This is a genomic window from Gilliamella sp. BG7, from assembly GCF_046635565.1.
GTDB lineage: Bacteria > Pseudomonadota > Gammaproteobacteria > Enterobacterales > Orbaceae > Gilliamella > Gilliamella apicola_P.
Window position 1 is genome coordinate 57,672 of the sequence record NZ_JBIDFB010000004.1, and the last position, 107,339, is coordinate 165,010.

The following is a 107,339-nucleotide window of genomic DNA, read 5'->3' on the forward strand; positions in this document are numbered from 1 at the left end:
TAAACTTCTTAAACAAAGGCTTGTTGGATGCTATCGCATCAGCCCAGCGAGTCGGTTCTGGCAAACGATAGCCCCGCAAGCATAAATTAACCCATTTTAAGGCACTATCTTGACTTACTCGGTGACCTGTTGAAATAAATAAAGGATTGCAATTATTTTTACTACATAAAACCCAACCAATCTGTTCTTGCTCGTCTTGTAAAGGTGTTACATTACCTGCTTTCTTAGGTAATATTTCGTATTGACCGCAAAGCCTTTTTTTAGCAACACCAATTGTTGGCATATCTAACAACAAGCCTAAATGACTCGCAATACCTAACCGCCTAGGATGTGCAACACCTTGCCCATCAACTAACAATAAATCAGGCTTTTGTTTTACCTGCTGCCAAGCGGCAAGTAGCGCAGGGTATTCCCGAAAAGACAAATAACCAGGAATATAAGGAAACCCTGTCTCAACCCGAGCAATATGATACTCAACAACCTCGAAAGTTGGATAGCGCAAAATAACGATTGCTGCTCGAGTAATCTTGCCATTATCTTCAAAACCGACATCAGTACCACCAACGTAATTTATTGACGGATTAAAGTCATCATCGCATTTAACCTGCTTGGCTAACGCCTGCTGTGTTTGCATTAATTGTTCTAAATTGATAGACATTTTTATTCTGTTCAGTATCATTATTCCAATAGATTGATTTTATCAGAATTAGCATGCCATATACATTAGCAAATCCTACCGAGTTAACAGAAGAAATCAAAAAAAGTCGTTTTATTGTCAATGCAGCGCCAGTCACATCAGCTGAACAAGCTACCGACTTTATTAATCAAATAAGCGATCTCAACGCCACCCACAACTGCTGGGCATGGAAGATTGGACAACAATACCGATTTAATGACGATGGCGAGCCCACTAGTACAGCAGGTCGCCCTATTCTTTCAGCCATTGAAGGACAAGATTGTGACCAAGTGGTTGTAGTAGTAACTCGTTACTTTGGTGGCATAAAATTAGGTACTGGAGGATTAATTCGTGCCTATGGCGGTTCGGCTAGCCACTGCTTACAACAAGCTGAGCTAATTGAACTCATTGCCCGCATAACGCTACAATTTCACTGCTATTATAACGAATGGCCAATTATCGAAAATCGTCTAAAGGAACTTGATTCCATTGTTGAAAATCAAGAGTTTGATGCTGAAGGTGTAAAAGTAAACGTCGCTATCACAAAAGACAAATTGCAACTTCTACAAAAAAACATTAGCGACATCACTCGTGGACGAGTTATTATTGAATCATAAAAAACCTTCCGGTGAAGCATTGATTTTGTTGAAGTTTTTATGTAATAGTGACCACCTACACGGCGGTAAACATAAATAAAGGCTTTTTCAGTAACATCAGGTCTTTCTAAACCGCCTACACGGTGGTAAACGAAGCCAATATACTATAACTCCATTTAGCAAAATGGCAAACAGGATTTTTCTGTCAAAAACCCTTTTTTACAAGACATTATTAACCTTTTGTTTTTATTGATTTTAATTTATTTTAAAAAAAAGGGTTAGCTAAATTTTATATTTTGAAGCAATTTTTAAATTGTATTTTCAAAAAATACATCTAGTGAATTGATTTTATTTTAAATGTGAAATATTACTATACATTATTTTTCTCACTATAAAAATATGCTTTATTGCCAATAAACAATAATAAAATTACAATAATTTCACTTTAAACCACTTAAAGCAAAAAACATGATTACTTACCACGATGCTACATTAGAAGATTTACCATTTATTGTTGATGTTTATAATTCAACAATTGCTGGTGGCCAAGTTACTGCCGATACAGTGCCTGTTTCTGTTGAAAGTCGATTGGAATGGTTTTACCAGCATAACCCTAACAATCTTCCACTTTGGTTAATTAAATATCAAGATAAACCTTGTGGTTGGATTAGTTTATCTTCGTTTTATGGTCGTCCCGCTTTTTATAAAACCGTTGAGATTAGCTTATATCTTCATCAAGATTTTCGTGGCAAAAAAATTGGTCAATTTATGGTGGATAAAATCGAACAATTTGCTAAACAAGCTGGAATTGAGACAATTTTTAGCTATGTGTTTCGACATAACTTACCTAGTGTTAATTTATTTAAAAAAATGCAGTATCAACAATGGGGACTTCTTCCAAAAATTGCTGAATTAGATAATGTTCAGCGTGATTTAGTGATATTAGGTAAACGGTTAGATTAACTGACCTCTATCGATAAAATTTACCTATTCAAAAGGATTTTTAATGAGCACCTTTAATGATATTAAATATTACGCCAGTCAATCTAAAATCACAACAACGCTGGTAGTAATCAATATTCTGTGTTTTTTTGCATTTCGGCTAGTTGATAGCCGTGGGTTTTCGCCATTATATGAAAATCATTTTTTGATTGATTGGGGTGCCGATGTTGCGGAGTTAACTTTTTCTGGCCAATATTGGCGCATGTTTACCAATTTATTTATGCATATCAGTTTTACTCATTTAGCTATGAATATGCTGGCATTATGGAGCATTGGTCCTATTTTAGAACAGCGCATTCCTTGCCTTGCTTTTGTTGGCATTTACTTTTTTTCAGGGCTAGTAGGAAGCTTATCAAGCGATATTGCCACCATCAATCAAAATGTGATTAGCTGTGGGGCATCTGGAGCAATTTTAGGTATTATTACCGCATTGTTGGCTTATTGTTTGGTGTTTAAAACCAATATACAAGAAATGCCAGTCAAAGCAATGCTGGTGAGTTTAGTATTAACTGCTGGGTTAGGGTTATTGCCATCTATCGATAATATGGCGCATATCGGTGGTGCTTGCGCTGGTTTTGTGCTTGGTGGGGCTGTTTCGTTATGTATTAAAATGTTCAAATACCCAAGTAAGTTAACTCTACTTATTATTGGTCTTGTATTTATTGTGACTGCATTGGGGATCTATGTGCAATATATGCACTATGCTTTGCCTAGTGGTTATTATGTCTATTATTAATAATAAAAAGGCGCTGATTATCATTAAACAGCGCCTTATTTATGCAAAAGCTATTTAAAAGCTATTTAAAATCCGTGCAGGCTCAATCTTACACGCACGTTTAGCTGGATAATAGCTAGCAATTAAGCTAAGTAACATGGCGGTTATAAACACTATCACCACATCAAACAGATGAATTTCGGATGGTAAAAAATCAATAAAATAGATATTGCTATTTAAGATTTTATGCCCCATTAATGACTCAATAAAGCCCATGATGTTAGAAAGTTGCCATGACAGTATTACGCCTAAAATAACTCCAATTAGACTGCCAATTAACCCTGAAATCACTCCATACCATATAAAAATATGTTTGATTAAACGATTAGTTGCGCCTAGGGTCTTTAATATGGCAATATCACGCTGTTTATCTTTTACGGCAATGACTAAAGTGGATACAATATTAAAACAGGCCACGCCAATCACTACAATCATGGCCAGATACATGATTTGCCTAATCATTTGAATATCACGATACATAAAGCCAAACGTCTGTTCCCAACTATTAAATAACAGATCTTCGTCAAGCCCTAATGCTGCTTGACCAATAAGGTTATTGGATTGATAAACGTCTTTTACATTTACCATAATACCTGTAACGCTATCGCCCATATTTAATAATTTCTGTGCATCTGTTAATGGAATTAAAGCCATGTTATTACTCAAGCTGCCACTTAATTCTAAAATCCCTACTACTTGCAAACGGACTCTTTTAGGTGGTTTGAGTTGATTTGGACTACTCGAAACAGGAATTAATAAAGAAACCCATCCCCCTTCTCTCACTGATAAATTTTTAGCAAGCCCTGCTCCAATAATAATTTGTTGGTTATCGGGCTTAAAATCTTGCCATTTATTATTCAGTACATAATTCGGTAGTGAACTGATTTGCATTTCTTGTTCAGGGTCAAGACCCTGTACTTGCACAGCACCAAGTTTGCTACCGTTTTCAATTAATCCAGTAAAATTAACAAATGGTAAGGCTGATACAATATTACTATTGTTTTTAAGTTCTTGTTGAACGTGTTGCCAATTATCTAAATTGCCGTACTCTGGATAGAATTGTCCATGTGGCACTACCGATAACACTCGATTGTGTAATTCACGCTCAAAGCCATTCATGGCACTTAAGCCAATAATTAATGCCGCAATACCAATAGCAATGCTGAGTGTTGAGATAATCGAAATTAACGACACCATACCACTTTTGCGACGCCCTTTTCGAAATTTTATGGCGGTAATTAAAGATAAATTCATATTAATTATCCATTAATTGTTATCTAATGATGCGCTATCAGAAAGTTGACCATCTCTCATCACCATTTGTTTATCAAGTTTATTGGCAAGCTCAAGATCATGTGTAACAACCAAAAACGCAGTTCCATGTTCACGATTTAATTTAATCAGTAGCTCAAAAATAGAATCGGCTGTTGATTTATCAAGGTTACCTGTTGGCTCATCAGCCATTACTAAAGCGGGGTTATTAATTAATGCACGCCCTATTGCCACTCGTTGGCGTTCTCCGCCAGACAACTCGGAAGGACGATGATTTGCTCGTTTGACTAAATTAACCGACTCTAGCATTGCCATAGCCCGTTTTTTAGCTTCGTTGGGTAAAACGCCGCCAATTAATAGTGGCATGGCTACATTTTCAAGCGCGGTAAAGTCAGGCAATAGGTGGTGAAATTGGTAAACAAAGCCAATTTCTTGATTGCGTAGACGTGCCTTTTCTTGTTCAGATAATTGATTTAACTGATGTGATTTAAAAATAATTTCGCCAGATGTGGGATTATCTAAGCCACCAAGCAAATGCAGTAAAGTGCTTTTACCTGATCCTGAACTACCTATAATGGCGAGTAATGATTGTGAATAAATGTCAAACGAGACATTTTTTAAAACCTCGGTTACCATTTTGCCTTCGTTATAAGTTTTATAAAGATTTTTGGCACTTAGTAATATTTGTGAATTATTCATAACGTAAAGCCTCGGCAGGTTGAATATTGGCGGCACGATATGCAGGATAAAGTGTTGAAATTAGCGATAACATAAGCAATCCAATAATAATTAAAATAATTTGCGATGGTTCAACCAATGAAGGTAGCAAGATACCAGCTAAAGATAAACCTAACAATTGCATGATTTCGTTTAAGTTAATAGCAAGTAGCAGTCCTAAGGCGCTACCTAATAACGTGCCAATTATTCCTGAACTTGCACCTTGAATAATAAAAATTAACATAATTTTAAAGCGAGACAGACCTTGTGTTTTTAAAATAGCGACTTCGCCTTGCTTTTCCATCACCAACAAGCTTAATGAAGTAATAATGTTAAAAGCCGCAACAATCACAATCAGGCTAATAAGTAATCCCATGACATTTTTTTCCATTTTAATGGCTTGAAATAATTCACCGCGTTTAGCTCGCCAATCTTTAAAGACTAATCCTTCAGGTAATGGGGTATTGGTTATCGAGGCAATATCCAGTGGTTTATCTAAAAATAGACGCCAACTGCTAATCATATTAGGAGGATAACGTAATAAGTTTTTAGCGTCAGATTGATTGACATAAATAAGCGTTTGATTGATATCGTGGTTAACGGTAAACAGTCCTACAATATTAAATAAACGCTGGGAAGGTATACGCCCAACTGGGGTAATTTGACTTGCATCTGTTACCATTAAACGTATTTTATCGCCAACGGTTACACCTAATTGATTAGCTAACGTTTGCCCTATGATAACATTGTATTGCCCTGCTTGAAGATCTAATAACGATCCACTATAGATATAATCATTAATAGGATCATCATCTTCTGGGTTAATGCCCATTAGTGTGCTTACAGTGATACTTTGCTCACTTTGCAAAACCACATCACTCGACACCAAAGAACTAATACGATTAACACCTTGAATCTGATTAAATTGCTCACGAGTAATGACCTTAGGATCTATCCTACCTTGTGGTGTTGTGATCTGGGCTTGAGGTAAAAACTTTAAAATACTACTTTGCATCTGATCTTCAAGCCCGTTCATGACAGATAAGACCACAATTAGACCAATTGAACCTAACATAATCCCAATCATCGACAACCATGATACAAAGCGACCAAACCCATCCGTTTTTTGCCCGTATACATAGCGCAAACCAATAAAGAATACTAATGGACGAAATATTTTTGACATAAACGTATATATTACCTGAAACTTTTTTACAAAGTTTTGCTAGTTAAATGCAAGGTGCTTATCATACAGGATTAAACAGTTATAGAAAACAACCTCATACTTACGTTATAATCTGACAATAAATTTTCAGCGACATCAACGAACTCATCATGTCTAAAACAGTTAATATTTCAAACTTAATTCCTCAAAAATCAGGTGAAGTAAAGCAAATTGGGCAGCTAGTTGGCTCTTCCTTATCACAATTTTGCGCTCAAGCTATAGATGCACATGAAGGTATAGTTGTGATTGTCACTGATGATATGCAACAAACCTCGCGCATTCATGAAGAACTAAAGCAGTTTACATCCTTCCCTTCTATTATCTTTCCAGATTGGGAAACATTGCCTTATGACAGCTTTTCTCCTCATCAAGATATCGTATCAGAACGCTTATCTTGCCTTTATCATCTTGGACATTTAACCAAAGGGGCGTTAATTTTACCCATTAATACCTTAATGCAAAAAGTCTGTCCACAAAGTTATTTGGGTGGACATGTTTTTATGATGAAAAAAGGCTTACAAATTAGCCGAGAACATTTACGCCTTCAACTTGAAAATGCTGGCTATCGTTCAGTCAGCCAAGTTATGGAGCATGGCGAATATGCTACTCGTGGAGCGCTTTTTGATATCTACCCCATGGGCAGTGATAAGCCTTATCGCATCGATTTTTTTGATGATGAAATCGACAGTATTCGTACTTTTGATGTCGAAACTCAACGTACCTTTGGTGAAATTGCTGAAATACAATTGCTACCAGCCCATGAGTTTCCTTTCGATAAAACAGCTATTGAGTTGTTTCGTAGTCAATGGCGAGAACAATTTGAAGTTAGATTAGACTCAGAAAGCATCTATCAACAAGTTAGTAAAAATATTTTGCCAACCGGTATTGAATATTGGCAAGCACTGTTTTTTAACGAACCATTAACACCTCTATTTTCTTATTTTTTAGCAAATAGCTTAATTATCAATACAGTTAATATTGAGCAATATGCTAACAAATATTGGCAAGATATTACCCAACGTTATGAAAGTCGCAAAGTCGATCCTATGCGACCATTACTTGCACCAAATGTTATTTGGTCTAAAACTGACGAGATTTTTGCCAATTTCAAAAACTACTCAAGAATGGTTTTATCGCATGCAATAACCACTGAATCAAATAAAAACGTTAATTTGCCTTATATAGCATTACCTAATATTGCTATTGAGATTCAACAAAAAGATCCTTATTTGCAATTTCAAAAATTTGTTGAAAATTTTGCAGGAACAATCATCTTTTCGGTTGAATCAGAAGGACGCAAAGAGGCTTTACAAGAAATTCTTGGACGAATTCGTATTCATCCCACTACCATCAATTTACTTGATGAACGAAAAAACGGTGATAGCCGATTTTATTTAATCGTTGGAGCTAGTGAACAAGGCTTTATCAATCAGCAAGATAATTTTGCCTTTATTACTGAAAATGAGCTATTAGGACGACGAGTAGTTCGTCGCAAAAAAGAAAATAAACAAGCTATCAATACTGATTCACTTATTCGTAGTTTAGCTGAGCTAACACCCGGCAAACCCGTTGTCCATTTAGAACATGGCGTTGGTCGATATGCAGGACTTACCTCATTAGAAACAGGTGGGATTACGGCTGAATATCTTATTCTATTATATGCTAATGACACCAAGCTTTATGTTCCTGTTTCATCATTAAATCTAATTAGCCGTTATTCTGGTGGCGATGAAGAGAACGCACCATTGAATAAATTAGGTACTGATGCATGGAGCAAAGCACGGCAAAAAGCGGCCGAAAAAGTACGAGATGTTGCAGCTGAATTACTAGATATTTACGCTGAACGTGAAAGTAAACCCGGATTTGAATTTAAACAAGACCGAGAGCAGTATGAATTATTTTGCCAAGGGTTTCCTTATCAAGAAACTGATGATCAACAAAATGCCATTGGGGCAGTAATTGGCGATATGTGCTCTCCTTATGCCATGGATAGATTAGTCTGTGGTGATGTTGGATTTGGTAAAACAGAAGTAGCGATCCGAGCTGCTTTTTTAGCCGTTATTAATCATAAACAAACAGCAGTTTTAGTTCCTACAACTTTACTTGCAGAACAACATTACGAAAGCTTTTGTGATCGCTTTGCAAACTGGCCAATTCGCATAGAAAGCCTGTCTCGATTCAAAACCGCCAAACAACAAAAAAGTATTATAGAAGCTCTTGGTGAAGGCAAAATTGATATTGTAATTGGCACACATAAATTGTTACAAGAAGATATCAAATGGAAAGATTTAGGCCTGTTGATTGTTGATGAAGAACATCGTTTTGGCGTCCGCCAAAAAGAACGAATTAAAGCAATGCGAGCAAACATTGATATTCTAACACTAACCGCAACGCCAATTCCAAGAACCCTCAACATGGCAATGAGTGGTATGCGGGATCTTTCTATTATTGCGACCCCTCCAGCTCGCCGATTAGCAGTGAAAACCTTTGTTCGAGAATATGATGATCTCGTGATTAGAGAAGCCATTTTGCGTGAAATTTTACGTGGTGGTCAGATTTATTACTTACACAATGATATTTCTGATATCGAAAAAGTAAGCGAAAAACTTGCAGAGCTGGTGCCCGAAGCACGAATTACCATTGGTCATGGGCAAATGCATGAACGCGACTTAGAGCGCGTAATGAATGACTTTCATCATCAACGTTTTAACATACTTGTTTGTACAACCATTGTTGAAACTGGTATCGACATTCCTAATGCCAATACCATTATCATTGATCGTGCCGATAAATTTGGTTTAGCCCAGTTACATCAGCTCAGAGGACGAGTTGGACGTTCTTATCATCAGGCTTATGCTTATCTATTAACTCCACATCCTAAATTACTCACTAAAGATGCCAAAAAACGCCTAGAAGCAATTGCCTCACTTGAAGATTTAGGTGCAGGTTTTGCTTTAGCCACACACGATCTTGAAATTCGAGGTGCTGGGGAATTATTAGGCAGCGATCAAAGCGGTCAAATTGAGACCATTGGCTTTAACCTTTATATTGAGCTACTTGATGAGGCCGTCAAATCACTAAAAGAAGGCAAAGAGCCAACACTTGAATCATTACTCAATAATCAACAAACAGAAATTGAGTTACGCTTGCCAACACTTATTCCTGATGATTTTATTCCCGATGTTAATACACGTTTATCACTATATAAACGTATTGCGAGTATCACCGATCTTATCGAACTCACCGATATTCAAGTTGAAATGCGAGATCGTTTTGGTAAATTGCCCGATGCAGTGTTTTTTTTACTAGAAACTACCAAAATCCGTTATCACGCAACTCAATTAGGCATTACTAAGATTGAATTTGGTGAAAAAGGCGGTTATATTGAATTCGGTAATAGTAATAAGGTGTCAGTCGATTACTTAATTGAAATAATTCAAAAAGAACCAAAAAATTATCGCTTAGAAAGTTCAAATCGATTAAAATTACAAAAATCAGAATTGCAACGAATCGATCGTATTGAATATATCAAAAATTTGTTGTCTGACTTTACAAATCATCAAGAATGATAATCTAAAATAGAACAAATAACTAAGAGAACTATAATGAAAAAAAACACACTTGCTATAGGAATAGTTGCCGTATTAGGAATTGCATATGTAGGTACGTCATGGTACACCGGCAACATGATCGAAAATAACATCGATAACCAATTGATACAAATTACAAACAAAATTAATCAAACTCAAGACGAGTTTAAGTTTAATATTATAAAGAGTAATTATGAAAAAAATATCTTTTCAACTAAATTGCATTTAACCGTTACAGCGTCACTTAGAAACACTATAGGTGAAGATGCGCAACCAAAAACCATATTTGATGATGATATTACCATTCATCATGGCCCTTTCCCTATAGCCTCACTCGCCAAAGGGAGTTTTGCGCCACAAATGGCTTGGTTAGAATACGAAATGAGTCAACAAAATAATCCGATACTTTGGAAACTAGCTGGCAATCAGCCTTTTATTACCGGACATGCAGGTGTAAGTTATGGCGAATATATCACCGTAAAATTAGCAAGCAAAGCGATAAAAGCTACTGAAGACGAAATTCCAGCCTTTGATGGTATATTGGAGCTTGGTGAGGGGCATTATACAATAAATAGCCATACTACTGGTTCTGATATTTCAACTAAAGTTGAAGTTGATAAAATTTCATTTACCTATCCTACATCTTTTAAGTCAAAATCTGTTTCAGTTGTTATTAATAAACTCGTTATGGACCAAAAAAACATCTTAAATGACGTCACAAACACTGTCGATGGTTCATTTTTAAGTAGTGTTGACTCAATTATTTATGGTCAACAAAATTTGGGTAATGGCTCGATAGATATTGACTTTAAGGGACTTGATAAACATTTGTTTAGCAATCAATTGGAAATAGGTTATCCTGACTCAGATTATACTAACCAAAAACACTCCATTAATTTTTCACTAAACAAATTAAATTGGCACAATCCTGCTGGCGATATTAATCTTAACTTAATGTTCAGTATGTCTGATATAGATAGTACAGCTATTGATGAAGCTGATTACGATAAAATTGACTCACTAAAATTAAAACTTGAAGCACCATTTGATGTATTAGCGTATACGTCCGCACAGTTCGAAAACCCTAACTCTAACGAGGTAACACCTGAACAAATTGCTAAAGCAAACCAAAACCTACAAATGATGTCAGCCTTTTTCATAAGTAACTTCCAATTTTTGACTTCAAGCAATGGTGAAACCAAAGGTATCTATTCCGATGTTAGCCTAACTAAAGATAGCAACGAAGTTAACGTAAATGGCAGAAAAGTAACAAAGGAAGAATTCTTTGAGCAATTATAATAGCTTGTTTATTGTTCAAACCAACCTGTTCCGCCACTGATTCTGGCGGAATTTCATTATTTCTAATTAAAACTAAAAAACATTTATGAATACAAATTCATTATCCACAACCGAAAACCAATTTGAACGAACCATGAAAACCCGCCATTTAATTATGCTATCCCTTGGTGGTGTTATTGGTACAGGTCTATTTTTTAATACTGGCTATATTATTGCTACAGTAGGGGCTATTGGCGCTATTATTGCTTATTTAATTGGTGCATTAGTTGTTTATTTAGTGATGTTGTGCCTAGGAGAACTGGCTGTCGCTATGCCTGAAACAGGTGCATTTCACACTTATGCTTCTCGCTTTATTAGTCCTGGCACTGGTTATACCGTTGCTTGGCTGTATTGGTTAACTTGGACAGTGGCACTTGGTTCAAGTCTAACCGCAGCTGGATTATGTATGAAGTATTGGTTCCCTACTGTTTCGGTCTGGATTTGGTGTTTAATTTTTTGTATCGTAATCTTTGCATTAAACATTATAACCGCTCAATTCTTTGCCGAAAGTGAATTTTGGTTTTCAATCATTAAAGTCATCACTATTATTATTTTTATTGTTGCTGGAGCTGCTGCTATCTTTGGTTTTGTTCCTATGAAAAATGACATGCCAGCACCTTTTTTACACAATATTACCGATAATGGCTGGTTTCCTAATGGTATAACACCAATTATCATGACGATGGTTTCAGTTAATTTTGCCTTTTCTGGTACCGAGTTAATTGGTATTGCTGCGGGCGAAACCCATAATCCCGAAAAATCGATTCCACTTGCCATTAAAACAACAATTTTAAGATTGATTCTCTTTTTTATTGGAACCATTATTGTGTTAGCCTCTCTACTACCTATGGATCAAGCTGGCGTTATTACTAGTCCATTTGTAATGGTATTTGAAAATATCGGTATTCCATATGCTGCTGATATATTTAATTTTGTTATTGTAACCGCTATTTTATCAGCCGCTAATTCAGGACTTTATGCCTCTGGGCGTATGATGTGGTCGTTGTCTAATCAAGGTACACTACCAAAGTGCTTTGCTAAATTAACCAATAAAGGTATTCCAATGATCGCTATTGCAGTAAGTATGCTTGGTGGATTGTTAGCGTTATTTTCAAGCGTGATAGCTCCTGATACTGTATTTGTAGCATTAACCGCTATTTCTGGCTTCGCCGTGGTAGCAGTTTGGTTAAGTATTTGCATTTCACATTACTTTTTTAGAAAGCAACTATCCGAAAATCAAAAAAATGCCTTAAAATATAAAGCACCATTTTACCCTTTTGTGCCAATTTTAGGGTTTATTCTATGTTTGATTGCTTGCATTGGCTTAGCGTTCGATCCAGAACAACGCATTGCGCTTTATTGCGGTATTCCTTTTGTAATTGTCTGTTTTATTGCACATCACTTTACCCAATCTTATCAAAAACGAGTAGTAAAAAATGACAAGTTATAATCCAATTAGCGTATTATTAAAGCAAAAAAATTACATTATTATCGATGGAGCACTAGCGAGCGAATTGCAGCGTCGGGGATGTGATCTTAATGATAGTTTATGGTCGGCAAAAGTGTTAATCGAAAAAACCGAACTAATCTACCAAGTTCACTATGACTATTTTAAAGCTGGAGCCGATTGTGTAATCACCGCCAGCTATCAAGCTACCCCCTTAGGGTTTGAAAAGAAAGCAATTACGTTTGATAAATCTATCAAATTAATTAAAAAAAGCGTTGAACTCGCACAACAAGCTAAACAGCAGTATTTGAATGAAACAAAGCAAAATAAAATGTTACTGATTGCTGGGTCAGTTGGTCCCTATGGTGCATATCTTGCTAATGGGTCAGAATATACTGGCGACTATCAACTAACTGAAGCTGAATTTATTGATTTTCACCGTGATCGCATTCAAGCCTTGATTGATGCCCAAGTTGATATCCTTGCTTGTGAAACTTTACCTTCTTTTGCTGAAATTAAAGCGTTAGTTAAATTGATACAGCAGTTTCCAACTATCAATGCATGGTTTTCGTTTACATTAAAAAATGCCCAACATCTTAGTGATGGCACACCATTATCACAAGTAATAAATTATTTAAACAACTTCGATCAAATTGTAAGCCTGGGTGTTAACTGCATAGCTTTAGAAAGTGTTACTCCAGCATTAGAGGTACTAAATAAGCTTACAACCAAACCATTAATTGTTTATCCAAATTCAGGCGAACAATATGATCCGACAACCAAACAGTGGCATAAAAACCATCTACATGATTGCACCTTCAAAAATCAACTACCAACTTGGACTAAATTAGGCGCAAAATTAATTGGCGGTTGTTGCCAAACAACTCCGAATGATATTAAAGAGATTGTAAGATTATTAAAAAATTATTAATTTTATTGTGATTGGATTTTGAGGACAAAAGAAAATTGTGATTTTGCCATAATATCCAAGAAAGCTTCTGTAATTATTTCCTAAAATTGTACAGCAAAAAGTAGAAAATTTTCTATGATAAAAGTTAAAGAGGATTTGAATACAAAAATAACAGACCACCAACACCTAAACTAGCCGGCTAAATATCATGGTTATCTGCTAAAAATACGAGATGATAATGACTGAAGTTACTGGAAAACCTTACCTACAGGAAAAAATCACATGGTGTGTTCAAGCAATTGCTCTAAAAACGGAAAAAATTAACCATCAACCGACATCTCACTAAATCACAATGAGATACTGCTATGCCCAAATTAATCACTAAACGGTATAAACTCCTGAATATTTTTTACAACTATATTTGATAGTTAATTACATTGTTGGAGTTTTCTGGTATTTATAAAATAAAAACAGCTTTTTAATGCTGTTTTTTAATTCATAAACTAATTTTAAGAATAGTTATCTACTCCCACTCTATAGTAGCTGGTGGTTTTCCGCTTATATCATATACGACACGAGAAATACCATTAACTTCGTTGATAATTCGATTTGAAACTCGTCCTAGGAAGTCATAAGGTAACTGAGCCCAATGAGCCGTCATAAAATCAATGGTTTCAACTGCACGCAAGGATACAACCCAATCATATTTACGACCATCCCCCATTACACCTACTGAACGAACAGGTAAGAACACAGTAAAGGCTTGACTTACTTTGTGGTATAGATCAGCTTTATAAAGTTCTTCAATAAAAATGGCATCAGCTTGACGTAACAAGTCGCAATACTCTTTTTTAACCTCACCAAGTACACGCACGCCAAGACCTGGACCAGGAAATGGATGACGGTAAAGCATGTCATAAGGTAAACCAAGTTCTAAACCAACTTTACGGACTTCATCTTTAAATAATTCGCGCAGTGGTTCAACTAAGCCCATTTTCATATCTTTTGGTAATCCGCCTACATTATGATGTGATTTAATTACATGGGCTTTGCCAGTATCAGCAGCAGCCGATTCAATAACATCTGGATAGATAGTACCTTGAGCTAACCATTTTACATCTTTTAATTTTGCCGCCTCTTCATCAAATACAGCAACAAATTCACGCCCTATAATTTTACGTTTTGCTTCAGGATCTGCTTCACCTTTTAGTGCAGCTAAAAAGCGGTCTTCAGCATTTACAGCTATGATATTTAAGCCAAATTTATTACCAAACATATCCATAACTTGTTGAGCTTCGTTCAAGCGTAACAAACCATGATCAACAAATACACAAGTTAATTGATCTCCGATAGCTTGGTGTAATAACAATGCTGTAACAGAAGAATCAACCCCTCCTGATAAGCCAAGTAATACTTTGTCATTGCCAACCTGTTCTTTAATTCTAGCAATAGCATCGGTAATAATTGAAGATGGTGTCCAAAGTTTTTCGCAGTGACAAATATCAATCACAAAACGTTGCAATAACTCGAAACCTTTTACAGTATGAGTTACTTCTGGATGAAATTGAACGCCATAAAATTGTTTTTCGTCATTAGCCATAATAGCAAATGAGCAAGTTTCAGTACGCCCAATCAGTGTGAAACTATCAGGCAATGCTGTTACTTTATCACCGTGGCTCATCCAAACATCAAGTTGATTAACGCCTTGTTCACTTGCGCTATCAAAAATACCATCAGTTAATTTTGACGATCCAACAAGATCCACTTTAGCATAACCAAATTCACGTTGGTTAGAACCAGTGACTTGACCGCCCTTACCAACTTGAATTGCCATAGTCTGCATGCCATAACAAATACCCAAAACAGGTACGCCAGCATTAAAAACATACTCGGGAGCACGAGGACTATTAGCATCGGTGGTACTTTCAGGACCACCTGATAAAATAATACCCTTAGGATTAAATTGTTTGATTTTCTCTTCTGATACATCCCACGGCCACAGTTCACAATACACACCAATTTCACGAATTCGGCGAGCGATTAACTGGGTAACTTGAGAACCAAAATCAAGGATCAATATGCGTTGTTGGTGGATGTCTTTTTTCATCAATTTTATTCCTAAACTATAAACTATTACAAAATTAGGATGCTATTGTATCATTTACCGATTAAATTGAGAGCATTAATTAAAAACAACTATAAATATTTTATATTATTAATAATTTTGGAATCATCTTATTACAAAATTCAATAAAATGGTCATCAAATTAACCTTGTAATAAGTCAACAGATCAAAGAATTGAATTCTCTTTACTTAATTAATAAGTGAACTTATAATAAGTAAACTTATTAAAAGGAGGCGCTATGAATACCATTTCAATTTCTTTCATATTACCAACCAAAGCTAAACCAACTCAAATTTGGCAATACTATACTGATCTTAATTTAAGAAAATTATGGGAAACTGATCTTGAAGACTTTCGTATATTTGGTGACTTAAAAACAGGAGCTAAAGGTATTTTCAAATTACAAAATATACCAGAAATGGAAGTGACTTTATCAAAGATTATTGATGAGCAAGAATTTACAGAACAATTTGATATGCCTGAAATAGGTTTACTGTTTTTCTCACATCAAATTATGGAAATATCACATAATCAATATGCATTAAAATCAGAAATTTCTCTAAAACCAGATCTAAAAATGGATACGAAAGCATCCTATGATTTTATAAAACAGATTTCAGATGATATTATTGATAAAACTTACAAATTAAATGGCTTAGTTGAAGGGTAAATTATGACAAAGGACAATAAGTTTTTGACTCAATTTCGAACTGATTCTGAATCTATTGGTTTTGTTTTTATGAAAACTTATTCGTCCTGGCATACGAATATCAAAAATTGCTTGAAAAAACAGTCTATCACTCATCCCCAATTTATAGTGCTTGCAACGCTTGCTTATCTATCACAGCGACCAGACGAAATAACACAAGTTATTTTATCAAATAAAACAAATATCGATGTGATGACAATTTCCCAAATATTAGAGAATTTAGAAAAAAAGGATTATATAAAACGCTCTTGCTCAATTAAAGATAATCGAGCAAAATCCATTCACTTAACCCAAAAAGGATTGAATAAAGCAAATGAAACTGTACCTTTGGTTGAACAAATAGATAAAGATTTTTTTTCCATATTACAAGATGATAAAGAACAATTTATGAAAATGTTATTAACACTATTAAAAAACAACATGGAGGGATAAAATCATTTATAAATTTTTATTATTTATTGTTTTTATCAACTTTGAATGCTTGGACTTGACTTAAAATAAGTTTTTGAAGACCTTGTCGCAAATTTCTAAAACAAAATACTTTAAAACTGAATCGCTATAACTCAAGCTTTTAAAATCCATTACTTGGCTAAATTTAATTAAAAAAGGTGATATTGCATCACCTTTTATCAATAGTTAAAACGTTTTGCTAAACTTATTTTGCAACGTTTTGTTCTTGTGCTGATTGAATTGCGGTTAATGCAATAGTGTAAACAATATCATCAACTAATGCACCACGAGACAAATCATTCACTGGTTTACGCATACCTTGTAGCATAGGACCAATCGAAACAAGATCAGCTGAACGTTGTACTGCTTTATATGTGGTATTACCTGTATTAAGATCAGGGAAAATAAACACAGTAGCTTTACCTGCAACTTGTGAATTAGGTGCCTTTGATTTTGCTACATCAGGCATTACCGCTGCATCATATTGTAATGGACCATCGATCATAAGATCTGGACGTTTTTCTTGAGCAATGCGAGTTGCTTCTTTCACTTTTTCAACATCAGCACCTTGACCAGAACTACCTGTTGAGTATGAGATCATCGCAACGCGAGGTTCAATACCAAAGGCGATTGCTGTATCAGCCGACTGAATGGCAATTTCGGCTAACTCTTGTGCATTTGGATCTGGATTAATTGCACAGTCACCATAAATATATACTTGATCAGGCATTAACATAAAGAACACCGATGAAACAAGGGAACTGCCTGGTGCAGTTTTAATTAATTGTAACGGTGGACGAATAGTGTTAGCTGTTGTATGCACCGCACCTGATACTAAGCCATCAACTTCATTAGCTTCAAGCATCATGGTACCCAATACAACATTATCAGCCAATTGCTCACGAGCAATAACTTCAGTCATCCCTTTGTTTTTACGTAATTCAACTAGGCGAGGAACATATTTTTCACGGATATTTTCAGGATCAACGATCTCAACACCTTGACCTAAAGTCACGCCTTGTGAAGTGGCAACTTTACGCACTTCGTCAGGATTACCAATAAGCACACATTTTGCAATGTTGCGTTCGGCACAAATTGCTGCTGCTTTAATTGTTCTTGGCTCATCACCTTCAGGTAATACCACCACTTTTTTCGCATTACGCGCAAGCTCAGTTAATTGATAACGGAAAGCAGGTGGAGACAAGCGACGTGCAGAATTCACCACTTCATTTAATGATTTAATCCATTTAGCATCAATATGATCAGCTACATAATTTTGGGTGTTTTCCATACGCTCTTTGTCATCAACAGGGATTTCTAAATTAAATTGTTGTAGACTGATCGATGTCTGGAAAGTGTTGGTTTTAACCGTAAATACAGGTAAACCAGTATCAAACGCTGGTTGGCATAATTTTGCGACTTTATCGTCGATTTCATAACCGCCAGTTAGGAGTACACCACCAATTGCCATACCATTCATGGCAGCTAAACTAATCGTCACTAATACATCAGCACGATCAGCAGAAGTCACTAACAGTGCATTTGGTTGTAAATGACTGATAATATTAGGCACACTACGTGAACAGAAAGATATATGTTTAATACGGCGATTTTTTATATCACCTTCATTAATAATTTTTGCGTCAAAATGCTTAGCAATATCTATAGCACGACAAGCACTTAGATCGATATTCCACGGAATACAACCAAGAACAGGCAATGGACTGTGTGCATTTAAATCATCGATAGTAATTTTTTTATCGTCAAATTTAGGTGTATGATAAATTTCAGCAACATCAGGACGAGCAAGATTCTGCTCTTCAACTGGTGCATTGACTTTATTAACAATCACACCAACGACTTTATCATTTTTAATGCCACCAAAGTTAGAACGAGCAATTTCAATACGATCTCTAAGTTGTTCTGGCGTATCTTTGCCCATATTAACTACAAAAATAATTTCGGCGCCAAGAGTTTTAGCAATATTATTATTAAGTTCATTAGCGAAAGGATAATCAGATGTTGGCACAATACCTTCAACTAAAACAACATCAGCTCCTTTAGTATTTTCGGCATAAAGGGCAACGATTTCTTCCATTAACACATCTTGTTGATTTAAACCTAATAGGTTTTCAACATGGCTCATTTTAAGCGGTTTTAGTGTTGGAATTGATGTATTGTTGTTCACTAGGGTTGTGGTATTATCTGCCGCATCGCCACCAGCTCTTGGTTGCGCGACAGGTTTAAACACATTTAAATTAATACCTTGACGCTCCATAGCTCGAATAACGCCCAGACTCACACCTGTTAACCCGACATTAGTGCCAGTTGGGATGAGCATAATTGTACGAGACATAATTATTACCTCTTAAATCTTTATTGTATAAAAACAAACCGCCATTTAGGCGGTTTTGAATATTAATTACGCTGTTAGGCGCGCAGCATCTTGAGCAATGACAAGTTCTTCATTGGTTGGAATGACCATCGCAATAGCTGAACCATCTTTAGTAATTTTGCCACCCTTACCAAAACGAGCTGCAAGATTACGTTCTTGATCAAGTTCAAAACCAAGAATACTTAATCTTTGTAGTGCCATACGACGAACTTCTTCAGAGTTTTCACCGATACCACCAGTAAACACGATAGCATCTAAACGACCATCTAAAAGCATAGCATAACCACCGATATATTTTACTAAACGATGAACAAAAACATCTAAAGCATTTTTAGCATTTTCGTCTTTATCATAATTATCTGTTACATAACGACAGTCACTACTTACCCCTGTTAAACCTAATAAACCAGATTTTTTGTTTAAAAGATTATTAATATCAGCAACAGACATTTTTAAGTTATCATGTAAGAAGAACATAATCGCCGGATCAATATCGCCACTACGTGTACCCATTACTAAACCTTCAAGCGGAGTTAAGCCCATTGAAGTTTCAACACACTCACCGTTTTTAACAGCAGTAATTGATGCACCATTACCTAAATGACAAGTGATAACATTAGTTTGATCAACTGGTTTATTTAATAATCTTGCAGCTTCGCGACTAACATAATAATGGCTAGTACCATGCGCACCATAACGACGAACACCGTGTTTAGTATAAAGTTCGTTTGGAAGAGCATATAGATAAGCTTCTTTTGGCATTGTTGTATGGAATGCAGTATCAAAAACAGCAACGTTTTTAGTTTTTAGGTGCGGGAACGCAGCAAATGCTTCACGAATACCAATTAAATGTGCAGGATTATGTAACGGTGCAAAGGCAGATGCTTCTTCGATTCCTTTTAATACTGAATCATCGATAACAACTGACTGGGTGTATTTTTCGCCACCATGAACAATACGATGACCAATCGATTTAATGCTATCTAATAATTCTGGTTTTTGTGGGAAGATGCTATTAACAATAAAACGAATTGCTTCACTGTGTGCTGCGCCAGCCCCTAAAGACGCTTCGTTCTTAACACCATCAAGCTTCCACTTAATACGAGCATCAGGAAGATGAAAACATTCAGCTAAACCAGATAAAAACTCATCACCATTTTCAGGGTTTATAATGGCAAATTTTAATGATGAACTTCCGCAATTAAGAACAAGAGCGTTATTACTTGATGACATAGTAATTCCTATAAATTGAATAAAAAGACATATACCAATCAAAATTGGTAACTTTACACATGATTTAAAATCAATGTGACTACGCTAAGGTGACTTCTGATATCTTGCTTTTTGAGATAAAATAGAGAGAGTCCCCAATTTGAATGGGCACTATTTTAAGACAATAAGAAGTGAATGTCGAGGAATCACAAAAATATGAATTTAATAACCACATTTAAAGCCGGGCATAGGTATATGAAGCTTTGCCCAATGGACAAACAGCTAGCACATTCATTTCCTGAATTAAAAATTATTAACCACATAAAAACCGCAAATAAATACTTACCTCCTATTATTGTTGGCTTACTAGTTTGGCAATATTACATGCCAGCACAAATTGCTGTAACAATAACAACCATACTATTTACTTTAAGTATACCTTTACAAGGGTTATTTTGGCTAGGACGACGTGCACTATCGCCCTTACCGCTTAATCTAATTGACTGTTATAACCAATTAAAAATAAAACTAATTATTAAAAAAATCATTGCTGAAAATAGTACAAAAGACAATGAATTAACTTTTGAAGCGTTTATGAAAATTATCAACCTAGCCAAATTGCATTTAGGTGATTATTTCGGTCAAGACAATAATAGCTCAACTTATTATAAAGAATAATCACAATGGCAAATTTACTCACTATACTACAAAAGCAAATTGACAAATTAGAACAGCAAATTAATTTAGCAAACGAGCAACAATTTCAAGAACCTTATTTTGACGAGCAGCTATTTCAAACTAATAAAATTGTAACAGATAAAACGTTTTATCTTGAAAAAATCAAACAAACTTATCAAGTACTAGTTGCTAATATAAAATTAGAAAAAGTTGAACAAATAACTTTTTTATCTGACAAGTTAGTTAACCAAATTGCTGCCCTAACGCGTGAACTAGCAACCCAAAGCCTGCGCAAAAAAGGGTTCCAAAATATTATTGCAGAAACCTTAGCCCAAAAACATATGCGTCACCTAGATTACTTGCGCCGACTACAAGAGATGAAATACGAGCTAGAACTATCGCCCGAAATTATCAATCAAAGCAAAATAGCCGCACTTGATAACCGAATTTACCGCTGCGAACAGGCAATTAAAAAAATTGAATATGAAATTGAAAGTGATATTTTGGGATAAAATAATGCATAATTACATCTAAAAGTACTTTAGTTTAATCATACTAATAAAGACCGGATCCAAAATCAGCACTCTTATTACATACAATAAAAAGAATATCGTGCTAAACACCATAAAGCGATTTCGTGAAAAACACCTTATAAGTTTTTAGAGGATTATTTTAATCATGAAGTATAAACAACTCGGTGTTTTCCCACAGTTAGATTATATAATTATATAATGAAAAATGATTTTTGTAGTAAGATTCCGTTGTTATTGGATGAAAATATTTTAATATCATTAGGTTTCTGCATTTTATTTTGAGTGAACAAAAATGACTATATGCTTTAACTTATCAGTAAACAACAATCCCCCCCCTTATATCTTAAATGAATATCATTATAATAATAAATTAGTACCATCTTATTAAGATGAATTTATAATAGCAAATATAATTAAGTAATCAGAAAGATGGGGCTATTCTATCTAGCTTTGACTAAATAAGGATTCTAATATGAGTAAAATCTTTGATGATAATTCACAAACTATTGGGTATACACCATTAGTCAGATTAAAACATTTTGGTAACGGTAATATTTTAGCCAAAGTTGAGTCTCGCAATCCAAGTTTTAGTGTCAAATGCCGCATTGCTTCAAACATGATTTGGGATGCTGAAAAGCGTGGTTTATTAGCTACTGATGTTGAATTAATTGAACCAACAAGCGGTAATACTGGGATTGCACTTGCAACTGTAGCCGCTGCTCGAGGCTATAAACTAACGTTAACCATGCCTGAAAGCATGAGTATTGAGCGCAGAAAACTACTAAAAGCTTTAGGAGCTAACTTAGTATTAACTGAAACTGCCAAAGGTATGAAAGGCGCAATCGAAAAAGCGGAGGAAATGGTGGCAAGGGATCCTAAAAAGAACCTGATGCTACAACAATTTAGTAATCCTGCTAACCCAGAAATTCACGAAAAAACAACCGGTCCTGAAATTTGGCAAGATACCGATGGAAAAGTCGATATTTTTATTGCTGGAGTAGGAACTGGCGGCACATTTACTGGTGTAACACGTTATATCAAAAAAACACAGGGTAAAAATATAACTGCAGTTGCCATTGAACCAACCGACTCACCAGTAATTAGTCAAGCACTAGCAGGTGAACCAATAAAACCAGGCCCCCATAAAATTCAAGGTATTGGAGCTGGTTTTATTCCTGCAAATCTTGATTTAAGTTTAATTGATGTGGTGGAAAAAGTATCAAATGAAGAAGCGATCGAAACAGCCCGCAAATTGATGGAAAAAGAAGGTATATTAGCAGGAATTTCATCTGGTGCCGCTGTTTATGCGGCCGATCGATTAGCAAAATTACCAGAAAATACTAATAAAACTATTGTAGTCATTTTACCTTCTTCTGGTGAACGCTACTTAAGTACTGACTTATTTAGTGGCATGTTTACTAAAAAAGAGCTCGGTTAAATCCGAAATAGAATTAAACTTGATTAATAAAAAGCGTGGCTGAGCAAATAGCCACGCTTTTTGTTGACATAAAGTAGTATAATTTTAACTGTTCAATTATTCTGAATTATCCCAAAATGACGATAAGCATGTGGTGTTGCAATTCTACCTCGTGGTGTTCTTTGAATATAACCTTGCTGAATTAAAAAAGGTTCAAGTACATCTTCGATCGTTTCACGCTCTTCACCAATTGCCGCGGCAATGTTATCTAAACCAACAGGACCACCCATAAATTTTTCTATAATAGCCAGTAATAATTTGCGATCCATATAATCAAAGCCTTCATTATCAACATCAAGCATATCTAGCGCTTGAGTAGCAATTTTTTTGTCGATAACACCTTTTGATTTTACATCGGCATAATCGCGCACACGGCGCAAAAGTCGATTTGCAATTCGGGGAGTACCGCGTGAACGTTGGGCAATTAAATGCGTACCTTCGTCTGACAGATCCATTCCCAAAAATTTAGCGCTACGGCTAACAATATATTCCAAATCCTCAACCCGATAAAACTCAAGTCGTTGTACAATACCAAAACGATCTCGCAATGGTGAAGTTAACGATCCTGCACGGGTTGTTGCACCTATTAATGTAAAGGGGGGAAGATCGATTTTAATTGAACGTGCTGCAGGCCCTTCACCAATCATAATATCTAATTGATAATCTTCCATAGCTGGATATAAAATTTCTTCAACCACAGGTGAAAGCCGATGAATCTCATCAATAAACAGCACATCGTTTGGATCTAGATTAGTCAGCATGGCGGCTAAATCGCCAGCTTTTTCTAAAACAGGTCCTGATGTAGTGCGTAAATTAACATTCATTTCGTTTGCGACAATATTAGCCAATGTGGTTTTTCCAAGCCCAGGAGGGCCAAAAATAAGCACATGATCAAGTGCATCACTGCGTTGTTTAGCGGCTTGAATAAATATCTTCATTTGCTCACGAACTTGCGGTTGACCAATGTATTCGTCTAAATATTTTGGACGAATTGCACGATCTAATGACTCTTCTTCCTTTTGCGCTTGTGGTGCAATCAAACGATCCTCTTCAATCATAATAAATCTCTATTTACAATGCTGATTTTAAGGCTTCACGAATCAGCGTTTCGCAATCCATATCAGGATTAATTACTTTATTAATAATACGACTGGCTTCTTGTGGTTTATAACCTAATGCAATTAAAGCTGAAACAGCCTCGCTTTCAATTTGGTTAGCTGACTTTTGAACACTATCTACATCAGAAACCAAGCTAACATTTGATGATTGTTCACCAAAATGTTTAAGGCGATCTTTCATCTCAACAATTAATCGTTGTGCAGTTTTATTACCTACTCCAGGCAATTTAACTAGTGTTTTAATTTCACTTTGTTCAACAGCACTAATGAATTGTGCTGCTGACATGCCCGATAAAATGGCTAACGCCAACTTAGGACCAATTCCATTAACTTTAATTAGTTCTCGAAACAATTCACGCTCTTGTTCTTGATTAAAACCATACAGGATTTGGGCATCTTCACGCACGGAAAAATGTGTTAGCACAATGACCTCTCGTCCATTTTCGGGCAATTCATAAAAACAGGTCATCGGCATAAACACATCGTAACCGATGCCACCGACTTCTATCAAGACTTTAGGAGGTTGCTTTTCAATAATGGTACCACGTAAACGACCAATCACAATATATCCTTAATAACAAAGCATAACAAATAAGCAAATAATAAGGTGTAGTTTACCCGAAAGCAAAAAAAGAATAAAGGAAAACTGTATAAATAGACAGGTAATAATAAAAAAATATCGCCGACTTGATACTCAAAGTCGGCAATGCAAAAAGTTTAACTAACTGAATTAATGCATTAACTTAAAACGGCATTTTAAAACCTGGTGGTAATTGCATGCCACCAGTAACCTGAGCCATTCTTTCTTTTTGTGCTTCATCTAAACGGCGAGCCGCATCATTATAAGCCGCAGCAATAAGATCTTCTAACATCTCTTTATCATCATCAGCCATAAGCGATGGATCGATTTCAACGCGTTTACAGCTATGTGTACCATTAACGGTCACTTTAACCATACCTGCACCTGATTCGCCTGTAACTTCTAATTTTGCGATCTCTTCTTGTGCTTGTTGCATTTTTGCTTGCATTTGTTGGGCTTGTTTCATTAAGTTGCCCAATCCACCTTTTCCACCTGAAAACATAATAATTCCTCGTTTTAAAAAATATGACCATAATTATACAGGACGAATACTGGCTTCATCAATCTTAGCATCAAAATATCGACAAATTGTAGCCACTTTTGAATCTTCGGCAATGGCTATCTTCGCCTGCGCAAGTTTTTCTTGGTATAACTCTTCGCGCATTTCAACTGGTGTTTTATAATTTACATCATCAATAATAATATCTACATCAAGCTCTTGATTACGATGTTTGCATAGCGCTTTTTTTACCTTGATCACATTCGATACCGAATTAATTAAATGCTTAACGGTTGAACGCAAATGCAACACAACCGTTCCACTATCTACTTGTTCAAAAGCTGAATTAACTACGATTTGCTTAATTAACGGTGGTAAATCTAATTGCTCGATCTCGGCACACCAGGCATCTTTTTGCGCCATTTCGGTAATTAATTTCTTAGTCATTTCAGGAGTTTTATCACCATTTAGTGACTCACGAAAAGCCTTAGTATCAACCACTAGCTCTTCCTTCATTGCAATTAGGCCACTGGCTTGCCATCGATAATTTTCAGCGGTAATTTCTTCTTTGCTATTGCCGTTATCGTTGTTATCGATATCGTTTACAGGCACAACGCTCTGTTTAATTCGTGTTAATGATTTATTTATTATTAAATTTTGTGGTTGATTTGCATCAACCGATTCAGACTTTTTTGGATTTTGTTCCTCTTTCATCAACTGCATACGCATTTCTAAAATACTTTTAGTCATCGACGACACATCATCAGGAATCGTTAGATCCACCGTTGCTGGTTTGGCTTTAGATGTTAACGCTGTTTTTGAAGACAAAAAGGTTAAATCGTTTAAGTCGTGGTGCTGACTTTGCTCATTTGTTAATGACGAACTTACCGCTGGTTGCCGTGTAGTCTGTTCGGAATGATTAACTGGCTGGCTCACTGTTGCAAGTATAGGATCAGGTTGCTGAATTCGAGATTGTTTTTTAGTTTGATTTACAGCATGATTATTAAATTCTGCTTGCCTTGATACATTCGCATGCATTACTGCTTGTGATTGCAATTGGGTATTAGGCGGTTCTTTAGTTTGCTTTTCAGTTTGTGCTTGTGGCTGCTTATTTCCTTGAACAAATGCCGAACTAGCCATTACTGGTGGTGTAACAGCATCAACTACCTTTGGCATAAAAGCCAAAGCGCGTAAAAAGCTCATCTCGACACCAATTTTTTTATCAGGCGAAAAAGAAAGCTCTTTACGACCCATTTGCAAAATTTGATAAAACAACTGCACATCGTTAGGCGCCATATATTGCGCTAAAAAACGTATACGCTCTTCATTATCAGTATAATCACCCAAAGCAGTTGGCACTACTTGTAATAACGCAATTTGATGCAATAAAGTAATGGTTTCGGTTAACAGGTTATCCCAATCAGCGCCCTGCATAGCAGCTGCTTCAATTTGTTGCATTAAGGCATTACCATCACTATTATGTAATGCTTCAACAATTGCAAAAGGAACCGACTTATCAAGTATACCAAGCATAACCGACACTGATTCTGCATCGACCTTACCATTACCAAGAGCAATCGCTTGATCGGTTAAGCTCAGCGCATCACGCATACTGCCATTAGCGGCTTTAGCTAATAACCCAATGGCTTTCGGATCGCTGCTGATTTGCTCTAATTTCAAAATATGTTCAAGTTGCTGACCAATTAATGTTGTATCTAATACATTTAAATGCAAATGCAAACAACGTGATAAAATCGTTATAGGTAATTTTTGCGGATCTGTAGTTGCCAATAAAAACTTAACATGCTCAGGGGGCTCCTCTAGGGTCTTAAGAAGTGCATTAAAGCTACTGCGCGATAACATATGCACTTCATCAATCAAATAAACCTTAAAGCGCCCTTTAGTTGGTAAATATTGGATGTTATCAAGTATTTCACGAGTGTCTTCGACCTTGGTACGAGATGCAGCATCAATTTCAAGTAAATCAACAAAACGACCTTGTTCAATATCACGACAATTATCACAAACTCCACATGGTGTAGCTGTAATGCCAGTTTCACAATTCAGTCCTTTTGCTAGCAAACGCGCAATTGACGTTTTACCTACTCCTCGAGTGCCTGAAAACAAATAAGCATGATGAACTCGCCCTAGCGAAAGTGCATTAGACAAAATTTTAAGGACATGTTGCTGCCCCACAACCTCAGAAAATGATTTTGGTCGCCATTTGCGTGCCAGAACTTGATAACTCATAATCACCATAACTCATTGCCATTGAATTTGGCTCTAATCATATCATAAACTGACAAAATAGTCTTGATACAGTCAATAATCGATGCAATATTAATCAACAAAATTTAGCTTGAGAAAAACCTAAATTTGCTATTAAAAAATAGAAGTGTAATAGTGCTAACCTAAACATACCTAACAAATTATAAAAGGGAATATATAAGAAAGCACAACTAAAAAAGAGCATGTTTCTAAACCGCCTATACGGCGTTAATCTTCAGCAAGTTGTTTATAATTTGCTTAGTTGTTTTCTAAACCGCCTATACGGCGTTAATCCGATAGTAAGCGGTTTTAAATCGCTAATAGCATTTCTAAACCGCCTATACGGCGTTAATCTAGGACATTTAAGCGCAATAACGCTGCTAACATTTCTAAACCACCTATACGGCGTTAATCTAGAAGCAGATATACTATAAACATAGTTTTACAAAAGCAAAACAGGTTTTTTACTTTAAAATACCCTTTTCTACAAGATGATTTTAATTTATTGTTTTTCATTAATTTTTACTTGTCAATAAAAAAAGGGTTGGCGTGAATTTTGAGTTTTTGGATAATGCGCAGATTTCACTATTAAAAAAACCTCCCCTAATATTATTCGCAATTAATTGAAATCGTTTTAAGATTAAATCCTGCCTCTTTATACAACCTGTACCGTTCCCTTGCTAATGACTTTAACTGCTCATCAACTGGCACAAAATCGATAATATCACGATAAACACCTGCAAATTCAGGAAATTGTTCTTGTAAATTAATAAGTAGCTGACGTGTGCCGCTACTGCGTTTTTGTGGCCAGCTAATTTCAACAGGTGATCCCCCTTTCATACCTTCACCGGCCAAATTATGCGGAACAAAATTGTCGGTTTCGAGTTGCCATAGGTACTCGTCTATTCGTTCTGCTTGAGCCTGATCTTGACAAGCAACTTGCACACGCTGATTGGCATGCCATGCTTCAATTATTTTTTGGCATGCTAGTTTTTCATAAAAAAGCACGCCAGACTCGTTAGCTTCTGTTTGGTTTTCAAGTAAATAGAAGATCACTTTTTTCATAAAATCTTAGCTCGATTTATTGATCTAGTAGATATTGAATCAACATGGCAACTGGACGACCTGTTGCACCTTTTTTCCCACCAGATCTCCACGCTGTGCCAGCAATATCTAGATGTGCCCATTGATATTTTTCGGTAAAACGTGATAAGAAGCATGCCGCAGTAATGGTGCCGCCATCTCGGCCACCAGCATTAACAATATCAGCACAAGTTGATTTGATTTGTTCTTGGAATTCACTATCAATCGGTAGCTCCCATGCTTTGTCGCCTGCTTTGTTGGATGATGAGATCAATTGTGCAATTAATTTGTCGTTATTACCCATTACTCCAGTATAGTGATGTCCCAATGCAACGATACAAGCGCCGGTTAAAGTTGCAATATCAATAACAGTTTTTGGATTGTAACGTTCTACATATGTTAAAGCATCACATAAAACTAAACGACCTTCAGCATCAGTGTTAATCACTTCAACTGTAGTGCCTGACATGGTTGTCAATATGTCGCCAGGACGGTAGCTGTTGCCGTCAGGCATGTTTTCACAACCCGCCATGACTCCAACAACGTTAATAGGTAATTTTAACTCTGCCATAGCCTGCATAACACCATAAACGGTTGCCGCACCGCACATATCGTATTTCATTTCGTCCATGCCTGCAGATGGTTTGATAGATATTCCTCCTGAATCAAAGGTTAGTCCCTTGCCGACTAAAACATACGGCTGAGCTTTTTTATCTTTAGCACCGTTGTATTCAATAATGGTCATGATTGATTCGTTTTGCGAGCCCCGCCCTACTGCCAAGTAGGCGTTCATGTTTAATTTTGCCAATTCGCTTTCGCCAAGGCAGGTTACTTTTAATGATGAATGCAGTTTGCCTAGTTGTTTACCTTGTTCGGCTAAGTATTTTGCGTTACAAATATTTGGCGGCATATTGGCAATTGTTTTTGTTGCAGTAATAGCATTAGCAATAATTTGCCCTTGTAACAAGTGATCAGTTAATGCTGATAACGCTTCTTTATCATGAATTAATAATGTCACTTTAGTTAGGCTTGGTACAGGATCTTTAGTTGTTTTAAAGCCATCAAACCGATAAGTTATATCGCTAATAATTTGCGGCAGTTGTTTGGCTATTTCAAGGCTAGTTACTTCATTGAATGCTAATAGATCCCATGCAATATTTTTAACTTTTTTAGCTAGTAGTTCTTTTATTACCGCTTTAATAACGGTTTTAGCCTGAACGGATCCAAATGTTTTTGCTTTGCCACAACCAACAAATAAAAGTTTTTGTTTTAAATTGTTACTTGAATATAGCAAGGTAGTTTTACCTAGTTCGCAACTTATATCACCTGATTTGATAAGCTGGCTAACTAAACCATTGGTTGATTTATCGATATCTTTGACAAAATCAGACTGTTTTTTTCCTGAATCAATTGAAACAACTAAACATTCTGTTTTTTGTTTAGTTATAATAGCGCTGTTTTTTATTTGAAAATCCATAGTGTTTCTCGTTTGTGAATTGTTAGAAATAATTTATATTCTATCGGTTCATTGTTGGATAGCAACAAAAAGATAACTAAAACGAAACAAATCAGATTATAATAGATCTGTTTTGTGCCAACATGTAAAGGTAAGATGTGATAATTCGTCGATATTTAGTGAAAGAGACATTGAAAACCCAAGGGGCAATTTTATTTATTTTGTTGCTGATTTTCTTTTCTCAAAAATTAATTAGAATTTTGTCGAGCGCAATCGATGGTTCAATCCCTCGTGAATTAATTATGCCGTTACTAGTTTTAGGCGTATCAAATATGGCCGATCTTATTTTGCCGCTGAGCCTTTTTCTTGGTGTACTTGTTACTTTCGGGCGACTTTATTCTGATAGTGAAATGGTAGCAATGCATGCATGTGGTGTTAAGAAAAACTTAACTTATCAAGTAGTATTTTTTCTATGCATTTTAACTAGCATATTAACCGTAATGAATTCACTTTGGTTTGGTCCTTGGTCTAACGTTAAGCAAGATCAGTTGGTTGCTAATGCTAAGATCAATCCTAGTTTAGCTGGATTATTAGCAGGACAATTCCAACAAACGCCAGATAGCAATTCAGTTATTTACATTGGTAATGTGGATAATAACAATTTAGAAAATGTCTTTATTGCTCAAATCAATCCAAAAGCAAATCAACGACCTTCTATTATTATTGCTAATAAAGGTAAGACTGGACACGATAACGAAGGTAACCAAATTATTACACTTGAAAATGCTAATCGTTATGAAGGCACAGCACAATTAAAAGATTTTAGAATTTCAAACTTTCATAATTATTTAGGTATCATAAAACCCAAAGAGTTAAATACTAACGAGGATGCCGATAAAGTCGATGTTCAGCAGCTGGGAATATTAGAAATTCTTAACACTAATACACCTAAAGCTACTGCAGAATTTTATTGGCGTATAACATTAATTATTTCAGTGCCATTAATGGCTTTTTTAGTTATTCCACTGAGCGTGTCAAACCCACGCCAAGGGCGCCTGGCGCAAGTTTTACCAGCTTTAGTAATCTATTTAGTTTACTTTTTATCAGCCAGTTCAATTAAGGCTAATGCAGGTAAAAGTCGGTTAGATCCCGAATTGTGGTTTTATATATTGAATTTAGGATTTTTTGTATTAGCGATTATATTGAATTGTTGGGATAATCTATTTATGCGTAAACTTCGCCTAAAATATTTGGCATCTTAAGGAGAAAAACGTGTTCTCGATTTTAGATCGTTATATCGGTAAAACTATTTTAAGCACCACTGGTGTTAGTCTTTTTTTACTTATTAGTTTGTCAGGTATTATCCGTTTTATTGATCAGCTTCGAAGAATTAAAGTTGATTATGATGCGTTTTCTGTCGGTATGTATACGCTTTTGATGGTACCAAAAGATTTAGAAGTATTCTTCCCGATGGCGGCGTTATTAGGCGCTTTGATTGGTTTAGGTTTGTTAGCGTCACGCAGTGAATTAATTGTGATGGAGACATCCGGTTTTAGCCGTTTTAAAATTGCATTTGCGGTAATGAAAACAGCTTTACCACTCGTATTAATTACAATGGCAATTGGCGAATGGATTGCTCCCGTTAGTGAACAGACTGCACGCAATATGCGTTCTGAGAAACTTTATGGTAATTCGTTAATGGCTGAACAAGGTAGTATATGGGCTAAAGATGGTAATGATTATGTTTTTATTGAGCATATAAATAATGATAATTCGATTTCAAATGTTTATATTTATTCGGTTGACAAAAATGAACTTCAATCCATTACCTATGCCGCTTATGGGGTGTATGAAAATAATACTTGGACATTGTCGCAAGTTAAAAAAAATGAGCTGATAGTGCCCAATAAAAAAGTAGTGGGCGTTAATATGTTATCCATGCCTTGGAAAACAAATATTACCCCTGATAAATTAAATATTGTTGCATTTGACCCTGATTCATTGTCGGCTTCTGGGCTTTATGAGTATTCGCAATATCTAAAAAATTCTGGGCAAGATACTAAGTATTATGATTTGCTATTTTGGAAAAAGATTATTAAACCAATTTCAGTTGCAGTAATGATGTTGTTAGCATCGTCGTTTATTTTTGGTCCATTACGTAGTGTATCAATGGGGATTCGTGTAGTGATAGGAATTAGCTTTGGCTTCTTATTTTATATTGCCGATAATTTATTTGCTCAAGTAAGTATTGTTATTGGTATTTACCCTATTATTGGATCACTAATAACCAGTTTCATATTTTTATTGATTAGCTATATTTTATTTAAACGAAAAAACTAAGTCTTTTAAAATTTTATCCTATCATCTGATTTAGATGATAGGATTTTTTTATTGCAACGGTTATGCTTTTTGTGTTTGTTTATTATTTATCAAACAGGTTTAAGTACTTCCCATAACCTGCGTCTTCCAGTTCCTCTTTAGGTATAAATCGTAAAGAAGCCGAGTTAATACAATAACGTAATCCACCTAATTCTTTTGGACCATCATTAAAGACATGCCCAAGATGAGAATCAGCTTCCACTGATCGCACTTCAATACGTCGCATACCAAAACTGGTATCTTTTTTTCAACAATATTGCCCTTTTCTATCGGTTTGGTAAAACTAGGCCAGCCACACCCTGAATCGAATTTATCTATCGATGTAAATAGCGGCTCACCAGACACGATATCAACATATATTCCTTCCTCATGGTTGTCGTTAAATTCATTTTCGAACGGTGGTTCTGTTCCATTTTTTTGGGTTACATGATATTGCATAGGTGTTAATATGGATAGTGCTTTTTCTTTCATTATTTTATTCATAAGTCACCTTCATCATTAAATATTGTTTATTTTAAATAATAAAAATTAATTACGGATCAAAATCGATTGCAATACTTTATCTTTAATCCAAAAATAATGATATAAGGCGTCAGCTATATGTAAAATAAGTGATATTGATAATAAATATCAGCTGATTTATGTGTAATATGAAAAAATTCAGTGACCGACTACTGATTAAGTACCCAGACAGAGGCACAATAATTAAAAAAACGCCACAAGGTTATTACAAATATCAACACGTAAAAATATTTATGCAATAAATAAATAAATAAATAAATAAATAAATAAATAAATAGTAAACATACCACCCAAATAATGTGACAACGTCACCTTAAATAACACTAATAAAAACGTTAATACAATCAGTATCAATGTTAACTAATGAATCTATTTTTGTTTACAACTATATTGCGGATAGTTTTGCATAATTCAATTGCCTCTTTATTTTTGCCAATGCTGTACTAAAAACTTTGATCGCCCTGATAATTGATAATATTGATTATAATGCTGGGGTTGTTTTGTATAATAATTTTGGTGATAATCCTCAGCTAGGTAAAAAGCAACCGCAGGCTCGATAGCGACACCTATAGACTTATTAAACTTCTTACTATCTTGTAACGCTTGTTTAGACGATAATGCTAGTTTATGTTGATATTCATTATGATAAAAAATAACAGGACGATAAGAATCACCTCGATCAGCAAATTGCCCTTGTGAATCAGTTGGATCGATTTGTTTCCAAAAAATTTCAAGCAATTTTTTATAACTAATGACTTTTGGGTCAAACGTAATTTGTACCGCTTCAGTATGACCTGTTGTGCCTGAGCAGACTTGTTGATAAGTTGGATTGATTACATTCCCCCCAGTATATCCTGCCGCAACACTAATAACCCCTTCATACTTATCAAAGGGTTTAACCATACACCAAAAACAACCACCAGCAAATGTTGCTTGTTCATATTGTTGCATAATAACCTCCCACTTAATATGTTAAACAATTCTTCTATTTATTGCTTAACTTCAGCATAATCATTAACACTAAAATGCACTGTTTTAAATTAGCATACTACTTGAAAATATTTAAAAAAACACCATACCATTAGCCAACTATTTCAGTTATAGAAGGATTCATTTATGGCAAGTGGATGGGCGTCTGACGATGCCGTTAATCAACAAATCGAAGGCACTATTGCTGATGCTATCGAAAACGCAAGAAGACAACTCAATCACGGTACAATTAGTGCTCATTTTTGTATTGAATGTGGAGAGCCTATTACAGAAGCCAGAAGGTCAGCATTGCCTGGCGTACAATCTTGTTTGTCTTGCCAACAAGAAATCGATAAACAATTAGCTAAAACATCAAGTTTATATAATCGTCGTGGTAGCAAAGATAGCCAACTACGTTAGTTTAAAGATACACTTTTAACCAATTGAGCTAAAAGATGGGTGGATTATTACCCACCCTAAGATACAAACAATAGTTATTTTTTACCTTCACGAACAGCGTCATAAGGATAAACAATTAATTTATTATCAAACCATTCAGCACAAAAAATATCTTCTAATTTTTCATAACCTTGTTTTGCAATCTCTTGTTTAACCCAATTTTCATCTTTTTTAAGTTGTTCTAAATTGTCATGGCTAATACCGCCATTTTCAATAATAAGCAAGGCAATATCTTTATCACCTTTTTTGATAACAGTTAACGAACCATTTAGTTCATACCAAACCTCTTTTAACTCATCAAAAGAAGCTATGCCTTGTATATTGACTAAGGTTTCAAAATCCCTTACTGGTAAGTTGGCTTTAACAAAATTATCCGTTATTAAATGCCCATTTTTAACAAGTTGGATTGGTTCGCCATCTATAGCATCGCGTAAACGTGAGTTTTTAGATTTGATAAATCGAATTAAAACAAGTAAGCCTGCCCAAATAGCCACTAATCCAGCCGATTCCCAAGAAGATACTGTTGGGCTAAGTAAGGCACCCCCAACTAGCGCACCAATGACCATACTTCCAACCTGATCAAGCTGTGACATTGGTGCTATTTGGCTTTTGCCCGATAATTTCACATAAATAAGTAAAATAAATAAAGCTAATAAAAACTTTGGTGCCATTTCTAATAAATACATTTCCTTTCTCCTAGCTAAACAATGTATGTTGAACTACAATTCCAAATGCAGAATCAATAGAAACTTCTGTATCGAAACGGGTAATAATTTATATAAAATCGATATGAATTTTGTTTAATTTACAATAAATGTGCATCTATTTTGTATGACTAAATATAAAACAAAGTAAAAATATTAATTCTATTTATCGTGCATATTTTACTCTAAAAATTGGACTATTTATAAGATTTTTACTTTGACTGCGATAACTCATTTCTATTATGTTATGCAATATTGCAAATTTAAGCGTATCAAGTTCGATATAAAAATTAGTGAGTACCGTCTAAAAATTACTTAAAACAAAATTGTAACTATGTTAAAAGAAGCTGAAGTCGGCGTTACCATAAAAAAAGCTTTGCCATAATCAGTAGCTAGAAAATACGGCAGTATGGAAGTATCGGATATAAAACGGTTAAAGGAACTAGAAGCAACGAACTTTAATATTGGACATAGCGACTGCAAAAATTATTCTGTTACAATTATCATGAGCTACGCCATTGTGGATTTAGGTCTCTGTGTTCACTATTATCAGATGACTCGATGATTATTTCAACATTGAATGTTTAACTGAAAAACGCTTACGCACGAGCTTTTTTAAATATTTTTATCATATCCTATGCATAGGTCATAAAAGTATTTATCAACTATATTGTGAGTTAAAATTTAACTTAAGAATAAATCGTAAAAGCATATCCCACCTCAAACACCAGAAAAGCTATTGGTTCCTAATAAACAAGGTGAATGTTGGTCAATGGATTTTATGAGTGACAGTAGCCGTAATCAACGTCGCTTTAGAACATTCAATGTTATCGATGACTTTAATCGTGAGGCGTTAGGGATTGATATTGCAGTAAGCTTACCAGCAGGAAGAATTAACCGTTACTTAGATAAACTGACCGAATATCATGGGTATCCATTAAAAATACGGGACGATAATGGGCCAGAATTTACAGGAAAAACCTTTATAAACTGGGCTAAATCACATGATATAACCATTGATTTCCAACCCGGTAGCCCTTATCAAAATGGCTATATTAAACGATTTAATCTTACCTATCGTACTGAGGTACTCGATTTATATCTTTTTAACAACTTAGCACAAGCAAGGAGAATAATCGAAGAATGGCTAATGATTTATAACACCGAAAGACCACATGAGGCATTAAATAACATGACACCGATTGAGTATAAAACATTAAAACAGGTAGCATGATTTTCTACGTGAGCTGTGTACTAGGTTTGGGTATTTACAAACATTTAGACTAACGTGTTTAAAAAAATATCTTTATAACAATAAATAGTTTTTGGACTAAATATTCACGGAAGATATTGGATTAATGAGTTCTATATTTGAGAAAAAAATCTCATATATGGAAATTACTATATTTTCACACTTTGTTGTGACTTTTATGGAAGTTATATTGGAGCGGGAAACGAGGTTCGAATCCATCTTTATAACTTGTTGTATATAAAAGAATTATCCAGATATCTATATTGCTTTTGCTAACCTTTTGGACTAATTTTTGGACTAGTGTTTTGTGGTACTTAATGGACTGTTATGGACTTCCAAGGACTCAAATTACAATAACCACTTATTTACTAGACCTTGCCTTACCATTTTATGGTACGAGGCTATTTATTGACAAGTTATTTGATAGAATAATTTGACATAAATGAATTGGCAGATTTTTTATAAGATTTAACTAATTTTTCCGCTCGTTCAACCATTTCGTGACGTATATGCTCAGGCTCTAAACAAATACATTTATGACCTAAGCTCAGCAAAATTCCATAACTGTAGTCATCATCAATAAAGTTAAAATTTACAAGATATTGTTGTTCGTTTAATTTCTTAATATCTTTTTCGTCACAAAAATCTAAAATGCGATCCAAAAGAGATTCATCTATTAGTAATTTTATTTTAAAAATCTTTTTTTTCATATCCTTTTCGAATAAAGAAAATACTTCAGGAGATGTCTGACTAATAAATTTAGTATTAGTTTCTCTAATGTTTGACATCTTTGACAATTTAAATATACGAAAATCATTTCTATTTAGGCAAAAAGCTTGTAAATACCATTGTTTTTCCTTAAAAATAAGTTTATATGGCTCAATCAAACGCGAGGCTTGTTTATTTTTAACATTCAAATAATCAAACGATAAAAGTAGTTGCTCATTCAGTGCCAGTCTTATAATGGAAATTTTTTTATTAATATTTTGTTTGGAAAACCAAGGCGATATATCAACAATAAGTTGATTTAAGTTATTTGTAACTTCATCAAGTTCTTGTTCTGATAAAAGACTCTTAATTTTTTCAAGTGTTCTTAAATTTTCACTTTCTTTTAAAACCGGTGAGGATAATAAGTTGAGGCCTTTTAATAAAACAACGACATCTTCTTTAGTGAATAAACCTTTATTAACTTTATAATTTTTTAAAATACTTATTCCACCCGCACTTCCTTGATACGTAATAATGGGTATACCAGCGCCCTCAATAACTTGTATATCTCGATAAATAGTACGCAATGATACATTTAATTTTTCTGCTAATTCTTTACCGCTTATTTTTTCTCTTTGAAGCAATACCATAATGATAGTAATTATACGATTAATTTTCATGCTTTATATTTACAAAATAATTTACATTAAATTTTAAATATGACATACAGTTGTCATCAATGCTACATCATAATATAGATAATCAAAATTAAGTAAATTAATTTTTATCACTAAGAGGAAACAAAAAATGTTTAAACCTAATAGCGTTATTGTTTATGTCAAAGATGTCGATACTAGTACTGAATTTTACACAAAAATACTAGGGCGCCCACCTATTGAAACTTATCCTGGCTTCGCTGTATTTTTATTGAATGATAATTTTATTTTGGGGCTACAAGGGGCTGATGAAATAACTCCAAAGGCACCCAATCATTATGGTGGTTTTGAGTTGTCATTTAGTGATGTAACAAAAAATGATGTAGATGAGATTTATGCGACATGGAAAGAACTAAACGTCAAAATTGAACTTGAACTCCAAATGCTCGATTTCGGATACACATTTCTAGGAAATGATCCCGATGGTCATCGACTCCGTGTTTGTGCTACCGACACTTCAAAGTTTGAATAAAAAAATATCTTAAGAATTTGAAACAATGGGTGCTTCATTATGCAGCCATTGTTTATGAGGAATTCATTTCATGAAAAAAGTATGGTTAATCACGGGAGCATCTCGTGGTTTGGGTTTCGCTTGGGCAAAATCTGCTCTGGCTCGAGGTGATTTGGTAATTGGTGCTGCAAGAAATATTAATAATTTAGATGTACTTAAACAAGAATATTCCTCAAATTTCATTTCAGTTCAGATGGATGTTACTAGTGAAGCATCAATCAAAAAAGCTGTAAAGGAAGGCATTAAATTATTTAAAAAAATCGATGTACTAATTAACAATGCTGGTTATGGTCTCTTTAGCCCTGTTGAAACTGCAACAGAACAGGACAGCCATAACGTATTTGAAACAAATTTTTTTGGTTCACTACGTGTTATTCAGGAAGTGCTTCCAATTATGAAACAGCAAAAACATGGGCACATTATCCAAATTTCGAGTATTGCGGGTTTAGTAAATTTTCCTGGTATAGGTCTTTATAACGCATCAAAATCTGCAATTGAAAGTTTAATTGAATCGTTAAATCTAGAAATACAAAATACCGGAATTAAAACATCAATTGTAGAGCCTGGTCCTCATGCCACTGATTGGATTGATAAATCATCAGTTAGTCCTGAGTACGATACGAGTTATCCAACAAAAAAAGAATTCATAGAAAAGTTCTGGCCTCGTTTGCCTCTTTATAAAACTGAAAACGCGGTTCAACCTATGCTTGATCTGGTTGATTCAAAGACCCCTCCTTTTAGATTAGTTATTGGAGACGGGTTAAAAAAATTAATTAAAGATTCGCTCAAACTACAAATTGAAAATATTAATTTTTATCACGAGTCGTAAATTTACTTAACAGGGTATTAATAATGAGTAATTATGATGTAGTAAAACAATATATGGAAACTAAAGGTTCTGCACGCTTGAACAGACATGAGCTATTTACTAACGATGGTAACGCGGGACTTTGGACTACTGATTCTGGAGAACCTATTATTATAAAAGGCAAGGAAAATTTAGCCAAACACGCAATACCTGTGGGGTTAAAGAACGATCAAAGATCAGCAGATCACCACTAAAAATACCGTAATCGACCATTGAATCACCCATCGCTTTAATATAATACGTCGCGCTAGGGTGTTTGACTAAATGCTCAGTTAAATCCAGTTTAGCTTCCAAATAATCATCCGCAGGCGAGGGGAAACCAGCTCTAACAGGTGTCTCCACTAACGGCAACTGATTTAAAATAGAAACGTCAACACGGCCAAGCACAATACAACCTGATTTGTGCAAGAAAATACTCCTAAAAAACTAAAGTAGAGAACATCACCACTGTTTTTCTAATTATCGTGGTAAAAAACGAATATGGATAAATATACAGTATAAACTGCGAATTTCAATCGATTTTAGTGTAAAAAAATTGAAATAGCACACAAAATGAGTTAAATGGATCGACCTCCGCTAACACATCAATGCACCACTTTACGTGAATGAAATCAATCATCCTTTGTTGTGGGAAGACTTAATACCATTGCCAATTCTCTTTGCTTTTCACCCAAAACATAAAATAATAACTCACGTTGAATGAGATGTTGCGTATTTAAGGTCGCGTGAGTGATAGCTATACACTCCTTGATAAGTAAAACTGAACGAATAACTTCGACATTAGGCATAGTGAAAGCTCATGGTTTTCTTTTTGTTATAACAAACTATGGCGAGATATAAAAATCGTTTAAACAGATCAATAAAAATACGATTGATCTGCTTTGTTGATCAAATAAAAAAAGGTGCGCTAAAAGCACCCTTATTTTATGGGTTATTGATTAGATAGTTTATCTAGGGCTTCTTGTTGCCACTTATCAAGTCTATCTGCCCATTCTTGCATCATTTCGCGGCGTGGCTCAATATACTGGGCATGATTATAAGTGCCTCTTACTTTATTAGTATCGGCATGGGATAATTGCGCTTCCACAAAATCTTTATCATATTTAAAATCATTTAATGCCGTTGAAATGATATGCCTGATACCGTGAGTACATAAACGTCGTTTGAACCCCATATTTTTCAACGCTTGATTCAGTGTATTTTCACTGATAGCTTCAAGGGGATCTGTTCGATGTGAGATTAAATAGCGTTGTCCTTTCATATGATAAGACAATAACTCTTTAACAATAGCTAAAGCTTGTCGTGATAAGGGAACGATGTAATCGGGCACCCGGTTATCCACTTTTTCAATGACTTGTTGTAACTGTTTCACATCGGAGGCTGGAATACGCCACAGCGCATTTTTTAAATCAAACTGCCAGGCTTCAGAAAAACGTAGCTCTCCGGTTCTGACACCTGTCAGCAATAATAATCGTAACCCCAATACGGTTAATCGGCTGCCTTGGTAAGTGGATAGCTTAACGAGTAATTCAGGTATTTCGCTTACGTCGATAAAAGGATAACGATTATTGCGACGATAAGGCAGCGTTGCGATATCTAAATCCGCTGCTGGATTAATCTCTAACCCTTCTGTCACAACCGCATAACGAAAAATCTCACTAAGCCAACACCGTATTTTTTCAGCTACCGATAAAGCGCCACGCTCCTCAACTCTGCGCATAATCAACAACAAATCCTTTCTTGTCACCGATTGTAATGATTTGTCTTTTAAGACAGGGAAAATATCATTAGTGAAAGCTCGGCGAATTTGAATCTCGGTACTACCGCGTCCGTTATTCTTTTTATCTTTAGAGGGTTTTGAGTTTAACTTCTTTAGTTTAAACTCAAGCCAATGCAGCGCAAATTGAGCAAAAGTGCATTTTTGCTCTTCATCAACCGCTTCCTCTACGGGCTCAATAGTTGGATTTTCTTTTAAGCGAGGATCGATGTTGCTTAACAATTTAAAATTGGCTTGTTCACATAGATAACGGGCTTGTTTTATATCTACCTTTGGATAGGTGCCGAACGACATTCGGGTCGTTTACCGTTCCAAGAAAAACGAAACAGCCAATACTTTGAACCATTGGGATGAATATTTAGAAATAACCCATTACCATCTTTTAGAGTATATTCCTTAACTTTAGATTTTGCCGCTTTAATTTTATACTCAGTAAGTACAGCCATGATAAACTCCTTATGTTATTGATGAACGTAAGGATAGCTAGTCAATATTTAGACAAACTGTTCAAAAAATACATTATCACGATAACACATTTTTTGGACTAGTCCAAAAAAACTCATTCCGTTTTTGGACTGATTTTTGGACTAAATTCTCTTGGATGACTCTGGATTATTCTGTTCTATACTGGAAAGTAAAACCGTTAAATCACTTGCAAATTCTAAGTTTTGCGGACTTTAACGGACTATACTGGATGTTATATTGGAGCGGGAAACGAGGTTCGAACTCGCGACCCCGACCTTGGCAAGGTCGTGCTCTACCAACTGAGCTATTCCCGCATGAAAGTTGTTTTTTGTTGGTGCCCGGGGCGAGACTTGAACTCGCACGACCAAAAAGGTCGAGGGATTTTAAATCCCTTGTGTCTACCGATTTCACCACCCGGGCTCAAAACTTATTACCAAAAGGTAATTGCGTTTCGAATGCTGTGCATTTTACCCATCTTAATTTTTCCGTCAACTAAAAATTAAAAATTATCGTTTAACTGCTCAATGTTTGTCACTTTTTATGACTTTTATTAATCTATCTATAAAAGTTAAAGTTATGGTTTATTATTTTCCCATAACGTTATTAATATTTTTAAAACCTAAATATGGCTTAAACACTAAAAGATGAACCGCAACCGCATGTTGTTGTTGCATTGGGATTATCAACCACAAAACGAGAGCCTTGTAAACCTTCTACATAATCGATAGTGCCACCAACTAGATATTGTAAACTCATGGGATCGATAACTAAAGATACACCATTTTTTTCAATAGCCAAGTCATCTTCGTTTACTTTTTCATCAAAAGTAAAACCATACTGAAATCCACTACAACCACCGCCTGTTATATACACCCTTAATTTTAGGTTTGGGTTCTCTTCTTCAGTGACTAATGATTTAACTTTGTTGGCCGCAGCATCAGTAAAGTTAATCGGTAAAGCATCGCTCATATTCTTCTCCTAATATATTGATCTTTGCATTATATACCTTTGCTAAATGAAAATACAAAATAGAAAACTTCTATTAAATAAATTTCTCATAGCTGGCTTGAATTTATTTTGATTTTATGAATAAATACACAAAATTTTCTAGAGAGATTATCTCGATTATGCTAAACAATTTCAAATCAGAAAAACTTTATCATCAGGCTCAATCAGTTATGCCTGGTGGCGTTAATTCGCCTGTTCGTGCCTTTAATGGTGTAGGTGGCTCACCTTTATTTATCGAGCGTGCAAACGGTGCGTATATTTATGATGTGGACGAAAGAGCCTACATCGATTATGTCGGTTCTTGGGGGCCGATGATTCTTGGACACAATGACCCCGATGTAGCCAATGCGGTAATTAACGCAGTTCATAACGGTTTGAGTTATGGTGCACCAACCGAAATTGAAACCAAAGTTGCTAATTTAGTCACGCAATTAATGCCTTCAATTGAAATGGTGCGAATGGTAAATTCCGGAACTGAAGCAACCATGAGTGCCATCCGTGTTGCACGCGGTTTTACTGGACGTGATAAGATTATTAAGTTTGAAGGTTGTTATCACGGTCATGCAGATTATTTGTTAGTTAAAGCAGGGTCTGGTGCCCTTACTTTTGGTCACCCAACTTCACCGGGTGTACCTGATGATTTTGTTAAGCATACATTAGTTTGTAATTATAATAATTTAGAATCGGTTAAAAAACAATTTGAGCAATATCCCGACCAAATTGCCGCCATCATTATTGAGCCAGTTGCGGGCAATATGAATTGCGTGCCAGCAAAAAAAGAGTTTTTACACGGTTTACGAGCACTTTGCGATAAGTATAGTGCGTTATTGATCATTGACGAAGTTATGACGGGCTTTAGAGTGGCTCTTGGCGGAGCTCAAGATTATTATGATGTTGTGCCCGATTTAACTTGTTTAGGTAAAATTATTGGTGGTGGTATGCCTGTTGGAGCGTTTGGTGGTCGTGCGGATATTATGATGCAATTAGCACCAACTGGTCCAATATACCAAGCTGGAACTCTTTCAGGTAATCCCGTTGCAATGGCAGCGGGTTACACAACGTTATCCAAATTAATGGAAGTTGGAATCTATCAGGAGTTAGAAGCTAAGACTACATCACTTGCCGATGGTTTATTGTCGGTAGCTAAAAAGCATAATGTGCCATTAGTGGTGAATTTTGTAGGTGGTATGTTTGGATTGTTCTTTACAACTGCTTCTGAAGTAACCAGTTATCAAGATGTGATGCAGTGTGATATTGAATTATTCAAAAAATTCTATCATTATATGTTAACTGAAGGTGTTTATTTTGCACCATCAGCTTTCGAAGCTGGTTTCATATCACTGAAACACACAGACAAAGAGATCAATCACACCATTGACGCAGCAAGTCGTTTTTTTAATAACTTAGTTTAAATGTATTACACTTTTTATATTTCCAATAAAAATATTAAACTATTAAAATAGGTAATAATTATATGGTTAATCCACTTAAAGAAGGTGAAAAAGCACCACAATTTTCGTTGCCAGATCAAGATGGAGAGCTAGTAAGCTTGAATGATTTTAAAGGTAAACGTGTTTTAATTTATTTTTACCCAAAAGCGATGACGCCTGGTTGTACTGTGCAAGCATGTAATTTGCGTGATTTCTCAGATGAGTTTACAAAGTACAATGTGGTGATTCTAGGTATTAGTACTGATAAACCAGAAAAATTATCTAGATTTATTGAAAAGGAGCTATTAAATTTTACACTGCTTTCTGACGAAAAGCACGAAGTTGCCCAAGTATTTGGTACATGGGGCGAAAAAGAGTTTATGGGTAAAACCTATGATGGGATTCACCGTATAAGCTTTTTAATTGGCGAAGACGGTAAAATAGAAAAAGTGTTTAATGATTTCAAAACAGCTAACCATCACGAAGTGGTTTTAGATTATCTTAAAACACACAGTAAATAGAATAGTTTTGATTAAAAGCAGATTAACCTAACCATTAATCTGCTTTTACTTTGATATTGAAATTATTTAATTCATCTGGTTTTGGCCATGCATTTATGATTGCTTTAACCAATGTTGCTAAAGGTATTGCAAAAAATATTCCCCAAAATCCCCATAAACCACCAAACACAATTACAGCTAAAATAATTACTAATGGATGCAAATTCAGCTTTTCCGAAAATAAGCAAGGTACTAATAAATTACCGTCTAATGCTTGTATTAGGACATAGAAAAATAACAAATAACCAAATTGTGCACTTAATCCCCATTGAAATAGCGCAATTAATATAACTGGAATACTTGAAATAATAATACCAACATAGGGCACTAATACAGATAATCCAACAAGAACGGCTAATAAAAGTCCATAATCTAAACCAAAGTACCAAAAAGGAATATAGATAAAAATGGTTAACATAATAATATGTAGCACGTTGCCTACTATATAATTAGATATTTGCATATCCATTTCAGTGGCAACTTTGTCTAGAATTGTTCGATTTTTGGGTAAAATTTTTGAGCAATATCCCCATATTTTTGCTTTGTCTTTTAAAAGAAAAAACATCATTATTGGTATTAATACCGCATTAATTGCAATAGAAACAAGTCCTAATAAAGACACGATGGAAAATTGCAATAATGAATTGCCTGTTTGCACAACTTTGTTGGTAATACCTTGGATAACCGAGTCGAATAAGCCAACATCAATTAGCTCAGGGTAGTGTTCAGGCAAGGTGGTTAAAAAGTTGTTTGCAAAATTCAACATGTTTGGAATATTAGTGATTAAGCTAATGCTTTGTTGCCAAATTAATGGTAATAAAATCATAAATCCGACTAATACAATCATTAAAAAAAGCAGTAACACCATTACAACTGCCATTGTTCTTGGTATGTTTTTTTTATGTAGATAGTTAACCGGTCTATCAAGTAAATAAGATAGTACAATCGCAATTAAAACTGGTAGAAGAATTTTATTGAAAAAATAAATAATAATAAATAAGCCAACAATAACAGCCATTAGCGAAACAATATGCGGATCGCTAAAGCGTTTTTTATACCATTCTATGAACATTTTTAACATTAAAATACTCCTATTTTGCTAACTTTTTAAGTAATAACTTCGTTTTGGTTATTTTTTTAAACCACCCAATATACCGCGGGTGATTTGTTTGCCGATTTGATTAACAACTTGCCTTATTGCGCTTTTGGCTATTTTTTGGGTGATACCATCGTGCTGTCCACCTCTTGACCCCTTAGTACCAAAAAGGAATGTGCTTAAAAAATTTAGCAATCCACCATTATTTTGTTTATTATTTTTATCATCGTCTATTTTTGTATCGCTACTATTGCTGTTTTGATCGGATTGGTTATTTAAAGAAAATCCATTTTTCAGTATTTCATAAGCGGATTGTCGATCTATGGTTTGTGCGTATTTGTTGTAAAAACAAGATTGGCGAATAATAGTTGATTGATCTTCTGGCGACATTGGCCCCATTTTTGAACGCGGTGCAATAATATAACCGCGTTCAACCATGTTTGGGCGACCTTTTTCATCTAAGAACGATATAAGTGCTTCGCCAACGCCTAATTCCATTATTGCTTTTTCAGTATCAAAACTTGGATTGGCACGCATAGTTTGGGCGGCCGTTTTTACAGCTTTTTGATCTTTTGGGGTAAATGCGCGTAAGGCATGTTGCACCCGATTACCTAATTGCCCTAAAACTGTATCAGGAATATCACTCGGATTCTGAGAAGAAAAATAAATTCCTACCCCTTTAGAGCGAATTAAACGCACCACTTGTTCTATTTTTGCTAATAATGCAGACGAAATGTCATTAAAAAGTAAGTGAGCTTCGTCAAAAAAGAAAACAAGTTTAGGCTTATCAAGATCACCTACTTCTGGCAAGTGTTCAAAAAGTTCTGACAATAACCACAATAAAAAGACTGAATATAATTTTGGAGAGTTATATAACTTTTCGGCCGATAAGATGTTAATTATACCGTAACCTTCAGGATTAACTTTGATTAAATCTTGAATGTTAAGCATTGGTTCACCAAGGAAAAATTCGGCACCTTGTTGTTCTAGAGTTAATAATCCACGTTGAATTGCGCCAATTGACGATAATGAAATGTTTCCATATTGTGTGGTAAATTTTTTAGCGTTATCACCAACAAATTGTATTAATGCTCGAAGATCTTTAAAATCAATTAATAATAAACCATTATCATCAGCAATTTTAAATACTAACTGTAAAACCCCTGCTTGAACGTTATTTAAATCGAGTAACTGACCAAGCAAAATAGGTCCTATATCTGACACAGTGCTACGAACGGGGATCCCTTTTTCAGCAAATACATCCCATAATTCAATCGGTGACAAGTCTGGTTGCCAATTATCAACTTCAATACTTGCTAAACGAGCTTGTAGTTTTTCAGTTAATATGCCTTTTTCACCAATCCCAGTTAGGTCACCTTTAACATCAGCAAGAAAGACAGGTACACCTATTTTTGAAAAACCTTCTGCCATTTTTTGTAATGTCACTGTTTTACCTGTACCAGTTGCACCAGTAATTAAACCATGGCGATTAGCTAATGCTGATATAATTGATAAATCTTTGCCATGACTTTTGGCAATTACAATCGACTCACTCATGGAATAACTCCCCTTTTTATTTTTTACTTTGTAATTAAAACAGTTTTGTTATAAAAATATATTTAGTCATTAAAACAATTTTTCTATTAAAGCTACAAATAATATTGTATTCTGAATTAGCAATAGCTGCTATTGTTATTATTTTATCTAACCCATATAAGGAGGCACTATGTTTCCAGAATATCGAGAATTAATTTCTAAATTAAAAAATACCGATCTACGTTTTCAAAAATTGTTCGCCCAACATAATGAGCTCGACCAAAAAATTAAAAACATTGAATCTGGAATTATTGTCAATACCGCTGAAACGATAGAGGCATTGAAAAAACAGAAACTTAAAATTAAAGACGAAATTCATGAAATTTTAAAAAAAGCGTCTGAAATTAGCTAAACTTTTAATTACCTGTAATTTGTAATTATTTTAATTAATCGTTTTATTTTAAAATAATAAACGATTAAACAAAAACCCCAATAATTGGGGTTTTTTATTATGTGTTAACTTAAAATTCTTGCGCTAATTATTTTATATTCAATTAGTTAATTGTGCTTGAGCTTTTTTCTGTTTTCGGCTTTTAATTAACATAATTAAATTTTTATGTGGTGTTTTCATAGATTATTTCCTCTTGTTATTATTTTATGCTTAATATATTAATTTTTATAAATTTTAAATATACAATTTGTAAAGTAGCTAAGCGATAGCAGTATCACTTAGCTGTTATTAGTCAATTAAAACCATTGACCAAAACGTTTGATATAGATACGTTTCATTAATTGTGCAACGCAGCAATAGCTAAATAGAGTTGCTAATAGCCATGGAAAGTATGACCACGGTAATGGTTGTAGTCCAATTAACCCACTTAGTGGAGAAAATGGAATATAAATACCAATAGCCATAACTAACAAAGTCATCACAATAACAGGAAATGCCGCAGTGCTTTGTACAAATGGAATTTTTTGTGTTCTTAGCATGTGCACAACCAAAGTTTGCGATAATAACCCTTCAATAAACCATCCTGAATGAAATAACGATTGAGCTTCAACACTATTAGCACTAAATACAAACCACATTAATGCATAAGTTGTGATATCAAAAATAGACGATGTAGGCCCAATCCAAATCATAAAACGTCTAATATTTAACGCATTCCATTTGCGTGGTTTTTGTAAAAATTCATTATCCATTTTGTCCCATGGCAATGAGAGTTGTGAAATATCATACAATAAGTTTTGAATAAGTAAATGTATCGCTAGCATAGGTAAAAATGGTAAAAACGCACTAGCAACCAATACTGAAAAAATATTGCCAAAATTAGAACTTGCTGTCATATTTAGATATTTCATGATATTGCCAAAGGTCTCGCGGCCACATATTACACCTTCTTCTAAAACCATTAGGCTCTTTTCCAGTAAAATAATATCAGCAGATTCTTTAGCGATGTCGGTTGCAGTATCTACCGAAATTCCTACATCGGCATCACGAAGTGCTGGTGCATCGTTAATACCATCGCCTAAAAAACCAACAGTATGCCCATTATCTTGCAACAATCGAATAATTCGTGATTTTTGCAACGGTGTTAATTTTGCAAAAATAGTGTGCTGTTCGATCTGTTTTTTGAGCTCGACATCATCCATTTTTTCAATTTCAGTGCCAATTAATGGCGTGCCAGGTTCTAAACCAACTTCTCGGCAAACTTTAATAGTGATGATTTCGTTATCACCGGTTAAAACTTTAACGCCCACACCATGCTCATTCAATGCCGAAATAGCTTCGAATGCGCTTTCTTTTGGTGGATCTAAAAAAGTTAAAAAGCCACGAATGGCAAGCGCAGTTTCGTCTTGCACGGTGTATTGTGGTTTTGTTTCACCTACCGGAATGTTTTTTACGCCAACGGCTAACACTCTAAAGCCTTCTTTATTATATTCATGTGCTAATGCGATCAAGGCTTGTTTACGTTCATCATTTAATGGTAAATATTCGCCATTTTCATAAACGTAACTAGCAATAGACAGCATTTCTTCAACTGCGCCTTTACAAATCATCAAATGGTTATCATCACCATTTTGTACTACCACCGATAAACGTCGGCGTACAAAATCAAATGGTAATTCATCAATTTTTTTATATAAGCTAACACCAACCTTTTTCATACAGGTCTTTTCTTCGGCAAAACGAATAATCGCTTTATCCATTAAGTTTTTCATACCGCTTTGATAATAACTGTTAAGCCATGCAAGTTCCAAAACAGATGAATCGACTTGACCTTTTATATCAAGGTGATGCTCTAAAATGATTTTATCTTGTGTTAATGTCCCCGTTTTGTCAGTGCATAAAATATCCATCGCCCCAAAATTTTGGATTGCGTTGAGCCTTTTAACAACCACTTTACGTTTTGCCATACCAACAGCGCCTTTTGCTAGATTAGCGCTCACAATCATTGGTAACATTTCTGGCGTCAAGCCAACGGCCACGGCTAATGCAAAAAGCGCAGCATCGCCCCAATCATTTTTTGAAAAACCATTAATAAAAAATACAATTGGCACCATAATTAGCATAAATCGAATAAGCAACCAACTAACGCTATTAACACCACGATCAAACGAAGTTTCAGCACGAGATCCTACAATTGATTTTGCCAATGAGCCAAAATGAGTATCCCCCCCTGTTGCAACAACAATGGCTGTGGCGGTTCCACTAACAACGTTGGTTCCCATGTAACAAATGTTATTAACATCAAGCAAATTATCTTTGTTGATGTTTGATGTTTCGATATTATCGGATGTTTTTTGTGTTACAGCACCTAATGTGTCGTACTTTTCAACAGGAATCGATTCGCCTGTTAATACAGCTTGGCTAACAAATAAATCCCGAGATTCAATCAATCGAATATCTGCCGGGATCATGTCTCCGGCCGACAAGTAAACAATATCCCCAGGAACAATTTCACTTAATGGAATCTCAATACGTTCTGGGCTCATATCTTTATGCGCACGTCTTAGCACCGTTGCTGTTGTGCGAATCATCGATTTTAACGCTTCAGCCGCTTTGTTCGATCTAAATTCCTGCCAAAAACGCAATAATCCACTCAGTGATACCATAGTTAGAATAATGATAATACTGGTTAAATCTGTCTCTTCACCATTTTGCAAAGGTAACCAAAAATCAGTCACAAAACTAACAATAGCTAATGCTAATAATACAAATATAAACGGATTATTAAACGCAGTTAATAGTTGTACTAAAACTGATGGTACCTTTTCGCGTGCGACTTCATTTTTTCCATATATTTCAATTCTCGACTTTGCACTTTCTTGTGTTAATCCCGAAAGGCTGGATTGAAATTTAGCTAAAATACTATCAAGGCTGTTTTGGGCTTCATTGATAGCCTTAATATCTATACTATTTTGTGCTTTAGTTTTAGATGTGTTTTTTGTCATCATAAATACCTATATTCATAATTTTGGCAAGAGCATGCCAACTTACTGTTACCAAGTAACGATAAGTAATTAAATTTTGTGATTAGCTAAAATTTAGTGCATAGCAAAATTAGCCTATAAAGCTATTTTGTATAGCATGGGCTTAGCATTAAATTTAATTAGCAAACAGAATTAATTAAGAATTTAGATACAACTCGGTGGTTCTAAATGTTTTTCTGAAAGATGTAAAACACGCACCATTAAGCTTTGCGCGCACTGGTGTTTTGAATTTGTGTGATAGCGTGTAAAAAAATACATATCGTTCACCGTTACCGTTCTATCAATTTCGGTTTGTGAACTGAAAAAATGGTTATTTAGACAGGTTCATTAACCGATAATGATGTGTTTAAATTTGTCTCCCCTAGTCTTGGGGTGACCCGATTGAGTGTCCATATTTCTCCTGTAAATTGAACTCTTCACTTTATATTTCAACTTCCCTTCACCCTCGTTTTTAACTTCCAAATAGCTAAAAAAGGAAGAAAAGCTCAAAAGGCGGCATCTTTATACGCCTTTAAGAAATAGAAGTCAACCCATCTCACAAAAAAAGAAATACAGTTGTTGAAAAACAGCACTTATCGGCGCATTTATCTTCATATTCATTTAGAACAGATACACCTATTACCTAATATAAGATACAATTACTGCACGATTAACTAACGTGAATATTTTAAATGGAACTGTCTGAATTACTCCATGATAATTGGTTCAATTTGGTAATTATTTTTGTGCTTTCTTTTGTCACATTTATTTTTAAAAAAAGTACTCAAAATGACTATTTTGATAATATTATTAAATATGCCGATATTTTAGGGAAAACACCTCAACCCAAATATCAAATGGATTATTTAAATAATATTAAAAAGAAACTAATATGGGAAAAAGTCTGTTTTTATCAATCAGGTAATATCGATAAAGAAAGTATCGCTATTTCGCTAGTAAATGCTGATGTTCATAATCTTATTGAACTTACTCAATTAGACTTATTAACGCACTATTTTAAGATCACACAAAATCGTATTACACCACTTAAGCCCTATTTAATTAAAGAAGTTGTAATTAGTGGTATTGTATTTATTCTCGCATTAATTATGTTGCTATCTAACGTTATTACGGCCTTGAACTCACCTTGGATAATTAATGTTATCATTGCCATTTTAACAAGCTTTATCATAATGATAGCTCTATTTAGTTTTACCATAGAACCAATTAAACGATTAAAAACCTATCTTTCAATTCTAAAAGATAAGAGCTTTTTACAAAGAACAAATAATCAGTTAGCCAAAATAATCAAAGAGAAAAATAGATTGATCACCGATATTTTAGAAGAAACAACCGAGCAAAAAAAATAACAAAATCGTCAACGAATTTAAAATTATTATTCAGCTAGTATGTAATATAACTATATTAATAAATAGGATGAACAGTATTACTACTTTTAATCCTATTTATTATATGGAGATTAAGCTTGAATATTCAATCTTGCATTTTTTAAGTGATTAACAAGATCTAACAGTGATAAATTAAGTTGATGCATAAATTGTTGGTACGAAAACTCTTTTTTGCTAATTTCGTTTAATTGCAATTCCCAATGGGCGGTCATATCAGGCATCGACATTATATCAGGTAGTGATAAAATCAGATTTTTACCCACCTCCGTTGAGCGAATTACTTTGCCTTGACGAGTTAAAAATTGACGTTTAAATAACAATTCTATAATACCAGCCCTTGTTGCTTCTGTACCTAAACCATCGGTTTCGCGTAATATTTTTTTGATTTCGGGATCTTTAACAAATCTGGCAATCCCCGTCATCGCAGACAACAATGTTGCATCGGTAAATGGCCTTGGCGGTTGGGTTTCTTTGCTAACCAGTTCAGTATCAATACATTGCACTGTTTCACCCTTTTTAACTAATTTAGTTAATAAACCATTACTTTCATTATCATCAATATCGGTTTGAGCTTGATAGTTTTTAGCTCTAAATAAAACCTTCCAACCTTCATCAAGCATGTGGTTAGCTTTAGAAATAAATTTTCCACCTTTAATATCAACATCAATTTCCAATTCAGTATATTTATATGCTGGATAAAATTGGGCTAAATATTGCGTTGCCACAACTTGATAAACGGCTTTTTCGTTAACAGATAAGTTATCCATTTTTGCTTTACGCAAGGTTGGAATAATAGCGTGGTGCGCTTCTACTTTTTTATCATTCCAAGCTTTAGAACGTGAAGTAAAATCAGCATGATCAACTGCAGTTTGCAGTTCTGGGCAATTATTTTCAATGGCAGACTTTACACCTGTAATTTGTTTTAAGTGTTCTTCTGGCAAAAAGCGACAGTCTGATCTTGGATAGGTAATTAATTTGTGTTTTTCATATAACGATTGACAAACATCAAGCACATCTTGAGCACTCAGCCCATTTTTTTTAGCCATCTCAATTTGCAGTGCCGATAAATTAAATGGCATTGGTGGCGCAAGTTCTTTCTTTTTATTACTAACTTTATCAATTGTGCCTGATTGCTTATTAATACGCTGACAAACATTTTCGGCCAATTTTTTAACTAAAACACGCCCTTCCTCATCCTGATAAAGCGCGCAAGCTTCGCTAGGTTGCCATTTAGCTTTAAATATTTCATTACCTTTGGTTTGTAGCACTGCAAAAACTTCATAAAATGGTTTAGGTACAAATTGCGCTATCTCTAAATCTCGTCTAACCACTAACCCTAAAATAGGGGTTTGTACTCGCCCAATTGATAAAACACCTCGATAACCGTTTTTTTGACCAACAATGGTACAAAGACGACTCATATTAATGCCATATAGCCAATCGGCTCGAGCTCTTGCTAATGCCGAGGTTGATAAAGGAATAAAATCTTGATTGTTGCGTAATTGTTGCAATGATTTTTCAACAGCGCTGGCATTCAAATCACTGATCAAACAGCGCTTTATTGATTTGCGTTTACTTGACGGTAATTGGCAATAATTTAAGACTTCATCAACCAACAACTGCCCTTCTCTATCTGGGTCACCTGCATGCACAATTTGGTCGGCCGATTTAATTAGATCCACCAAAATATCAAACTGTTTTTGTGTCGTGTTTTTGGGGGTTAATATCCACTTTTCAGGCACGATGGGTAAATCGTTAATTGCCCACTTTTTATATCGCTGATCATAAACTTCTGGCGTGGCCTGCTCAAGCAAGTGCCCAATACACCAACTAACCACATCACCATTACTTGCTTTAATAAAACCATTACCTTTTTGATGAGGTTTAGGTAATACGTCAGCGATAGCCCTTGCTAAGCTGGGCTTTTCGGCAATAAATAAACGATAAGATTGATTAAGTTGCATAAGAATAATTATTCATTAAAATTTCAAACAAGATAAGTTTGAATCAGTATTAATTTTATGGTTTTAAATAAAAAGTCAATTATATCCTTATACCCAACTTTATAAACATTCATAAATTTTCATCCATTTTTTAAAGATACTTTATTACCACCATTTTTTGTATTTAAGCCAAACAACTGAAATAACACAAATAATAACAAGTAGTAATATTAATCCTACAAAAGACCAACCTTCACTACTAAAAGGAATACCGGCTAAATTGACACCAAGCAAACTAGTTAAAAACGTAATGGGTGTAAAAATTATGGTAAAGAGTGACATTAAATAAATTCGTTTATTGGTTGATTCAGCCAAGAAGCTATTAATTTGTTCCATAATTGAAGCTATTCTTAATAAACAACTATCAATATCAGATACATAATGATTTTGTTGATAGGAAATATCATGCAATCGTTGGCGATCGTTATCATCAATCCACGATATTCTTTCAGTCGAAATTTTCACAAAAATATCGCGTTGTGGTGATAACAATCGGCGTAAGACGATCAACTGTTTACGAACGCGACCGATCTCTTTATAAGAAAAAATACGTTGGTTTAAAACAGATTCTTCTAACTTAATGATTTTATTGTGAACACTATCAAAAGATAAATTAACTTGATCACTAATTAAATCAGACATTTGAATCAACCAATCCGCCACATCTACAGGACCAATACCCTTTTCTAGATGATCCTTTAATTCAGCAATAGCCGAAATTTGTTGATGCCGTGTTGAAATAATCATGTTATCAGTTATATAAAAACGAAAGGTAACAATAGGATCGGGAAGCTCATTGGGAACAAAATTAACACCTTTTAAAACTACTAAAACACCTGATTCAAAACGAATTTCCTTGGATATTTGCTTAGGTTTTAGCAATTCATTTTTAATCAAATCTGGAACTAGATTTGTATTATTTACCCAATTGATAGTTTCTTGTTTAGCAAAATCTAAATGAATCCAAAATGGTTGTAAAATTGAAGGTTTACTCTGTTCATTAAGTGGTAGCGCTTTACCTTTACCATCTAACTGACAACAAAAAGCTGGTTTAGCTTCTAAAAGATGTGAAACAGAAATAGAACTTACACTATTTTGATTAGTCATCACCGATCTCATTTATTGTTTTTTCAAATTATATACCTAATTTAGTTTAAATTGGAGCTATCAAATAGCGTTTAATTATTTTGCCTAAGGCATTAGATAAATTTGAGGGATACAACAATTATCTGGATGATGATAAATACCCAACTCAACCCCATACCAGTGATAAATATTATCTGTTGTCAAAACGTCTTTAGATGTGCCTTGTTCAACAATTTCACCTTGATTAATTAATAAGATTTTGTCAGCATATAATGCTGCTAGATTGAGATCATGCAATACACAACATACTGTCAATTTCTGCTTATGAGCAAGTTGTTTTAACAATCTTAAGGTCTGTTGTTGATAATATAAATCAAGTGCTGAGGTGGGTTCATCTAAGAAAAGTAATTTTTCAGTCGGTTCGGATTGCCATAATTGAGCTAAAACTCTAGCTAACTGCACGCGCTGTTGCTCTCCACCCGATAAACTACGATAATCACGCTCAGCAAATTTTAAACAATCAGTTTGCAACATTGTTTCTTGTAGGGCTTGGTTAAAATCAACTTTACCATAAGGTGAACGCCCCATAGCAACAACTTCTTTTACTTTAAAAGGAAATGTTAACTGGCTTTGTTGCAACATCACCGTTCGAACTTTAGATAACTTTTTTTCTGACCATTGTGATAGTGGCTTATTAAGTAAATAACACTCTCCAGATGATGGTTTTTGGTAACCTGTTAATAAGCGCAAAAGTGTTGATTTACCAGCACCATTAGGCCCTATAATAATCGTAATTTCACCCATTTTTACGTGTAAAGATACATCATTAATTAATTTGCGACTTGCATCATAAAAAGTTAAATGTTCAGCAATTAACATCATCAAATTCCATCTATTATTTATGTCTTAAAATTAGCCATAGAAAATAAGGACCACCTATTAAGCTAGTAAAAAGCCCAACAGGGATTTCGGTAGGTGCAACTAAAGTTCGCGCCAAAGTATCAGCAAGTAGTAATAAACAAGCACCTCCTAGGGCTGATGTGGGTAACAGCCAACGATGATTCGCACCTATTTGTAATCGAATCATATGGGGAACAACCAGACCAACAAAAGCAATTATGCCACTAACTGCGACCGCAGTACCGATTAATACAGCACAAAGCAATAGTAGATATCGTTTTACTCGTTGCACATTAAGGCCTAAATAATGCGCATCTTCATCGCCAAGTTGAAGAATATTTAATTGATGGGAAAGTTTAAAAACACAAAGCAAAACCGGAATAATTAGCGATACTGCAACAAGAACTAAATCCCAAGAACCATTACCTAAATTTCCCATTGACCATAATGAGATCTGTCTTAATTGAATTTCATCACCAATATAGCTTATGCATCCCATTATTGCGCCAATAATGGCATTAATAGCAACACCCAGTAAAACCATTTTTGCCAAGTTACATTGCAAGTTTAAGCTATATACATAAATAAATAAAAAAATCAAAATGCTACCAGAAAAAGCGGCTGCTATTTTACCGTAAAGCATCATAATAGGTGGAAAGATCGCTGGAAATAAAATAGATAACCCAACCATTAACGCCGCCCCACTACTGATGCCTAATAAACCCGAATCAGCTAATGGATTTCTAAACAGCCCTTGCATCACAGCACCAGAACTAGCTAATGCCATACCAACCACAACTGCTAACATAATTCTTGGCATTCGAACATTAAGCCAAATATTCCATAACGGATCATCAAAAGACATATTAATTATCTTGTTGATAGATAAATTTAAAGCACCACAATTAGCAGAAAGTAGAATAAGCACAAAAAGGATGCCTATTAAACCCCATAATAATGAATGATGGTCATTGGGACAATGACGATTATTTTGCACACTCTAGCCCCTTTTTTATGTTGATTTCTTCATATCATTTAATCAATAAGAGATTTTTAAACTAGGATCTACCACACCATAAGCACAACAATTTTATCAATAATGATTTTTGCTAAATCAATGCGATAAATAAAACCATGAATCTCTTGCTGATAATAGCATTCGGCATGTTGAGTCATCTCACCATCACTCAGTCCACCCTGTCTTAAAATAACAAAATTTAACGTACTGGTTTGCAACCAAAGCTCGGCTAATGATTTTTCTCGTACGGCGTGACCAAAAGCTTGTTTAGCTTTAGCTGATAACGTAGCCCAAGAATCGCCACACCCTAGCGAAGTCACTAAAACCATCTGTTTAATGTCCGTTTGCTCCGCGCAATCAATAATGAGACGTTGTGCTTGATAGTTCCCTGCTTGACCTCCTAAGGTTGTCACGATCGTAGCATCTGAACCCGCTAACTCACACAAGGATTTAACAAGAGAAGCATTAGTTGCATCACCAATATAAGTTTTAATACCTTGGTTTGATAACTGCTTAGAAAAATCATTATCACGAACCAAAACAATATAACGCCAATTAGGGTAAGTTTGCTTTGCTAACTGCAAAACTTGATAGCCCGTTCCAAGTTTAATGCTTACACCAAAGATTAATAATGTCTTCATATTTTAACGTATTAAAATTAATTAATTTTTTTAGCTAATTTTCTGAACTTTTCTAACTGGTCTGCTTTTAGTTGATGTTTTTCATCACGACCAACAAAAATTTTAAACATTGCTTGCCCCATGTGATTAAGAAATATAATTGATGCAGTAGACATTTTCATAAATTTACGCTCAATAAAAGCAATGTATTGACAATGCTCTACTTTTATATGCCCACTTAAGCCTTTTTGATGGCGTAAATTGAAGTATTTTTGACTATAACTTCCTGGTGGTAATTCTCCAGAAATTTCAGCAATAACATCACCTGTATGGACTAAAAACAGCACCTTTCCCCAAGTTATAACTTCATTCCAAATATTATCAAAATTACTACCATCAACAATTTTTGCATCAGGTAAAGCTTGAATCACTTGCGTGAGTGTGACGTTATAATCTTGAGCAATTTTTTCTAATAATTCTTCTGAATTGGTTTGCATATAAGTAGTTAAATTTGCTAAATGAGGTTGTTTATCTACCATAATAATATCCTTCAATTACTATATGTTATGTGGATGTTTTGCTGTATTAATAGCTGAATGAGGCATAGCAGGTTGACAATGATTTGATTGTCTTGCTTGTTTCTTTTTTTTTTTTGTAATTCAATATATTCTGGATTATTGAGTTGTAACAATAATTGCTGCAAAGCTTGTAGCATATTGCTTGACCAAAAACGCCCCGATAGTGTTAAAAGCATGCAATAATCTTTATTTTTTAAAAGCCCCACTTGATGCCATTGATCAATTAAAGGTTCAAACAATTGATAGTGTTGCGTTAATTTTTTCAAATCAACTCGTCCTTTTTCAATACCTGCTTGCAATTGATATAACCATTCACCAATCAATGGTTTTCCCGTTAACATCATTATAGGTTTTTTTCCTTGATCAAGCTGGGTATAGTATTGGCTTAAATCGCGATGAATCATAAAAGATTGACCACCTAAACGCCCACCTGCGCAAGATCCAAAAGCAAAAAAATTCGAACCTTGTTTGATTAAAAAATTATATAAATTTCGTTCACGACTGGTTTTCGCCCAATGCGCATTGGTTAAATGAACCCAGCCTTGTTTAGCAAAAAACTCCGCACCTTGGTGGTAAAAATTGCACTTATCGGTGACAGATGGGATTTCGATACGTTTATTTTCAACACTTTTAGCTAACGGTGTTGTTGGCAATAAATTGAGGGAATAAAGATCAACGCCATCCAATGGTAAATCGTTGGCAATGTCTAAATCTCTTTGCCAATTTTGAGTAGTTTGATTAGGTAAACCAAACATTAAATCACAAACCAAAGCAACACTATCACGCAATGCAATACGCTCAAAACGCTTAATAATTTGTGCTTCAGTCGATTCACGACCTAATCGTTGCCTAATTTCAGAATTAAACGTCTGCACCCCAATCGAAAAGCGATTTGCACCAGCTTCAATATAACTATCAATACGCTCATCATCAAAATCTGAGATGCGTCCTTCGACCGTAATTTCACAATCAGGTGCCAAAGGTGCATGTTGTTTAAAATAACGAATTACTTGCGCGATTTGCCCTGTGGCCAAAGCTGAAGGCGTACCCCCACCAAAATAAATGGCATGAATAGGAGCTGATTGCATCGCCTTATTATGAATTTCGAGCAATATTTCTTTCAACAAATAATCAATATAGGTTTCAGTATTGAACTTCCTTAATGAATTTTGATAAAAGCCACAAAATTGACAATGAATATTACAAAAAGGAATATGAATATAAATCAAACGTTTTTTTCCGATTAAAGCTGTTGTTTGAATAATTTTCCATTGCTGTGCAACCTCTTGTGAAGGTAAAGGCAAACTTGCTTGCAAAGGCATTACTGCCCTGCGATCTTTAAAGGGTAAAATTGCATTTTGTGCATAAAAAACGCTAACATCTAATGATTTCATAACAGATTATCTTGAACAAATAAACAGCATAATTAAATAATAATTATTATCATTTAGCAATGTTTTTTATTTATTATTTTTATAACAAATTGATATTTTTAATTATATTTTTAGATAGATATTATTGAAAAGAGTTTTACGGCTAAATTTGATAATGTTTTACTCAATAAAAATAGCTCAATAGACTAAATTTGTTGCTAATTAAAATTAGCAACACAGTATGTGTAATCCTACTAAAATTTTATCGTTATAAAAAATAAATATTGTTACTTTATTGATAATGGTTATCATTTTCATTATAGTGTTTCGGTTAAAAAATAACTAACAATAGGAAATAAACAATGAAGAAAAATTTTTTTACGAAATTAGGTCTATTTTTATTCATTTTCTGCTTTAACAGCCTTATTAATTTAAGCTTGGCTAATGAAAGAATTGTTATATCTGGTGGCTCTTTAACTGAAATCGTTTTTGCACTCGGCGCAGGTAATCAGGTTGTTGGCGTAGACAAAACAAGTAGCTATCCTGATGCAGTAAAACAACTTCCCCAAATTGGCTATTGGAAATTATTAAATATTGAGGGAATCTTATCACTAAAACCCTCGCTATTTATTACATTAAGTGATGTCGAGCCAGATAACGTAGTTAGTCAAGTTGCTAAGGCTAACGTGGATGTTCTTTCACTACAACGTATACCTGGAACTGTTAATTTACTTTATTTAAATATTGAAAAAATTGCTGACAAATTGAATAAGCAAACTGAAGGAAAACAGTTAATCAGTAGAATAAAAAACAACTTGGCACAAATCCAAGAAAAAATCAGCAACCATTCTAAGAAAGCCAAAGTCCTTTTTCTAATGAGTATGGGTGGTACAAATTCGGTTGCAGGTAAAAACACTACCGCCGATGCTCTCATCACCATTGCAGGAGGAGAAAACCTTGCCAAACATACAAGCTACAAAAACTATACTGCAGAATCGTTAATTGCAATGAACCCTGAAATTATTATATTAAATAAAAACTCAATTGAACAATTAGGAGGAATAGAAAAATTAAACACTATTGCAGGAATTACTGAAACATCAGCTTATAAAAATCACCGCATTATAACCATCGACGATAGCTATCTTTTTGGTATTGGCCCAAGAGTTGACGAAGTTAGCCAAATACTTTATCAACATTTTTATCCTCAATAACATGGGATGATTATTTATAATATATTGATTATATTAATAATAATTTTAAGCGAAGCAATTGAAGTGTATTATTGGATTTATTATGTTTGAAAGGAATAAAATGCTTAATCTTACTAATTTAAAAAAAACTAGCACATTAGCTTTAAGCTTGTCCATAATCATGCCTGCAATCGCGGCAGAAAGTAATGACAATGAAAAATACAATGACATCATGACAGTCACTGCACACGAAGCAACCAAAATACCTGGCACCAATACAGAAATATCTGAACAAGATATAAGGCGCGACGGCAGAACCAATTTCGGTACACTTATGCGCTATCAGCCTCTTATTTCTACACCTAGCAATATTTCAGGATCTGGCAGAGGTAAAAGTAGTTGGGATCGCGGTGGATTTACTGGCTATAACATTCGTGGTTTAGATGCTAACCGAATTTCCATCGATATTAATGGTATGCCCTTACCCATCGCACAAGGACGCGTCAACTCTGTAGGTCGAGCTGGTTTTGGTACTTACGGCATTGGCCGAGATTATATTGATACCTATATGTACAACAGAGTTGATATCCAATCAGGTGCAACATCCGTGAGTAATGCCAACAATGCATTAGGTGGCTCAGTATCATTTCAAACAAAAACAGCCAGCTACTATCTATATCCTGGTAAAACAAGCTATTTTGGTTTGCAAAATAATTATGACAGCTCTGATAGAAGTTATCATCAAGGTTTAACTATGGCCGGAGGCGATGATTACCTTAATGGAATTATTGTGTTAAGCCGTCGTGATGGACAACAAACTCGCAATCATGGTGATTCAATAAATGCTTACCCAGAAAACTGGCATTCAAATTCACTATTAGCTGGTTTTGGCTGGCAAATTACCGATGAACATGTACTCAATGCCACAGCGGATTATAATAACAAAACCAAAAATGCACATTACGCTACATGGGATAAATATGGGAAGAAAATTGAATCATTTGATCAGCAAAGAAGCAAAAATAATCGTTTTAATCTAGCCATCAAAGAACAGTGGAAACCAACTAATATTAGCTGGATTGATACCTTAACTAGCCAACTCAATTATCAACAGACCCACGTTTATGATAACACAAACCTAAAACACACATCTAGAAGATCTTTTAACACACAAACACATTATAACACCAAGGCTTATAACTTTATTACAACGCTATTAAAAATTTACGAAAATCAAAAAATCAGTGCTGGCTTAAATGCAAAATGGAGTAAAGATGAATCACCATTTTACACATCGGCCAAATCAGAATATAGAAGAATATTTCCTGATGGTGATTACACCAAGCCTCAAGCTGATAGCCGTAGTTATAACTTAGGTGGATTTTTTGAAGATCGTATTAGCTTTCATATCAACAATGATCAAAACTTCTATTTAGTTCCTGGTGTTAGAGCGATATATCAAAACACTAAACCGCGTAATCTTGAAAATATGGCATTATCGAATATAAATTCTAGTCAATTAAAGAAACAATACAATGGTAATAGTGACTTTAAAATATTACCGTCGTTTTCATTTATGTATGATATTAATCCTAATTTTATTACTTATTTGCAGTATAGACGTGGCGCACAAATGCCAAATCAAAATCAATTATATGGTTCTTATTTAGCACATAGTCAGATGTATGTACTTGTTGGTGATTCAAATCTCAAAACAGAAATAAGTGATAATTTTGAATTAGGTTTAAAAGGACAGCCAACGACAGGCATTACATTATCAACAGCTGCTTTCTATAATAAATATAAAAATTTCATTGCATACTCTCGTTATAAAAAGAATTTTGTAGGAACCGGTAATCGTATCGTTTATCAATCCGAAAACAGAGATAAAGCTTATATTTACGGTGCCGAACTAAGCAGTGAATTTAATATGGGTAAATGGTTTAAATCAGTAAACGGGTTAAGTACAAGATTTGTAATTGGCTATAACCAAGGTAAGTCCAAATCAAGCTATTTAGGCGATAAATATATCGAGATGGACACAATTGCACCATTAAAAAGTACTATTAGTCTAATATGGGATGATCCAAATAAATACTATGGTTTAGCTTTAACTGTTACCTTCCAAAAAGGCAAAAAAACTCAAGGTACAACCCGTGAAACATACAACAATGAAGGAAAGCCAATAGAAGACTCAACAGATAATTATTTTAGAATTGCAGGACATAGCATTGTTGATTTAACTGGTTATGTAAATATAACTAAAAACATAAAATTAAGCGCTGGTATCTATAATCTTACTGATCAAAAATATTGGGATTACCTAAGTAATAATAAATTATATAGTACTTCAAATTATAAATATTTAGAAATGTTCACTGCCCCAGGTAGAACATTCCAATTAAGTATGAATATTGATTTTTAGTTAGCAATATAAATTATATGTAGGAATTACTCACGTTGATTAAAGTAATTCGAAAAACTACTGTAATAAAAATACATAAAAAACAAAACTAACGCCATATCACAGACAAGAAATATGGCGTTTATGTCATAAAAAAATAATCGTTATCGATTTAGCTAAATGTTTTATGGTCGGTGGTTCAACCATTTATAACGTACTAAAGAAAGCCCAATTGAAACTTTTTGTCCCTTTAACCAGTAAAAACGCATCCTGTAAAACCATCAGCTATTTAATTAAATTATAAAAACAATTTAAGAAAAGTTAAGACATAAGTCAAACGAAATAACAAGAACTTACCCTACCTAAAGCTATATGTTGATATCAAACGTCAATCTGGAACATTCCATTTATAATACCAAAAGACCTTATGAGTTCTGAATAATATGACTTTCATTGAACATAAAGTATAAAAATAAGCAACATATTTTTTACGTGAGTTTTATATTAACTATGAGATAGTTACAAAATTGTTCACTTTTTAAATTATATTTTTGTAAAAAATATTCTGGAGTCTATACCGTCTGGTGATTAATTAACCGTTGTAAATCCCCTCTTTAGAATTTCCTACACTTTCTCTATTTATCGATCATACTCAAGAAAAACTGCCTAATATAAACGAAAGTGAAACTGAAGAACATTTATTAAAATTAGCAGAAATTTATAGAAGTATTAGCGGAAGAGCAAATCAAACACTGGCAGTAAATTAAAATCGACTTTATAAGCAACAAAACATTTAATGATGATGAACTAACACAGTTTCTGAATTTATTACACTGCTTGCTGATATAGTACAAATATGTAATTATTAAGAATAGAGTTTTATAGATAGGAATTTGTTTTTGCAAAAATAATTAAACTAATTCTATCTCTGATAATTTTTTACTTTTAAAAGACCTTTTAAAGTTCGGTTAGGTTTCAAACATTTTATCTATATAATAGAAAAATAATATCGGCTATCCAATAGCTATACACCTCTATCTTCATCTTGCAAAATTTAATCATCTAGTTTACTTTACTTATACACGGAAATAACTAGAGCGTACACATGATGATATCTTTTAAAGAGCAGCAACAGCAAATTAGCTTTGTTAAGCAGTTTTTTGCTAATCAACTTGCCGAGCGTTTATCACTGATCGAAGTGCAAGCTCCGTTACTAAGTAAAGTTGGCGATGGTATTCAAGATAATTTGTCAGGAACCGAACACCCAGTGCAAGTTAAGGTAAAAGCAATACCTAATACACAATATGAAGTGGTACATTCACTAGCTAAATGGAAACGTAAAATTTTGAGTGATCACCATTTCGAAGTTGGCGAAGGAATCTACACTAATATGAAAGCATTACGCCCAGACGAGGATCAACTTTCGCCAATTCATTCAGTTTATGTAGATCAATGGGACTGGGAAAAAGTAATTCGCCCAGAAGATCGCAATTTAACTTATCTAAAACAAACGGTCGAAAATATTTACGCTACCATTAAAGCGACCGAAAAAATAGTTTCAAAACAGTATCATCTTTCACAATTTTTACCCGAATCTATCACCTTTATCGATAGTGAGCAGTTATTAAAACGTTATCCAAATTTATCCCCCAAAGAGCGTGAAAACGCAATAACTAAAGAGCTTGGAGCAGTTTTTTTAATTGGTATTGGCGGTAAATTATCAAATAATGAAAAGCATGATGCTCGTGCACCTGATTATGATGATTGGAGCAGTGAAAACGATTTAGGATCTAAGGGCTTAAATGGCGATATTTTAGTGTGGAATCCGATTTTGCATAGCGCATTTGAAATTTCATCAATGGGAATTCGGGTCGATCCTGAAACGTTAAAACGTCAATTAAAACTAACAAATGACGAAGATCGTTTAGAGTTTGCTTGGCATAAAGCATTAATCAATGGCTATTTGTTACAAACCATTGGTGGTGGAATTGGGCAATCTCGTTTGGTTATGTTGCTTCTACAACAAAAACATATTGGTCAAGTTCAATCAAGTGTATGGGACGAAGATGTTAAAGCGAATTACAGCCATTTGCTATAATTCCAAGCATATAAATATAGGGCATTACGCCCTATATTTTCTGCAAAAATGATCTAATTAATTTTTAACAGGTAATTTACCCTCTGCTGGCGCAGATTCGGTTGGAGTGTTTATTGATTGTTTCGCTTTATCATTACTACTCTCAGTTTCATCTTTTGTTTTAGTTAGCTGAGTTTGGGTTTGCATTGCTAAATCATCCAAACGAACATAAACAATATTCTGGCGACCTCGATCGCATGATCCCACAATTTTTCCATTAATTTTTCGTTCTGAATTATCAGAAGGTTCAAGTTTTAATTGAAATCTTGATGGATCAACGCCATTATTTTTAATTTTTTCAACAATATTAGCACTAATTTCATCACAATTTGATGCTACTGCTAACATTGGTAAACTAAGTATAAATAAACCGGTTAATTTTTTCATTTCCTTTTCCTTTTGACGGTTATTTGTTTTTTGGATGCATCATAAAACTATCATTTTATCAGTAATATTAAAGCAAATCGATTAACTTGATTTATTCACTGTACAATTTGATAAGTATTTAACAAACCTGTTAATAACTTAATAACATTATAATTATTAAGTTATTTTTTTAATGGTTAAATATTAACCTGCACAATTTTCGATTTAATTTAAAAACAAAAATAGATCTTTTTTGCAATTCTTGTTGAAATTTATTATTAACTCTAACAATAAATTCCCCAAAAAAGCGATAATTTAAGAACAACTGATTACCTGTTACATAATGGCTTAATGTAAATTACAGAGCAGTAAAAAAGGCAATTAACCCAAAAAGCACTCCTGGCGAATTAGCAATTGCTAAAGGCCAATCTTTCTTTTCTTTCAATAAGCCATAACAAACCCAAAGTGAACAGTTAACGGCAGCTGCTAATGGTTGAATAGGATTTGTTTTAAATCCATGCAAATTATCAATGATTTGTGGGATATAAGAAACATACATCCCTAATGAAGCTACTGTAGCGATAATACCTAAAATATGAAAAGCCTTAGATGAAAGATGCAAAATAGTCTCCTAATATTGTTTATGGTTTGTCACCTTATGTTTGTAATTATAACGATTTAGAATACAGACAGTAAACTAACATATTTTTCTTAATAGTAAAGTAGAGTTAAAAAAGGTAAGTAATTAGCTAAATTTGGTTTAAGAACTATTGTTGTCTATAAGTGATTTTATATTTAATCATAATGTTATAAATTGTGGCAATTATTAGTATTGAGTTACAAAAGCAAATAACAAGAAGAAACTAATTTCAATAATTGGTTAAATGGTGTTATTTTGCGGATAATTCAAAAAGGGATTTAAGATACTTATGCACTGTATGACTTGATAATTACTGAATAAGCCTGTTGATAACTTTTTAATAAAATGATTATTATGGAGTTTTTTAAAAGATTACATATTGAACGACAATAAAATCAATTTTATTGTAACTAAAAAAGGAAGTATTTTTATAATTTTTCTGAAATTATTTCTTGATCAAAATGACCATAACTTAATCTGAGTGCCCCTAAGTTATCGCCAAAATCAACACCTTGCGATACCGTTACACCTTTTGATAACAGTTGGTTAAGTAAGGCTAATTCCTGCGCTACCGTTTTTACAGGTAAATGCGCATATAAATGAAAGCCACCTAGTGGGGGGTGATAAGTAATCTCACCACCGAAATAGCAATCCAACCAATGCATTAACTGCTCTGCTTTGATTTGTAATGTTTGCCGTAAGTGTTGTTGATGGACAGTGTGATGATGTTGTAGATATTCTTGAGCTAATAATTGTGGCAATATACTTAACCCCGAATCAATGTGTTGCCGAATATTGGCCAGATTTGTAATAATATCGCGCGGCGCCACCATCCACCCAATACGAATATTTGCCCCTATATATTTTGATAGCGATCCTAAATAGATAACTTGATTATGCTGATCCCATTTTTTAATGGGCAATACCGACGAATTAGGTTTAAACGCTAAACTGCTATAGGCGTCATCCTCAACAATACCAATACATTGCGAGCGACAAAATGCAACAATTGCCTGTTTTCGTCTATTACTCATAACAAAGCCCATTGGGTTTTGAAATATAGGATTCAAAAACAACCATTTTATTTGATGTTGTTGTACGCAATTTGCTAGGCTTTCAATAGTAATACCTTCATTATCACATTCAATACCATATAAACGTAATCCAGCAGCCTGAAACAAAGGTAAAGAGTAAAAATAGGAAGGAGATTCAATTCCAACTGGATCACCTGGCTTAAGTAAACCCTGTGTAATAAGAAATAACGACTGCTGCGTGCCCGATGTAATTAAAATTTCGTTAATATCAACTTGCATAGAAAACTGCGTTTGCATGTAAATTGCAATTTGAGCTTTAAGCGATGGTAAACCTAATTGTAATGCATCGCTGTTTTTTTCATGCATAATCAATTCATTTAACGAGGTATTGGGTAGCTGAAGTTTGGGAATTAAATTAGTTGGCAAATCACCATTAGCCAGATCACAAATTTGCACTTGTTGCGCACGCACTTGTGCCACTTTTTGTTGATAAAATGATTTTTTATCTCGATAAAAATGGGCTGGTAAACACCAATTGATCGATGAATACGTTTGCACGCCCCATTTTTTATTATTGACATAAGTGCCACTACCTCGACGTCGAAGTAATATGCTTCGTTCAGTCAACAGCTCCAGTGCATGTACAACAGTTGAGCGGTTAATCTGTAACATTTTAGCTAGCTCCCTTTCTGAAGGTAACCTTTCGCCTGCAATCAAAATTCCTTGCTCAATATAATGTTCAATTAAGTGAGTCAGTTGTTGAAAAAGCGATCCTTCAAATTGGGTTAGTTTTTGTTTTTGCCACATATTTTAGACACTTGTTTTTTTAGAAACACATTAAAGATAAAATAAAATCAATGTTCTATATGAACATTTTTATAGTAACACCAATAAACCTAAAATTGGATGGTTTTATTATAGTCCAATTGGCTGTTTCGTCTAACTGTTTCTTTTTGAATAATACTTTTTAAACAAGACCAATTTTCAACTAGGAGTAAAAAATGAATCAAATTACAGGAACACAGACCGTTAAACGTGGTATGGCACAAATGCAAAAAGGTGGCGTAATCATGGATGTTGTTAATGCTGAACAAGCTAAAATTGCCGAACAAGCTGGTGCAGTTGCGGTAATGGCTTTAGAGAGAGTACCGTCAGATATTCGAGCTGCTGGTGGTGTCGCTCGAATGGCAGATCCTACTATTGTTGAACAAGTCATGAATGCAGTTAGTATACCTGTCATGGCTAAGGCACGTATTGGCCACATTGTTGAAGCACGTATTTTAGAATCAATGGGGGTTGATTATATTGACGAAAGCGAAGTACTAACCCCAGCCGATGAACAGTACCATCTTCTAAAAGATGAATTTACCGTGCCTTTTGTTTGTGGCTGTCGTGATTTAGGTGAAGCACTACGTCGAATTGGTGAAGGAACATCAATGTTACGTACCAAAGGCGAACCAGGAACAGGGAATATTGTTGAAGCTGTTCGCCATATGCGTAAAGTAAATGAGCAAATCCGTTTGGTCACAGGAAAATCAAAAGATGAGCTAATGACTTTTGCTAAAGAAATTGGCGCACCTTATGAGCTTGTATTACAAGTAAAACAACTAGGTAAGTTACCAGTTGTAAATTTTGCCGCTGGCGGCGTTGCTACCCCTGCCGATGCGGCACTTATGATGCAACTGGGTGCCGACGGTGTTTTTGTTGGATCGGGCATTTTTAAATCTCAAAATCCAGAAAAGTTTGCCAAAGCCATTGTGCAAGCTACTACTTATTTTGATGATTATCCACGATTAGCCGAATTATCAAAAGGATTAGGCGAAGCCATGAAAGGCATTGAAATCAGCACACTTGCTCAATCAGAAAGAATGCAAGATCGAGGTTGGTAATGGCAAAATCATCCAAAATAAGCAATGTTAAGTACATTGGTGTGCTCAACTTACAAGGAGCAGTTAGTGAGCATATTTCGATGCTAAATAGTATCGATAATGTACAAGCTACACTAGTTCAGAAACCCGAACAATTAGCTAATTTAGATGGTTTAATCATTCCCGGCGGAGAGTCGACCACAATTAGTCGATTAGTTAAACAAAATGGGCTTTTAGCGCCCATTCAACAATTTGCCAAACAAGGAAAAGGAATCTTAGGTACTTGTGCTGGACTAGTGCTCTGTGGCAAAACGACAACTCATAACGAGGTCGAATTATTAGATTTGATGGATATTTGCGTTGAACGCAATGGTTTTGGTCGGCAAATTAACAGCTTTGAAACAATGTTAGAGATACCAAATATTGGTGAGCAAATTCCAGCAGTATTTATTCGTGCGCCTTATATTGCCAAAGCCGGTGAGCAAGTCAATCAGCTAGCTTTTATTGATAATCATTGTGTAATGGCGCAGCAAGATAATATTTTGACTTGCTCATTTCATCCCGAACTAACCGTCGATAATCGAATTATGCGTTACTTTGTTGATAAATGTTGTAATTAATTGATTAATAATTATTTTATATCATTGATAATGGATTATTAATGACTAGCTTAAGCGTTCAATAAAATTTTGAACACAGCTAATAACCGTAGCCAGATATTCTGTCGGTAGACATCCACTGCCCTCGTTGAGGGCTTTTTTGATTTATATGTCACCTACCCGGCGGTAAACTCATCGATACAATGCGCCAAAGTTAATTGAATTTTCTAAACCGCCTACTCGGCGGTAAACTAGAAGAAGACATACTATAAACCTTGTTTTGCAAAAGGCAAATAAGATTTTTACTTTTAAAAACCCTTTTTTTAGAGGTTTTTTTTAATTTGTTGTTTTTATTTTATTTTATTTATTGTTAAAAAAAGGGTTAGCAGAAGTTTGGTCTTTTTAAAATGAGTAAAATTATCTTATCAAAAATTTATTTCTTAACTCCCAACCCCAAATATTTAAAATTTCAAACTTTCACTAGTGACCATTTGACATTAACATCTAAGATTAAATATGAATTAATACCAATAAACCCCTTTAGTTTGCCGCTTCAATCCGATAACTGTTATAATCTTTGTTATTATTTTCAATGTTGGATCAACTACTATGTACATTATCTACGGTATCAAAAACTGCAATACGATGAAAAAAGCTTTTACTTGGCTTGATGATCATCATGTAAGCTATCAATTTCATAATTATAAAACCGATGGGCTTTCAGAAGAGCTGTTGGATGCTTTTTTACAATTAGTTGATTGGCAAAGCTTGCTCAATACACGAGGTACTACTTGGCGTAAGTTAGATGAATCTATTCGTGCTGAGGCCAATAATGCTCAAACGGCTAAAAAGATTATGTTAGCCAATCCATCTATTTTAAAACGCCCTTTACTTATCGATGGGCAGCGTGCATTGTTGGGCTTTTCAGAGGAACTTTATTCACAATTTATTTCGCAATCTAAATAAAAATCGAGACCACTATGACTGAACCTGTTATTGCACTGACTCAAGCACTCATCGCCGAAAAATCAATAAGTCCTGACGATAAAAATTGTCAAAAAATGATTATTGAACGGCTAAAACCGCTCGGTTTTACTATTGAAGAAGTTAATATTGGAAAGACCAAAAACTTATGGGCTTATCATGGCGAAGCTAACAGCAAAACCTTAATGTTTGCAGGACATACCGATGTCGTACCTGCTGGTGATGAAAGCAAATGGCTTTATCCGCCATTTTCGCCAACCATTGATGAACAAGGCGTGCTTTATGGACGTGGTGCATCTGACATGAAAAGTGGCGTTGCTGCCATGGTTTGTGCGGCAGAAGATTTTGTTAAGCAACATCCAAATCACGTTGGACGAGTAGCTTTTTTAATTACATCAGACGAAGAGGCCGATGCAACCGATGGCACTGTCAAGGTTGTCGATTTGCTAATGAAGCGTCAAGAACGTGTTGATTATTGTATTGTGGGCGAACCGTCAAGCGATGCTGTACTTGGCGATCAAATTAAAAACGGTCGCCGTGGTTCACTAACAGCTAATTTAGTTGTGCATGGTATTCAAGGTCATGTGGCCTATCCCCACCTTGCCGATAACCCTGTCCATCGTTTTGCTCCTGCATTAAATGAACTAGTTAGCACTGTTTGGGATGAAGGCAATCAGTATTTTCCTCAAACAACTATGCAAATTGCCAATATTAATGGTGGTACAGGTGCCGAAAACGTTGTGCCGGGTGATCTAAGTGTGCAATTTAACTTTCGCTATAGTAGTGAATTGACCGATACGGTAATTAAAGCGCGCGTTGAGCAAATTTTACAAAAACATAATTTGAGCTATACGTTATCTTGGCGATTATCAGGGCATCCTTTTTTAACGCCACAAGGCGATTTAACTAATGCTGCTGCAAGTGCTATTAAGGAATTTACCAACATTGATACTAAGCTATCGACCAGCGGCGGTACGTCGGATGGACGCTTTATTGCTAAAATGGGCTGTCAAGTGATCGAACTAGGTGTATTAAATAAGACTATTCACAAAGTCAACGAAAACGCCAACTGCAAAGATATAATTACCTTAACTGCAATTTATAACCGCATATTGGAAAAATTACTGTTGGCATAATTGTGGCACAATTGTTATTGTGCCTAGCTATTATAACTTGGAGATAGCGATTTTAATCTAAGAGGAAGTACGATGGAATGGCTTAAAGATTACTGGTGGATAATTGTGGTAATTTTAATTGGGATTTTTATTAATACTATTAAGGCGCTGAATCGACTAAGTTATAAAGCGTATCTTGAAAAAAAGAAAGGGATAAAACCTATCCCTTATCAAGATGATGACGACGATTGGCCATCAACAAATTCGACGAAGAAAAAATAACTTCCTGCTTAACGAAAGTCTCGGTTACTGCTGTCAAATAGTGCTTGATGACGGTAACGATCAACCCACATTGCTGTTGCTCCACATACCGCAATAGGCATAACAATTAAATTAAGTAATGGCACCATGGTAAAAAAGCTGACTATCATACCAAAAGTTAAATTATCTACTCGATCTTGCTTGAGTAATTCACGCATACGCTGAAAGGTAATTTTGTGGTTATCAAAGGCATAATCAGCATATTGGATATTAATTTGCCAAGCGGTAAATAAAAACCAAACCACTGGCGTTACTGATTGCCCAATAACAGGAATAAAGTAAGTTAGCAGTATCGGAATTGCCCATAATAAATAGTTAACTAGTTTTTGTAGTTCACGTTTAAAAATACGAGGAAGATCCTTAATAAGACTCATCCACGACATATCTGCTGCGGGAATCCCCGTTAATTGTGCTTCAACTTGTTCAGCTAACAAGCCATTAAACGGAGCCGCTATAATATTGGTTACCGTACTAAAGAAATAACAAAACAAAATAACTAAAGCTAAAATAACCATAAAAACAATAATATAACCAAGCCAATGCAACCAACTTGGCATATACGACACCCCCCAATCAACCATGCCCGAGATAGCCGTAAAGAACCAATAAAATAATGCTGACATAATCACAACATTGGCAATTAATGGTAAAAAAACAAATCGCTTAATGCCTGGACTAAACGCTAATGACCAACCTTTAAAAAAATACTCAATACCTGTTGTGGGTTGATTGTTTGAATTTTGAGTTTGTTTTTTTGAATGGCGATGTTGTGCTTGGTTTTCTAATTTATTTTGCGTCACATTCGATTCCTTTTTAATTAAAACGAATTATGTTGAAACTAGTTAAGTTTAAACTAGTTGGGTAAAAATTAAGTTGAACTTAAACATGGTAACTATTGTAAACATAGCCCTTGGTAACCTGCAATGATAATCAGCTATCTTTATTATTGGTTTTTTCGTCAAAAAGCACATTATTGCCATGATTTACTAATTATGAATCGCAAACTATGAATTACTAACTTGAATTGCTAACCATGTTTTGATCTCTTGCTTGATGGTTTGCATTAATGCATTTTTTCCTGCAAGTTGATATGAACTAATGAGCAAAGATTGATTGTTTTTGCTTTTTATCAGTGCTGATAACACAGGCAATGTTAGTTGTTGCTGTGGTTGTGATTGTGATTGTGGTTTTCGCGATTGTTGATGCTTTTGATTATAGCGAACTAATCGACACAGTGTGGCATAAGTGGCTTCAAACGGTCGATGATAGTGAGCAAATCCGTTTAGTTCATCAAAATCGTAAGCGTTTAAATCTTGTGTTAGTGGAGAGATATTCTTACTTTCAATCATCTCAGTAAATGGTAAATCAATAATATCTTTGATCCAATAAACATTACGCTGTAATTTTTGTTTTAATTTAATGGTTAGATTTCGCCCTGAATCGGTTAATGGCCTTAGCGCCATAACTGAATAACTACCACTATTTGCCTGTTTATGACTACTGACATGCACCAAAACAAACCCACAAGCAATCCAGAATTGGTAATTAGACGGGGTATAAGCAAAGCTAACCGATAAAAAGTCGATATTCTGAGCTTTGGCATCTTCAAAGATAGTTTGCACAAGTTGCCTTGCTATATTTTGTCGCCGATAGGCACTAATAACCGCAATACGATTAATCCGAACTGAGCGCAATTTAGCCGCCTGCGGCTCACCTGCGTGGGCGACTAACGACTGTGCTACTAAATTACCTTTTGGTCGACGCGTACCTTGCCACACTTCGGTGATTAAACTATCAGGTAAGTTACCTTCAACAACAGTGAGTGCAGCAGCTATTTGGTTATCGTTAGCTGTTGCTTGCCAAATTGTCAAATTTTGCGCATCAAACAGACGTCTTAAATCAACTAACGTAGTTTGGTAATGAGCTACTTTCAATAAATAAAATATTGACCTTAATGTATCAACATTATTACGTTCAACTTTTGAATATTGGATTAATGATGGGCATGCATCAAAATTATCGCCCTGTGTTAATAAACCATTAAGTAACAATCGATCGCTAAATTGCTCTAGCATATCGCCTGCCTGCCAGCGGATAGGGCTAAATAGCTGAAAATATTGATATGCTTTATTTGATAACAATTTCAACAAAAAGCCCTGTCCTGTGCCCTCATACCCATCAGCAGTCGTTGTTAATAATACTCGAGTGTTATTTGTTTTAGCTAATTTTAACAATTTTTCCAACATGGGAAGTGGGATCATGGCAGCTTCATCAATAATTAAATAATCGGCAACGGTAATACATGATTGAGCAATTAATTCATCTGGGGCAAAAAATGGGGTATCAGGCTTAGCAAAAGCAAAAAAGGTCGTCAGTGCTAATTTATTTGGTGCTGTCACAATACAACGTTGGTAATGGCTAAATAACCCAGCTAGCGCCGATTTACCGCGTCCACGTTTAGCGACTAATACGTTGATAGGCTTAGTGCTATTTAATAATTGTTTTAAAGTTGCTTGTTGCTCGTCTAAGTCACAAATGTCATCAATAATAACTTCCGACAAAGATATCTTAGAAGATATAACCTGTTTTGATGAAATTTTAGGATAAATTGATAAACCAAATTCAGTCAAAGTCTGCATTAAATGTGCAACGAAATTAGGCACATTAATGGGCATTTGGCTTTCATTCCAGCGTAAGCTATCTTGATCATGCCAAGTAGACAGATTCTTGGGCAATAATAAAGCCAATATACTACCTTTAACTAACGTGCCAACAAGCATAGCAAAAGCATCAAGATTAAAGCCTACCGTCGCATCAAAAATAGCATGTCGATACTGCCGCCCCAATAACTGTTTAGTTTGATTGGGTGATATTACATCAGAAATTAGTGTGTTGGGTAAATAATTAGAAAGTTCCGAGTGAAATGTAACCGTTAACCAATCACCTGAGTAATGACAAATAGTTTGACTAAGTTGCTTGAATGACTGTGTTGCTTCACCCTGTAATACCCATAGCATCCTTGTGCTGTTGGGATAATTGTGCATAGGTTAACTTTTTCCAATTAACAACGACAAAATACCTGCAGCAATCAGAGGACCAACAGGAATACCTTTGAAAAAAGCCACACCAATTAGCGTACCAATAATTAAGCCATTAATAATCGTAGGGTGCGCACCAATGAGGGATATACCTCGCGTACCAAGCCAAGATACCAAAATTCCAACAAAAATAGCTAATATAGATTGCCACGTGGTAAATGATTTAGCAATATCGCCTATTTTTAACGAGCCATCAGCTAAAGGCACCATCATTGCGGCAGTTAAAATAACAATACCAATTGTTAAGCCATATTGATTTAAAAATGGAAAATAAGAGGCAAGCGGCGTTAATTTAAACAGTAACAATAACAGCACTGCAAATGTCACGGTGTTATTGTGTGTTAAATAACACAGAGCCGCTAACCCCAAAAGTAGAAAGAAAGAGATATCAAACTGTACAAACATTACAAAGGAACACCAATTCGTTTTGCTACTTCTTCATAGGCTTCAATCACACCGCCCAAACCTTGACGAAAGCGATCTTTGTCCATTTTTTTCATTGTCTCTTTTTCCCACAAACGGCAACCATCAGGAGAAAACTCATCACCCAAAGTGATTTCGCCTTTGAATAATCCAAATTCGAGTTTGTAATCAACCAATATTAGTCCTGCTTTATCAAACAAATCGGTCAAAATGGTGTTAATTTTAAAGCTAAGTTCTTTCATTCTAGCGAGTTGATCATCACTAGCCCAACCAAATGCCTTGCAGTGTGATTCATTAACCATTGGATCATGCAATACATCGTTTTTTAGGAATAATTCAAACGTAGGAGGATTTAGAACTTTACCTTCTTCAATTCCTAAACGTTTAACTAAAGAGCCCGCTGCTCGATTACGTACCACACATTCAACAGGTACCATTTGCAATTTTTTGACAAGCACTTCATTGTCAGATAATAAGGTCTCAACTTGAGTTGGAATGCCAGCCTCGCGTAATTTGCTCATAATAAAATAGTTAAATTTATTATTAACCATGCCTTTACGATCTAGCTGCTCGATACGCAATCCGTCAAATGCCGATGTATCATTACGAAACTCAAGAATTAATAAATCAGAATTTTCGGTGGCATATACCGTTTTAGCTTTACCACGATAAAGCTCAGCCAACTTTTTCATGTTTATAACCTTATATCAATTGCCAATAAATAATTAAGGAGCTATTCGCTCCTTAAATTAGAAACTTATTCTTGATTTGCACCGTTCACGGCTGTTGCTGGTTTCTTACTTTCAGCATTTTCCTTTTCAATCTCTTCATTTTGTGCTTTTCGTGGCACAACGCGAACCGAATCAGGTGCAACATCATCCATTATATCATTAAACAAACCAACAACATATCGCTGAACCTCAATGGGTTGCGAAATTAAATCGTCGAAACCTCGGGTTAACGAGATGATTGAAATAGTGATTGTTTCGGTATCGCCTAATAATTGTCTTGAAATTGAATAAGTGGCTTCAACCGCTTGATCTTCGTCTGCACGCGCCATAAAGGCTTTATTGGTTTTAATAGTATTATTGTCATGGCTAGCAATAGGGATATTTTTCCTACTTAAGCTATCAGGAATGCGATTCCATACATTATTGCTTAATGGCACATTAAAAGTAACTGAACCATTATTATAAACCGCAAGCACATCTTGAATAGTTGGGATTGGTAAAATTGGCGGTCTAATGTCAAGTTTTTTTCCTAAATTACCTTTAAACTCAGTTTTAACAACATAAAATTCACCACTTTCTGCAGGCACCGAAATACTTTCAGGAATAATTAACGGTTTTAACGTAGGTGATTTAAGATAATCTTCATTACCTTCAACTTCCCGCTTAAAATTTTGATCACTGCTACAACCGATAAGAAATAAAGAAGTTACAGCGGTTAAAACCACTGTTTTTTTAATGACATTACCTTTAAATAGGGTTAGGTTTGAAGTTTTGTTTAATGTGCTATTTAACATAAATATCTGCTTTTTAAATTGAAAGTTATACTACAGTAAATTCGCCTCTTTTAACGCTTGTTCAACCATAGGAATTGACGATGTGCTTAACGATATCATTGGTAACCGAATTGTTGCACTTTGCATTAAACCTAATCTTGCGCAAGCCCACTTAGCTGGCGTTGGGTTAGGTTCAATGAATAAATTGTGATGTAAAGCCATTAACGTGTCATTTAAACTACGGGCTTCTTGAATTTGATTATTAGCCACAAGCTGACACACAGTAGCAACGACCTTAGCTGCAACATTAGCTGTAACAGAAATAACACCATCACCACCTAAAATCATAAAATCTAAAAAGGTTGAATCATCGCCACTCAGTAACTTAAAATCAGAGCCAACTAATTTGCGTGTAGGATAAACTCTTGAAAGATCGCCCGTTGCATCTTTTAATGCAACAATATTTTTGATTTTAGCTAACCGTCCAACAGTTTCAGGCTTAATATCACTGCTAGTGCGCCCTGGTACATTATATAGAATCTGTGGCAACTCCGTGCTTTCGGCAATAGATCTAAAGTGCTGATACATGCCTTCTTGAGTCGGTTTGTTATAATAGGGTGCTACCGTTAAACAGCCTACGACACCAATATTCTCGATCTTACGGGTTAATTCTACAGCCTCCTTCGTTGCGTTTGCGCCAGTGCCGGCAATAATAGCAATGCGCCCATCAGCATAGTCAATTGTTCTTTTAATCACATCAATATGCTCATGGTGATCAAGTGTTGCTGATTCGCCTGTTGTACCAACCGAAACAATACCCGATGTTCCATTTGTAATATGATATTCGACCAATTTTTTTAAGCTTACGTGGTCCACGTTTCCTTTTGTATCCATGGGAGTAACAAGTGCGACCAGACTTCCTGTAAACATAAAATGACCTCTCATATAATTGGTTTATAACACAACGTAAAGAATAAAAATCTGCAAATAAGTATGCGATATTTCTAGACTAAATTCAACTTTTGTTATACAGGATTATCTATATCAACAAAAATAACCTCAACACCGTAACAGCTGGCTAACCATTCACCCAATTTTTTAATACCATAACGCTCGGTGGCATGGTGTCCAGCGGCATAAAAATTAATGCCATATTCACGCGCAATGTGGATAGTGCGTTCAGACACTTCGCCAGTAAAAAAAGCATCCACTCCCATTAATGCTGCTTGTTCAATATAATCCTGCCCTCCACCACTACACCATGCAATTCTATTAATAACTTGCGGAGCATTATCACCACAAAATAGTACTTGTTGCTTGTTATTGTATAATACTTGCTCAAGTTGGTGTTTAAATTGTAAAGCAGTAAGTGGCGTGTTTAATGTACCAGTAAAAAGCAGATCGGTAATGTCATTGCGTTTATCGACTGAAATACCCAATAAATTAGCCAGTTCAATATTATTACCCAAAACAGGATGGCCATCTAATGGCAAGTGATAACTATATAAATTAATATCGTTAGTTAATAGCGTTTTAATTCTTTGATATTTAATGCCTGTAATGATTTGCGGCTCACTCTTCCAAAAATAACCATGATGTACCAGAACCGCATCAGCCTTTAATTCAACCGCCTTATCTAACAATAACTGACTGGCGGTAACTCCTGTAACAATTTTATTCACTTGCTTACGCCCCTGGACTTGCAATCCATTTGGCGCATAGTCACGATAACGACTAATTTGCAGTTCATTATTAATAATTTGTTCTAATTCAAATTGGTGCATTATTTGCTCGGTTTTAATATTATGTCACAATGATTGATAATTATAATCATTTTAACCGATAATGGCACCTATTCATTGTTTTTAATGTAATTAGTATAAGATTTACCGTAATATCTTTAACAAAGATTAATAAATTGAATATAAACTATTAAAGCCAATGCTAGGCGAACAGGTTAAAAGCTGGCATAATAGCGCTTTTTTGATAGATAAGAAAAATTAACGTGCCAAACGCCAAATTATGTGAACGCTTTCGAGGGTTTTATCCTGTTGTAATTGATATTGAAACATCTGGATTCGATCCAAAACTCAACGCTATTTTAGAAATCGCCGCTATCACCTTAAAAATGACCCCAGATGGCTGGCTAGAGCCAGATCAATCCTTACAATTTAATGTCAATCCATTTAGGGGTGCAATTTTAGAGCCAGCAGCCCTTGCTTTTAATGGCATCGATCCTGATAATCCACTTCGTGGCGGTGTTGACGAAAAGCACTCCTTAGACGAAATTTTTAAAATGGTTAGATCAGGCATAAAAGCTAGTGAATGTACTCGAGCGGTGATTGTTGCGCATAACGCACACTTTGATCATAGCTTTTTAATGGCAGCTGCTGAACGCACAGGCATGAAACGCAATCCATTTCACCCATTTGCTACTTTTGACACAGCGTCACTCAGTGGTTTGGTTTTTGGTCAAACAGTACTAGCCAAAGCCTGCCAAGTAGCACAAATCACATTCGATCATAAACAAGCTCACAGTGCGCTATATGATACACAAAAAACGGCAATGCTTTTTTGTAAAATCGTTAACCAATTTAAAGCACTAGGTGGATGGCCTTTGGCAGTTACAGATTCCGATGTAGATGCAAAAATTGAAAAGGATTTAGATAATACACAACAATATGGACAACAAAAACAAGAGTAAACAGTATTAATTCACAAATAAAAAAGCGCGCCTATTTTGCGCGCTTAATTTACCATACTGCATTAAATTAGGATTTATACTTTTCCGCAGTTTGCTTAATAAGCGTTTGCAGTTCGCCTGTTTGAAACATCTCTAACATAATATCACAGCCACCTACTAATTCGCCTTCAACCCATAATTGTGGAAACGTTGGCCAATTAGCGAATTTAGGTAATTCGGCACGAATATCAGGGTTTTGTAAAATATCAACGTAAGCAAACGCTTCACCACATTGCGACAAAACCTGCACCGCCTGAGCCGAAAAGCCACAGCTTGGCAATTTTGGCGAACCTTTCATATATAAAATAATCGGGTTATCGGCAATTTGTTTTTTGATTTTGTCGAGTGTTGTCATTTCAGTCGTCATGCATTTTCCTTGGAAATTTATTGTAATAATGCGAGCTATTTTACCGTACAATTGGGCTTGTTCCTAATGCTATCTTATAACAACGTTGTTTAATGAGGATTTTTGAAGCAAATAAATATATTAGATGTTTAAATTTTTCCAAAATTTATGTTCCCAATAATGCCCTAACTCGCCAAACATCTCTGTTTAGCGTGCTAACTTCGCTTAATTGTTGGCATACATAGCGGAATTAAAAGGCAGGCATATTGCCTTTGCGGTACTATGGGAGTTTGTTTCCATTATAAAATAAATAATATATCTTGTTGATTTATATTTAATTTTAATTTATTTTTTAGTAAAATAAACTAATTACTGGCTAATTTCTTTTTTTGTTCTAGTAGTTTTAGAGATTTTTGGTAAGCAGTACGAGGAATTCGTACAAAATTCCTAAGTTGAACATTTTATCCATTATTATTTGAACTGACTCGTAAATAGTCTTTTAGAAAAATCTAAAAATCTCCTTCTTTTCTCCAATAAATTTTACTCCCAAATCCCAGCAAATTATTCGTCATTTTTACATAATGTAACTGTAATGCCCAAATTGGTGCTTTGATAACTCTTGCAAAGGGAAATGCCCGATAATATAGCGCATAGGCATGCTCAGCTTGTTGCTTTTGTAATCGTGTTGCTTGAGCTTGAAATTGGATCCCTTGGATCTGTGCAACCGTCTTAGGCGTAATACTGATAGTGCCCGCTATTAGTGGGTTTGTTAACATGGCTTTAGCGTGTTCGGTTTTTAATTCGGAAAGAAGATATAAGCACATTACCGATTCATCAAAAACATAAAAGGTATTACATGCCCATGGTTTATTATCAGGTAAAATGACGTTTAGCGATAATACATGGTTATTTTTAATAAATTTTATGATTTTAGAGTCTGCTTGCATATTTTTATTTATTGGAGTTATTCAGTTTTAGTTTTTAGGTGCAGATCTTCGCCCCATCGTGGTAGCGATCGAATGTTAATATCAAATAGGTCAAGTGCTCTTGCTACGCTATGGGTGATGATATCATCCAAACATTCAATATGCTGATATAAAGCTGGTACTGGCGGGCATATTACACCCCCCATAAGTGTCACGGTTTCCATGTTTTTTAGGTGAGTTAAATTTAAGGGTGATTCACGAACCATTAATACCAAGCGACGACGCTCTTTTAATGCAACATCAGCAGCACGAGTAAGTAAGTTATCTGATAAGCCATGTGCTATGGCAGCTAGAGTCCTCATTGAGCAAGGTGCAATTAGCATACCCATAGTTTTAAACGATCCGCTTGCAATGGCCGCACCAATATTGTTGACAGAATATACTCTATCAGCTAGTGATTCTATTTGTGCTATGTTGGTGTTAGGGAATTCGTAAGTGCGCGTTATTTGTGCTGCTTTTGATATTACTAAATGAGTCTGAATATCAAGTGATTTTAAAAGCTCTAACGCTTTTATTCCATAAGCAAATCCTGTTGCACCACTAATGCCAATCACTATCCGCTGGAGAGTCATGTTTATCCTATATTAATAAAATTGTTAATCATTATTTTATTTAGTCTACAAATTATATTGTACATTCAAAAATAAGCGATATTAAAGCTAATTATTAATTTAGTGACTATACCTATCTATTGATAGCGAATCAAGTAGCTAGGGCTACTATCATGAATATTAAAATAAGGGAAAAGTGTTGAGATTATTAAGTTGTTTTATGGCTACCATATAAGGTTGGTAGCCATTTTTAATAATTTACTCTTTAGTTATTGGTTCATTTACAATTTTTGTTTCTTGCTTACCTTGAATAGCTTTAATTTTTTGTTCATATTTTGTTACAGCATCTTTGCTAGATAATAAACTATAAGTTAAAGTAAATTCAGTGCTTTGTCCTGGTTTAAGCTGACGTACACGTTTTTGCTCACGTTCGATAGTCACTGGATAAGCAAAACTGGTACCTGGCTCTAAGCCTGTAACATAGCCTTGTTTGAGGGTATCGGTGTTTTTCCATAATGATAGTACGGGTAACTGTTTAGTATTAAAACTAATACCTGCTGCTTTATTACCTGCTTTATTAGTCACCATAACTTGTGTTTCGCCATTCTCCTCAGAAAAAGGATAAACATTAAATACCATTTCATCAAAATCTTTAGTTGGACCTAAATAAGTTTGCCATGTATCAAGGCCACCTTTTGCATAATCGTTAAATGGAGATATTTCTTTAACTGGTGCAACAAATTTAGCACCATCTTCAAGAATAGGTGTACCAAAATTACTATGGTAGATGATTTGATAATCACGGATATAATCACTCTTATTGGTGAGAACGTCGTGGACCGTAAATTCTCTACTTCCTGGCACATAGATCAGCGATGCCCAAGTTTCTAAATTGCTTTTTTTGAAAGTATTTTCTTTAATTAACCCTTTAACTGTAATGGTGTACGGTGCTTTGTCCGATACATCAACAATTAATTTAGAAACAGGTGTATTTTGCGCATGACCATGAAGCGTATACATGATGCCACTATCTTGCACAGCATGGCCTGTCCATTCAAAACCACAACGAACCATCATTTCATTAAAGCCATCTAGCCAACCAAGCCCTGCCCGACTTTCTAAGTTAATATATTTAGGATGAACGACTTCATTTACTGGTGAATCCCATCCCATGCGAACACCATCACCAATAACAGACAAAATACCTAATCCACGAGTTGGAATTAATTTAATAGTGAAATTATCACTAGAAATTGTTAGTAGTTCAGTTCCGTCTTGTTTACCACCTTTAAGGATCGTATTTTGAATAGCGAATTTTGAACCTTTTATTCCTAAATCTTGACTCGAAACTGACCAATTACCTTTGGCAATACCTTTTTCGTTATCAGTTAATACAAATTCTTTAGCATTAGCATTATAACTAACTAAACTAATCACAACAGCTAGTGAAATAATTTTGATTTTCATGGTGATTCCTCATAGTTAACAAAATAATACTGAATCGTGTCAGTTAATATGACATAAAATAAAAAGAATCAACAAAAAGAAAATCGCAAAAATGAGAGTTTATTCACACTTTTCCAAAAGCATATTGCATATGTACAAGCAATTTATTGAAAGAAATAAGTGTGAAATCTTAAGAGGATCCTTTTTTAGGCCTTATGTGCCCTGCTTTCCAGTGTTTTCGGCATACTGAGTGGTATTCGCTATCACCTAGATGAATAGAATTTCCAAATTTAACAATTTTACCGTCTTGTCCTTCCAATAAAATCATAGTTGCTTTTTTGCCACACCAGCATACAGTTTTGAGCTCTCTAAAATTGTCAGCTATTTCAAGTAGTGTTTTAGAGCCTTCAAACAGGTGTCCCATATAATCGGTTTTGATACCAAAAAACATGATTGGTATGCCATATTCGTCACATACATCAGATAACTTCCAAATAGTATTACGCGATAAAAACTGGCTTTCATCGATTAGTATACAGGCATAATTGCTTTGTTTGATATGCTCAATAATTTCATCAACCGTTGTGTCATCAAGCTGTAACGCTTTTTTACGTAATCCTAAGCGAGAGACAATTTCAACTGCCGAGTCACGAGTATCGACTGATGATTTAAGTAATAAAGTCTGCATATTATTACTTAAATAATTATGGTCAATTTGTAAAAGCTCTGTGGATTTTCCGGCATTCATTACGCCATATATATAATAGATTTTAGACAAAATTAAATTCTCAAAATTAGATTAAATCAATAAAAGTGGTTAAATAAAATGATAATTTGGATAATAAAAAAGGTAAGTTAAATAACCTACCTCTTTAATAGTTTATTGAATAATTATTTTGCTTTACCTTGGTTGGCAACAGCAGCTTGTTTTGCAGCGATTTCGTCAGCATTGCCTAGGTAGTAGTGTTTGATAACTTTCATATTGTCATCAAATTCATACACTAATGGCACACCAGTTGGGATGTTTAAATCGATAATATCATCATCGCTGATGTTGTCTAAATGTTTTACCAATGCACGAAGTGAGTTACCATGAGCAGCAATGATAACACGTTCACCTTTAGCTACACGTGGAGCAATTGTTGATTCCCAGTAAGGTAGTACACGTTTAATAGTTAATGCTAGGCTTTCGGTTAATGGTAATTCTGATTCAGGTAGTTTGCTATAACGTGAATCGTGACCAGGAAAACGTTCATCTGATTTTTCAAGTGCAGGAGGTGTAATTGCAAAGCCACGACGCCATAATTTTACTTGTTCATCACCATATTTTGCTGCTGTTTCAGCTTTATTCAAACCTTGTAATGCACCATAATGACGTTCGTTTAGCTTCCAGCTTTTTTCAACAGGTAACCATGCTTGATCTACTTCGTCTAAAACGTGCCATAATGTGTGAATTGCACGTTTTAGTACAGAAGTATAAGCATAATCAAATGTGAAACCTTCTGTTTTTAGTAATTTACCTGCTTCAGCCGCTTCTTTATTACCTTTATCAGATAAATCAACATCAGTCCAACCACAAAAACGGTTTTCTTGGTTCCAAACACTTTCTCCATGTCGAATTAGCACTAATTTTTTTACAGCCATGAGTATAACTCCTTTATTACGTAAATTAAATTTTTGGTATATTCCGTCTATAGACACGCTAGACCGTTTCCGAACATGCCATTTGTTTTGAGCCAATAGGATTGACTCAAAACACTTATTATTTAGGTAAATATTTTAACGGGTCAACAGATTGCGCTTTGTAACGAATTTCAAAGTGTAATCTCACTGACGAAGTACCCGTTGCTCCCATTGTGGCAATTTGTTCACCTGCGCGTACTGTTTGCTGTTCTTTTACTAATATTGATTGGTTGTGCGCATATGCCGTTAAATAGTCATCATTATGTTTAATAATAATTAAATTACCATAACCTGGCAACGCATTGCCCGAATACACAACACGTCCATCAGCCGCAGCCATAATTTTATCACCCATTGAACCTGAGATATCAATACCTTTACTTGCTTTCGTAAATTTTTCAATAATCTTACCTCGTGCAGGCCATCGCCACGAAATATTAGCAACTTTTGAATTTATTGTATTTGTAGCTAATCTTCTGTTGGAATCGTCTAGCGGTTCGATTATAGTTTCAGTAGTTTCAGTTGTTGTTGGTTGTTTATATTTATCCGTCGTGGTAATTGAAGTTGTTGTTGTCTTGGTTATTGTTGGTTTGTTTTTGGCTTGTCCAATCACTACAGATGAGCTATCACTATTTGATTTAATTGCTGTTGTATTGTTCGTTGTAGTTTTTTGTGTGACCACTACGGCGCCACCACTAACATCTAATACTTGTCCAACATTCAAAGCAAAAGGTTCTTTGATATTATTTTTAGCTGCTAGCGAACGGTAATCATTACCAGTAACCCATGCAATATAAAATAAGGTATCACCTCTCTTAACCGTATAAGTATCACCTTGATATCCCCCTTTTGGAATATCGTCGTAATTACGGTTATAAACAATACGTTCATTACTAATCACCGTACTATTATTGCTGGTATTATTTGCCTCATTAGTATTTGAAACCGTCTCCTGTCTTGATATCGGTGGATTGTAAGTAGCAGGAGTGGAAGAGATTCTCCCACCTGTTGAAATATTAGCTGGAGGTTTGGTATAGACAGAAGAGGTTGATGACCCACCTCCGCCAGAAATATCTTCAATTTCGGCCTGCTCAGTTTGCGTACACGCAACAATTAACAAACTTAAGCAACTTAATGTAAGTATTTTTTTCAAAGCAACACCTTTTCATTCGTAAATTTCGTTTTTGACTATTTTTGTATTCAAAGCATTTTACGCATCTTGTTTTATTAGCACATTTTAGCGTTTTTATGGCAAAAAGCTATTATATTGATTAGTTATTGGTTAAATCAATAAATTCATTTAGAATTGTATGAGTTTTACCTATAGATTTGTTATTTGATTATTTTAGCAATACATAACTGCTAAGATTCAAATTAAATTAGTATAATTCCATTATTAGACAAAATATAAATTCCGTTATCACATGCCTAATTTTGCTATAAACAAGCTATTTTTTCTACTTTTAATTAACTATTTATTTTGGTTTTGTCGGATTTATTTTGAATGTAATGAGTATATACAATAAAATAGGTTTTCGTACAGCACCTTTGCCGTATTTCTATAAAAATTTAATGTGATTAAAAAAATGACTTTATATATTGTTGCCACCCCCATCGGAAACTTAGATGATATTACACTCAGAGCTATCAATATACTGAAAAGTGTCGATCTTATTGCGGCTGAAGATACTCGCCATAGTGGTTTACTTTTACAACATCTTGGAATAAAAGCAAAATTGTTTGCTTTACATGATCATAATGAACAAGAAAAGTCCAATATTTTGATTGAAAAACTTAAATCTGGGTTATCAATTGCTTTGATTTCTGATGCTGGCACTCCGTTAATTAATGATCCCGGATATCATTTAGTTAAGGCTTGTCGCGAAAATAACATAAAAGTAGTTCCCGTTCCTGGTGCTTGTGCTGCGATTGCTGCTTTATGTGTATCAGGATTGCCGTCAGATAAGTTTATTTATGAAGGTTTTTTACCAGCTAAAACTAAAGCTCGCCAAGATTGTCTTATAAAATTGTTGGACGAACCACGAACAATGATTTTTTATGAATCAACACATCGTTTATTAGACACGCTTAACGATATGCAAACTATTTGGGGACCAAATAAGCAGATCATTTTAGCTAAGGAACTAACCAAAACATGGGAGACCATTGTCAGTTTTAAGGTTAATGAGTTGATTAATTGGCTAAACGAGGATACTTCTCGCCAAAAAGGTGAATTTGTATTGATTGTTCAAGGTCATATCAAATGCGATGATGATATCGATCCTCAGGTAATTAGTACCCTTAAACTATTGCAAAAAGAATTACCGCTAAAAAAGGCAGCAGCCATTACTGCTGAAATATATGGACTTAGAAAAAATCAACTTTATCAAATTGGTTTAGATTCCGAACAATAATTGGGTCGTTAAGTTACATTACTTGGCATGACTTATAAAACGGTTTTTAGAAAGCGTTGACTGGATAATAAACTAAATGATTATTAGTAATTTGCTTAATTATCGGATGATTTATTGATAAGAAGATTAGCACAAATAGCGCAATTTAGTATATAATCGCCCCTTATTTTTAAAATATTTTAAAACAAAAAAGGTAACAAACAGTATGGGATTTAAATGTGGGATTGTCGGATTACCGAATGTAGGTAAGTCAACGCTTTTTAACGCACTAACTAAAGCTGGCATTGAAGCGGCTAATTTTCCGTTTTGTACTATCGAGCCAAATACTGGGGTTGTACCAATGCCCGATCCCCGTTTAGATGAGTTAGCTAAAATTGTTAAACCACAACGCACATTACCTACTACCATGGAATTTGTTGATATTGCTGGGCTTGTTAAAGGCGCATCAAAAGGCGAAGGTTTAGGAAATCAATTTTTAGCTAATATCCGCGAAACAGAAGCTATTGGTCATGTAGTGCGTTGCTTTGAAAACGACAACATCATTCATGTAGCAGGAAAAATTGATCCAGCTGAAGATATCGAGATTATTAATACTGAACTCGCTTTATCCGATCTTGAAGCTTGTGAACGGGCAATGACTCGTTTACAAAAACGCGCTAAAGGTGGCGATAAAGACGCAAAATTTGAGCTTGAGATCCTCGAAAAATGTTTACCTCATCTAGAGCAAGGTAAAAAATTACTACTATTAGACTTTAGCAAAGAAGAACTTGAAGCAATTAAATATTTAAGTTTTTTAACATTAAAACCAACAATGTATATCGCTAATGTGAATGAAGATGGTTTTGAAAATAATCCTTATTTAGATAAAGTAAAAGCAATAGCAAAACAAGAAAAAGCTGTTGTCGTACCTGTTTGTGCTGCAATTGAAGCAGAACTTGCCGAACTTGATGATGTCGATCGTGATGAATTTATGCAAGATTTAGGTTTAACCGAACCTGGCTTAAATCGTGTGATTCGTGCTGGCTATAGTTTACTTAATCTTCAAACTTATTTTACCGCAGGCGTAAAAGAAGTTCGTGCTTGGACAATTTCGGTTGGCGATACCGCACCTCAAGCAGCAGGCAAAATTCATACCGATTTTGAAAAAGGCTTTATTCGTGCGCAAACCATTGCTTTTGATGATTTTATTAAATACGGTGGTGAACAAGGAGCTAAAGAGGCAGGCAAAATGCGTGCTGAAGGTAAAGATTATATCGTGCAAGATGGCGATATTATGAACTTCTTATTTAATGTATAGTTGATTATTTTACGTCGCCTTTTGGCGACGTTGTTATATTGATGTTCATAATAACTAATTAATATTGATATAAAATTTATTTTTTACTTAAACGTAGTGTTACCTGAAACTTTTTGTCAACTGAACCAATAATAGATTGGTAAATATAAGGACAGTCCACTTTTATGTTACTCACTTTTCAACAAGCCAAGCAACAAATACATCAAAGCGCCTCAACCATAAAATCTTTGCATAGTGAGAAAGTTACGTTATTTGATGCATTAGAAAGGATTACCGCTGAACCTGTAATTTCCCCTATTAATGTACCTAGTTTTGATAATTCAGCTATGGATGGTTATGTAGTTCGGTTAGCAGATCTTAAACAATCAAAATTGTTGCCGCTGGCTGGCGCTATTTTTGCTGGTGACGATATAAACAATCTTAATTGGCCAAAAGGTACTTGTTTGCGTATTATGACAGGTGCGCCTGTGCCAAATGATGCCGATGCTGTTGTTATGCAGGAGCAGACCGAAAAATCTGATTTGGGGATTGCCTTTTTAGGTAATATAAAAGCTGGCGATAATATTCGTCGTATAGGTGAAGATGTTAAAAAAGGTGCGATCACAGTCAACAAAGGGACTAAATTAACGATACCAACATTATCGACACTTGCAACATTAGGCATTAGTGATCTTGTTGTCTTTAAAAAATTAAAAGTCGCTATCTTATCAACGGGTGATGAATTAACCCCCATTGGTCAGCCATTATCTGGTAATTGTGCTATTTATGACAGCAATCGTTTTACCCTAAAATTATTATTAACCAAACTGAACTGTGAGGTTATTGATCTCGGCATTATTGCTGATGATCTTACCGAAATAAAAAAAGCGTTAATAACTGCATCAAGTCAAGCTGACTTGGTGATAACAAGTGGTGGCGTATCTGTCGGTGACGCTGATTATACAAAAATTGCTTTAGAAGAATTGGGTAAAATCAATTTTTGGAAAATTGCAATGAAGCCTGGTAAGCCTTTCGCTTTTGGCAAAATTGGGGACGCACTATTTTGTGGCTTGCCCGGTAATCCTGTTTCGGCTTTGATAACCTTTTATCAATTAGTTCAACCATTGATCTTAACACTTTCAGGACAACAATTGATTCCTACCAATTTATCTTTTAAAGTCAAAACCACTAACAATCTAAAGAAAAGTATTGGTCGATTAGATTTTCAAAGAGGAATATTACAAATTAATGAACAAGGTGAGTTAGAAGTAACAACAACTGGTCAACAAGGTTCTCATATTACGCAGTCATTTAACCAAGCTAACTGTTTTATTGTGCTTGAACAAGATCGTGGTAATGTTAGTGAAGGCGAAATGGTGAATGTTGAACTGTTTAATACATTACTTAAGTGATATTATATCAAGCCATGGTTTATGAATTCTGCCTCCTATAAAGCCACGCATATCAATAAACCAAGGCAATAGTGTTGATGCACAATTAAAATAGTGCCACTAATATCGCACCAACTGCAATCATAGCGACACCAACGCCAGCTAACAACGAGATCTTTTCACCAAATAAAACAGCAGCAAATACAACAGCAAAAACTACGCTTAATTTATCAATTGGCGCAACTTGCGATACTTTACCTTCTTTTATTGCCATAAAGTAAAATAGCCAAGATAGTGCACCTGCAATACCGCTTAGCGCAATAACAAGTAATGCCTTTTTATCATTAAAAAAGGTGTTGATAAGATTTAATTTACCCTGAACAACAACCACACCAACTAAAAAAATGGCCATTACAACGGCACGAATTGCAGTAGCTGTGTTAGCATCAAGATGATGTAAACCAATTTTCCCTAAAATAGCAACACTTGCCGCAGTAATAGCAGAAAGTAATGCGTAAATCAGCCATGCACTCATATTAGTATTTATCGACTTTAAATAGATATTGTTGATTATTGGAATTAGTATTACATTGTTGCGATTTATTCATTACACCACGACAATCTTCTAAAACACCGTGAACTTTTGACCAATGATAGGTCTTACCTTCATCGTTTTTCCCTCCACATCCAACTAATGCTAGGCTAAACATGAAACAAGATAGCCCAATAACTGCTAATTTCATTTCTTTCTCCTTTTGGCAAATACATTAAATAAATATAGGTATTACATTTGTTTCTATTGAAGTTATTTTAATTCATAATTGATACGTTTAATAGCGAAATTACCACCTATTTTTAATAGATGAAAAGCGCGCTCGGCTTTGTGTTCAATTAATAATTGAGGTGGTTCATCTAATGGTTCATCAGCTAATTCAAATGCCCCCCAATGAATGACTATTGCGCAATGACAATTGAGTTCATCATATAACTGCACAGCTTGTTTAGGATAGATATGCTGTGATTACATATACCAACGTGGTGCATAAGCCCCAATTGGTATTAATGCCAAGTCTATTGAAGGAAAACGCTTAGCGATCTCTTTTAATTCGACGGAGTAGCATGTATCCCCCATAAAATAGACCGTTTTTAATTGATCTTGATTATCAATATTAGATTGAATCATCCAACCACACCATAATGCTTTGTTTACATCAAATAACCCACGATTGCTCCAGTGTATAGACGATGTTGCCAAAAAAGTAAGCTCATCAACAGTTACACTATCCCACCAATCTAATTCAATAATTTGTTTTACTTCCAATTTTAATAATACTTTTTTTAAACCAAAAGGAGCCATTATTACAATATTAGGAAAACGCACAATTAATTTCCGAATACTATGATAATCAAGATGATCATAGTGGTTATGTGAAATTACGATAAAATCAATCTGCGGTAGTTGTTCAATTTCTAAAGCTTGAGGTGTACGACGTTTCGGTCAGAACAATTGTAACGGCCAAGAACGTTTAGAAAAGATAGGATCTGTCAAAATCATTTTACCGCCCAAACGAATCAATGTTGTTGAGTGACCAATCCACCAAACTCTATCATCGGGCAAGTCAAGATTTATTTGCTCAAACCACGTCTGATTAAAGTTGTGATAACCCTCTTTAGGAGGTAAAACTTTACGTTCAAAACGCCAACGCAAAAACTCACTTATTTTTATTTTAAAAGATTCGTCGTGCCTAAACCCTTTAGCTGTATGATGTTTTTTGTTAGTAATTAAATCTTGCTTTTTATTATCTATCATTGTTACAGTATCTTTACCACTAGTTAGTTTATTTATTTGCCGTACGTTCAATTATTACAGCAACATTTCGAGCATTAGCTATTGCATTCGGTTTGGATACTTTAACTTTAAGCCAATTAACCGAAAATTGTTGAATAATACGCTCAGCAATACGCTCAGCAACACATTCAATCAATTCAAAATTCGAACATTCAACCAATTGTGTTATAGTTTGACTAACCACAAAATAATCTAAGCAAAGTGATACGTTATCACTTTCTCCAGCAGGTTTATTATCCCACGCCATTTCAAGATCAATAATTAATTTTTGTTTGATGGTCTTTTCCCACTCATATACGCCGATGGTGGTTAAAACAGTTAATCCTTCGATTAATACCCTATCTTTGCTATATGTATTCATACCTGATTCCAAAACATAAGTTACATTAAATAGAGATTACCGAATCTTGTTAAATTACGCTATAATTTATTGCAAATAATATAAGATATACAAAATTATGACTCGAATTTTTCAACCATTTACCATTGAGCCAAATAGTCTTGTTACCCTAGATGATAACGCATTTAACCATCTTATTCGCGTGTTACGCATGAAAGTAGGTGAAAATATTATTTTATTTGATGGTTCAAACCATATTACTCCTGCAGTTATATATGAAATCAATAAAAAAACAGTTACAGTAAAAACCTCTTTGCCCATTTTAGATAATCGTGAATCACCATTAGATATTCACTTAGGGCAAGTGATTTCACGCGGTGAAAAAATGGAGTTTACAATTCAAAAATCAGTCGAATTAGGCGTAGCGAGTATTACCCCACTCCTTTCTGAACGTTGTGGCGTCAAACTTCATGAAGAAAGGCTCGAAAAGAAAATCCAGCAATGGCAAAAAATTGTTATTTCTGCTTGTGAACAATGCGGTCGAAACGTGATCCCAGTTATTCATCCAGTAATGAAGTTAGAAAGTTGGTGTGCTAGTTTAACCGGAGGCTTAAAACTCAATCTACACCCCAAAGCTGAATATGGTATTAAACAGTTGACTAATACGCATAAACAAATTCACTTACTAATTGGACCTGAAGGTGGTTTATCTGATAATGAAATTAGCATGACACATAACTATCATTTTTCAGACATTTTACTCGGCCCTAGAGTGTTGCGAACAGAAACTGCAGCATTAACGGCTCTCACCGCCTTACAAGTACATTTAGGCGATCTTGGATAAATATATCTTATACAAATGATAAGTAATGATTGCTTTGCAACTGAACTTGTAACGAGTATGATAACAACAAATATTAAATTTTAATTTGGGTATTATGATTAAAAACCTGTTAAAAAGTTCCAGGAATACCCATGTTTCAGTATAAAACAATTTTATAAAGACAAAATAGGTAAGGAGTCATCATGATAAAGCTGGGCATTGTAATGGATCCAATTAGTCACATCAAAATAAAAAAAGATACCAGTTTTGCCATGTTACTTGAGGCGCAAAAAAGGGGTTATGAACTTTTTTATATTGAAATGAATGACCTTTTTCTAGATACTGGCGAAGCTTATGCCACAACTCGCTCTTTAACAGTTTATAACGATAAAGATCATTGGTTTGAATTTGGGCAAGAACAGACAATTCCACTAAGTGACCTTGACACAATTTTAATGCGTAAAGATCCACCTTTTGATACTGAATATATCTATGCTACATACATTCTAGAGCGTGCCGAAGCTAACGGTGTGTTAGTCGTAAATAAACCACAAAGTCTACGCGATTGTAATGAAAAGCTTTTTACCGCTTGGTTTGCCGAGTTTACACCAAAAACCTTGGTTACACGTCAAACACAGCATATCAAAGCTTTTCACGAACAACACCATGATATCATTTTAAAACCACTTGATGGCATGGGGGGATCATCCATTTTTCGAATCAAACAAGACGATCCCAATGTTTCAGTGATTATTGAAACGTTAACCGAACATAACACACGTTATTGCATGGCTCAAAACTTTATTCCTGCGATTAAAGATGGTGATAAACGTGTATTAGTGGTTGATGGTGAACCTGTACCTTATTGTTTAGCACGAATCCCTCAAAAAGGTGAAACTCGTGGCAACCTTGCTGCTGGAGGACATGGCGAAGTTAGAGCCTTAAGCGAAAGCGATTGGCATATAGCTAAAAGCATCGCCCCAGTTTTAAAAGAAAAAGGTCTACTATTTGTAGGACTTGATATCATTGGTGATAAGTTGACCGAAATTAACGTTACCAGCCCAACTTGCGTTCGAGAAATTGAAGCTGCCAACCCTGACCTTTCAATCACCGGTATGTTAATGGACGCTATCGAATACCGATTAAATAAAAAGAGTTAAACAATGATTAGACAATATAAATCTGAAGATTTAAATAGCGTAATGACAATATGGTTGCAAGGTAATTTGCAAGCTCATAACTTTATCAATCCTGAGTTTTTTAAACAAAATTGTGATTTAGTAAAAATGTTAATTCCAATGTGTACTTTATACGTTCAAGACCTTGATGGAGTTAAAGGGTTTATCGGTATAACTGAAAATTATATTTCAGGTCTATTTGTAGATGAAGCTTTTCGCCGACAAGGAACAGGTAAAGCTCTTGTTGAAAAAGCAAAACAACGCCATACAGAACTCTTTGTACATGTTTATAAAAAAAATACTAATGCGATTAACTTTTATCTTTCTCAAAATTTTGAAATTGTTTCAGAATCGATCAATGAAGAAACAAATGAACCAGAATTATTAATGCACTGTAATGTTGAACACAGCGTTAAAATTGGCAAATGTGCATTATAAAATTAACTTGAATGTGAAACTATGAATTTAAAAAACCATTTTATTATCGCAATGCCAACACTTGATGATTCTTTGTTTAGTCATTCAGTTATTTATATTTGTGAACATAATCGTGATGGTGCCATGGGAATTATGATTAATAAACCAATTATTGATCTTAATGTTGCGACAGTTCTTACACGCCTAGAAATTACTTCACCAACAAGTTGTGCTGAATTAGAACAACCTGTATTTTGTGGAGGTCCCATTGCTGATGAACAAGGGTTTATTTTACATACGCCTCAACAAGGATTTGCTTCTAGTATTCAGATCTCAGATGACGTGATGATTAGCACCTCACTTGATGTGCTTAAATCAATTGGCTCACCTGAACAGCCCCAAAATATCTTTTTGGCTTTAGGTTATTCAAGCTGGCAATCTTTACAACTTGAGAACGAAATTGCCCGCAATGATTGGTTGGTCGTCGATGTTGATCCCAAAATTATTTATGAAGTTGCTATTGATGAACGTTGGCAAAAAGCCGCCCAATCACTTGGGGTTAATATGAATACTATTTCACACCAAATGGGAAATGCATGACCCATGGCAACCATTATCGCATTTGATTTTGGCACAGTCAGTATTGGAGCGGCTATTGGCCAAGATATAACTAAAACAGCCAATCCTTTATGCTCGTTTAAAGCCCGAGATGGTATTCCTAACTGGCAAACTATCGAAAAGGTCTTAAATGAGTGGAAACCCGACTTTTTAATAGTTGGGTTACCCTTAAATATGGATGGTACAGAACAACCTCTTACGGCTAGAGCACGCAAATTTGCTAACCGATTACACGGTATGTTTGGCTATCAAGTCCATCTACAAGATGAGCGCTTATCAACTGTTGAAGCTAAATCTCATATTTTTGCATCTCGTGGTTTTCGTGCACTGAAAAAAGGTCATGTAGATGCTACATCGGCAATCATTATTTTAGAAAGTTGGTTTGAAAATAATTAGTAATTTTATTTAATTGGTTATTTTGTAAATAATTAATCGCCATTAAATTTCATCCTTGCTAAAATAGCAACAACTTTTTATTGTAAGGGCTACTTGTCGTGTCAAATAACAATTCTCTTAGTTATAAAAATGCTGGTGTCGATATCGATGCCGGTAATGAACTAGTTAATCGCATTAAATCTGTAGTAAAAGAAACCAAGCGTCCTGAGGTAATGGGAGGACTGGGAGGCTTTGGTGCACTATGTGCTATTCCGCAAAAATATAAAGAACCGATTTTAGTATCAGGCACTGATGGTGTGGGTACTAAATTACGCCTTGCAATGGATTTAAACCGTCATGAATCAATTGGCATTGATTTAGTGGCAATGTGTGTTAACGATCTGATTGTACAAGGTGCTGAACCTTTATTCTTCCTTGATTATTATGCTACCGGCAAACTTAATGTTGATGTTGCAGCCACTGTGGTAACTGGTATTGCTGAGGGTTGTAAACAAGCAGGTTGTGCTTTAGTTGGCGGTGAAACAGCTGAAATGCCGGGTATGTATCATGCTAATGACTATGATTTAGCTGGATTTTGTGTTGGCGTTGTTGAAAAGTCAGCCATGATCGATGGTAGCAAAGTACAAGATGGTGATGCATTAATTGCATTAGCATCAAGCGGTGCTCATTCTAATGGCTATTCATTAATGCGTAAAATAATTGAAGTCAGCGGTGTAAATCCTGCCACTGAACAGTTAAATGGCAAAACTCTTGCCGATCACCTACTTGTACCAACTAAGATCTACGTTAAGTCCGTTCTTGACCTTATTACTCAAGTTGATGTGCACGCCATTGCCCATATAACTGGCGGTGGGTTCTGGGAAAATATTCCTCGTGTTTTGCCTGAAAATACTCAAGCAGTCATTAATGAAGCTAGTTGGCAATGGCCAGCAATATTTAATTGGTTACAACAAGCGGGAAATGTTAGCCGTCACGAAATGTATCGAACTTTTAACTGTGGTGTTGGCTTAATTATTGCTTTACCAAAACAGTTAGCCGATAAAGCAATTACTTTACTAAATAATCATGGTGAAAAGGCTTGGCTATTAGGTGAAATTAAAAATTCAACGTCAAATGACCGTGTTATTATTAAGTAGTAAGTATTCTATTTTAGATATTATGCAACTTTAGATAAGTTGGATAATATCTTTTTTAGCCTACTACAAAGTTTATTGATTCAAAAAATCACCAATAGCATAACTAACTAGATACCATTGCTCTGTTTTTTCAATCATCATCTTTCGTCTATCCTGTAACCCAAAAATTCAACGCTTTTACTCAAAAATTAATATAAAAATAGCTCAAAGTAACCTGACTTTTTGATACAATAGTAAATAAAATTATTATAACAAAGTAATGTCGTAATACTTTAAAATAAAAGGTTTTTTAATGATCATATCAGACGCTAATAGTGCGGTATCATCCGTCGCTTATCGTGCAAACGAAGTCATCGCTATTTATCCAATTACACCAAGCTCAGCTATGGCAGAGCAGGCAGGTACATGGGCAGAATTTAACAAGCCAAACATATTTGGTGATACACCAAGAGTGATTGAAATGCAGTCCGAAGCAGGTGCAATTGCAACTGTTCATGGTTCATTAATGACAGGTGCACTTGCAACTTCGTTTACTTCATCACAAGGTTTGCTTTTAATGATCCCATCGCTGTACAAAATAGCCGGCGAACTGACTCCTTTTGTTTTGCATGTTGCAGCACGTACTGTTGCAACGCATGCTCTTTCAATTTTTGGCGATCATTCTGACGTGATGGCAATTAGGCAAACTGGTTTTGCGATGCTTTGTTCTAGCTCAGTGCAAGAAGCACAGGATTTTGCCTTAATTTCGCAAATGGCCAGCTTTAATAGCCTTGTTCCTTTTGTTCATTTTTTTGATGGATTTAGAACCTCACATGAAGTTAATAAAATCCATCCAATAAGTGATGACCAAATTCGTAATTTATTACCACACGAAGCTATTAAAGCCTATCGCTCACGAGCATTAACGCCTGATAAACCGGTAACTAGAGGTACATCAGCTAATCCTGATACATACTTCCAGTGCCGAGAAGCGATAAATACTTATTATGATAATGTTTATCAACATGTTGTTGATGCTATGGATGCTTTTGCAGCAGAAACAGGCCGAAAGTATCAACCTTTTGAATATTATGGTGCTAGTGATGCTGAGCATATTATTATAGTTATGGGATCTGGTGCTAGTACCGCCAAAGAAGTAGTGGATGTTTTACTTAAACAAAACGAAAAAGTCGGGGTTGTGATCGTTAGGCTATTCCGCCCATTTTCAGCCAATCATCTGCTCGAAGTTATTCCAAGTACTGTTAATAAAATTGCTGTGCTTGATAGAACTAAAGAGCCGGGGGCCCAAGCCGAACCGCTTTATTTAGATATTATGACCGCATTTGCTGAAAGCCTGTCGCGCAAAGAACGCGCAACTATGCCTCTTATTATAGGTGGACGCTATGGGTTATCATCTAAAGAATTTGATCCTCGTTGTGTACTTGCTATTTTTAATGAACTTGGATTAGATAAACCCAAACCACGTTTTACCGTTGGTATTTATGATGATATAACAGGGCTTTCTTTACCTTTACCTCACCAATCGATACCACAAAAATCTGCTCTTGAAGCGTTATTTTATGGGCTTGGCAGTGATGGCACGGTATCTGCAACCAAAAATAATATTAAAATTATTGGTGATAATTCTCCTTTTTATGTACAAGGATATTTTGTATATGACTCTAAAAAAGCAGGAGGTTTGACGACTTCACACTTACGAGTCAGCTTAGATCCAATTGATTCACCCTATTTAATTACCAGCGCACACTTTATTGGCTGCCACCAAGATCAGTTTATCGATAAATATCAAATTGTTGATAAGTTAAAGGACGATGGTATCTTTTTACTTAACACTCCATATAGCAAAGATAAAGTTTGGCATCGTCTACCTAAAGAAGTGCAAGCACAATTAATACAAAAACGAGCACACTTTTACATTGTAAATGCAGCAAAAATAGCTCGTGAATGTAATTTAGGCGCAAGAATTAATACCGTTATGCAGGCGGCATTTTTTCATCTAGCTGGAATTTTTAAAAACGATTTTAATATCGCCCAATTAAAAGAAGTCATTGCCAAAAGTTACAGCAGTAAAGGACAAGATTTAGTTGAAAATAACTGGAAAGCGCTCGACTTAGCTATAGCTTCGCTTGAACAAATACCACTTAGCTGTGTTGATCAAAGCAGTTCAACAATGCCATCTATTGTACCTGCTAACGCGCCTGATTTTGTTAAAACAGTCACTGCTGCAATGTTAGCTGGTTTAGGCGATAACTTGCCTGTATCAGCATTTCCGCCCGATGGAACTTGGCCTATAGGTACAACTAAGTGGGAAAAACGTAACATTGCTGAAGAGATCCCTATTTGGCAACCCGAACTCTGTACCCAATGTAATCATTGTGCGGTTGCTTGTCCTCATGCGGCTATTCGAGCTAAGGTTGTTGATCCTGATGAAATGATCAATGCGCCTGATTCATTAAGCTCACTTGAAGTAAAAGCCCGTGATATGAAAGGTCAACGCTACGTCCTACAAGTAGCGCCAGAAGATTGTACTGGATGCAACTTATGTGTCGAAGTTTGCCCAGCTCGTGATCGTAATAATTTTGAAATTAAAGCCATTAACATGCAATCACGTATCGATAATCTTGAGACTCAACGAGCTAACTTTGAGTACTTTACTGCATTGCCTGATCGTGATATCAGCACGCTTGAACGCATTGATGTGCGTACATCGCAATTACTTACACCGTTATTTGAATATTCGGGTGCTTGCGCAGGTTGTGGGGAAACACCATACATCAAATTGTTGACCCAACTTTATGGCGACCATTTAGCAATTGCTAATGCTACGGGATGTTCCTCAATTTATGGTGGCAACCTCCCATCATCGCCTTATACTACTGATCAAAATGGTCGTGGTCCAGCTTGGGCAAACTCATTATTTGAAGATAATGCAGAGTTTGCATTAGGGTATCGTATTACTTATAACCAACATAAAAAACGGGCGTTACGTTTGCTTGATTATGTTGCTGGCGACATTTCGCCCGAAATAGTCATCGCCTTAAAATCGCCAGAAACCTCTATAGCTGAAAAACGTCAACAAGTCAAGTTATTACGTAAACAGCTTGCACACTTAGATTCTTCGCAAGCACAAGAGTTGATGATAGATGCAAATTATTTGGTAGATAAGTCAGTTTGGGCTATTGGTGGCGATGGTTGGGCTTATGATATTGGATTCGGCGGGCTTGATCATGTTATGAGCTTAACTGATAACATAAATATATTGGTATTAGACACTCAGTGTTATTCCAACACTGGAGGTCAACAATCAAAAGCCACTCCAATGGGTGCTGTATCAAAATTTGCTGATTTAGGTAAGCATAAAGCACGCAAAGATCTTGGTGTTAGTGTAATGATGTACGGTCATGTATATGTAGCACAAATTGCGTTAGGTTCGCAACTAAATCAAACACTTAAAGCATTACAAGAAGCAGAAGCATATGATGGACCATCTTTAGTCATTGCTTATAGTCCTTGTGAAGAACATGGCTATGATCTAGCTAAATCGCATGAACAAATGAAAGATTTAGTTAAATCAGGATTCTGGCCATTGTATCGTTACGATCCACGCCGTATGGCAGAAGGCAAACCAGGATTAGTGCTAGATTCCAAAGTACCAAATAGTGAGTTGTTAACTGGTATCTTACTAAAAGAACAGCGTTTCCGTCGTTTAGAAATACTTGAACCTGTAATTGCAAATACCTTGCATGAACGTTCAACAAAAATGGCAGAGTCTAAATATAAATTCTTACAGATGCTAGCAACCTATTCGGATATTGAAACACCAGCAGATAGCTAACAATAGCTATACAAGGTAATTACAGGGCTGTTATTAATAACAGCCCTGTAATTACCGCTTTTGAGCAATAAAGCACCAGAATTGTGCATATTCAGATCACAATAGCTCACATAACAATCAAATGTCACTAACTTTATGTTATTGAGTACTATATAAATCAATTATCTAATGATCATTAAAAACTTGGTATTATTTTTGCATAGTTAATAATTGACCATATAAAGATTAATTAAGGGAGAGGTGAATCATGATATCCAATTTAAATGTCAGTAGAAGAAAATTAATCACATTTTCCAGTGCAGCAATTGCAGGGCTATCTATTAATCAATTATTATCTAAAGCTCATGCAATAGAATCGCAGAACTCGGTTTCATTCTCTCTACCTATGCTTGAAAATGTAGCAATACCAGATGCTAACAATCCAGTAAGGCTCAACTTTAACGAAAATGCGCTTGGTATGTCACCACGAGCAAAACAAGCTGCAATTGACGCTGTACCAAAAGCTAATCGCTATGCCAAAGCCGAAATGCCATTGCTTAACAAACGATTAGCTAAACATCATAAAGTCGATGATACTCAAATTTTATTAACTGCAGGATCTTCAGAAGGCATTCGTAGTGCTATTGCTGCATTTGTTAAGCCAAATACTCAATTAGTCATTCCAGAGCTTACTTATGGTGATGGAGAACATTTTGCACAGATCTTTAATTTAAAAATTACTAAAGTACCCAGTTTGCCAGATTGGCAGATCGATATAAAAGGCATACAAAAAGCTGCTGAAGATTATAATGGTTTTTCAATTGTTTATTTGGTTAATCCAAACAATCCTACTTCGACAGTTTTTGCAACAAGTGAAATTGAATCTTGGATAAAAAGTAAGCCTAAAAATGCTATTTTTATTGTTGACGAAGCCTATGCTGAATTTGTTAATGATCCTGCATTTGAATCAGTTGATAAATTAATTACACAAGGTTGTGACAATGTTATATTGCTTAAAACATTCTCAAAAATCCATGCTATGGCAGGATTACGAGTGGGTTATGTGGTCAGTTCAATTGAAAACGTTAAGAATATAGCCCAATATGTTGCTGGTGAAAAACTTAATTATTGTGGGGTTTGCGCAGCTCTCGCATCAATAGATGATCAACCATTTTTAACATACTCTAAAAAAGCGGTTGATGTTTCAAGGCAAATTATGGAAAAAGCATTGTCTGACTTAGGATTGCATTATTTAAAATCTCAAACTAATTTTATGTTTCACAAAAGTCCAATTGATTTAAAAGATTATCGAGAACTAATGAAAAATAATTTTGTATTAATTGGTAGAGATTTCGCACCAGCAACAAATTGGTGTCGAATATCGCTAGGTTCGCCGAGTGAGATGCTTTATGTGGCAAAGGCGATGCGTGAATTAAAAGAAAAAGGAAAAATTTAGCAATCACTACTTCTGTTGTAAATAACATGTTATAAATAAAAATAAAATTCTTCAAATTAGCTAATATTTAAAGAATTTTATTTTTATTATGATTCATGAAATTAACTTATTCATTAAAATAAAAGTGAAAAGGAATAATCTAGCTACCCATAACACGGCGCGTCATCCAATAATGTTTCTTCCAATAATTTTCATTTAAATTTGAATAAGTTACACCTTTTGACGTTGAAGCATGTAAAAATTTACCGTCAGCATAATAAATACCAACATGTAGACCACTACGGCTGCGACCTGTTTTAAAGAATACTAAGTCGCCTGCTTTAGGGGTGTTTACCTTAATACCTAATCTAGCTTGCTCAGCAGCACTTCTTGGAAAGTTTTTCGAAAGTTTATTCTTAAAAAAGTTCATCACAAAACCAGAACAATCACTACCCGCTAAAGTCGTACCACCATAACGGTATGGCGTGTTTTGCCATTTTTTATAGTGAGATTCTATTTTAGATAACATAATAGGATCTGATTTAATAATTTTAGTAGAAACTTGACCTTGGCTAGTACTACAACCAAACAATATAAAAATAGAAAAGACCAATATTGTTATAAAAAAACTTTTTTTTAAACTAATGCAGTTGTTGAGCAACGTTCCTAATAGTCGATTGCCTTTTTTTGTCATTTCTTTTTGTTCCTTTATTTAACGTCGACCAATGCGAATAACGTCTTGCTAGCTTTAAGCTTTTAGGCAACACGCCTTTTTCCCATTCAGTTTTATCTATTTTAGATAACTTAACAGGGCTAGTATCCGCATGGCTACGATGATTTAAACTTTCTTTAAGGCGGATTAATCGTAAAGAAAGAAAACAAATAATAACATCATCAACGCTTAATTTTCTATATCCAGAAAGCTGGTACCGCATTCTGGAACCATAATGTTTTGCAGTTTGCATTAAACTACCAACTACTGCACCAATTAGCGCAGCCGAGCCAAGTGAGATCCCTCCAGTTGCTAAATCTATACTAGCTCCAATTGTCGCACCTTGAACAAAGCCTTTAGTCAAATGAACACCCATCATTTTTAAAGCATCCACATTAAAAAGGTCAGCATTATAGCGACCCTTTATTAAAGGCAAACTTTCTTCACTCTCTTGAGTTGAATCAAATTGATACAATTTTAATAATTCATTGATCGCTTTTTGTTCCCGCTTTCTAACTTTATTTTGCATATCAGTTATTGCTTGGTTATCTTCTGATTTAGCCATTTCATAAAAAGCTGTAACATCAACAAGCGTTTCGGCAATAATCCGATTAGCGGTTTGATTACGAGAATCGCGAATTTGTGCGATTTTATTTAGCCAATTATCTAATATTTTTTTAGCAGGCTCAACCAATAAAGCAAGGCTATGGTACAAACGCTCCTCTCCATCCAATGGCGGGAATATTGCGTCAAACCGGATGATAGCATGAATCCCTATGCGTGACAGCAATATTTTCCATTCCTTTTCATTTTGATTACTATCGGCAGTAAAGTTCAAAACTGCTAATATGGGTTTATCACTATTGGCTAAAATAGCTAATTCATCGTGATACTTAGCTAATACAGGCTCTCGGACATCTATCACATAAATAGCCGCATCACTGTTTATCAGTTGCCTAATGACTTTAGCTTCTTGATTAAATACGTTTTCAGACTCAGGGCTTTGTAAAAAAAGTGTTAATTTATCGACACCATCAAGTTTTGCATTAGCAGGAATTATTTGGTTAATATAATCATAAAGCGCTAAACTGTCTTCCAATCCTGGGGTATCATAAAAGACTATTGATTCATTATGCTCAAGCGGCAATGTTATTGATTCAACATGCCTAGTGGTGCCAGGACTATCAGACACATTTCCAAAATGGCTATTACGAATTAAGGTACGTAATAAAGATGTTTTGCCAACATTAGCATGACCAACTATTGCTAATTTTAATGTTGATAGCATTTTACAGAGCCTCACTTAGCCAGTCAGGTTGAGCCAACTGTAAAGATAATGATTGCCAATTATGATACTGTTTACCTTGATTAATAAACCAAATACGAGTCTGCTGAGATTTATTAATCAGTTGATTAATAAAATTCAATACTCCCCTATCTGGCGCTCTATCGGTATCAACCGCAATTAATAATTTTTGAGCTGGCGTTAATTGCAAATAATCTAGAATATTACTGCGCTGTTCACGGGTATTTAAAAAACCTAAAAATGAAACAGAGTCAGGATAATGCCAAGTTTCTTGCACATCAATGGCAACCAAAAAATTACCTTCCCCAGCTTCAATTGAATGCGCTGAAAAATGCCATTGGTGACTGCTACTGCCTAATTTATCAGCATCCTCAATATTAACAAATAATGGCTGCAACTGATTGGCTAATATCTGATAATCGGGATGAGAAATGTTTAGCTGAATTCGACGACAACTAATAAACCAATTAACACCACAAAACACCATACACAAAAACCGCAGTATCAATCCGTAAACAATAAATACACCTAACAGCCAAATAGCCCACGATGATCGAATTTCACCGGCAGTTAACGCATGTTCACTTAGCTTTATAACCTCGTCTTTAGGAATTTCAAAACCAAGAAATGAAGGCAAATAGCCCAAATAATGAGTTAAACCAACAATCGTATCTGAACTAAGCAAAGTGGTTTGCCATTCAAAACTGTAATTCTTGGTTGAAAATAGCACAACCAATACTAATAATGCACAACTTAAAATCACAGTCCAAAACAGGTTAAGCACAAATCCAATAAGCCAACGAATACGAGAGCCAAACAATTCAACAAATGCAGGGATCAGTTGTTGCACAGTCTTTTTTTGAGAAAGCTTTTTAGCCAACCATAACCAACAATGAATTAATAAACTGCCACCAAAATTGGAAAAAAAGAAAAACGAACTGAGCCAGATAGATAGTGTAATTAAATGAATACCTAATAAACTAAAAAGTGCCCAATACAAATTGATAGGGTTTTGACTTAACACTCCCAATGCTAAAGATCCACCTAAAAAAACAGATAGTAAGAGTAATAATACAAAAGAAAGCTTTACCGATCGCAAAAGTACTTTTTGAGCCAAATACAATCCATTTTGTTTAGACAACATAATTGCCCGCATCACAATTCGATCTGAAAGTGACACTTGTTCTGCTCTTACTTGTCGGTTGATATCTTGATCAGAAAACCGCCCAGATTCTGTTTCAATTAAATGGATAGCTTCGGTCAACCAGAGTGATTTTAACTTTTGTTGCATTAGACTTAATTTTCACCATTATAATGAATGACGTATAAAAGAAACGCGACATAAGTCGCGTTCAAAAAGTCGAATCAATTATTGTGTAATTTCACCAATTTTACTTAATAAAGTTTGAATACGTTGTTGCCATACTTGCTGATCTTGTTTTAGCTTTTCATTTTCGTCACGTAGTGCTTTCATTTCATCAGAACTATCATTAATTAATTGCTCTAACTCCTGATTACCTTTTTTCAAGGTTGCAATCTCTTGTTGTAATGTATTGATAGTATTTATAGTATGTTGGATTCGACTTTCTAATTGATTTAGTATTTCTAATGACATATTTTTCCTCAAGCTCAAATTATTTGGTGTATAATGCTAATCATTATACCGAATTCATTCTAAAATCAACACCTTTTTAAATCTTAAGTTGGAGAAAATTATGCGAAAACCTCTCGTTATGGGTAACTGGAAACTAAATGGTAGTTTGGATATGGCTAAAAACTTAGTCGCAGGACTAAAAAATGAGCTATCAAACGACACAGCATGTGATATTGCAATTGCACCGCCTGTTGTATACCTTGACTTTGTAAAACACCAATTAGGTGGATCTAATATTATTTTAGGAGCACAAGATGTAGGTATTAATTTATCCGGTGCTTTTACTGGTGAAGTATCAGTAAATATGTTAAAAGAAATTGGCGTGACTCATATTATTATTGGACATTCTGAACGCCGCACTTATCATAAAGAATCCGATGAATTTATTGCTAAAAAATTTGGTGTAATTAAAGAGGCTGGTCTCGTGCCTGTATTATGTATTGGTGAAACCGAAGCAGAAAATGAAGCCGGTCAAACACAATCTGTTTGTGCACAGCAAATTGATGCAGTAATAAAAATGCTCGGTGTTCAAGCTTTTAATGGCTCAGTTATTGCTTATGAACCAGTTTGGGCTATTGGAACTGGTAAATCAGCAACTCCTGAGCAAGCTCAAGCTGTTCATAAATTTATTCGTGACCATATTGCTAAACAAGATGTAAAAGTAGCACAACAATTGATCATTCAATATGGTGGCTCAGTTAACGAGAAAAATGCGGCAGATCTATTTACTCAACCCGATATTGATGGCGCATTAGTTGGTGGTGCATCGTTAAAAGCTGATGCTTTTGCAGCAATTGTTAAAGCGGCTGAACAGACAAGAAAATAATTCACAAAGATAGATAATAAAAAATATAAGACGCTTATTAGCGTCTCAGATTGATGACAAACCTCGATATAATTCGGGGTTTATTTTTTTATTTAAACCATAAATAGGATTTTTAATTTGGATTTTATTAAATAAATTATAAAAATAGCTTAAAAAAATGTAACAAAAATAGCTTTATCGCTATTTTCTTGATATTTTGAGTCGTTGCGGCCAATAAACACTGCATTTGAACCTGCGCTCTATGGTCTCTTTTCGTCGAGCATAGACTTTTTTTCCCCACTGACTTAAACGAGTCTCGTTGGCTTTCTCTTTATCTGCTTCCCAGATATAGCGTATGATGACTTTCTGTGTATTTTTACTCTGTGTACACTGTGACAATAACGGACAGACTTTGCAGGTTGTTGCATCAGAATGATAATGACGATAACCTTCCCTGCTGGTAGTTTTATATATTAATGTTTGCCCGTTTGGGCAAATATAAGTATCGTTTTGACTGTTATAGATAAACTGCTTTTTTCTGATGGGATTCGCACCATGGGTGGGACGACGATAACCCAACACCGGATATATCTGCTCTGCCTGCAGTAAATGGCAAATGGGAGCCGTAAAATAACCCGCATCAAGACCGACACCAACCGGATTAAAGCCAAACCGCTCTAACTGGCGTTTTAATCGAGCCATGTAAGGCTGGGAATCATGAATATTTCCAGCTGTGACATAGGTATCGGTAATTAAATTATGTTTGCCATCAACCGTTCGG

99 protein-coding genes, 2 tRNA genes and 5 pseudogenes (1 of these 106 only partly in view) are annotated in these 107,339 nt (G+C 35.0%); 44 read left to right on the forward strand and 62 right to left on the reverse strand.

The genetic code is table 11. The features are described from left to right. Positions 1–652, reverse strand: partial view of a deoxyribonuclease V gene (nfi, locus tag ACGH49_RS04065; RefSeq protein ID WP_411588392.1) — the 5' portion only. It extends 14 nt beyond the left edge of the window; only the first 652 of its 666 coding nucleotides appear in the window; its start codon is at positions 650–652; the stop codon falls past the left edge of the window. A gap of 59 nt (positions 653–711) precedes the next feature. Between nfi and ACGH49_RS04070 the strand changes: the two genes are divergently transcribed. From ACGH49_RS04070 to ACGH49_RS04080, 3 genes are all read left to right on the forward strand, one after another. Next, positions 712–1,293, forward strand: a complete 582-nt coding sequence (locus tag ACGH49_RS04070; protein WP_065559996.1) for an IMPACT family protein — start codon at positions 712–714, stop codon at positions 1,291–1,293. Positions 1,294–1,740: 447 nt separating this feature from the next. Further along, entirely contained in the window at positions 1,741–2,235 is a 495-nt protein-coding gene (locus tag ACGH49_RS04075) for an N-acetyltransferase family protein (protein ID WP_411588312.1), read from the forward strand. A gap of 43 nt (positions 2,236–2,278) precedes the next feature. Beyond that, positions 2,279–3,010, forward strand: a complete 732-nt coding sequence (locus tag ACGH49_RS04080) for a rhomboid family intramembrane serine protease (protein WP_411588313.1) — start codon at positions 2,279–2,281, stop codon at positions 3,008–3,010. 54 nt (positions 3,011–3,064) lie between these two features. On the opposite strand, the gene lolE is transcribed toward ACGH49_RS04080, so the two are convergent. The 3 genes from lolE to lolC are packed head-to-tail and all read right to left on the reverse strand — an operon-like array spanning position 3,065 to position 6,215. Beyond that, positions 3,065–4,303 carry a lipoprotein-releasing ABC transporter permease subunit LolE gene (gene lolE / locus ACGH49_RS04085; RefSeq protein WP_034911734.1) on the reverse strand — a complete coding sequence of 413 codons (1,239 nt, stop codon included), beginning with the start codon at positions 4,301–4,303 and terminating at the stop codon, positions 3,065–3,067. 12 nt (positions 4,304–4,315) lie between these two features. Next, entirely contained in the window at positions 4,316–5,020 is a 705-nt protein-coding gene (gene lolD / locus ACGH49_RS04090; protein WP_034911737.1) for a lipoprotein-releasing ABC transporter ATP-binding protein LolD, read from the reverse strand. Further along, positions 5,013–6,215, reverse strand: a complete 1,203-nt coding sequence (gene lolC / locus ACGH49_RS04095; RefSeq protein WP_034946138.1) for a lipoprotein-releasing ABC transporter permease subunit LolC — start codon at positions 6,213–6,215, stop codon at positions 5,013–5,015. The genes lolD and lolC overlap by 8 nt, the downstream gene beginning before the upstream one ends. Positions 6,216–6,373: 158 nt before the next feature. Here lolC and mfd point away from each other — a divergent pair, with 158 nt between their 5' ends. The 4 genes from mfd (at position 6,374) to mmuM (ending at position 13,569) form a co-directional block, all read left to right on the forward strand. After that, complete coding sequence (gene mfd, locus ACGH49_RS04100) at positions 6,374–9,832, forward strand: transcription-repair coupling factor (RefSeq protein ID WP_411588314.1); 3,459 nt, start codon at positions 6,374–6,376, stop codon at positions 9,830–9,832. Between the two features lie 36 nt (positions 9,833–9,868). Next, entirely contained in the window at positions 9,869–11,152 is a 1,284-nt protein-coding gene (locus ACGH49_RS04105) for a YdgA family protein (RefSeq protein ID WP_411588315.1), read from the forward strand. An 85-nt stretch (positions 11,153–11,237) separates the two neighbouring features. Continuing rightward, complete coding sequence (gene mmuP, locus ACGH49_RS04110; RefSeq protein ID WP_411588316.1) at positions 11,238–12,641, forward strand: S-methylmethionine permease; 1,404 nt, start codon at positions 11,238–11,240, stop codon at positions 12,639–12,641. Further along, complete coding sequence (mmuM, locus tag ACGH49_RS04115) at positions 12,628–13,569, forward strand: homocysteine S-methyltransferase (RefSeq protein ID WP_411588317.1); 942 nt, start codon at positions 12,628–12,630, stop codon at positions 13,567–13,569. The genes mmuP and mmuM overlap by 14 nt, the downstream gene beginning before the upstream one ends. 502 nt (positions 13,570–14,071) lie before the next feature. On the opposite strand, the gene guaA is transcribed toward mmuM, so the two are convergent. Next, entirely contained in the window at positions 14,072–15,655 is a 1,584-nt protein-coding gene (gene guaA, locus ACGH49_RS04120; protein ID WP_411588318.1) for a glutamine-hydrolyzing GMP synthase, read from the reverse strand. A gap of 257 nt (positions 15,656–15,912) precedes the next feature. Between guaA and ACGH49_RS04125 the strand changes: the two genes are divergently transcribed. Beyond that, positions 15,913–16,344, forward strand: coding sequence for a hypothetical protein (locus ACGH49_RS04125; protein WP_411588319.1), 432 nt, complete (start codon positions 15,913–15,915; stop codon positions 16,342–16,344). 3 nt (positions 16,345–16,347) lie between these two features. Next, complete coding sequence (locus ACGH49_RS04130) at positions 16,348–16,815, forward strand: MarR family winged helix-turn-helix transcriptional regulator (RefSeq protein WP_411588320.1); 468 nt, start codon at positions 16,348–16,350, stop codon at positions 16,813–16,815. 223 nt (positions 16,816–17,038) lie between these two features. Here the strand turns inward: ACGH49_RS04130 and pta are convergent, their stop codons facing one another. Together pta and ACGH49_RS04140 are read right to left on the reverse strand one after the other, a co-directional pair. Next, positions 17,039–19,189 carry a phosphate acetyltransferase gene (pta, locus tag ACGH49_RS04135; protein ID WP_411588321.1) on the reverse strand — a complete coding sequence of 717 codons (2,151 nt, stop codon included), beginning with the start codon at positions 19,187–19,189 and terminating at the stop codon, positions 17,039–17,041. 66 nt (positions 19,190–19,255) lie between these two features. Next, the gene (locus tag ACGH49_RS04140; protein WP_411588322.1) at positions 19,256–20,461 is read right to left on the reverse strand and encodes an acetate kinase; all 1,206 of its coding nucleotides are present in this window, start codon (positions 20,459–20,461) and stop codon (positions 19,256–19,258) included. Between the two features lie 195 nt (positions 20,462–20,656). Between ACGH49_RS04140 and yfbV the strand changes: the two genes are divergently transcribed. From yfbV to cysK, 3 genes are all read left to right on the forward strand, one after another. Continuing rightward, positions 20,657–21,118: a terminus macrodomain insulation protein YfbV gene (gene yfbV / locus ACGH49_RS04145; protein ID WP_065608504.1), complete on the forward strand. Its 462-nt coding sequence runs from the start codon at positions 20,657–20,659 to the stop codon at positions 21,116–21,118. A gap of 5 nt (positions 21,119–21,123) precedes the next feature. After that, entirely contained in the window at positions 21,124–21,630 is a 507-nt protein-coding gene (priC, locus tag ACGH49_RS04150; protein WP_081298104.1) for a primosomal replication protein PriC, read from the forward strand. 493 nt (positions 21,631–22,123) lie between these two features. Next, on the forward strand, positions 22,124–23,089 hold the full coding sequence (cysK, locus tag ACGH49_RS04155) for a cysteine synthase A (protein ID WP_411588323.1): 966 nt from the start codon (positions 22,124–22,126) through the stop codon (positions 23,087–23,089). A 92-nt stretch (positions 23,090–23,181) separates the two neighbouring features. Here the strand turns inward: cysK and ruvB are convergent, their stop codons facing one another. From ruvB to ACGH49_RS04185, 6 genes are all read right to left on the reverse strand, one after another. Continuing rightward, on the reverse strand, positions 23,182–24,186 hold the full coding sequence (gene ruvB, locus ACGH49_RS04160; protein ID WP_411588324.1) for a Holliday junction branch migration DNA helicase RuvB: 1,005 nt from the start codon (positions 24,184–24,186) through the stop codon (positions 23,182–23,184). Between the two features lie 13 nt (positions 24,187–24,199). Next, positions 24,200–24,808: a Holliday junction branch migration protein RuvA gene (ruvA, locus tag ACGH49_RS04165; RefSeq protein ID WP_411588325.1), complete on the reverse strand. Its 609-nt coding sequence runs from the start codon at positions 24,806–24,808 to the stop codon at positions 24,200–24,202. Positions 24,809–24,989: 181 nt separating this feature from the next. Continuing rightward, positions 24,990–25,328, reverse strand: a complete 339-nt coding sequence (locus tag ACGH49_RS04170) for a YbaB/EbfC family nucleoid-associated protein (protein WP_411588326.1) — start codon at positions 25,326–25,328, stop codon at positions 24,990–24,992. Positions 25,329–25,361: 33 nt separating this feature from the next. Beyond that, positions 25,362–27,584: a DNA polymerase III subunit gamma/tau gene (gene dnaX / locus ACGH49_RS04175; RefSeq protein WP_411588327.1), complete on the reverse strand. Its 2,223-nt coding sequence runs from the start codon at positions 27,582–27,584 to the stop codon at positions 25,362–25,364. Positions 27,585–28,202: 618 nt separating this feature from the next. Further along, positions 28,203–28,658: a DNA polymerase III subunit chi gene (locus tag ACGH49_RS04180; RefSeq protein WP_065561173.1), complete on the reverse strand. Its 456-nt coding sequence runs from the start codon at positions 28,656–28,658 to the stop codon at positions 28,203–28,205. Positions 28,659–28,674: 16 nt separating this feature from the next. Continuing rightward, on the reverse strand, positions 28,675–30,153 hold the full coding sequence (locus ACGH49_RS04185; protein WP_411588328.1) for a leucyl aminopeptidase: 1,479 nt from the start codon (positions 30,151–30,153) through the stop codon (positions 28,675–28,677). Between the two features lie 137 nt (positions 30,154–30,290). Here ACGH49_RS04185 and lptF point away from each other — a divergent pair, with 137 nt between their 5' ends. Both lptF and lptG read left to right on the forward strand, forming a co-directional pair. After that, positions 30,291–31,394, forward strand: a complete 1,104-nt coding sequence (gene lptF / locus ACGH49_RS04190; RefSeq protein ID WP_411588329.1) for an LPS export ABC transporter permease LptF — start codon at positions 30,291–30,293, stop codon at positions 31,392–31,394. Positions 31,395–31,404: 10 nt separating this feature from the next. Further along, entirely contained in the window at positions 31,405–32,472 is a 1,068-nt protein-coding gene (gene lptG, locus ACGH49_RS04195) for an LPS export ABC transporter permease LptG (protein ID WP_411588330.1), read from the forward strand. Positions 32,473–32,554: 82 nt separating this feature from the next. Here lptG and msrB read toward each other — a convergent pair. Both msrB and msrA read right to left on the reverse strand, forming a co-directional pair. Then, positions 32,555–32,982, reverse strand: a pseudogene (gene msrB, locus ACGH49_RS04200) (peptide-methionine (R)-S-oxide reductase MsrB). A gap of 474 nt (positions 32,983–33,456) precedes the next feature. Then, positions 33,457–33,987: a peptide-methionine (S)-S-oxide reductase MsrA gene (gene msrA, locus ACGH49_RS04205; RefSeq protein ID WP_141671414.1), complete on the reverse strand. Its 531-nt coding sequence runs from the start codon at positions 33,985–33,987 to the stop codon at positions 33,457–33,459. 162 nt (positions 33,988–34,149) lie between these two features. Here msrA and ACGH49_RS04210 point away from each other — a divergent pair, with 162 nt between their 5' ends. After that, the gene (locus tag ACGH49_RS04210; RefSeq protein WP_075524163.1) at positions 34,150–34,422 is read left to right on the forward strand and encodes a DksA/TraR family C4-type zinc finger protein; all 273 of its coding nucleotides are present in this window, start codon (positions 34,150–34,152) and stop codon (positions 34,420–34,422) included. 74 nt (positions 34,423–34,496) lie between these two features. On the opposite strand, the gene ACGH49_RS04215 is transcribed toward ACGH49_RS04210, so the two are convergent. Then, entirely contained in the window at positions 34,497–35,147 is a 651-nt protein-coding gene (locus tag ACGH49_RS04215) for a DUF421 domain-containing protein (RefSeq protein WP_411588331.1), read from the reverse strand. Between the two features lie 757 nt (positions 35,148–35,904). On the opposite strand from ACGH49_RS04215, the gene ACGH49_RS04220 reads away from it, so the two are divergent. Further along, positions 35,905–36,399 (forward strand): integrase core domain-containing protein, encoded by a 495-nt coding sequence (locus ACGH49_RS04220; protein WP_411588333.1) that lies wholly within the window; start codon positions 35,905–35,907, stop codon positions 36,397–36,399. A gap of 434 nt (positions 36,400–36,833) precedes the next feature. Here ACGH49_RS04220 and ACGH49_RS04225 read toward each other — a convergent pair whose 3' ends face one another. Beyond that, positions 36,834–37,805: a helix-turn-helix transcriptional regulator gene (locus ACGH49_RS04225; protein ID WP_065580415.1), complete on the reverse strand. Its 972-nt coding sequence runs from the start codon at positions 37,803–37,805 to the stop codon at positions 36,834–36,836. Between the two features lie 127 nt (positions 37,806–37,932). Between ACGH49_RS04225 and ACGH49_RS04230 the strand changes: the two genes are divergently transcribed. The 3 genes and pseudogenes from ACGH49_RS04230 to ACGH49_RS04240 all read left to right on the forward strand — a co-directional run. Continuing rightward, a complete protein-coding gene (locus ACGH49_RS04230) occupies positions 37,933–38,313 on the forward strand; it encodes a VOC family protein (protein ID WP_411588334.1) in 381 nt (126 codons plus the stop codon). A gap of 70 nt (positions 38,314–38,383) precedes the next feature. After that, on the forward strand, positions 38,384–39,181 hold the full coding sequence (locus ACGH49_RS04235) for an SDR family NAD(P)-dependent oxidoreductase (RefSeq protein WP_411588335.1): 798 nt from the start codon (positions 38,384–38,386) through the stop codon (positions 39,179–39,181). A 23-nt stretch (positions 39,182–39,204) separates the two neighbouring features. Next, positions 39,205–39,369, forward strand: a pseudogene (locus ACGH49_RS04240) (PhzA/PhzB family protein); the annotation flags it as partial. On the opposite strand, the gene ACGH49_RS04245 reads toward ACGH49_RS04240, so the two are convergent. The 7 genes from ACGH49_RS04245 to erpA all read right to left on the reverse strand — a co-directional run bounded on the left by ACGH49_RS04245 (position 39,332) and on the right by erpA (position 42,431). Next, entirely contained in the window at positions 39,332–39,607 is a 276-nt protein-coding gene (locus tag ACGH49_RS04245; protein WP_411588394.1) for a S24 family peptidase, read from the reverse strand. The pseudogene ACGH49_RS04240 and the gene ACGH49_RS04245 overlap by 38 nt on opposite strands. Positions 39,608–39,831: 224 nt before the next feature. Further along, positions 39,832–40,008, reverse strand: a complete 177-nt coding sequence (locus ACGH49_RS04250) for a hypothetical protein (RefSeq protein WP_411588336.1) — start codon at positions 40,006–40,008, stop codon at positions 39,832–39,834. Positions 40,009–40,151: 143 nt separating this feature from the next. Then, entirely contained in the window at positions 40,152–41,291 is a 1,140-nt protein-coding gene (locus ACGH49_RS04255; RefSeq protein WP_411588337.1) for a tyrosine-type recombinase/integrase, read from the reverse strand. Further along, a complete protein-coding gene (locus tag ACGH49_RS04260; protein WP_411588338.1) occupies positions 41,264–41,443 on the reverse strand; it encodes an Arm DNA-binding domain-containing protein in 180 nt (59 codons plus the stop codon). The genes ACGH49_RS04255 and ACGH49_RS04260 overlap by 28 nt, the downstream gene beginning before the upstream one ends. A gap of 257 nt (positions 41,444–41,700) precedes the next feature. Further along, a tRNA-Gly gene (locus tag ACGH49_RS04265) sits at positions 41,701–41,776 on the reverse strand. A gap of 18 nt (positions 41,777–41,794) precedes the next feature. Continuing rightward, positions 41,795–41,882, reverse strand: a tRNA-Leu gene (locus ACGH49_RS04270). Positions 41,883–42,092: 210 nt separating this feature from the next. After that, positions 42,093–42,431, reverse strand: coding sequence for an iron-sulfur cluster insertion protein ErpA (gene erpA, locus ACGH49_RS04275; protein WP_034914816.1), 339 nt, complete (start codon positions 42,429–42,431; stop codon positions 42,093–42,095). Positions 42,432–42,589: 158 nt separating this feature from the next. On the opposite strand from erpA, the gene hemL reads away from it, so the two are divergent. Both hemL and bcp read left to right on the forward strand, forming a co-directional pair. After that, the gene (gene hemL / locus ACGH49_RS04280) at positions 42,590–43,882 is read left to right on the forward strand and encodes a glutamate-1-semialdehyde 2,1-aminomutase (protein WP_411588340.1); all 1,293 of its coding nucleotides are present in this window, start codon (positions 42,590–42,592) and stop codon (positions 43,880–43,882) included. Positions 43,883–43,944: 62 nt separating this feature from the next. Further along, positions 43,945–44,421: a thioredoxin-dependent thiol peroxidase gene (gene bcp, locus ACGH49_RS04285; protein ID WP_296210907.1), complete on the forward strand. Its 477-nt coding sequence runs from the start codon at positions 43,945–43,947 to the stop codon at positions 44,419–44,421. A 34-nt stretch (positions 44,422–44,455) separates the two neighbouring features. Here the strand turns inward: bcp and ACGH49_RS04290 are convergent, their stop codons facing one another. Both ACGH49_RS04290 and ACGH49_RS04295 read right to left on the reverse strand, forming a co-directional pair. Next, entirely contained in the window at positions 44,456–45,541 is a 1,086-nt protein-coding gene (locus tag ACGH49_RS04290; protein WP_296210903.1) for an AI-2E family transporter, read from the reverse strand. 48 nt (positions 45,542–45,589) lie between these two features. Next, entirely contained in the window at positions 45,590–47,113 is a 1,524-nt protein-coding gene (locus ACGH49_RS04295) for a helicase HerA-like C-terminal domain-containing protein (RefSeq protein WP_411588341.1), read from the reverse strand. Positions 47,114–47,282: 169 nt separating this feature from the next. Here ACGH49_RS04295 and ACGH49_RS04300 point away from each other — a divergent pair, with 169 nt between their 5' ends. Beyond that, positions 47,283–47,504, forward strand: a complete 222-nt coding sequence (locus ACGH49_RS04300; RefSeq protein ID WP_065608471.1) for a YdcH family protein — start codon at positions 47,283–47,285, stop codon at positions 47,502–47,504. A gap of 335 nt (positions 47,505–47,839) precedes the next feature. Here ACGH49_RS04300 and mgtA read toward each other — a convergent pair whose 3' ends face one another. After that, positions 47,840–50,548: a magnesium-translocating P-type ATPase gene (mgtA, locus tag ACGH49_RS04305; protein ID WP_411588342.1), complete on the reverse strand. Its 2,709-nt coding sequence runs from the start codon at positions 50,546–50,548 to the stop codon at positions 47,840–47,842. Between the two features lie 710 nt (positions 50,549–51,258). On the opposite strand from mgtA, the gene ACGH49_RS04310 reads away from it, so the two are divergent. Beyond that, complete coding sequence (locus ACGH49_RS04310) at positions 51,259–51,936, forward strand: hypothetical protein (RefSeq protein WP_411588343.1); 678 nt, start codon at positions 51,259–51,261, stop codon at positions 51,934–51,936. 110 nt (positions 51,937–52,046) lie between these two features. Here the strand turns inward: ACGH49_RS04310 and ACGH49_RS04315 are convergent, their stop codons facing one another. The 7 genes and pseudogenes from ACGH49_RS04315 to hutW form a co-directional block, all read right to left on the reverse strand. Then, entirely contained in the window at positions 52,047–53,939 is a 1,893-nt protein-coding gene (locus ACGH49_RS04315) for a DNA topoisomerase III (protein ID WP_411588344.1), read from the reverse strand. Positions 53,940–54,083: 144 nt separating this feature from the next. Further along, the gene (gene zntB, locus ACGH49_RS04320) at positions 54,084–55,085 is read right to left on the reverse strand and encodes a zinc transporter ZntB (protein ID WP_296210086.1); all 1,002 of its coding nucleotides are present in this window, start codon (positions 55,083–55,085) and stop codon (positions 54,084–54,086) included. Positions 55,086–55,169: 84 nt separating this feature from the next. After that, positions 55,170–55,946: a heme ABC transporter ATP-binding protein gene (locus ACGH49_RS04325; protein WP_411588345.1), complete on the reverse strand. Its 777-nt coding sequence runs from the start codon at positions 55,944–55,946 to the stop codon at positions 55,170–55,172. 13 nt (positions 55,947–55,959) lie between these two features. Next, positions 55,960–56,961, reverse strand: a complete 1,002-nt coding sequence (locus tag ACGH49_RS04330) for a FecCD family ABC transporter permease (protein WP_296210092.1) — start codon at positions 56,959–56,961, stop codon at positions 55,960–55,962. Between the two features lie 68 nt (positions 56,962–57,029). Beyond that, the gene (locus tag ACGH49_RS04335; protein ID WP_411588346.1) at positions 57,030–57,623 is read right to left on the reverse strand and encodes an NAD(P)H-binding protein; all 594 of its coding nucleotides are present in this window, start codon (positions 57,621–57,623) and stop codon (positions 57,030–57,032) included. 17 nt (positions 57,624–57,640) lie between these two features. Continuing rightward, positions 57,641–58,141, reverse strand: coding sequence for a heme utilization cystosolic carrier protein HutX (gene hutX / locus ACGH49_RS04340; RefSeq protein WP_411588347.1), 501 nt, complete (start codon positions 58,139–58,141; stop codon positions 57,641–57,643). Positions 58,142–58,269: 128 nt separating this feature from the next. Then, positions 58,270–59,574, reverse strand: a pseudogene (hutW, locus tag ACGH49_RS04345) (heme anaerobic degradation radical SAM methyltransferase ChuW/HutW); the annotation flags it as partial. A gap of 341 nt (positions 59,575–59,915) precedes the next feature. On the opposite strand from hutW, the gene ACGH49_RS04350 reads away from it, so the two are divergent. The 3 genes from ACGH49_RS04350 (at position 59,916) to asnA (ending at position 65,248) form a co-directional block, all read left to right on the forward strand. Next, the gene (locus ACGH49_RS04350; RefSeq protein WP_296210100.1) at positions 59,916–60,767 is read left to right on the forward strand and encodes a hemin ABC transporter substrate-binding protein; all 852 of its coding nucleotides are present in this window, start codon (positions 59,916–59,918) and stop codon (positions 60,765–60,767) included. 82 nt (positions 60,768–60,849) lie between these two features. Next, the gene (locus ACGH49_RS04355) at positions 60,850–63,171 is read left to right on the forward strand and encodes a TonB-dependent receptor domain-containing protein (protein ID WP_296210103.1); all 2,322 of its coding nucleotides are present in this window, start codon (positions 60,850–60,852) and stop codon (positions 63,169–63,171) included. 1,084 nt (positions 63,172–64,255) lie between these two features. Then, entirely contained in the window at positions 64,256–65,248 is a 993-nt protein-coding gene (asnA, locus tag ACGH49_RS04360) for an aspartate--ammonia ligase (protein ID WP_411588348.1), read from the forward strand. Between the two features lie 57 nt (positions 65,249–65,305). Here the strand turns inward: asnA and ACGH49_RS04365 are convergent, their stop codons facing one another. From ACGH49_RS04365 to ACGH49_RS04375, 3 genes are all read right to left on the reverse strand, one after another. Continuing rightward, the gene (locus tag ACGH49_RS04365; RefSeq protein WP_411588349.1) at positions 65,306–65,674 is read right to left on the reverse strand and encodes a DUF1161 domain-containing protein; all 369 of its coding nucleotides are present in this window, start codon (positions 65,672–65,674) and stop codon (positions 65,306–65,308) included. A 337-nt stretch (positions 65,675–66,011) separates the two neighbouring features. Continuing rightward, positions 66,012–66,275 carry a SemiSWEET family transporter gene (locus tag ACGH49_RS04370; RefSeq protein ID WP_411588351.1) on the reverse strand — a complete coding sequence of 88 codons (264 nt, stop codon included), beginning with the start codon at positions 66,273–66,275 and terminating at the stop codon, positions 66,012–66,014. 446 nt (positions 66,276–66,721) lie between these two features. Further along, the gene (locus tag ACGH49_RS04375; protein ID WP_296209893.1) at positions 66,722–68,134 is read right to left on the reverse strand and encodes a PLP-dependent aminotransferase family protein; all 1,413 of its coding nucleotides are present in this window, start codon (positions 68,132–68,134) and stop codon (positions 66,722–66,724) included. Positions 68,135–68,328: 194 nt separating this feature from the next. Between ACGH49_RS04375 and pdxS the strand changes: the two genes are divergently transcribed. The 5 genes from pdxS (at position 68,329) to ACGH49_RS04400 (ending at position 72,175) form a co-directional block, all read left to right on the forward strand. Next, positions 68,329–69,216, forward strand: coding sequence for a pyridoxal 5'-phosphate synthase lyase subunit PdxS (gene pdxS, locus ACGH49_RS04380; protein WP_065574357.1), 888 nt, complete (start codon positions 68,329–68,331; stop codon positions 69,214–69,216). Continuing rightward, positions 69,216–69,815 carry a pyridoxal 5'-phosphate synthase glutaminase subunit PdxT gene (pdxT, locus tag ACGH49_RS04385; RefSeq protein WP_296209888.1) on the forward strand — a complete coding sequence of 200 codons (600 nt, stop codon included), beginning with the start codon at positions 69,216–69,218 and terminating at the stop codon, positions 69,813–69,815. Before pdxS ends, pdxT begins: the two co-directional genes overlap by 1 nt. Before the next feature lie 588 nt (positions 69,816–70,403). Further along, complete coding sequence (locus ACGH49_RS04390) at positions 70,404–70,760, forward strand: ArsC family reductase (protein ID WP_296209885.1); 357 nt, start codon at positions 70,404–70,406, stop codon at positions 70,758–70,760. A gap of 14 nt (positions 70,761–70,774) precedes the next feature. Beyond that, positions 70,775–71,914 carry a succinyl-diaminopimelate desuccinylase gene (gene dapE, locus ACGH49_RS04395; protein WP_411588354.1) on the forward strand — a complete coding sequence of 380 codons (1,140 nt, stop codon included), beginning with the start codon at positions 70,775–70,777 and terminating at the stop codon, positions 71,912–71,914. A gap of 72 nt (positions 71,915–71,986) precedes the next feature. Then, positions 71,987–72,175 carry a YpfN family protein gene (locus ACGH49_RS04400; protein WP_065589987.1) on the forward strand — a complete coding sequence of 63 codons (189 nt, stop codon included), beginning with the start codon at positions 71,987–71,989 and terminating at the stop codon, positions 72,173–72,175. Between the two features lie 8 nt (positions 72,176–72,183). Here the strand turns inward: ACGH49_RS04400 and cysZ are convergent, their stop codons facing one another. From cysZ to ACGH49_RS04435, 7 genes are all read right to left on the reverse strand, one after another. Beyond that, the gene (gene cysZ, locus ACGH49_RS04405) at positions 72,184–73,014 is read right to left on the reverse strand and encodes a sulfate transporter CysZ (protein ID WP_411588356.1); all 831 of its coding nucleotides are present in this window, start codon (positions 73,012–73,014) and stop codon (positions 72,184–72,186) included. Between the two features lie 204 nt (positions 73,015–73,218). Beyond that, complete coding sequence (locus tag ACGH49_RS04410) at positions 73,219–75,258, reverse strand: GNAT family N-acetyltransferase (RefSeq protein WP_411588358.1); 2,040 nt, start codon at positions 75,256–75,258, stop codon at positions 73,219–73,221. Positions 75,259–75,261: 3 nt separating this feature from the next. Beyond that, on the reverse strand, positions 75,262–75,717 hold the full coding sequence (locus ACGH49_RS04415; RefSeq protein WP_411588360.1) for a DUF441 domain-containing protein: 456 nt from the start codon (positions 75,715–75,717) through the stop codon (positions 75,262–75,264). After that, positions 75,717–76,427, reverse strand: a complete 711-nt coding sequence (gene purC / locus ACGH49_RS04420; RefSeq protein ID WP_296209866.1) for a phosphoribosylaminoimidazolesuccinocarboxamide synthase — start codon at positions 76,425–76,427, stop codon at positions 75,717–75,719. The genes ACGH49_RS04415 and purC overlap by 1 nt, the downstream gene beginning before the upstream one ends. A 65-nt stretch (positions 76,428–76,492) precedes the next feature. After that, positions 76,493–77,260 carry an outer membrane protein assembly factor BamC gene (bamC, locus tag ACGH49_RS04425; protein ID WP_411588362.1) on the reverse strand — a complete coding sequence of 256 codons (768 nt, stop codon included), beginning with the start codon at positions 77,258–77,260 and terminating at the stop codon, positions 76,493–76,495. A gap of 30 nt (positions 77,261–77,290) precedes the next feature. After that, entirely contained in the window at positions 77,291–78,169 is an 879-nt protein-coding gene (gene dapA / locus ACGH49_RS04430; protein ID WP_296209861.1) for a 4-hydroxy-tetrahydrodipicolinate synthase, read from the reverse strand. A 95-nt stretch (positions 78,170–78,264) separates the two neighbouring features. Then, complete coding sequence (locus tag ACGH49_RS04435) at positions 78,265–79,023, reverse strand: Nif3-like dinuclear metal center hexameric protein (RefSeq protein WP_411588364.1); 759 nt, start codon at positions 79,021–79,023, stop codon at positions 78,265–78,267. Between the two features lie 221 nt (positions 79,024–79,244). On the opposite strand from ACGH49_RS04435, the gene rnt reads away from it, so the two are divergent. After that, positions 79,245–79,943, forward strand: coding sequence for a ribonuclease T (gene rnt, locus ACGH49_RS04440; RefSeq protein WP_411588365.1), 699 nt, complete (start codon positions 79,245–79,247; stop codon positions 79,941–79,943). Between the two features lie 67 nt (positions 79,944–80,010). Here the strand turns inward: rnt and ACGH49_RS04445 are convergent, their stop codons facing one another. The 7 genes from ACGH49_RS04445 to nlpD form a co-directional block, all read right to left on the reverse strand. Then, positions 80,011–80,337 (reverse strand): Grx4 family monothiol glutaredoxin, encoded by a 327-nt coding sequence (locus tag ACGH49_RS04445; RefSeq protein ID WP_034914241.1) that lies wholly within the window; start codon positions 80,335–80,337, stop codon positions 80,011–80,013. A gap of 500 nt (positions 80,338–80,837) precedes the next feature. Beyond that, the gene (locus ACGH49_RS04450; RefSeq protein WP_296209853.1) at positions 80,838–81,275 is read right to left on the reverse strand and encodes a hypothetical protein; all 438 of its coding nucleotides are present in this window, start codon (positions 81,273–81,275) and stop codon (positions 80,838–80,840) included. A 17-nt stretch (positions 81,276–81,292) separates the two neighbouring features. Further along, positions 81,293–81,886, reverse strand: a complete 594-nt coding sequence (locus tag ACGH49_RS04455) for a UbiX family flavin prenyltransferase (protein WP_411588366.1) — start codon at positions 81,884–81,886, stop codon at positions 81,293–81,295. 237 nt (positions 81,887–82,123) lie between these two features. Continuing rightward, positions 82,124–83,332: an aldose 1-epimerase family protein gene (locus ACGH49_RS04460; protein ID WP_411588367.1), complete on the reverse strand. Its 1,209-nt coding sequence runs from the start codon at positions 83,330–83,332 to the stop codon at positions 82,124–82,126. A gap of 169 nt (positions 83,333–83,501) precedes the next feature. Continuing rightward, entirely contained in the window at positions 83,502–84,089 is a 588-nt protein-coding gene (locus ACGH49_RS04465) for a thymidine kinase (RefSeq protein WP_411588368.1), read from the reverse strand. 113 nt (positions 84,090–84,202) lie between these two features. Beyond that, positions 84,203–84,955, reverse strand: a complete 753-nt coding sequence (gpmA, locus tag ACGH49_RS04470; RefSeq protein ID WP_411588369.1) for a 2,3-diphosphoglycerate-dependent phosphoglycerate mutase — start codon at positions 84,953–84,955, stop codon at positions 84,203–84,205. A 118-nt stretch (positions 84,956–85,073) separates the two neighbouring features. After that, positions 85,074–86,147, reverse strand: a complete 1,074-nt coding sequence (gene nlpD / locus ACGH49_RS04475) for a murein hydrolase activator NlpD (protein ID WP_411588370.1) — start codon at positions 86,145–86,147, stop codon at positions 85,074–85,076. Between the two features lie 433 nt (positions 86,148–86,580). On the opposite strand from nlpD, the gene rsmI reads away from it, so the two are divergent. The 3 genes from rsmI (at position 86,581) to moeA (ending at position 90,096) form a co-directional block, all read left to right on the forward strand. After that, a complete protein-coding gene (rsmI, locus tag ACGH49_RS04480) occupies positions 86,581–87,408 on the forward strand; it encodes a 16S rRNA (cytidine(1402)-2'-O)-methyltransferase (protein ID WP_411588371.1) in 828 nt (275 codons plus the stop codon). A 205-nt stretch (positions 87,409–87,613) separates the two neighbouring features. Then, positions 87,614–88,705 carry a redox-regulated ATPase YchF gene (ychF, locus tag ACGH49_RS04485; RefSeq protein WP_411588372.1) on the forward strand — a complete coding sequence of 364 codons (1,092 nt, stop codon included), beginning with the start codon at positions 87,614–87,616 and terminating at the stop codon, positions 88,703–88,705. Positions 88,706–88,869: 164 nt separating this feature from the next. Beyond that, positions 88,870–90,096, forward strand: a complete 1,227-nt coding sequence (gene moeA / locus ACGH49_RS04490) for a molybdopterin molybdotransferase MoeA (RefSeq protein ID WP_296210832.1) — start codon at positions 88,870–88,872, stop codon at positions 90,094–90,096. An 85-nt stretch (positions 90,097–90,181) separates the two neighbouring features. Here the strand turns inward: moeA and ACGH49_RS04495 are convergent, their stop codons facing one another. The 6 genes and pseudogenes from ACGH49_RS04495 to folB form a co-directional block, all read right to left on the reverse strand. After that, positions 90,182–90,610 carry an EamA family transporter gene (locus ACGH49_RS04495; protein ID WP_411588373.1) on the reverse strand — a complete coding sequence of 143 codons (429 nt, stop codon included), beginning with the start codon at positions 90,608–90,610 and terminating at the stop codon, positions 90,182–90,184. Position 90,611: 1 nt separating this feature from the next. After that, positions 90,612–90,818 (reverse strand): hypothetical protein, encoded by a 207-nt coding sequence (locus tag ACGH49_RS04500; protein ID WP_411588374.1) that lies wholly within the window; start codon positions 90,816–90,818, stop codon positions 90,612–90,614. A 62-nt stretch (positions 90,819–90,880) separates the two neighbouring features. Further along, positions 90,881–91,069 (reverse strand): hypothetical protein, encoded by a 189-nt coding sequence (locus tag ACGH49_RS04505; RefSeq protein ID WP_411588375.1) that lies wholly within the window; start codon positions 91,067–91,069, stop codon positions 90,881–90,883. Positions 91,070–91,096: 27 nt separating this feature from the next. Further along, positions 91,097–91,555, reverse strand: a pseudogene (locus ACGH49_RS04510) (MBL fold metallo-hydrolase); the annotation flags it as partial. A gap of 18 nt (positions 91,556–91,573) precedes the next feature. Next, entirely contained in the window at positions 91,574–91,885 is a 312-nt protein-coding gene (locus ACGH49_RS04515) for a hypothetical protein (RefSeq protein WP_411588376.1), read from the reverse strand. 28 nt (positions 91,886–91,913) lie between these two features. After that, positions 91,914–92,285 carry a dihydroneopterin aldolase gene (gene folB / locus ACGH49_RS04520; RefSeq protein ID WP_034910947.1) on the reverse strand — a complete coding sequence of 124 codons (372 nt, stop codon included), beginning with the start codon at positions 92,283–92,285 and terminating at the stop codon, positions 91,914–91,916. Positions 92,286–92,382: 97 nt separating this feature from the next. Between folB and rsmE the strand changes: the two genes are divergently transcribed. The 8 genes from rsmE to ACGH49_RS04560 all read left to right on the forward strand — a co-directional run bounded on the left by rsmE (position 92,383) and on the right by ACGH49_RS04560 (position 102,102). Next, a complete protein-coding gene (gene rsmE, locus ACGH49_RS04525) occupies positions 92,383–93,108 on the forward strand; it encodes a 16S rRNA (uracil(1498)-N(3))-methyltransferase (RefSeq protein WP_411588377.1) in 726 nt (241 codons plus the stop codon). Positions 93,109–93,290: 182 nt separating this feature from the next. After that, positions 93,291–94,247 (forward strand): glutathione synthase, encoded by a 957-nt coding sequence (gshB, locus tag ACGH49_RS04530; RefSeq protein WP_411588378.1) that lies wholly within the window; start codon positions 93,291–93,293, stop codon positions 94,245–94,247. 3 nt (positions 94,248–94,250) lie between these two features. Continuing rightward, the gene (locus ACGH49_RS04535) at positions 94,251–94,703 is read left to right on the forward strand and encodes a GNAT family N-acetyltransferase (RefSeq protein ID WP_411588379.1); all 453 of its coding nucleotides are present in this window, start codon (positions 94,251–94,253) and stop codon (positions 94,701–94,703) included. Between the two features lie 21 nt (positions 94,704–94,724). Then, positions 94,725–95,282 carry a YqgE/AlgH family protein gene (locus tag ACGH49_RS04540; RefSeq protein ID WP_065607363.1) on the forward strand — a complete coding sequence of 186 codons (558 nt, stop codon included), beginning with the start codon at positions 94,725–94,727 and terminating at the stop codon, positions 95,280–95,282. 3 nt (positions 95,283–95,285) lie between these two features. After that, positions 95,286–95,696 carry a Holliday junction resolvase RuvX gene (gene ruvX / locus ACGH49_RS04545; protein WP_411588380.1) on the forward strand — a complete coding sequence of 137 codons (411 nt, stop codon included), beginning with the start codon at positions 95,286–95,288 and terminating at the stop codon, positions 95,694–95,696. Positions 95,697–95,794: 98 nt separating this feature from the next. Further along, positions 95,795–96,832 carry a phosphoribosylformylglycinamidine cyclo-ligase gene (gene purM, locus ACGH49_RS04550; protein ID WP_065607364.1) on the forward strand — a complete coding sequence of 346 codons (1,038 nt, stop codon included), beginning with the start codon at positions 95,795–95,797 and terminating at the stop codon, positions 96,830–96,832. Positions 96,833–97,124: 292 nt separating this feature from the next. Further along, positions 97,125–100,667: a pyruvate:ferredoxin (flavodoxin) oxidoreductase gene (nifJ, locus tag ACGH49_RS04555; RefSeq protein ID WP_411588381.1), complete on the forward strand. Its 3,543-nt coding sequence runs from the start codon at positions 97,125–97,127 to the stop codon at positions 100,665–100,667. A gap of 247 nt (positions 100,668–100,914) precedes the next feature. After that, positions 100,915–102,102, forward strand: a complete 1,188-nt coding sequence (locus ACGH49_RS04560; protein ID WP_411588383.1) for a pyridoxal phosphate-dependent aminotransferase — start codon at positions 100,915–100,917, stop codon at positions 102,100–102,102. Between the two features lie 139 nt (positions 102,103–102,241). Here ACGH49_RS04560 and ACGH49_RS04565 read toward each other — a convergent pair whose 3' ends face one another. The 4 genes from ACGH49_RS04565 to zapB all read right to left on the reverse strand — a co-directional run bounded on the left by ACGH49_RS04565 (position 102,242) and on the right by zapB (position 105,714). Next, the gene (locus ACGH49_RS04565; RefSeq protein WP_081298043.1) at positions 102,242–102,775 is read right to left on the reverse strand and encodes a C40 family peptidase; all 534 of its coding nucleotides are present in this window, start codon (positions 102,773–102,775) and stop codon (positions 102,242–102,244) included. Continuing rightward, the gene (locus ACGH49_RS04570; RefSeq protein ID WP_411588384.1) at positions 102,723–104,081 is read right to left on the reverse strand and encodes a DUF3482 domain-containing protein; all 1,359 of its coding nucleotides are present in this window, start codon (positions 104,079–104,081) and stop codon (positions 102,723–102,725) included. Before ACGH49_RS04570 ends, ACGH49_RS04565 begins: the two co-directional genes overlap by 53 nt. A gap of 1 nt (position 104,082) precedes the next feature. After that, positions 104,083–105,390, reverse strand: coding sequence for a DUF2868 domain-containing protein (locus ACGH49_RS04575; protein WP_411588385.1), 1,308 nt, complete (start codon positions 105,388–105,390; stop codon positions 104,083–104,085). Between the two features lie 78 nt (positions 105,391–105,468). Continuing rightward, entirely contained in the window at positions 105,469–105,714 is a 246-nt protein-coding gene (gene zapB / locus ACGH49_RS04580) for a cell division protein ZapB (protein WP_065560759.1), read from the reverse strand. Positions 105,715–105,814: 100 nt separating this feature from the next. On the opposite strand from zapB, the gene tpiA reads away from it, so the two are divergent. Continuing rightward, positions 105,815–106,579 carry a triose-phosphate isomerase gene (gene tpiA, locus ACGH49_RS04585; RefSeq protein ID WP_411588386.1) on the forward strand — a complete coding sequence of 255 codons (765 nt, stop codon included), beginning with the start codon at positions 105,815–105,817 and terminating at the stop codon, positions 106,577–106,579. 136 nt (positions 106,580–106,715) lie between these two features. Here the strand turns inward: tpiA and ACGH49_RS04590 are convergent. Next, positions 106,716–107,339, reverse strand: a pseudogene (locus ACGH49_RS04590) (transposase); the annotation flags it as partial.

Coding starts and splice junctions, on each gene's coding strand:
- ACGH49_RS04070 (WP_065559996.1), top strand. CDS start 712: ATGCCATATACATTAGCAAATCCTACCGAGTTAACAGAAGAAATCAAA.
- ACGH49_RS04075 (WP_411588312.1), top strand. CDS start 1,741: ATGATTACTTACCACGATGCTACATTAGAAGATTTACCATTTATTGTT.
- ACGH49_RS04080 (WP_411588313.1), top strand. CDS start 2,279: ATGAGCACCTTTAATGATATTAAATATTACGCCAGTCAATCTAAAATC.
- lolE (WP_034911734.1), bottom strand. CDS start 4,303: ATGAATTTATCTTTAATTACCGCCATAAAATTTCGAAAAGGGCGTCGC.
- lolD (WP_034911737.1), bottom strand. CDS start 5,020: ATGAATAATTCACAAATATTACTAAGTGCCAAAAATCTTTATAAAACT.
- mfd (WP_411588314.1), top strand. CDS start 6,374: ATGTCTAAAACAGTTAATATTTCAAACTTAATTCCTCAAAAATCAGGT.
- ACGH49_RS04105 (WP_411588315.1), top strand. CDS start 9,869: ATGAAAAAAAACACACTTGCTATAGGAATAGTTGCCGTATTAGGAATT.
- mmuP (WP_411588316.1), top strand. CDS start 11,238: ATGAATACAAATTCATTATCCACAACCGAAAACCAATTTGAACGAACC.
- mmuM (WP_411588317.1), top strand. CDS start 12,628: ATGACAAGTTATAATCCAATTAGCGTATTATTAAAGCAAAAAAATTAC.
- guaA (WP_411588318.1), bottom strand. CDS start 15,655: ATGAAAAAAGACATCCACCAACAACGCATATTGATCCTTGATTTTGGT.
- ACGH49_RS04125 (WP_411588319.1), top strand. CDS start 15,913: ATGAATACCATTTCAATTTCTTTCATATTACCAACCAAAGCTAAACCA.
- ACGH49_RS04130 (WP_411588320.1), top strand. CDS start 16,348: ATGACAAAGGACAATAAGTTTTTGACTCAATTTCGAACTGATTCTGAA.
- pta (WP_411588321.1), bottom strand. CDS start 19,189: ATGTCTCGTACAATTATGCTCATCCCAACTGGCACTAATGTCGGGTTA.
- ACGH49_RS04140 (WP_411588322.1), bottom strand. CDS start 20,461: ATGTCATCAAGTAATAACGCTCTTGTTCTTAATTGCGGAAGTTCATCA.
- yfbV (WP_065608504.1), top strand. CDS start 20,657: ATGAATTTAATAACCACATTTAAAGCCGGGCATAGGTATATGAAGCTT.
- priC (WP_081298104.1), top strand. CDS start 21,124: ATGGCAAATTTACTCACTATACTACAAAAGCAAATTGACAAATTAGAA.
- cysK (WP_411588323.1), top strand. CDS start 22,124: ATGAGTAAAATCTTTGATGATAATTCACAAACTATTGGGTATACACCA.
- ruvB (WP_411588324.1), bottom strand. CDS start 24,186: ATGATTGAAGAGGATCGTTTGATTGCACCACAAGCGCAAAAGGAAGAA.
- ACGH49_RS04170 (WP_411588326.1), bottom strand. CDS start 25,328: ATGTTTTCAGGTGGAAAAGGTGGATTGGGCAACTTAATGAAACAAGCC.
- dnaX (WP_411588327.1), bottom strand. CDS start 27,584: ATGGTGATTATGAGTTATCAAGTTCTGGCACGCAAATGGCGACCAAAA.
- ACGH49_RS04180 (WP_065561173.1), bottom strand. CDS start 28,658: ATGAAAAAAGTGATCTTCTATTTACTTGAAAACCAAACAGAAGCTAAC.
- ACGH49_RS04185 (WP_411588328.1), bottom strand. CDS start 30,153: ATGGATTTTCAAATAAAAAACAGCGCTATTATAACTAAACAAAAAACA.
- ACGH49_RS04210 (WP_075524163.1), top strand. CDS start 34,150: ATGGCAAGTGGATGGGCGTCTGACGATGCCGTTAATCAACAAATCGAA.
- ACGH49_RS04215 (WP_411588331.1), bottom strand. CDS start 35,147: ATGTATTTATTAGAAATGGCACCAAAGTTTTTATTAGCTTTATTTATT.
- ACGH49_RS04225 (WP_065580415.1), bottom strand. CDS start 37,805: ATGAAAATTAATCGTATAATTACTATCATTATGGTATTGCTTCAAAGA.
- ACGH49_RS04230 (WP_411588334.1), top strand. CDS start 37,933: ATGTTTAAACCTAATAGCGTTATTGTTTATGTCAAAGATGTCGATACT.
- ACGH49_RS04235 (WP_411588335.1), top strand. CDS start 38,384: ATGAAAAAAGTATGGTTAATCACGGGAGCATCTCGTGGTTTGGGTTTC.
- ACGH49_RS04250 (WP_411588336.1), bottom strand. CDS start 40,008: ATGCCTAATGTCGAAGTTATTCGTTCAGTTTTACTTATCAAGGAGTGT.
- ACGH49_RS04255 (WP_411588337.1), bottom strand. CDS start 41,291: ATGTCGTTCGGCACCTATCCAAAGGTAGATATAAAACAAGCCCGTTAT.
- ACGH49_RS04260 (WP_411588338.1), bottom strand. CDS start 41,443: ATGGCTGTACTTACTGAGTATAAAATTAAAGCGGCAAAATCTAAAGTT.
- erpA (WP_034914816.1), bottom strand. CDS start 42,431: ATGAGCGATGCTTTACCGATTAACTTTACTGATGCTGCGGCCAACAAA.
- hemL (WP_411588340.1), top strand. CDS start 42,590: ATGCTAAACAATTTCAAATCAGAAAAACTTTATCATCAGGCTCAATCA.
- bcp (WP_296210907.1), top strand. CDS start 43,945: ATGGTTAATCCACTTAAAGAAGGTGAAAAAGCACCACAATTTTCGTTG.
- ACGH49_RS04290 (WP_296210903.1), bottom strand. CDS start 45,541: ATGTTAAAAATGTTCATAGAATGGTATAAAAAACGCTTTAGCGATCCG.
- ACGH49_RS04295 (WP_411588341.1), bottom strand. CDS start 47,113: ATGAGTGAGTCGATTGTAATTGCCAAAAGTCATGGCAAAGATTTATCA.
- ACGH49_RS04300 (WP_065608471.1), top strand. CDS start 47,283: ATGTTTCCAGAATATCGAGAATTAATTTCTAAATTAAAAAATACCGAT.
- mgtA (WP_411588342.1), bottom strand. CDS start 50,548: ATGACAAAAAACACATCTAAAACTAAAGCACAAAATAGTATAGATATT.
- ACGH49_RS04310 (WP_411588343.1), top strand. CDS start 51,259: ATGGAACTGTCTGAATTACTCCATGATAATTGGTTCAATTTGGTAATT.
- ACGH49_RS04315 (WP_411588344.1), bottom strand. CDS start 53,939: ATGCAACTTAATCAATCTTATCGTTTATTTATTGCCGAAAAGCCCAGC.
- zntB (WP_296210086.1), bottom strand. CDS start 55,085: ATGACTAATCAAAATAGTGTAAGTTCTATTTCTGTTTCACATCTTTTA.
- ACGH49_RS04325 (WP_411588345.1), bottom strand. CDS start 55,946: ATGATGTTAATTGCTGAACATTTAACTTTTTATGATGCAAGTCGCAAA.
- ACGH49_RS04335 (WP_411588346.1), bottom strand. CDS start 57,623: ATGAAGACATTATTAATCTTTGGTGTAAGCATTAAACTTGGAACGGGC.
- hutX (WP_411588347.1), bottom strand. CDS start 58,141: ATGGTAGATAAACAACCTCATTTAGCAAATTTAACTACTTATATGCAA.
- ACGH49_RS04350 (WP_296210100.1), top strand. CDS start 59,916: ATGAAGAAAAATTTTTTTACGAAATTAGGTCTATTTTTATTCATTTTC.
- ACGH49_RS04355 (WP_296210103.1), top strand. CDS start 60,850: ATGTTTGAAAGGAATAAAATGCTTAATCTTACTAATTTAAAAAAAACT.
- asnA (WP_411588348.1), top strand. CDS start 64,256: ATGATGATATCTTTTAAAGAGCAGCAACAGCAAATTAGCTTTGTTAAG.
- ACGH49_RS04365 (WP_411588349.1), bottom strand. CDS start 65,674: ATGAAAAAATTAACCGGTTTATTTATACTTAGTTTACCAATGTTAGCA.
- ACGH49_RS04375 (WP_296209893.1), bottom strand. CDS start 68,134: ATGTGGCAAAAACAAAAACTAACCCAATTTGAAGGATCGCTTTTTCAA.
- pdxS (WP_065574357.1), top strand. CDS start 68,329: ATGAATCAAATTACAGGAACACAGACCGTTAAACGTGGTATGGCACAA.
- pdxT (WP_296209888.1), top strand. CDS start 69,216: ATGGCAAAATCATCCAAAATAAGCAATGTTAAGTACATTGGTGTGCTC.
- ACGH49_RS04390 (WP_296209885.1), top strand. CDS start 70,404: ATGTACATTATCTACGGTATCAAAAACTGCAATACGATGAAAAAAGCT.
- dapE (WP_411588354.1), top strand. CDS start 70,775: ATGACTGAACCTGTTATTGCACTGACTCAAGCACTCATCGCCGAAAAA.
- ACGH49_RS04400 (WP_065589987.1), top strand. CDS start 71,987: ATGGAATGGCTTAAAGATTACTGGTGGATAATTGTGGTAATTTTAATT.
- ACGH49_RS04410 (WP_411588358.1), bottom strand. CDS start 75,258: ATGCACAATTATCCCAACAGCACAAGGATGCTATGGGTATTACAGGGT.
- ACGH49_RS04415 (WP_411588360.1), bottom strand. CDS start 75,717: ATGTTTGTACAGTTTGATATCTCTTTCTTTCTACTTTTGGGGTTAGCG.
- purC (WP_296209866.1), bottom strand. CDS start 76,427: ATGAAAAAGTTGGCTGAGCTTTATCGTGGTAAAGCTAAAACGGTATAT.
- bamC (WP_411588362.1), bottom strand. CDS start 77,260: ATGTTAAATAGCACATTAAACAAAACTTCAAACCTAACCCTATTTAAA.
- dapA (WP_296209861.1), bottom strand. CDS start 78,169: ATGTTTACAGGAAGTCTGGTCGCACTTGTTACTCCCATGGATACAAAA.
- ACGH49_RS04435 (WP_411588364.1), bottom strand. CDS start 79,023: ATGCACCAATTTGAATTAGAACAAATTATTAATAATGAACTGCAAATT.
- ACGH49_RS04445 (WP_034914241.1), bottom strand. CDS start 80,337: ATGACAACACTCGACAAAATCAAAAAACAAATTGCCGATAACCCGATT.
- ACGH49_RS04450 (WP_296209853.1), bottom strand. CDS start 81,275: ATGCAAGCAGACTCTAAAATCATAAAATTTATTAAAAATAACCATGTA.
- ACGH49_RS04455 (WP_411588366.1), bottom strand. CDS start 81,886: ATGACTCTCCAGCGGATAGTGATTGGCATTAGTGGTGCAACAGGATTT.
- ACGH49_RS04460 (WP_411588367.1), bottom strand. CDS start 83,332: ATGAAAATCAAAATTATTTCACTAGCTGTTGTGATTAGTTTAGTTAGT.
- gpmA (WP_411588369.1), bottom strand. CDS start 84,955: ATGGCTGTAAAAAAATTAGTGCTAATTCGACATGGAGAAAGTGTTTGG.
- rsmI (WP_411588371.1), top strand. CDS start 86,581: ATGACTTTATATATTGTTGCCACCCCCATCGGAAACTTAGATGATATT.
- ychF (WP_411588372.1), top strand. CDS start 87,614: ATGGGATTTAAATGTGGGATTGTCGGATTACCGAATGTAGGTAAGTCA.
- moeA (WP_296210832.1), top strand. CDS start 88,870: ATGTTACTCACTTTTCAACAAGCCAAGCAACAAATACATCAAAGCGCC.
- ACGH49_RS04495 (WP_411588373.1), bottom strand. CDS start 90,610: ATGAGTGCATGGCTGATTTACGCATTACTTTCTGCTATTACTGCGGCA.
- ACGH49_RS04500 (WP_411588374.1), bottom strand. CDS start 90,818: ATGAAATTAGCAGTTATTGGGCTATCTTGTTTCATGTTTAGCCTAGCA.
- ACGH49_RS04515 (WP_411588376.1), bottom strand. CDS start 91,885: ATGATAGATAATAAAAAGCAAGATTTAATTACTAACAAAAAACATCAT.
- folB (WP_034910947.1), bottom strand. CDS start 92,285: ATGAATACATATAGCAAAGATAGGGTATTAATCGAAGGATTAACTGTT.
- rsmE (WP_411588377.1), top strand. CDS start 92,383: ATGACTCGAATTTTTCAACCATTTACCATTGAGCCAAATAGTCTTGTT.
- gshB (WP_411588378.1), top strand. CDS start 93,291: ATGATAAAGCTGGGCATTGTAATGGATCCAATTAGTCACATCAAAATA.
- ACGH49_RS04535 (WP_411588379.1), top strand. CDS start 94,251: ATGATTAGACAATATAAATCTGAAGATTTAAATAGCGTAATGACAATA.
- ACGH49_RS04540 (WP_065607363.1), top strand. CDS start 94,725: ATGAATTTAAAAAACCATTTTATTATCGCAATGCCAACACTTGATGAT.
- ruvX (WP_411588380.1), top strand. CDS start 95,286: ATGGCAACCATTATCGCATTTGATTTTGGCACAGTCAGTATTGGAGCG.
- nifJ (WP_411588381.1), top strand. CDS start 97,125: ATGATCATATCAGACGCTAATAGTGCGGTATCATCCGTCGCTTATCGT.
- ACGH49_RS04560 (WP_411588383.1), top strand. CDS start 100,915: ATGATATCCAATTTAAATGTCAGTAGAAGAAAATTAATCACATTTTCC.
- ACGH49_RS04565 (WP_081298043.1), bottom strand. CDS start 102,775: ATGACAAAAAAAGGCAATCGACTATTAGGAACGTTGCTCAACAACTGC.
- ACGH49_RS04570 (WP_411588384.1), bottom strand. CDS start 104,081: ATGCTATCAACATTAAAATTAGCAATAGTTGGTCATGCTAATGTTGGC.
- ACGH49_RS04575 (WP_411588385.1), bottom strand. CDS start 105,390: ATGCAACAAAAGTTAAAATCACTCTGGTTGACCGAAGCTATCCATTTA.
- zapB (WP_065560759.1), bottom strand. CDS start 105,714: ATGTCATTAGAAATACTAAATCAATTAGAAAGTCGAATCCAACATACT.
- tpiA (WP_411588386.1), top strand. CDS start 105,815: ATGCGAAAACCTCTCGTTATGGGTAACTGGAAACTAAATGGTAGTTTG.